120 protein-coding genes, 1 tRNA gene, 1 other RNA gene, 1 pseudogene and 1 riboswitch (2 of these 124 only partly in view) are annotated in these 114705 nt (G+C 38.1%); of the genes and pseudogenes, 46 read left to right on the top strand and 77 right to left on the bottom strand.

The features are described 5' to 3' along the window. A protein-coding gene (locus ACFSKV_RS15170; protein WP_380804551.1) for a hypothetical protein crosses the window boundary here: on the top strand, nt 1–426 show its 3' portion. Its footprint begins 357 nt before the window's first position; 426 of the gene's 783 nt are visible here — the last part of the coding sequence; the start codon falls outside the window, past its left edge; the stop codon is at nt 424–426. Between the two features lie 57 nt (nt 427–483). On the opposite strand, the gene ACFSKV_RS15175 is transcribed toward ACFSKV_RS15170, so the two are convergent. From ACFSKV_RS15175 to ACFSKV_RS15185, 3 genes are all read right to left on the bottom strand, one after another. Beyond that, complete coding sequence (locus ACFSKV_RS15175; protein WP_380804553.1) at nt 484–1557, bottom strand: Gfo/Idh/MocA family oxidoreductase; 1074 nt, start codon at nt 1555–1557, stop codon at nt 484–486. A gap of 75 nt (nt 1558–1632) precedes the next feature. Next, nucleotides 1633–2214: a peptidylprolyl isomerase gene (locus tag ACFSKV_RS15180; protein ID WP_380804556.1), complete on the bottom strand. Its 582-nt coding sequence runs from the start codon at nt 2212–2214 to the stop codon at nt 1633–1635. 45 nt (nt 2215–2259) lie between these two features. Next, nucleotides 2260–3423 carry a 1-acyl-sn-glycerol-3-phosphate acyltransferase gene (locus tag ACFSKV_RS15185; RefSeq protein WP_380804559.1) on the bottom strand — a complete coding sequence of 388 codons (1164 nt, stop codon included), beginning with the start codon at nt 3421–3423 and terminating at the stop codon, nt 2260–2262. Between the two features lie 492 nt (nt 3424–3915). Here ACFSKV_RS15185 and ACFSKV_RS15190 point away from each other — a divergent pair, with 492 nt between their 5' ends. After that, nucleotides 3916–4197 (top strand): InlB B-repeat-containing protein, encoded by a 282-nt coding sequence (locus ACFSKV_RS15190; protein WP_380804561.1) that lies wholly within the window; start codon nt 3916–3918, stop codon nt 4195–4197. 91 nt (nt 4198–4288) lie between these two features. Here ACFSKV_RS15190 and ACFSKV_RS15195 read toward each other — a convergent pair. Beyond that, nucleotides 4289–4361: transfer RNA gene (locus tag ACFSKV_RS15195), tRNA-Gln, on the bottom strand. Between the two features lie 135 nt (nt 4362–4496). Next, nucleotides 4497–5135 carry a PAQR family membrane homeostasis protein TrhA gene (gene trhA / locus ACFSKV_RS15200; protein ID WP_380804564.1) on the bottom strand — a complete coding sequence of 213 codons (639 nt, stop codon included), beginning with the start codon at nt 5133–5135 and terminating at the stop codon, nt 4497–4499. 199 nt (nt 5136–5334) lie between these two features. Here trhA and ACFSKV_RS15205 point away from each other — a divergent pair, with 199 nt between their 5' ends. Beyond that, entirely contained in the window at nt 5335–5580 is a 246-nt protein-coding gene (locus ACFSKV_RS15205; protein ID WP_380804566.1) for a hypothetical protein, read from the top strand. 163 nt (nt 5581–5743) lie between these two features. On the opposite strand, the gene rplI is transcribed toward ACFSKV_RS15205, so the two are convergent. The 4 genes from rplI to ACFSKV_RS15225 all read right to left on the bottom strand — a co-directional run bounded on the left by rplI (nt 5744) and on the right by ACFSKV_RS15225 (nt 7949). Beyond that, nucleotides 5744–6187 (bottom strand): 50S ribosomal protein L9, encoded by a 444-nt coding sequence (gene rplI / locus ACFSKV_RS15210; protein WP_380804569.1) that lies wholly within the window; start codon nt 6185–6187, stop codon nt 5744–5746. A 42-nt stretch (nt 6188–6229) separates the two neighbouring features. Beyond that, on the bottom strand, nt 6230–6481 hold the full coding sequence (gene rpsR, locus ACFSKV_RS15215; protein ID WP_010610122.1) for a 30S ribosomal protein S18: 252 nt from the start codon (nt 6479–6481) through the stop codon (nt 6230–6232). Continuing rightward, nucleotides 6478–6849 carry a 30S ribosomal protein S6 gene (rpsF, locus tag ACFSKV_RS15220; protein ID WP_380804572.1) on the bottom strand — a complete coding sequence of 124 codons (372 nt, stop codon included), beginning with the start codon at nt 6847–6849 and terminating at the stop codon, nt 6478–6480. The genes rpsR and rpsF overlap by 4 nt, the downstream gene beginning before the upstream one ends. Before the next feature lie 182 nt (nt 6850–7031). Beyond that, nucleotides 7032–7949, bottom strand: coding sequence for a hypothetical protein (locus ACFSKV_RS15225; protein WP_380804575.1), 918 nt, complete (start codon nt 7947–7949; stop codon nt 7032–7034). Between the two features lie 50 nt (nt 7950–7999). Here ACFSKV_RS15225 and ACFSKV_RS15230 point away from each other — a divergent pair, with 50 nt between their 5' ends. Then, nucleotides 8000–8578, top strand: coding sequence for a methyltransferase domain-containing protein (locus ACFSKV_RS15230; protein ID WP_380804578.1), 579 nt, complete (start codon nt 8000–8002; stop codon nt 8576–8578). Here the strand turns inward: ACFSKV_RS15230 and ACFSKV_RS15235 are convergent. After that, nucleotides 8571–9320: an O-methyltransferase gene (locus ACFSKV_RS15235; protein WP_380804580.1), complete on the bottom strand. Its 750-nt coding sequence runs from the start codon at nt 9318–9320 to the stop codon at nt 8571–8573. The two genes, ACFSKV_RS15230 and ACFSKV_RS15235, sit on opposite strands and share 8 nt — an antisense overlap. A 34-nt stretch (nt 9321–9354) precedes the next feature. Then, nucleotides 9355–9741 carry a Co2+/Mg2+ efflux protein ApaG gene (gene apaG, locus ACFSKV_RS15240; RefSeq protein ID WP_380804582.1) on the bottom strand — a complete coding sequence of 129 codons (387 nt, stop codon included), beginning with the start codon at nt 9739–9741 and terminating at the stop codon, nt 9355–9357. A gap of 77 nt (nt 9742–9818) precedes the next feature. Between apaG and ung the strand changes: the two genes are divergently transcribed. Continuing rightward, complete coding sequence (ung, locus tag ACFSKV_RS15245; protein ID WP_380804585.1) at nt 9819–10481, top strand: uracil-DNA glycosylase; 663 nt, start codon at nt 9819–9821, stop codon at nt 10479–10481. 185 nt (nt 10482–10666) lie between these two features. Here ung and lepB read toward each other — a convergent pair whose 3' ends face one another. From lepB to ACFSKV_RS15300, 11 genes are all read right to left on the bottom strand, one after another. Further along, nucleotides 10667–11743, bottom strand: coding sequence for a signal peptidase I (lepB, locus tag ACFSKV_RS15250; protein ID WP_380804587.1), 1077 nt, complete (start codon nt 11741–11743; stop codon nt 10667–10669). 15 nt (nt 11744–11758) lie between these two features. Continuing rightward, the gene (gene dapB, locus ACFSKV_RS15255; protein WP_380804590.1) at nt 11759–12481 is read right to left on the bottom strand and encodes a 4-hydroxy-tetrahydrodipicolinate reductase; all 723 of its coding nucleotides are present in this window, start codon (nt 12479–12481) and stop codon (nt 11759–11761) included. A gap of 2 nt (nt 12482–12483) precedes the next feature. Continuing rightward, on the bottom strand, nt 12484–13032 hold the full coding sequence (locus ACFSKV_RS15260) for a DUF5683 domain-containing protein (RefSeq protein ID WP_380804592.1): 549 nt from the start codon (nt 13030–13032) through the stop codon (nt 12484–12486). A gap of 51 nt (nt 13033–13083) precedes the next feature. Beyond that, nucleotides 13084–14001, bottom strand: coding sequence for a ParB/RepB/Spo0J family partition protein (locus tag ACFSKV_RS15265; RefSeq protein ID WP_380804595.1), 918 nt, complete (start codon nt 13999–14001; stop codon nt 13084–13086). 9 nt (nt 14002–14010) lie between these two features. Then, nucleotides 14011–14793, bottom strand: a complete 783-nt coding sequence (locus ACFSKV_RS15270) for a ParA family protein (RefSeq protein WP_380804598.1) — start codon at nt 14791–14793, stop codon at nt 14011–14013. 8 nt (nt 14794–14801) lie between these two features. Next, nucleotides 14802–15485, bottom strand: coding sequence for a metal-dependent hydrolase (locus ACFSKV_RS15275; RefSeq protein ID WP_380804600.1), 684 nt, complete (start codon nt 15483–15485; stop codon nt 14802–14804). 157 nt (nt 15486–15642) lie between these two features. Beyond that, nucleotides 15643–17442, bottom strand: a complete 1800-nt coding sequence (gene yidC, locus ACFSKV_RS15280) for a membrane protein insertase YidC (RefSeq protein WP_380804603.1) — start codon at nt 17440–17442, stop codon at nt 15643–15645. Between the two features lie 96 nt (nt 17443–17538). After that, nucleotides 17539–19158, bottom strand: coding sequence for a CTP synthase (locus ACFSKV_RS15285; RefSeq protein WP_380804605.1), 1620 nt, complete (start codon nt 19156–19158; stop codon nt 17539–17541). Between the two features lie 228 nt (nt 19159–19386). Further along, complete coding sequence (locus tag ACFSKV_RS15290) at nt 19387–20685, bottom strand: D-alanyl-D-alanine carboxypeptidase (RefSeq protein ID WP_380804607.1); 1299 nt, start codon at nt 20683–20685, stop codon at nt 19387–19389. Continuing rightward, nucleotides 20682–21065 carry a DUF423 domain-containing protein gene (locus ACFSKV_RS15295; RefSeq protein ID WP_380804609.1) on the bottom strand — a complete coding sequence of 128 codons (384 nt, stop codon included), beginning with the start codon at nt 21063–21065 and terminating at the stop codon, nt 20682–20684. Before ACFSKV_RS15295 ends, ACFSKV_RS15290 begins: the two co-directional genes overlap by 4 nt. Nucleotide 21066: 1 nt before the next feature. Further along, complete coding sequence (locus ACFSKV_RS15300; RefSeq protein ID WP_380804611.1) at nt 21067–21741, bottom strand: YggS family pyridoxal phosphate-dependent enzyme; 675 nt, start codon at nt 21739–21741, stop codon at nt 21067–21069. A 44-nt stretch (nt 21742–21785) separates the two neighbouring features. On the opposite strand from ACFSKV_RS15300, the gene ACFSKV_RS15305 reads away from it, so the two are divergent. The 3 genes from ACFSKV_RS15305 to purL all read left to right on the top strand — a co-directional run bounded on the left by ACFSKV_RS15305 (nt 21786) and on the right by purL (nt 27793). Continuing rightward, nucleotides 21786–23336 (top strand): GH3 family acyl-acid amido synthetase, encoded by a 1551-nt coding sequence (locus tag ACFSKV_RS15305; RefSeq protein WP_380804614.1) that lies wholly within the window; start codon nt 21786–21788, stop codon nt 23334–23336. Continuing rightward, entirely contained in the window at nt 23333–23953 is a 621-nt protein-coding gene (locus tag ACFSKV_RS15310; protein WP_380804616.1) for a LysE family translocator, read from the top strand. The genes ACFSKV_RS15305 and ACFSKV_RS15310 overlap by 4 nt, the downstream gene beginning before the upstream one ends. 156 nt (nt 23954–24109) lie before the next feature. Then, nucleotides 24110–27793: a phosphoribosylformylglycinamidine synthase gene (gene purL / locus ACFSKV_RS15315; RefSeq protein ID WP_380804619.1), complete on the top strand. Its 3684-nt coding sequence runs from the start codon at nt 24110–24112 to the stop codon at nt 27791–27793. A 62-nt stretch (nt 27794–27855) separates the two neighbouring features. On the opposite strand, the gene ACFSKV_RS15320 is transcribed toward purL, so the two are convergent. The 10 genes from ACFSKV_RS15320 to pdeM form a co-directional block, all read right to left on the bottom strand. Further along, entirely contained in the window at nt 27856–28626 is a 771-nt protein-coding gene (locus tag ACFSKV_RS15320; protein ID WP_380804622.1) for a DUF1295 domain-containing protein, read from the bottom strand. Then, a complete protein-coding gene (locus ACFSKV_RS15325) occupies nt 28614–29012 on the bottom strand; it encodes a DUF2177 family protein (protein WP_380804624.1) in 399 nt (132 codons plus the stop codon). Before ACFSKV_RS15325 ends, ACFSKV_RS15320 begins: the two co-directional genes overlap by 13 nt. A 135-nt stretch (nt 29013–29147) precedes the next feature. Then, on the bottom strand, nt 29148–29804 hold the full coding sequence (locus ACFSKV_RS15330) for a CoA transferase subunit B (RefSeq protein WP_380804627.1): 657 nt from the start codon (nt 29802–29804) through the stop codon (nt 29148–29150). A gap of 178 nt (nt 29805–29982) precedes the next feature. Then, nucleotides 29983–30687, bottom strand: a complete 705-nt coding sequence (locus tag ACFSKV_RS15335) for a CoA transferase subunit A (RefSeq protein ID WP_380804629.1) — start codon at nt 30685–30687, stop codon at nt 29983–29985. Nucleotides 30688–30705: 18 nt separating this feature from the next. Then, the gene (locus ACFSKV_RS15340) at nt 30706–31638 is read right to left on the bottom strand and encodes a bifunctional riboflavin kinase/FAD synthetase (RefSeq protein WP_380804631.1); all 933 of its coding nucleotides are present in this window, start codon (nt 31636–31638) and stop codon (nt 30706–30708) included. Continuing rightward, nucleotides 31625–32311 carry a tRNA pseudouridine(55) synthase TruB gene (gene truB, locus ACFSKV_RS15345; RefSeq protein ID WP_380804633.1) on the bottom strand — a complete coding sequence of 229 codons (687 nt, stop codon included), beginning with the start codon at nt 32309–32311 and terminating at the stop codon, nt 31625–31627. Before truB ends, ACFSKV_RS15340 begins: the two co-directional genes overlap by 14 nt. 1 nt (nt 32312) lies before the next feature. Beyond that, on the bottom strand, nt 32313–33107 hold the full coding sequence (locus ACFSKV_RS15350; protein WP_380804636.1) for an undecaprenyl-diphosphate phosphatase: 795 nt from the start codon (nt 33105–33107) through the stop codon (nt 32313–32315). 3 nt (nt 33108–33110) lie between these two features. Continuing rightward, nucleotides 33111–33320: a DUF3098 domain-containing protein gene (locus ACFSKV_RS15355; RefSeq protein WP_380804638.1), complete on the bottom strand. Its 210-nt coding sequence runs from the start codon at nt 33318–33320 to the stop codon at nt 33111–33113. A 4-nt stretch (nt 33321–33324) separates the two neighbouring features. Then, on the bottom strand, nt 33325–34215 hold the full coding sequence (locus ACFSKV_RS15360) for a cell division protein FtsX (RefSeq protein WP_380804641.1): 891 nt from the start codon (nt 34213–34215) through the stop codon (nt 33325–33327). Nucleotides 34216–34266: 51 nt separating this feature from the next. After that, complete coding sequence (pdeM, locus tag ACFSKV_RS15365) at nt 34267–34944, bottom strand: ligase-associated DNA damage response endonuclease PdeM (protein ID WP_380804643.1); 678 nt, start codon at nt 34942–34944, stop codon at nt 34267–34269. Nucleotides 34945–35097: 153 nt separating this feature from the next. On the opposite strand from pdeM, the gene ACFSKV_RS15370 reads away from it, so the two are divergent. The 4 genes from ACFSKV_RS15370 (at nt 35098) to ACFSKV_RS15385 (ending at nt 37686) form a co-directional block, all read left to right on the top strand. Continuing rightward, the gene (locus ACFSKV_RS15370; RefSeq protein ID WP_380804646.1) at nt 35098–35508 is read left to right on the top strand and encodes a DUF2147 domain-containing protein; all 411 of its coding nucleotides are present in this window, start codon (nt 35098–35100) and stop codon (nt 35506–35508) included. A 287-nt stretch (nt 35509–35795) separates the two neighbouring features. After that, complete coding sequence (locus ACFSKV_RS15375; protein WP_380804648.1) at nt 35796–36416, top strand: DUF4136 domain-containing protein; 621 nt, start codon at nt 35796–35798, stop codon at nt 36414–36416. A 10-nt stretch (nt 36417–36426) separates the two neighbouring features. After that, the gene (locus tag ACFSKV_RS15380; protein WP_380804650.1) at nt 36427–37023 is read left to right on the top strand and encodes an outer membrane beta-barrel protein; all 597 of its coding nucleotides are present in this window, start codon (nt 36427–36429) and stop codon (nt 37021–37023) included. Between the two features lie 114 nt (nt 37024–37137). Beyond that, complete coding sequence (locus tag ACFSKV_RS15385; protein WP_380804653.1) at nt 37138–37686, top strand: DUF4136 domain-containing protein; 549 nt, start codon at nt 37138–37140, stop codon at nt 37684–37686. Nucleotides 37687–37755: 69 nt separating this feature from the next. Here the strand turns inward: ACFSKV_RS15385 and ACFSKV_RS15390 are convergent, their stop codons facing one another. Continuing rightward, the gene (locus ACFSKV_RS15390; RefSeq protein WP_380804656.1) at nt 37756–38313 is read right to left on the bottom strand and encodes a TetR/AcrR family transcriptional regulator; all 558 of its coding nucleotides are present in this window, start codon (nt 38311–38313) and stop codon (nt 37756–37758) included. 385 nt (nt 38314–38698) lie between these two features. Between ACFSKV_RS15390 and ACFSKV_RS15395 the strand changes: the two genes are divergently transcribed. Beyond that, on the top strand, nt 38699–39595 hold the full coding sequence (locus ACFSKV_RS15395; RefSeq protein ID WP_380804659.1) for a hypothetical protein: 897 nt from the start codon (nt 38699–38701) through the stop codon (nt 39593–39595). A 40-nt stretch (nt 39596–39635) separates the two neighbouring features. Here the strand turns inward: ACFSKV_RS15395 and ACFSKV_RS15400 are convergent, their stop codons facing one another. The 3 genes from ACFSKV_RS15400 to ACFSKV_RS15410 form a co-directional block, all read right to left on the bottom strand. Then, nucleotides 39636–40025, bottom strand: a complete 390-nt coding sequence (locus ACFSKV_RS15400) for a VOC family protein (protein ID WP_380804662.1) — start codon at nt 40023–40025, stop codon at nt 39636–39638. Nucleotides 40026–40155: 130 nt separating this feature from the next. Beyond that, a complete protein-coding gene (locus ACFSKV_RS15405; protein ID WP_380804664.1) occupies nt 40156–41211 on the bottom strand; it encodes a homoserine O-acetyltransferase family protein in 1056 nt (351 codons plus the stop codon). Nucleotides 41212–41291: 80 nt separating this feature from the next. Continuing rightward, nucleotides 41292–42599, bottom strand: coding sequence for an O-acetylhomoserine aminocarboxypropyltransferase/cysteine synthase family protein (locus ACFSKV_RS15410; RefSeq protein WP_380804667.1), 1308 nt, complete (start codon nt 42597–42599; stop codon nt 41292–41294). A gap of 171 nt (nt 42600–42770) precedes the next feature. Next, nucleotides 42771–42880, bottom strand: a riboswitch (SAM riboswitch). A 302-nt stretch (nt 42881–43182) separates the two neighbouring features. On the opposite strand from ACFSKV_RS15410, the gene ACFSKV_RS15415 reads away from it, so the two are divergent. Continuing rightward, nucleotides 43183–44175: a DUF4097 family beta strand repeat-containing protein gene (locus ACFSKV_RS15415; protein WP_380804670.1), complete on the top strand. Its 993-nt coding sequence runs from the start codon at nt 43183–43185 to the stop codon at nt 44173–44175. Here the strand turns inward: ACFSKV_RS15415 and ACFSKV_RS15420 are convergent. The 4 genes from ACFSKV_RS15420 to ACFSKV_RS15435 are packed head-to-tail and all read right to left on the bottom strand — an operon-like array spanning nt 44168 to nt 48983. Continuing rightward, entirely contained in the window at nt 44168–44494 is a 327-nt protein-coding gene (locus ACFSKV_RS15420; RefSeq protein ID WP_380804672.1) for a YbjQ family protein, read from the bottom strand. The two genes, ACFSKV_RS15415 and ACFSKV_RS15420, sit on opposite strands and share 8 nt — an antisense overlap. A gap of 60 nt (nt 44495–44554) precedes the next feature. Then, nucleotides 44555–45856: an amidohydrolase family protein gene (locus ACFSKV_RS15425; protein ID WP_380804674.1), complete on the bottom strand. Its 1302-nt coding sequence runs from the start codon at nt 45854–45856 to the stop codon at nt 44555–44557. Between the two features lie 30 nt (nt 45857–45886). Further along, the gene (locus tag ACFSKV_RS15430) at nt 45887–47269 is read right to left on the bottom strand and encodes an amidohydrolase family protein (RefSeq protein WP_380804675.1); all 1383 of its coding nucleotides are present in this window, start codon (nt 47267–47269) and stop codon (nt 45887–45889) included. Nucleotides 47270–47279: 10 nt separating this feature from the next. Beyond that, nucleotides 47280–48983 (bottom strand): amidohydrolase family protein, encoded by a 1704-nt coding sequence (locus tag ACFSKV_RS15435; RefSeq protein WP_380804677.1) that lies wholly within the window; start codon nt 48981–48983, stop codon nt 47280–47282. 247 nt (nt 48984–49230) lie between these two features. Here ACFSKV_RS15435 and ACFSKV_RS15440 point away from each other — a divergent pair, with 247 nt between their 5' ends. The 5 genes from ACFSKV_RS15440 (at nt 49231) to ACFSKV_RS15460 (ending at nt 51739) form a co-directional block, all read left to right on the top strand. Further along, a complete protein-coding gene (locus ACFSKV_RS15440; RefSeq protein ID WP_380804678.1) occupies nt 49231–49590 on the top strand; it encodes a response regulator transcription factor in 360 nt (119 codons plus the stop codon). 239 nt (nt 49591–49829) lie between these two features. Then, nucleotides 49830–50087: a DUF3253 domain-containing protein gene (locus ACFSKV_RS15445; RefSeq protein WP_380804680.1), complete on the top strand. Its 258-nt coding sequence runs from the start codon at nt 49830–49832 to the stop codon at nt 50085–50087. Between the two features lie 34 nt (nt 50088–50121). Continuing rightward, nucleotides 50122–50778, top strand: coding sequence for a peptide-methionine (S)-S-oxide reductase MsrA (gene msrA / locus ACFSKV_RS15450; protein WP_380804682.1), 657 nt, complete (start codon nt 50122–50124; stop codon nt 50776–50778). Between the two features lie 58 nt (nt 50779–50836). Then, nucleotides 50837–51352 carry a DUF4920 domain-containing protein gene (locus ACFSKV_RS15455; RefSeq protein WP_380804684.1) on the top strand — a complete coding sequence of 172 codons (516 nt, stop codon included), beginning with the start codon at nt 50837–50839 and terminating at the stop codon, nt 51350–51352. Nucleotides 51353–51502: 150 nt separating this feature from the next. Continuing rightward, on the top strand, nt 51503–51739 hold the full coding sequence (locus tag ACFSKV_RS15460) for a hypothetical protein (RefSeq protein WP_380804686.1): 237 nt from the start codon (nt 51503–51505) through the stop codon (nt 51737–51739). Nucleotides 51740–51772: 33 nt separating this feature from the next. On the opposite strand, the gene ACFSKV_RS15465 is transcribed toward ACFSKV_RS15460, so the two are convergent. Next, nucleotides 51773–52666: an HAEPLYID family protein gene (locus ACFSKV_RS15465; protein ID WP_380804689.1), complete on the bottom strand. Its 894-nt coding sequence runs from the start codon at nt 52664–52666 to the stop codon at nt 51773–51775. 781 nt (nt 52667–53447) lie between these two features. On the opposite strand from ACFSKV_RS15465, the gene ACFSKV_RS15470 reads away from it, so the two are divergent. Beyond that, the gene (locus ACFSKV_RS15470) at nt 53448–53834 is read left to right on the top strand and encodes a DUF983 domain-containing protein (RefSeq protein WP_380804692.1); all 387 of its coding nucleotides are present in this window, start codon (nt 53448–53450) and stop codon (nt 53832–53834) included. 107 nt (nt 53835–53941) lie between these two features. Here ACFSKV_RS15470 and ACFSKV_RS15475 read toward each other — a convergent pair whose 3' ends face one another. Beyond that, complete coding sequence (locus tag ACFSKV_RS15475; protein ID WP_380804694.1) at nt 53942–55342, bottom strand: alkaline phosphatase; 1401 nt, start codon at nt 55340–55342, stop codon at nt 53942–53944. Nucleotides 55343–55877: 535 nt separating this feature from the next. Between ACFSKV_RS15475 and ACFSKV_RS15480 the strand changes: the two are divergent. The 3 genes and pseudogenes from ACFSKV_RS15480 to ACFSKV_RS15490 all read left to right on the top strand — a co-directional run. Continuing rightward, nucleotides 55878–56084: pseudogene (locus tag ACFSKV_RS15480) on the top strand (DUF2237 family protein); the annotation flags it as partial. Nucleotides 56085–56218: 134 nt separating this feature from the next. Further along, nucleotides 56219–56731: an REP-associated tyrosine transposase gene (locus ACFSKV_RS15485; RefSeq protein WP_380804697.1), complete on the top strand. Its 513-nt coding sequence runs from the start codon at nt 56219–56221 to the stop codon at nt 56729–56731. Between the two features lie 208 nt (nt 56732–56939). Further along, the gene (locus tag ACFSKV_RS15490; RefSeq protein WP_380804700.1) at nt 56940–57440 is read left to right on the top strand and encodes a hypothetical protein; all 501 of its coding nucleotides are present in this window, start codon (nt 56940–56942) and stop codon (nt 57438–57440) included. 1 nt (nt 57441) lies between these two features. Here the strand turns inward: ACFSKV_RS15490 and ACFSKV_RS15495 are convergent, their stop codons facing one another. The 6 genes from ACFSKV_RS15495 to ACFSKV_RS15520 all read right to left on the bottom strand — a co-directional run bounded on the left by ACFSKV_RS15495 (nt 57442) and on the right by ACFSKV_RS15520 (nt 63390). Beyond that, nucleotides 57442–58680 carry a glutamate-5-semialdehyde dehydrogenase gene (locus ACFSKV_RS15495; RefSeq protein WP_380804702.1) on the bottom strand — a complete coding sequence of 413 codons (1239 nt, stop codon included), beginning with the start codon at nt 58678–58680 and terminating at the stop codon, nt 57442–57444. After that, nucleotides 58673–59761, bottom strand: a complete 1089-nt coding sequence (proB, locus tag ACFSKV_RS15500) for a glutamate 5-kinase (RefSeq protein WP_380805116.1) — start codon at nt 59759–59761, stop codon at nt 58673–58675. Before proB ends, ACFSKV_RS15495 begins: the two co-directional genes overlap by 8 nt. Before the next feature lie 120 nt (nt 59762–59881). Continuing rightward, nucleotides 59882–60889, bottom strand: coding sequence for a magnesium/cobalt transporter CorA (corA, locus tag ACFSKV_RS15505; RefSeq protein ID WP_380804704.1), 1008 nt, complete (start codon nt 60887–60889; stop codon nt 59882–59884). Further along, complete coding sequence (locus ACFSKV_RS15510; protein WP_380804706.1) at nt 60889–61263, bottom strand: response regulator; 375 nt, start codon at nt 61261–61263, stop codon at nt 60889–60891. The genes corA and ACFSKV_RS15510 overlap by 1 nt, the downstream gene beginning before the upstream one ends. A gap of 177 nt (nt 61264–61440) precedes the next feature. Next, nucleotides 61441–63069: a chaperonin GroEL gene (gene groL, locus ACFSKV_RS15515; RefSeq protein WP_380804709.1), complete on the bottom strand. Its 1629-nt coding sequence runs from the start codon at nt 63067–63069 to the stop codon at nt 61441–61443. 42 nt (nt 63070–63111) lie between these two features. After that, complete coding sequence (locus tag ACFSKV_RS15520) at nt 63112–63390, bottom strand: co-chaperone GroES (RefSeq protein WP_380804711.1); 279 nt, start codon at nt 63388–63390, stop codon at nt 63112–63114. A gap of 217 nt (nt 63391–63607) precedes the next feature. Here ACFSKV_RS15520 and ACFSKV_RS15525 point away from each other — a divergent pair, with 217 nt between their 5' ends. After that, the gene (locus ACFSKV_RS15525; protein WP_380804714.1) at nt 63608–64315 is read left to right on the top strand and encodes a hypothetical protein; all 708 of its coding nucleotides are present in this window, start codon (nt 63608–63610) and stop codon (nt 64313–64315) included. A 34-nt stretch (nt 64316–64349) separates the two neighbouring features. Here ACFSKV_RS15525 and secG read toward each other — a convergent pair whose 3' ends face one another. The 10 genes from secG to ffs form a co-directional block, all read right to left on the bottom strand. Further along, nucleotides 64350–64730, bottom strand: coding sequence for a preprotein translocase subunit SecG (gene secG / locus ACFSKV_RS15530; RefSeq protein WP_380804716.1), 381 nt, complete (start codon nt 64728–64730; stop codon nt 64350–64352). A 1-nt stretch (nt 64731) separates the two neighbouring features. Further along, nucleotides 64732–65697, bottom strand: a complete 966-nt coding sequence (locus ACFSKV_RS15535; RefSeq protein WP_380804718.1) for a hypothetical protein — start codon at nt 65695–65697, stop codon at nt 64732–64734. Nucleotides 65698–65734: 37 nt separating this feature from the next. Further along, nucleotides 65735–66280, bottom strand: coding sequence for an LPS assembly lipoprotein LptE (gene lptE / locus ACFSKV_RS15540; RefSeq protein WP_380804721.1), 546 nt, complete (start codon nt 66278–66280; stop codon nt 65735–65737). Next, nucleotides 66267–67550, bottom strand: coding sequence for a sigma-54 interaction domain-containing protein (locus ACFSKV_RS15545; RefSeq protein WP_380805118.1), 1284 nt, complete (start codon nt 67548–67550; stop codon nt 66267–66269). Before ACFSKV_RS15545 ends, lptE begins: the two co-directional genes overlap by 14 nt. Before the next feature lie 12 nt (nt 67551–67562). Further along, nucleotides 67563–69026, bottom strand: coding sequence for a tRNA (N6-isopentenyl adenosine(37)-C2)-methylthiotransferase MiaB (gene miaB, locus ACFSKV_RS15550; RefSeq protein ID WP_380804724.1), 1464 nt, complete (start codon nt 69024–69026; stop codon nt 67563–67565). Nucleotides 69027–69252: 226 nt separating this feature from the next. Continuing rightward, entirely contained in the window at nt 69253–70662 is a 1410-nt protein-coding gene (locus tag ACFSKV_RS15555; RefSeq protein ID WP_380804727.1) for a S41 family peptidase, read from the bottom strand. Between the two features lie 116 nt (nt 70663–70778). Next, on the bottom strand, nt 70779–71489 hold the full coding sequence (locus ACFSKV_RS15560; protein WP_380804729.1) for a cell division ATP-binding protein FtsE: 711 nt from the start codon (nt 71487–71489) through the stop codon (nt 70779–70781). A gap of 2 nt (nt 71490–71491) precedes the next feature. Further along, on the bottom strand, nt 71492–71695 hold the full coding sequence (locus tag ACFSKV_RS15565; protein ID WP_380804731.1) for a fructose-6-phosphate aldolase: 204 nt from the start codon (nt 71693–71695) through the stop codon (nt 71492–71494). 126 nt (nt 71696–71821) lie between these two features. Further along, entirely contained in the window at nt 71822–72481 is a 660-nt protein-coding gene (gene fsa / locus ACFSKV_RS15570; protein ID WP_380804733.1) for a fructose-6-phosphate aldolase, read from the bottom strand. A 184-nt stretch (nt 72482–72665) separates the two neighbouring features. Then, nucleotides 72666–72752, bottom strand: an RNA gene (gene ffs, locus ACFSKV_RS15575) — signal recognition particle sRNA small type. A 141-nt stretch (nt 72753–72893) separates the two neighbouring features. Between ffs and ACFSKV_RS15580 the strand changes: the two genes are divergently transcribed. Beyond that, nucleotides 72894–73205, top strand: a complete 312-nt coding sequence (locus ACFSKV_RS15580) for a hypothetical protein (RefSeq protein ID WP_380804736.1) — start codon at nt 72894–72896, stop codon at nt 73203–73205. A 115-nt stretch (nt 73206–73320) separates the two neighbouring features. Here ACFSKV_RS15580 and ACFSKV_RS15585 read toward each other — a convergent pair whose 3' ends face one another. The 6 genes from ACFSKV_RS15585 to ACFSKV_RS15610 all read right to left on the bottom strand — a co-directional run bounded on the left by ACFSKV_RS15585 (nt 73321) and on the right by ACFSKV_RS15610 (nt 79097). Further along, entirely contained in the window at nt 73321–74511 is a 1191-nt protein-coding gene (locus ACFSKV_RS15585) for a hypothetical protein (RefSeq protein WP_380804739.1), read from the bottom strand. Nucleotides 74512–74521: 10 nt separating this feature from the next. After that, entirely contained in the window at nt 74522–75346 is an 825-nt protein-coding gene (locus ACFSKV_RS15590) for a type 1 glutamine amidotransferase (RefSeq protein ID WP_380804742.1), read from the bottom strand. 93 nt (nt 75347–75439) lie between these two features. After that, complete coding sequence (locus tag ACFSKV_RS15595) at nt 75440–76546, bottom strand: carboxylate-amine ligase (protein ID WP_380804745.1); 1107 nt, start codon at nt 76544–76546, stop codon at nt 75440–75442. A gap of 2 nt (nt 76547–76548) precedes the next feature. Continuing rightward, the gene (locus ACFSKV_RS15600; protein WP_380804747.1) at nt 76549–77505 is read right to left on the bottom strand and encodes an ATP-grasp domain-containing protein; all 957 of its coding nucleotides are present in this window, start codon (nt 77503–77505) and stop codon (nt 76549–76551) included. Between the two features lie 16 nt (nt 77506–77521). Next, entirely contained in the window at nt 77522–78235 is a 714-nt protein-coding gene (locus tag ACFSKV_RS15605) for an esterase family protein (RefSeq protein ID WP_380804749.1), read from the bottom strand. Between the two features lie 352 nt (nt 78236–78587). Then, the gene (locus ACFSKV_RS15610; RefSeq protein ID WP_380804752.1) at nt 78588–79097 is read right to left on the bottom strand and encodes a gamma carbonic anhydrase family protein; all 510 of its coding nucleotides are present in this window, start codon (nt 79095–79097) and stop codon (nt 78588–78590) included. Between the two features lie 138 nt (nt 79098–79235). Here ACFSKV_RS15610 and ACFSKV_RS15615 point away from each other — a divergent pair, with 138 nt between their 5' ends. From ACFSKV_RS15615 to ACFSKV_RS15645, 7 genes are all read left to right on the top strand, one after another. Beyond that, a complete protein-coding gene (locus ACFSKV_RS15615) occupies nt 79236–79952 on the top strand; it encodes a YceI family protein (protein WP_380804755.1) in 717 nt (238 codons plus the stop codon). Nucleotides 79953–80029: 77 nt separating this feature from the next. After that, entirely contained in the window at nt 80030–81283 is a 1254-nt protein-coding gene (locus ACFSKV_RS15620; protein WP_380804758.1) for an anthranilate synthase component I family protein, read from the top strand. After that, complete coding sequence (gene dinB / locus ACFSKV_RS15625) at nt 81283–82365, top strand: DNA polymerase IV (protein WP_380804761.1); 1083 nt, start codon at nt 81283–81285, stop codon at nt 82363–82365. The genes ACFSKV_RS15620 and dinB overlap by 1 nt, the downstream gene beginning before the upstream one ends. A 101-nt stretch (nt 82366–82466) precedes the next feature. Further along, a complete protein-coding gene (locus ACFSKV_RS15630; RefSeq protein ID WP_380804764.1) occupies nt 82467–83909 on the top strand; it encodes an MBL fold metallo-hydrolase in 1443 nt (480 codons plus the stop codon). A 79-nt stretch (nt 83910–83988) separates the two neighbouring features. Further along, nucleotides 83989–84927: a sterol desaturase family protein gene (locus ACFSKV_RS15635; protein ID WP_380804767.1), complete on the top strand. Its 939-nt coding sequence runs from the start codon at nt 83989–83991 to the stop codon at nt 84925–84927. Between the two features lie 85 nt (nt 84928–85012). Then, on the top strand, nt 85013–85258 hold the full coding sequence (locus ACFSKV_RS15640; protein WP_380804769.1) for a hypothetical protein: 246 nt from the start codon (nt 85013–85015) through the stop codon (nt 85256–85258). 75 nt (nt 85259–85333) lie between these two features. Continuing rightward, complete coding sequence (locus ACFSKV_RS15645) at nt 85334–85669, top strand: rhodanese-like domain-containing protein (protein WP_380804772.1); 336 nt, start codon at nt 85334–85336, stop codon at nt 85667–85669. Nucleotides 85670–85754: 85 nt separating this feature from the next. On the opposite strand, the gene ACFSKV_RS15650 is transcribed toward ACFSKV_RS15645, so the two are convergent. Continuing rightward, on the bottom strand, nt 85755–88205 hold the full coding sequence (locus ACFSKV_RS15650) for a penicillin acylase family protein (RefSeq protein ID WP_380804775.1): 2451 nt from the start codon (nt 88203–88205) through the stop codon (nt 85755–85757). A 108-nt stretch (nt 88206–88313) separates the two neighbouring features. On the opposite strand from ACFSKV_RS15650, the gene ACFSKV_RS15655 reads away from it, so the two are divergent. Next, a complete protein-coding gene (locus ACFSKV_RS15655; RefSeq protein ID WP_380804777.1) occupies nt 88314–88739 on the top strand; it encodes a Dabb family protein in 426 nt (141 codons plus the stop codon). Nucleotides 88740–88781: 42 nt separating this feature from the next. Here the strand turns inward: ACFSKV_RS15655 and ACFSKV_RS15660 are convergent, their stop codons facing one another. Continuing rightward, entirely contained in the window at nt 88782–89192 is a 411-nt protein-coding gene (locus ACFSKV_RS15660) for a hypothetical protein (RefSeq protein WP_380804778.1), read from the bottom strand. A gap of 142 nt (nt 89193–89334) precedes the next feature. On the opposite strand from ACFSKV_RS15660, the gene ACFSKV_RS15665 reads away from it, so the two are divergent. After that, a complete protein-coding gene (locus tag ACFSKV_RS15665; protein WP_380804779.1) occupies nt 89335–89940 on the top strand; it encodes an alpha-ketoglutarate-dependent dioxygenase AlkB family protein in 606 nt (201 codons plus the stop codon). An 18-nt stretch (nt 89941–89958) separates the two neighbouring features. On the opposite strand, the gene msrB is transcribed toward ACFSKV_RS15665, so the two are convergent. Beyond that, a complete protein-coding gene (gene msrB, locus ACFSKV_RS15670) occupies nt 89959–91101 on the bottom strand; it encodes a peptide-methionine (R)-S-oxide reductase MsrB (protein WP_465270325.1) in 1143 nt (380 codons plus the stop codon). Between the two features lie 182 nt (nt 91102–91283). Between msrB and ACFSKV_RS15675 the strand changes: the two genes are divergently transcribed. Together ACFSKV_RS15675 and ACFSKV_RS15680 are read left to right on the top strand one after the other, a co-directional pair. Continuing rightward, nucleotides 91284–91862 (top strand): outer membrane beta-barrel protein, encoded by a 579-nt coding sequence (locus tag ACFSKV_RS15675; RefSeq protein WP_380804781.1) that lies wholly within the window; start codon nt 91284–91286, stop codon nt 91860–91862. A 112-nt stretch (nt 91863–91974) separates the two neighbouring features. Next, entirely contained in the window at nt 91975–94674 is a 2700-nt protein-coding gene (locus ACFSKV_RS15680) for a PQQ-dependent sugar dehydrogenase (protein ID WP_380804783.1), read from the top strand. A gap of 140 nt (nt 94675–94814) precedes the next feature. Here ACFSKV_RS15680 and ACFSKV_RS15685 read toward each other — a convergent pair whose 3' ends face one another. Beyond that, a complete protein-coding gene (locus tag ACFSKV_RS15685; RefSeq protein WP_380804786.1) occupies nt 94815–95678 on the bottom strand; it encodes a dienelactone hydrolase family protein in 864 nt (287 codons plus the stop codon). A 216-nt stretch (nt 95679–95894) separates the two neighbouring features. Between ACFSKV_RS15685 and ACFSKV_RS15690 the strand changes: the two genes are divergently transcribed. Further along, a complete protein-coding gene (locus ACFSKV_RS15690; protein ID WP_380804787.1) occupies nt 95895–98609 on the top strand; it encodes a M14 family metallopeptidase in 2715 nt (904 codons plus the stop codon). Between the two features lie 98 nt (nt 98610–98707). Next, nucleotides 98708–100150 (top strand): PhoPQ-activated pathogenicity-related family protein, encoded by a 1443-nt coding sequence (locus ACFSKV_RS15695; RefSeq protein ID WP_380804789.1) that lies wholly within the window; start codon nt 98708–98710, stop codon nt 100148–100150. Nucleotides 100151–100226: 76 nt separating this feature from the next. On the opposite strand, the gene ACFSKV_RS15700 is transcribed toward ACFSKV_RS15695, so the two are convergent. Continuing rightward, a complete protein-coding gene (locus tag ACFSKV_RS15700) occupies nt 100227–101075 on the bottom strand; it encodes an OmpA/MotB family protein (protein ID WP_380804792.1) in 849 nt (282 codons plus the stop codon). 129 nt (nt 101076–101204) lie between these two features. Here ACFSKV_RS15700 and ACFSKV_RS15705 point away from each other — a divergent pair, with 129 nt between their 5' ends. From ACFSKV_RS15705 to rfbB, 4 genes are all read left to right on the top strand, one after another. After that, complete coding sequence (locus ACFSKV_RS15705; protein ID WP_380804795.1) at nt 101205–102335, top strand: aldose epimerase family protein; 1131 nt, start codon at nt 101205–101207, stop codon at nt 102333–102335. Nucleotides 102336–102585: 250 nt separating this feature from the next. Further along, nucleotides 102586–103740: a glycosyltransferase family 4 protein gene (locus tag ACFSKV_RS15710; protein WP_380804797.1), complete on the top strand. Its 1155-nt coding sequence runs from the start codon at nt 102586–102588 to the stop codon at nt 103738–103740. Nucleotides 103741–103812: 72 nt separating this feature from the next. Then, on the top strand, nt 103813–104865 hold the full coding sequence (locus ACFSKV_RS15715) for an NAD-dependent epimerase (RefSeq protein WP_380804798.1): 1053 nt from the start codon (nt 103813–103815) through the stop codon (nt 104863–104865). Between the two features lie 42 nt (nt 104866–104907). After that, nucleotides 104908–105969, top strand: a complete 1062-nt coding sequence (gene rfbB, locus ACFSKV_RS15720; RefSeq protein ID WP_380804800.1) for a dTDP-glucose 4,6-dehydratase — start codon at nt 104908–104910, stop codon at nt 105967–105969. Nucleotides 105970–106032: 63 nt separating this feature from the next. Here the strand turns inward: rfbB and pyrE are convergent, their stop codons facing one another. Further along, the gene (gene pyrE, locus ACFSKV_RS15725) at nt 106033–106680 is read right to left on the bottom strand and encodes an orotate phosphoribosyltransferase (RefSeq protein WP_380804802.1); all 648 of its coding nucleotides are present in this window, start codon (nt 106678–106680) and stop codon (nt 106033–106035) included. Nucleotides 106681–106783: 103 nt separating this feature from the next. On the opposite strand from pyrE, the gene ACFSKV_RS15730 reads away from it, so the two are divergent. Continuing rightward, nucleotides 106784–107470: an NUDIX hydrolase gene (locus ACFSKV_RS15730; RefSeq protein ID WP_380804804.1), complete on the top strand. Its 687-nt coding sequence runs from the start codon at nt 106784–106786 to the stop codon at nt 107468–107470. On the opposite strand, the gene coaD is transcribed toward ACFSKV_RS15730, so the two are convergent. Genes coaD through ACFSKV_RS15750 form a run of 4 tightly spaced genes read right to left on the bottom strand, consistent with a single transcriptional unit; the run spans nt 107458 to nt 109895 of the window. Continuing rightward, nucleotides 107458–107913, bottom strand: a complete 456-nt coding sequence (coaD, locus tag ACFSKV_RS15735; protein WP_380804807.1) for a pantetheine-phosphate adenylyltransferase — start codon at nt 107911–107913, stop codon at nt 107458–107460. The genes ACFSKV_RS15730 and coaD overlap by 13 nt on opposite strands. A 6-nt stretch (nt 107914–107919) precedes the next feature. Then, on the bottom strand, nt 107920–108732 hold the full coding sequence (locus ACFSKV_RS15740; RefSeq protein WP_380804808.1) for a DUF3822 family protein: 813 nt from the start codon (nt 108730–108732) through the stop codon (nt 107920–107922). Between the two features lie 26 nt (nt 108733–108758). Then, entirely contained in the window at nt 108759–109340 is a 582-nt protein-coding gene (locus ACFSKV_RS15745; protein WP_380804809.1) for a hypothetical protein, read from the bottom strand. A 51-nt stretch (nt 109341–109391) separates the two neighbouring features. Further along, nucleotides 109392–109895: an NUDIX domain-containing protein gene (locus tag ACFSKV_RS15750; RefSeq protein ID WP_380804812.1), complete on the bottom strand. Its 504-nt coding sequence runs from the start codon at nt 109893–109895 to the stop codon at nt 109392–109394. 23 nt (nt 109896–109918) lie between these two features. Here ACFSKV_RS15750 and ACFSKV_RS15755 point away from each other — a divergent pair, with 23 nt between their 5' ends. Beyond that, on the top strand, nt 109919–111358 hold the full coding sequence (locus tag ACFSKV_RS15755) for an ATP-dependent DNA helicase (protein ID WP_380804813.1): 1440 nt from the start codon (nt 109919–109921) through the stop codon (nt 111356–111358). A gap of 29 nt (nt 111359–111387) precedes the next feature. Then, nucleotides 111388–111777 carry a DUF1573 domain-containing protein gene (locus ACFSKV_RS15760; RefSeq protein WP_380804816.1) on the top strand — a complete coding sequence of 130 codons (390 nt, stop codon included), beginning with the start codon at nt 111388–111390 and terminating at the stop codon, nt 111775–111777. Nucleotides 111778–111828: 51 nt separating this feature from the next. On the opposite strand, the gene ACFSKV_RS15765 is transcribed toward ACFSKV_RS15760, so the two are convergent. The 3 genes from ACFSKV_RS15765 to ACFSKV_RS15775 form a co-directional block, all read right to left on the bottom strand. Continuing rightward, nucleotides 111829–112530 (bottom strand): DUF4377 domain-containing protein, encoded by a 702-nt coding sequence (locus ACFSKV_RS15765; RefSeq protein ID WP_380804818.1) that lies wholly within the window; start codon nt 112528–112530, stop codon nt 111829–111831. Between the two features lie 84 nt (nt 112531–112614). After that, the gene (locus ACFSKV_RS15770) at nt 112615–113238 is read right to left on the bottom strand and encodes an SGNH/GDSL hydrolase family protein (protein ID WP_380804821.1); all 624 of its coding nucleotides are present in this window, start codon (nt 113236–113238) and stop codon (nt 112615–112617) included. 84 nt (nt 113239–113322) lie between these two features. Next, on the bottom strand, nt 113323–114363 hold the full coding sequence (locus ACFSKV_RS15775) for a S66 peptidase family protein (protein ID WP_380804824.1): 1041 nt from the start codon (nt 114361–114363) through the stop codon (nt 113323–113325). Nucleotides 114364–114568: 205 nt separating this feature from the next. On the opposite strand from ACFSKV_RS15775, the gene priA reads away from it, so the two are divergent. Continuing rightward, a protein-coding gene (priA, locus tag ACFSKV_RS15780) for a replication restart helicase PriA (RefSeq protein ID WP_380805123.1) crosses the window boundary here: on the top strand, nt 114569–114705 show its 5' portion. It continues 2383 nt past the right edge of the window; only the first 137 of its 2520 coding nucleotides appear in the window; the start codon lies at nt 114569–114571; the stop codon falls past the right edge of the window.

Genomic DNA, 114705 nt, shown 5'->3' on the forward strand with positions numbered 1-114705 from the left:
AATTATCTCGCGCCGGGCCCAGGTTTAGGTTCTCCAAATGTAGATGATGACCGCGAAGTTTTACTTGATGAGATACCAGAAGTTACGCCTCTAAGGGCAACTGGATTGAAAATGTTGGAAGGATATACCATTTTGGCTGTGGTTTATGATAGCGATATCAGTATCAATTATTCGCCTCTTGAAGCTAACCTGATGGGGGATAATTTAGGTATGGTGGCTTTTCAGGTTGTTAGTGTTACCGAAAGAACAGATGGAAGTACTTCTTCTTTGCCTAAGGTTTCCGTCAAGATCCTTAATGTAATTGATGCTAGACAACTTGAATTGATGCTTTTCTCGAATGCTCCTGTTCCACGGTCTTCTTCAGAACCATTTGATATCAAACCACCATCTTCTTCGGAGCAACCCGCTTTGATCACAGCGAATTAAAAAAAGGCAACTAATTATGGTTGCCTTTTTTTATAACCTGTTATTATTTTTTCGATTCTATAAGTTTACCATTTTACCAGTTTTCACGGATTCATCACAGGCGAAAGCAATTTTGAGACTGTTTAAAGCATCATTTAAATGATCAGTTAAATCAATGTTTTCTTCCATAGCCTTCAAAAAATATCGTTGCTCCCTATTGCATAATTCCTGGTGACCTGGTTCATCGGTCATATCTATCCATTGATCTTGCTTTTTAAAATGATTCTTATTATCCAAATCTGCAAAATGGACTTTGAGACTTTCTGTTTTAGTATGTGAATCCACATCATCTGATTTTCCGGAGGCTCCGGCAGTTTTTGCGACAATTGATACAGCTCCTTTCGGGCCAAATACATCTTTAATAAAAAATGCATTATCAGAAACCATGGGTCCCCAACCTGCTTCATACCATCCTACAGATCCATCCTCAAAACGTATCTGTAACTGTCCATAATTGTAATTATCCTCAGCAATGTCTTCCGTTAGTCTGGCACCAATGGCGGAGACTGTAAGTGGTTTGGATCGGGTCATTTGGCACATAACATCTATATAATGTACTCCACAGTCAACAATTGGGCTAAGTGTTTTCATTAAGTTCCTGTGTACATCCCACATAAACCCATGGCTTTGCTGGTTCAGATTCATCCTCATTACCAATGGTTTTCCCAATTTTTGGGCTTCTTCAATAAAGCGTTCCCAAGAAGGGTGGTGTCTTAAAATATAACCTACAACCACTTTTTTATCCATTTTTTTTGCGGCTTCAATTATTTTTTCAGAACCCTTTACGGTATCAGCCAAAGGTTTTTCGATAAAAATATGGCATCCGGCCTCCAGTGATTTTAAGGCAATTTCTTCATGGGTATCCGGATAGGTTGAAATGCAGACTGCATCCGGCTTTGTTTGCTCAAGGGCTTCTTCGTAATCTTCAAACAAAGGATAATCTGCTCCTAATTTTTCATTCAGCCTTTTTTTGCTTTCTCCCCTGGCCACCAAGCCACAGATAGAGAATTCAGGCATATTATGATAGGCAGTAGCATGGGAAGCACCCATATTTCCACAGCCAATTACAAGTATTTTAATGGGAAGAATCATAGTTTCCTTTTTTTATTTTGAATCAACCAAATGTTTTAATGGATTGATTAATCTATCCAAATAAATCACCATAAATCATATTGGGTTATTGCCCTTTAATTCTTTGATTTCTTCTGGTGAGAGGTAAATTATAGAGATTTTCAAGGTAATAGAGGAGAGAGGTTCATCTTTTTGATCCCGATTCACATTGACAATGGAATCAACTATATCCATTCCCTTGATTACCTGCCCAAAAACCGTATAATCCCCATCCAATCTATGCAGGCCGTTTTTATTCTGAACAATATAAAATTGGCATCTGGCAGAAAGTTTTTGGGGGTTTCCATCTCTTCCCGCACCCACTGCCCCATAAATGTGGGTTAATCTGCTGTTAAATTCCGGTTTTAATAAATATTCCGGATCGTTAAAACCTTCCTCAGTATCAGGGCAACCTCCTTGGGCCACAAAATCAGGTATTACACGGTTAAAGGTAAGGGAATCCCAATAACCTGCCTCAGCAAGTTCAATAAAACTTGCCCTATGAATGGGTGTTTCCTGATGGAAGGAAATGTAGATTTTACCTAATGGTGTTTCAATCAGACCTATCGGTGTTTTGGCTTGGACAAGAGAAAAGAATGAAGTTGAAAAAATTAAGAAGGCATATAATTTAAATTTCATTTTGAGTTCCATTTTTATAAATATATAAAAACCTTCTTGATTTTTTCATCCGGTTTTTATCGATTGATCTGAATGGCTTTTCAGAATCCTTTTTTGATTGATAACCGGATTTGCGTACATGGAAAGATAGCTTTTGACTGCTACTGGATTATTTTGATCAACACCTTTTCTGAACCTTTTTTCAAATAAGGCTTTTTGTTCAGGAGTATATTGATCTGAATATTGATTTGAGTCCATTAAAAGATCACAGGCAATAAATTTGGTTGGCCATAATTTATATCCTAAAATGATTTGCTCATCAATCAGATCGGCAAGGGCCTGTAATTGTTTTACATTTCCGGATACTGTCTTTTTGATTTGGTCAATATTATCTGTTAAAACATCACCAATATGGATGTGGATCCTTTTTTTCTGACCTATTATTCCGCTCAAAAGAGTGGTGAAATCCTCATTTTCACCTTTCACATAAGTTTCCTGCCTCGCTAAGGCCAATAATTCAGGCATTTTCAAGACATCAGTAGGGTCGTATTCATAGGAAATACTTACAGGAACCACGTTGAGTCTTTTAAAATAATCCAAAAAATGTTCCTGTTCATCAGATGCCATGGATATCATTTTCAAAACTCCTTTATGGGTAAGGTCATTGCCATCCTTGGTTCTTCCTTCTCTTTGGGCAATCCAAACAGATCGGTTTTCTCTTAATAGTGAATGTCTGATGTAGGAAGAAACTACTTTAGAACTTTCCAGCAGCTCTCTTGCTGGTAGTCCTCTTTTTATCATAAAATTTCGGGTTAACTTGGAAAGGTGCCTCAAAAATGGTTTTTTGACCAAATTATCACCTATAGCCGAAGTGGTCATGAAAAGACCCTTTTCATATAGGCATGCATTTAATAAGGAAGTGTCCAGAATAATATCCCGGTGGTTGGAAATAAACAGATAAGAGGTGTTTTTTTCAAGTTTTTCAAAACCTGATGTACTTAATCCTTCCGAACTTTTTTCCAGCACCTTTTTTACTCCCGGGTAAATAAAATTTATTTGGAAATCCCTTATTGAATGGCAATGGAGCATTAGATCTTTCCAATAGGCATCAGACCAATCCGGAAAAGTGAAATTCATCATCGCTTTCAGCATGGGATGATCAATAATCTGTCGGATGGCTTGGTTAACTTCTGTGTCGTAATATGGTCTTATATCTTCAAAATTTGACATCTGGGATGATTTAATGCGTATACAAAGAAAGTAATTTTTAACAATATAGCTCAGTCAAATTGCAACAGCTTTCATTTCAGGGTGATTTATGGCCAATTTTTTGGGCAGTATTTTTTAGGTGTAAAACTACTTGAGCGTAAATATTAGTTCTAACTGATTGTTTTTTAATTATATATATCATTAAAATAATGCATGTCCGAAAATTTTGGCCTGGTTTTTGGATTGGGTGGAAAAGTTGAAATTTCTTATTCACCCTAAGGAATTATGAAACCAATAACAGTAAAATACAGTGATTAATCCCTTTATCCTTACTGTTTTCAAACGAATTAATTCTTTGAATAACCGAAATATCAAATAGACCTTTAATGAATTGAATTTTTGTTTGGTTTTTTTAGGTAAGAAGGTTAGTGGGGTTAAGAGAATAGCAGCGTTTCAATTATCATATGTTAAATAGACCGGTGCATTACGCATCCATTAAAATCAGTTAGCAAAATGCGTAAAAAGAATTTAGTATTGATCTTCTTTATGTTGATCCTATTGCAGTTGACATCTTGTGTTGAATTTGGTTTTCTTGATGAAGGAAAGTATTCCCAGAATATTGAAATTCATGAAATTGAGGTAGGATCAAAGGTTGAATTGGTGGCTGAACCTAATCCGGGATTTGTTTTTTCGCATTGGGCCCGGAATGGTGAAATAGTCAGTAACAAGGAAACCTACGTTTTTACCATGCCGGACAAAGAAATTAACCTCACTGCAAATTTTACAAGGGAATAATAAATAATAGCGTTAAGCTGAGGGGTTCAGATTATGCTTAAAGTAATAAAATGATCAAATAAAAAAAGGTGCTTATCAAGCACCTTTTTTGTTGACCGACTAGGGGTCGAACCTAGACTCTTCTGAACCAAAATCAGACGTGTTGCCAGTTACACCATCGGTCAATTTTGAGTTTAATATCGCCTTTCCACGAAATGTGTCACAAATGTAGGGGCTCTTTCTTTTTAATGCAAATTTGAATTCAAAGAAATTTCCTGTAATCCTGTAATTTGCTATATCTCAACCGGAAAATTATAAATTTATACCTCAGTCAACATGAACATGATGGCTATAAAATGCAAGATTGTACCTGCTAATACAAATATATGCCAAATAGTATGTGCAAAACGCATTTGAGGCCTAGTATAGAAAATTGTGCCCAATGTATAACTTAGGCCACCTGCAACAATCAAGGCCAAGGTGGAAAGGCTTAAGTTCTCCACCAAGGGCTTTACCAGGAACACCGCTAACCAACCCATCCCTAAATAGAGTAGGAGGGAAGCCCTTCGAAATCTATGGGTATAGAATATTTTAAAAATCAGACCAAAAAGGGTAAGGGACCAAATGATACCAAAAAATATCCAGCCCCAAATCCCGCCAACTGCAAGTAATAAAAAAGGGGTATATGTGCCTGCAATCAGGAAATAAATACCTATATGGTCAAATGTTCTCAACCAGGATTTGATTTTTTCTTCCTGAAAGGCGTGATATAGGGTAGAAAATGTATAAAGCAATAAAATTGATCCTCCAAATAAGCTACAACTCACAATGTGGATTGCAGTTCCATTGAGTACTGAAAAGGTAATCAATAAAGAAATAGCAATGATACTGAAAAGGATACCAAAACCATGTGTGATGCTGTTGGCAAATTCTTCCTGTAAACTTTGCTTCCTCTCCATAATTTTTTTAGACTATTTAAGCATAAATATAAGCACTATTTAAAGATTTTTTTTCCTTTAAATTAGCTTCCGAAATCGATTGTGTATTAATTGATTGTCATTAAGGTGCTGATTTTATTGTATTTATGGAATTTTATACATTGTTTTGCCTCATATTTTAAAAAAGGAATTCATTTATAAACCAAAAATTAATACTATCATGTCAGTGAAAATCTCTGAAAAAACCATTGTTTCGACTCTAGAGAAACTTGAAAAATTGAAATTGGACGATTCGCTTCATGCTGAACTATCCTGGTGCTGGAACAGCTATGTAGCCGATGGTAATCCTGTTGGTGTCATCGAAAAAAGTAAAAAAGCATTGGAATTATTCAAGGCAAAAAGAGAAGAAAACAGCAAAGCTGTTGCCAAAAAATTGATCGATGATTTGGAGAAAATCGTAAATTAATAGAAGTAATTACTTTTAATTACAGATTCTCTACATATTTGAAGGCTACCCTGATACGGGTAGCTTTTTTTTGCACTATTTTCATGCAAAAAAAACAGGGAACTCAAAAAAAAGCCATCCCCATAGTAAATAGGGATGGCTCCAGTTTATTTTTTTGGGAGAATTACTCTCCTACAACTACAAACTTAACGTTGCTTTTTACATCTCTGTGAAGATCAACTTCAGCTTCGAATTCTCCGGCACCTTGAACAGGGACATTGATTGAGATTTTCTTTCTATCAATGTTAATCCCTTTTTCACTTAGGGCATCCGATATCTGTAAAGTAGTCACCTTTCCGAATATTTTTCCGGATTCACCGATTTTAGCTTTAATTTCCAAAGTAAGGTTGGATAATTTAGTTGCCAACTCCTCAGCTTCAGTTTTAATTTTCTCTGCTTTGTGGGCGGCTTGCTTGATGTTTTCGGCTAAGATTTTTTTGTTGGATTCGGTTGCCAAAACTGCAAATCCCTGTGGGATTAAGTAGTTTCTTCCATAACCAGGCTTTACTTCCACCTTGTCATTTTTATAACCTAGTCCTTTTATGTCTGTTTTTAGAATAACTTCCATTTTCGTACAATTTAAAATTTGAATGAATCGAACAAGAACGGATTATTTCAAACCGTCAGTCACGAATGGCAATAAAGCCAAGTGTCTTGCCTTTTTGATGGCATTCGCCACTTTTCTTTGGTATTTTGCAGAGTTGCCGGTTAATCTTCGAGGAAGAATTTTTCCCTGCTCATTCACAAACTTCAAAAGGAAGTTAGGATCTTTGTAGTCAATATACTTGATGCCGTGTTTCTTGAAACGGCAATATTTTTTTCTATTTTCTACTCTGTTGATTGGTTCGTTCTTAAGTGTCATGATACTTGCTCCTCCTTAGCTTCAGCTTTTTTGTTAAATTCACCTTTTCTTCTCCTTTCAGCATAAATAATGGCATGCTTGTCAAGTACAGTTGTCAAGAATCTCATGACTTTCTCGTCTCTTCTGAATTCAATTTCCAATTTGTTGATCACATTTGGAAGCGCTTTGAATTCTACCAAAACGTAGAAACCGGTGCTTTTTTTCTGAATTGGATAGGCCATCTTCTTAAGACCCCAATTTTCAACATTTACAATGTCTGCCCCCTCTTCTTTTAACAAGTTTACAAACTTGTCTACGGTATCCTTCATCTGAACTTCAGACAAAACGGGAGTTAATATGAATACCGTTTCATAATTCTTTTGGAACATGTTTGTATTGGTTTATCTGTATTTAATTAAACAGGACGCAAAATTAGAATATTATTTGGGCATTTCAAAATAGAATAAATAAAAGTATCCATGTTTTTTCTTGGTTCTACAAAAGAAAATAGGTGCTGAAAAAGTTGAAATATCAACCTTTTCAGCACCAATAAACAGGTTGAAATTTTGATTTATTTTACTTCGAATGTTTGGCTGCCAATCTGATACCCATCAGCATAAACCCTCACTTCGTAAATACCGGCCACATACTTGCTCCCTTTTTCATAATAATAGGTCAATACTTGTTTGGTATTGTTGAAAAATAAGTCTTGGTGGGCTGTATAAAACTCTTCCCTACCGTCTATAGTGAAGGTTCCACTTCCTTTAGCAACATCAAAAATTGGCTGATTGTTCGGAGCAATTACCTGTACATAAATATCTCTGTTGCCATGCTCTGCCACTTTATTGTCAGCAATATTAAAGGAGATCTTTAATTTCTCTATCTGCCTGTCTCTAAACCCATTAGATCTTTCTCTTCCTCTGGAATTCACCGCAGCGACTACAATATTCTCAGCCTTAAGCGTAGCAGCAATATTTACTTTTTCCTGGAGCTCCTGCTGTTTGATATTGAGTTTTACAACTTCTTCTTCAATTTGTGCCTGAGTTGTTTTCAGATCTTGATTTTCATCAAAAAGCTGTTGATTGATTTCCCTCAGCCTTATGATTTCCTCATCTTTTTCCTGGAGGGTTTTTGAATACCCATTAATTCTTTGGTTCAACGCAGCGATTTCTTCACTGGTCCTCTTTTTATCAGAGTTCCGTTCTGCAATCAGTTGATCCCTAATTTCCTCAAGTGCTTTGATATCCCCTCCTAATTTTTCAATTTCCTGGATTCTAAGATCCAATTGAAAAGTCATGGAATCAATTCTTCTGTTCAGGTCATTGTTTTCTTCTGAAAGAATAAGGATCTCTTCTGACTTCTTTGTTTTGTCAACGTGGTCTGTATATAATTTAATACCACTTATGACAACCAAAATAATTAATACGATTATAAGTATGTTTTTACCTTTCTCGCTTTTTTTCGGTTTTTCTTGAAAGTTGGATTCCATGTTATTTTGATTGTATTTTTGTCAAAATAGTAAATTTTATGTCATTTTCCATGAATGAAGCGTACTGGACCCACAAATATCTTGAAAAAAACACAGGTTGGGATATCGGTACTGCTTCAAAACCTATTCTGCAATATTTAGACCAAATTTCTCACAAAGATATAAAGATTTTAATTCCAGGTGCAGGAAATGCTTATGAAGCAAAATTTGCCTTTGAATCAGGATTTAAAAATGTCAATATCCTTGATTTTTCTCCTATCCCCTTACAAAATTTCAAGCGATCCTGTCCCTCTTTTCCTGAAGAAAATATTCATTGTATGGATTTTTTTGAGCATAAAGGGAATTATGATTTGATCTTGGAACAAACTTTCTTCTGTGCTCTTCCTCCTATAGAAAGGCCATCTTATGTTGAAAAAATGTTTCAGCTTTTAAAACCTGGAGGAAAATTGGTCGGTGTTCTTTTTTCCAGAAACTTTGACCATCCAGGTCCTCCATTCGGTGGTAGTAAGCAGGAGTATGAAACATATTTTACAAAGTATTTTGACAAAATAGAAATGAATGATTGCTATAATTCTATCCCTCCAAGGTTGGGGTTTGAATTGTTCATCAAAATTCAAAAGTTCAAATAGAAAGAATATAATGGGTTTTGGATAGGGATTTCCTGAAAAATAATACGCCGCACTCATAAAAATCTATGGAAAGCGTCACTTCTGGAAATTGGATTATTTCCTTCCACGCTTTTTCCATTTCTTTTGACCAGTGGATATCGGCAAGGATTATAATTGAGGTTTCATGTATATAAGAACGTAAAGTTTCATAATAAATTAGGCTGCCCTGATAATTATGGGTCGCATCAATCAGAACAAAATCCACTTTTCCTTTTTCCTCAAGATGTTGAGGTAAAATGTCTTTGATATTACCCAAGAGGAAATGGGTTCTTTTACTGATAGGTTTTTCCTGGGCTTTCCTCCATAGTGCCTCAGATCCCTCGAAGGTAAACAATTCCCCCTTGGTTACTTTATCCAAATATTTAGTATTTATTCCCACACAGGTCCCCAATTCAAGTACATGATTTGCAGGAGTAAGATTGCAGAAATATTGATAGACCTGTGAAAATTTCCTACCAGTAGTACTGTATTTAGTTACGTTTGAAGTTTTTCGAAATTTATTCTTTTTAAGCTTTATGGAACCGGCACCAAAATCCTCAATTTCCAAAACCTCCTGATCTTTCAAAAGATTTTCCCGAATCTCTTCTAATTCCAGGTCCTTCACTTGAGAATCAATAAGAAAAGACTGTAGATCCCGGTATATTTCGGAAATAAAAGGACTTTGAAGGGAATACCTGTCCTCTTTTTTTAACCAATAAACCAAGGAAGAATAGATTGGGAAAAGATACCTTTTCAAATCAATTGTCGAAAATGCCTGAAATCAATTGGAATTCGGGGATTGTTACCTCGATCAGCTTACCGTCAAAAAGTTTTTCCATGATATAAGAGCCTTTCATTTTACCTAAACCGGACTTTAAATTGCATCCTGAAACATATTCATGGACATTTCCTGGTTCTAAAATGGGCTGTTGGCCCACAACCCCATCGCCTTCTACAAATTTGGTTTTATCCCCAGCATCATAAATTTCCCATTTTCTCCTCATCAATTGTATGGTATGGCTACTGTTGTTTTCTATCTTTACCTTGTAGGTGAATACAAAATGATGCTGGTGAGGGCTGGAAAATTCAGCCTGATAGGTTGTTTCAACACTGACTTTAATTCCTTCGGTAATGGCTGTAACCATAGAATTTGTGGGTAAAAACCCATTTTGAGGATTAAAAATAGAATTTAATTATTGAATAACAACGAATTTAACTGAAAATGGATGTCAAAATTGAAGATAGTTGGAAAAAAAGACTGGAAAATGAATTCCTTAGGCCTTATTTTTCCAATTTGGTTTCTTTCGTGAAAAATGAATACCAGAACCATGCGGTTTTCCCAAAGGGAAAAGAAATTTTCAATGCTTTTGAGCATTGTTCTTTTGAAAACACCAAAGTGGTTATTCTAGGGCAGGATCCTTATCATGGGCCAGGTCAGGCCCATGGACTTTCGTTTTCAGTGAGGGAAGGGGTTCCCTTTCCGCCTAGTTTATTGAATATATTCAAGGAAATTAACCGGGATTTGGGTAAACCGATTCCTTCTAACGGAAACTTATCCAGGTGGGCAGATCAGGGGGTCTTATTATTGAATGCAACGCTGACGGTAAGGGCCCATCTTGCCGGGTCCCATCAAAACAAGGGATGGGAAGAGTTCACTGATGCAGTCATCCAAAAAATTGCACTTGAAAAAGAGCATATTGTGTTCATGTTATGGGGTGCCTACGCCCAGAAAAAAGCTGCCTTTATTTCCTCAGAAAAGCACTTAAAGCTCCATGCACCTCACCCAAGCCCACTTTCTGCCCATAGAGGGTTTTTAGGTTGTGGCCATTTTTCCAAAGCCAACGCCTACCTAAGAGAAAATGGACTCATGGAAATTAATTGGTGATATCAAAAAAACATTAGGATTTTTGAAGTCCGGTTAATAACCGGGGAAAAACAATTACAGAAAAATGGTTTTTAAATTTTTTAAGGGAAATTGATTCATCTTATTAAAAATCTGGGTTAAGTTAAGATAAAAAAAGCCGGCAGAATTAAACTTTGCCGGCTTATTACATGTCTTATTTTTTTAAGTTAGTGGATCCCGTTAAAGAATCTGCTCCATCTAATTTTGTTGAACATGGATTTGTGCTTGTCCAAAGAAAGCCATAGGAACCATGCCTTACCTACAATATGGTCTTCGGGAACAAAACCCCAGTAGCGCGAATCAAGGGAATCATGCCTGTTGTCACCCATCATGAAGTAATAATCCTGTTTGAAAGTGTAAGAATCAACTTTTTGTCCATCAATATAAAGTTGGTTGTCCTGGACTTTAACGTCTTTCAAACCTTCAAATTTTTCAATTGTAAAGGCATATTTGGCAATATTGTCAGCATTCATTTCTATGGTCCAGCCTTTTGCAGGGATGGTCAATGGACCAAAATTATCTTTATTCCAACCAAAGTAAGCACCATCAGGAAATACCCTTGGATCCCCTAGGCCCTCTTTGTCCATCCGCAATGTAACCGAACCAACGGCTGGGGAATTTTTTAACCTGTTGATACTTTCTTCTGTCGCCATCACCAGATATCCCGAGCCATTGGTAAATGGCATAAAACTATCTGGATTTATCCCATAATCACTGAAAAAATCAGCACTTAAATTTCGATTGGTAAGTACATCATAAGAAAATTGCATCTCCTCTGGCTTATAGGCCGGCTCACCGTTGATGAAAACCAGGGTTTTGACAATTTCGATTTCATCACCTGGAACTGCCACCGCTCTTTTAATATAGTTTGTTTTTAAATCGATCGGATATTCGAATTCCGAAGGATAATTGAAAACAACCACATCATTTCTTTTAACAGAGGAAAATCCTGGAAGTCTGAAATAGGGGAGTTCTATCCAATCTACATATGAATTGGCATTAGTGCCCCATATTTTTTGATGGGTTAAGGGAATCTGAAGCGGTGTTCTGGGGATCCTAGTCCCATAGTGCATTTTGCTTACAAAAAGGAAATCACCTACCAAAAGGGATTTTTCCATGGAAGCAGTTGGAATGGTAAAAGGTTCAAGTAATAACCATCTGATCAAGGAAGCTGCAATTACAGCGAATATTAATGCATCAGCCCATTCACGAGCGGCCGATTTTTTCTTTTTTTCTTCAGTCATTTCACTTAAAAATTTTTAGAAAGATAGGAAATCATCCATTGATAATACACCATTTTTATTTTTTATCCACTCGGCCACCAATACCGCACCAAGGGCAAAACCTTTACGACTATGCGCAGTATGGCTTATTTCAATATCATCGATTTCAGACCGATATCGTACAATATGGGTGCCGGGTGCTGGATCAATCCGCTTAGAAGTTATCATAAGTTCTTTTTCACTTTCGGATGCATCTTCAGCAAGTTTCCAGTTCCTTAAAGAAGGTATCTCATCAATGATAGCCTCAGCCAGGGTGATTGCCGTACCACTTGGGGCATCTTTTTTTTCAGTATGGTGGATTTCTTCCATGGTCACTTTATAGTCTTTTTGGTCTTTCATAAGACCTGCCAGGAAACGGTTAACCCTAAAGAAAATATTGACTCCGACGCTGAAATTGGAAGCATAAAAAAAAGCGGTTTCTTTTTCCAAGGTTAAAGACGCAATGGCAGGTTTCTTTTCCAACCATCCGGTAGTTCCTGAGACCACCGGTATTTTTCTGTTAATGGCCCAACTGATATTCTCAAATGCAGCATCCGGTTGGCTAAACTCAATGGCCACATCAATTGTGTCCGGATCTAACATGGATAAATCTTCTCTGTTATCTATATTGATCTTACCTACAATATGGTGTCCCCGGGACTCGGCAATTTCTCCGATTATTTTTCCCATTTTACCATATCCTAATAATAATATGTTCATGTTTAGAAATTAATTTTCAAAGATAGGCCAAAAATATTTCCTCCTGCTGTTAAAGTTTCATAACTGGGTTCAAAGTTAAAACTCAAATTTTCACTTACATCAAAACTGGAAAGTTGGGCGTCAACCTGCGCATCTATGATATTTAGGGCATAAATACCAATAAATAAGAAATAATTCAAATCCCTGTTTCTCCTCCAATAATTAACCTGCCTGACCAGTCCGTCCCTGTTTAAATTAGGGAAATCATTGGGCTCTCCGTCATCAAATAGAAACAGCGCTTCCCTAAGCGCTTTGTATCTTCGGTCATTGAATTCAATGAAATAAATATTGGTGGCAAAACCCGCATAAATCAAGGGTACTTTCCAGCTTTTTCCATTGTAGACCTGACCTGAACCAGGCAATATGGCAGATAGAATCGTAGCTTTTTTTGGATTTTTTATATCCTTTTCATCAAAATAATATTCTTGGATCTCCTCTGTTTCAGACTGGGCAAAGGATGGCATAGATGATAGGAATAAAACAAAAACAGCAATGATGCCAATCGGTATCATTGCTTTTTTGATTTTTTTTATCTTCAAAATAAAAACTGCCGTGTTCAAGGATTAAATGATATCCAGTATTTCCAGAATTCTGTTCAGGTCCTCAGCAGACCCAAAAGGAATCTTGATTTCTCCTTTATTTTTTCCGTCTGTCTTGAGTTGTACCTTAGTTCCAAAATGAGAAGCAAGCCTTTGTTGGATTTTACCGATCTCATATTTTTTCACAGGGTCCATGATCTGGGTTTTTTCTATGATCTTTTCATCGGGCCCACTATTGATGGCTTTTACCAAGGCTTCTACTTTCCTTACGCTTAATTCCTCGGCAATGGTCCTTTTATAAATTGCGAGCTGTTTATCTACGTCTTCCACATTAATAATGGCCCTGGCATGACCCATGGAAATGAGGTTATCCCTTAAACCTGCCTGAATATCCGGCGGAAGCTTAAGCAAACGAAGATAATTATTGACCGTAGTCCTGTTTTTTCCTACCCTATCACCTAATTGTTCCTGCTTTAAGTTACATTCAGTGAGAAGTCTTTGGTAGGAATGCGCTATTTCCAGGGAGTTGAGATTTTCCCTTTGAATATTTTCAATCAAAGCCATTTCCAGCATCTGCTGGTCATTGGCAGTCCTTACATAGGCGGGGATAGTCTCCAGACCAGCCATTTTGGAGGCCTGAAACCTTCTTTCTCCTGAAATTAGCTGATATTCCCCTTCTGTTAGTTTTCTGACTGTAATGGGTTGAATGATTCCCTGAACCTTAATGGATTCTGATAATTCCTGAAGTGACTCTTTATCAAAATGAGTTCTGGGCTGAAAAGGATTTACTTGGATCTCAGATAATGCAATTTCATTAATTCCTACCACCGGCTGTACAGGAACTAACCCCTGACTTTTATTTTTTTGCGGAGAATCCTCCAACAAAGCCCCCAATCCTCTTCCAAGTACACTTTTCTTCGGTGTAGGTTTATTGTTTGCCATAATTTTTATTTATTTTTTTACTTTTTCCATCCCGTTTTTGGATGCAATTTCATTAGCCAGGTTAAGGTAAGCCAATGCACCCTTGCCATCTGCATCAAAGGCAATTACCGGTAATCCAAAACTAGGAGATTCACTCAATCTAACGTTTCTTGGTATAATTGTTTCAAATACCAAATTTTTGAAATGCATTTTAACCTCATCGACAACCTGGTTACTTAGCCTTAACCTAACATCATACATGGTAAGTAAAATACCTTCAATTTCAAGGTTAGGATTCAATCTTGTTTGGATGATTTTGATGGTGTTGAGTAATTTCCCCAAACCTTCAAGTGCAAAATATTCACACTGGACAGGAATGATAACAGAATCAGCAGCAGTAAGGGCGTTGATAGTAATCAAACCCAGCGATGGTGAACAATCAATAATGACAAAATCGTATTTATCTCTTATTTTTGAGATGACACCTTTCATTTTTTCTTCTCTGTTTTCCAGATTGATCATCTCCACCTCAGCACCGACAAGGTCAATATGGGAAGGAATTAGGTCTAAATGTTCAATTTCTGTGGAAATGGTGATAGACTCAATATCAATCCCATCTACCATACATTCATAGATACTCGTATCTATACCCTTGGGATCTTGGCCTAATCCCGAGGTAGTATTGGCCTGTGGATCAGCATCAATAACAAGAGTCTTATACTCCAATACTGCTAAACTGGCGGCCAAGTTCATGGCAGTTGTTGTTTTTCCTACACCGCCTTTTTGATTGGCAATGGCAATTACTTTTCCCATTTGTTTATTTATAGGGTAATAGATTCTCCAATATTAAGTAAAATCAATTCTTTTCCTGCTTTCAGGGCAGCTTTTTTTGCAGCATCTAAGTCAATTTCTATATAGGGGAAAGTGTCGTAATGCATCGCAATTATTTTTTTTGTGCCCACAAAATCAGCTGCCTTTAAAGCATCTTCAATACCCATGGTAAAATTATCACCAATAGGTAAAAAAGCGAAATCAATATTAAATTCTTCGGCTATCAATTTCATATCATAGCTGAGGGCAGTATCCCCAGCATAATAAAAACAGCCCCCGTCATGTTTAATAACAAACCCTCCGGGATTTCCTCCAGAGGAGCCATCAGGAAGGGTACTACTGTGTACTGCAGATACATATTTCAGTTTTCCGAAGTCAAAAACTTTGCTCCCACCATGATTCATGGGATGGTATTTTTCAATCCCTTTTTGCGCAAACCAAACCGCGATTTCATAATTTGAAACCAATATCGCATTTGATTCTTTGGTGATGTTTTCTGCATCTGCAATATGGTCCTCATGTCCATGGCTCAGAAGTACATAGTCTGCTTTAATCGTTGAAACATCTATATGGGAAGCTTTTTTATTAGGACTGATAAATGGGTCAAAAACTATTTTCTTATCCCCAATTTTCACCAAAAAGGAAGAATGTCCAAAATAAGTAATTTCAGTCATAAGGTGTTCGGTTTTTTGGTTCTCTTCGCTTACAAATATAGGATTTATATCCAGTCATTAAATTAATTCTTTTCCACATCACATTGTGGATAGTTTTAAAGTGCTGGTTTTAAACTTTCTATCCATAAAAAAAGGAACCAATTAAGGTTCCTCTTCATTATTTATTTTTTTTGCTTGCTTCGGCAGCTTTCATAGCATCTTCCAATTTTTGTTGGAATTTGGATTTTTTCTTATTGACGTTTTTCTTTTTATGCTCCTCGATTTTCTCTCTGATCTTAGTGTCATCCACAAACAACTTGATCAAAGCCTGTTGTCCAAAGGTTACCATGTTGGAAACAAAATAATAAAAACTTAATGCAGCAGGGAAAGAATTCAACACAAACATAAATACTACCGGCATAATATAACCAAGATTTTTCATTGGTCCTGTCTGCGCGGTCAATTGATTGTTGAAATGTGTGTAAGCTATCTGCGAAACAGTCATCAATAAGGTAAATAAACTCACGTGGGATCCATAAAATGGAATGGTAAATGGCAACCTTACTATAGCATCATAGGTTGAAAGGTCATGTGCCCAAAGGAATGATTCCTGACGCAATTCAATTGAGTTCGGGAAGAAAAAGAACATTGCGAAAAGGAAGGGCATCTGTAACAACATGGGCAGACATCCGGAAATGGGACTCACTCCCAATTGACCAAAAAGCTTCATCTGTTCCTGTTGCATTTTGGTTGGATCTTCTCCATATTTTTCCTTCAGTTCATCGATTTCAGGTTTTATTACCCTCATTTTTGCCATACCTATATAGGATTTATAGGTAAGTGGGAATAAGGCCAATTTTATGATCAACACAATAAGGATAATGATTACCCCATAGTTGGTGAAATATTTTTCCAAAAACTGGAAAAGGTTAACAATAATGTATTTGTTCACCCAGCTTACAAAAAAGTAACCCATGTCTACATTATTTTCAAAACCTTCAGTGACTCTTTTGAGAATATTGTAATTGTTGGGCCCAAAGAAGTAACTCAGTTCAGCTTTTCCATTGTCCAAGGGGAGAACCAGATTGGCTTTCATGTTTTTAATGGACAGGGTGTCTGTTGGCGTGTCCTGTTGTACAACTCCTGAACTGAAATTGTTACCCGCGATCAATGCTGCGGTAAAGAAACGTTGGCTGAAACTTACCCACTTCAAAGGTTCTTTGATTTCAGCATTGTCGGATGTTGAAGTTAAGCTTAAATCATCATGAGAACCTGAAACCAAATAGAAATTAACGTTTGTTTTTCTTCTTGATTCCTCAATATCCTCTTCCTGCCTCAACAATCTATCCTCCCAAAGAATCTGGACATTGGAGTCAGTCATGTTGCCGGAAAGCCCGGAAAATTCAAGGTATTTATCAAGGATATATTTTCCTTCTCTTAAAGAATAGGTTCTGCTGATTCTGCTATTCCCTGATTGTGCGGTAAATGTTAAAACACTTGCCTTATCTCCATCAATTTCTGTAGTAGATAGGGTGGGGCTGAAGTAAAATTGATTCAGGCTTAAGGGACCTTTATCCGTTTGGATAACATAATTTAATTCAGAACTTTTTTCATCCAATATCAAAAGAGGTCTTTGATCCCAGGTTTTGTAATCCTTTAATTCCACCTTGGTAATTTCAGCACCTTTGGTAGAGAAAGTGATAATCATTTTATCATTTTCCAGGATCAAATTCTCCTCAATTCCTTTTGTCATCGCCGCAAAAGCCCCAAATTGTCTTTGGGCTATAATATCCTGAATACTATCCTGCTCAATAATTTCCAGGGAAGAAGTCTTTTCCTCGGGTTCTTCAGAAAACACCTTTTGGGCTGCTTCTGTCTGTTCAGCAGGTTGTGGTTCAGGTGTACTGGCAAAGAAAAGAGAATACACCAGTAATACTGCTGCGAAAAGGATTAATCCTGTCGCTTGGTTTCTATCCATAAGATTAACATTATTTGCCCTAGCTTAAAAAAAGTGTCCAAAATGAATCCATTTGACTTACTTCTTTTTCTATCTTTTTTTAATCAGGGCCCAAAATTACTTTATTTTTTTATTTTCAATAGTTGCCGCTACAAATCTTACAAATAAGGGATGGGGATTCAGAACTGTACTTTTATATTCAGGATGGAACTGGGTACCTATAAACCATGGATGGTCCTTGATTTCAATGATCTCCACCAAATTTGTTTCCGGGTTGATACCGGAAGGGATCATCCCCTTTTCTTCAATGGCATTCAGGTATTTATTATTGAATTCATAACGATGCCTATGTCTTTCATTAATTTTGTATTTTCCGTAGGCCTGAGAAGCTTTACTTCCTTTTCTGAGTTCACAAGGATAAGAACCCAGTCTCATAGTTCCTCCCATGAGCTCAAGATTTTTTTGCTCCTCCATCAAGGCAATGACTGGATGGGGTGTTTTGGGATCCATCTCTGTACTGTTGGCTGATTTTAGCTTCAATACATTTCTTGCAAATTCAATCACAGCTACCTGCATCCCCAGACAAATGCCGAAGAACGGCATTTTATTCTCCCGGGCAAATTTAACTGTTTCTATTTTCCCTTCAAGACCCCTTTCTCCAAAACCGGGGGCTACCACGATTCCATCCAGATCTTCCAGTTTTTTGGCTACATTGTCTGGATGTAACTCTTCAGAGGAAATTAATGTTAGGTTTACCTTACATTCGCATGCCGCTCCGGCATGCACAAAGGATTCAATAATAGATTTATAGGCATCAGGAAGGGAAACATACTTCCCGATCAAACCGATTTTGACTTCTGAAGTTGGATTTTTCAGTTTCCCAAGAAAATCTTTCCATTGCTCTAGGTCTGCATTGGCTTTTGAACTTAACTTCAGTTTGGACATAACCCTTTCATCGAGCTTTTCTTTTTTCATCAGCAAAGGAACATCATAGATAGTCTCTGCATCCATGGCTTCGATGACACTGTTAAGTTGCACGTTACAGAATAGCGATAATTTTTTCTTGACCTCGAGAGGCAAAGGATGTTCCGTTCTACAAACCAGAATATCCGGTTGAATACCAGCTTCAAGTAATTGTTTAACAGAGTGTTGGGTAGGTTTGGTTTTCAACTCCTTAGCGGCTGCTAGATAAGGTATCAAGGTAAGATGAACCACTAAAAAATTATTCACACCGATATCCCATTTCACCTGCCTTACTGCTTCAATAAATGGCAAAGATTCAATATCCCCAACACATCCCCCTATTTCAGTTATAATAACGTCATATTTACCGGTTTCACCTAATTTGAAGAAATTCCTTTTGATTTCATCGGTGATATGTGGGATAACCTGAACTGTTTTGCCCAAAAACTCACCCTTTCGCTCTTTGGTAATTACATTGTTGTAGATTCTCCCTGTAGTAACATTATTGGCCTGTGAAGTAGGGGAATTCAGAAAACGTTCATAATGACCCAGATCCAGATCAGTCTCAGCCCCGTCCTCTGTAACATAACATTCTCCATGTTCATATGGATTCAATGTCCCGGGATCAATATTCAAATAAGGGTCAAATTTTTGGATGGTAACCCTGAAACCCCTAGCCTGAAGCAATTTTGCTAAAGAAGCTGCTATAATTCCTTTTCCGAGGGAAGAAGTTACGCCTCCGGTAATAAAGATGTATTTGGTGGATGAAGCCATAAGAATGGTAGGATATTATTTTGTTTTGATTCTTATGGGTTGTAAAGGTAGGGTAAATATTTGATTTGGGGAGGGGATTTGATAAGGAAATTTTGAAAGCAGGTTATTCTTTTAATGGTAGCAAACCCAAATTATGATCAAACAAAGCTTTACCATAAGGTAGGATTTTGATTTTTAATTTTTTAAGGTGAAGTTTTTTCATTCCCAATTTTCCGCCAAATCCCTCAATCAATAGTTTTCTTTGATAAATACCATCACTTTTTCCATTTCCCTTCTTATCTCAGAGGCTTTGTTAAGGTAATTGTTGTTCATAAATGCAAAGGCATATAACCGGCCCGAGTTACCTTTTACCAATCCGACCAGTGCATGGTGGTTACTGATTGTCCCTGTTTTGGCAAAAACATAAGGTCTTGGGGCCTTGTAATTGTTTTTCAGGGTACCATTAATGCCACCTTGTGGCAAGAGCTGCATCAACTCATTTCTTGGCAATAATTTATCCAATTTGGCCATAAGGGTAATCATGGTACGGGGAGTTACCAAATTATGCCTGCTTAGGCCTGACCCATCCACCCATTGGGGTAAGTCAGGAAAATCAGTCATATGGTTTTTTTTGATGTAATCAATCGCTCTTTCACTGTTCAATTCCCCGAACAATTTATCTGAAACCATCATTAAAATTTGTTCTGCAATAAAATTATCGCTTTCCTGAAGCATTTCCCTCCATAATGGCTTCATAGGACCACCTTTGAAAACCTTGGCATGCCCAGGTAACCTCTCCTTAGATAGGCTTACCGGTTTACCCAAACTTTCACCTAATAATTTTGCCATAAGATCCGGGCTGGTAATAAAAGGTAGAGTGGAAAATTGGTTGATATATAAAGGAGGGTTGTAATAAAAGGTGTTGGATATAAAGTCCCTTTGGACTCCACGGATTTCCCTGTCACTTTTTGACAGCATGGAATTAAAAGCAGGAATATTGGAAACCGGTACTTTGTTCGTATTGGTGAAAGTTACCACATTGCCGAATATAGGTAAGGGAGAACGTTCCGCAGAATAGGAAAAATAGTAATCGTCCCATTGCCACCCGTATCCAAAGGGGGTATCTTTCCAATTTTCAAGAGAAAAATTGATTTTTTCATAAGGCTTGAAAAACTCTGAAAATTTTGGCTGGGGGAGGGTGGGATATTTCCAGGAAGGATCTCCAGAACCCCAAATGGTTATTTCCTTCCCATTATTCACATAACGGAAAGATAAAGTACTATCACCAAGTACGATAAGGGAAGCATAGAAAGTCAATAGTTTGGTAGTTGAAGCAGGTAAAAAGTTCATATGACTGTTTTTTTCATATTGAACCCACTGACTATCTAAATCATATAACATGAATCCTGTCAAATGATTGTCAAAGAATGAATTTTCCCCTAAGATTTCATCGAGTAATTCATATCGGTTCCTGATTTCCTCAGTTTGAGCAAAAATTTGAACATTGATTAAAAAAAATACACTGATAAAAATAAATGATTTTTTCATGAAATTTTTCTTTTTGACAACCAGATCAAAGACAACCAGCCATAAATAAAAAACAGTCCTCCTATAGGTGTAATGGCTCCAAGCCAGTTAATTCCTGTTAGGGAAAGGAAATAAAGGGAACCTGAGAAAATCAGAATTCCTACAAAAAAGGACCAAATTACTCTGCTGATTTTTTTCATTTCGGGTTGAATATTCAACCAGATGGCAAGGATCAGGATGGCAATGGTATGATAAAAATGGTATTTGACAGCAGTCTCAAAAGTGTCCACTTTTGCATTTGCTTCCAGTATAGGCTTGAGTCCGTGTGCGCCGAAGGCTCCAATGCCAACTGCCAAGGCACCTAGAATAGCTGCCAATTGTAGATATTGATGGTTTTTCATGTTAGTTGTAATTTCTTTCACCAAAAATAGCAGTGCCTATCCGTACCATTGTACTTCCTTCCTCTTGGGCTATCTGATAATCCCCGCTCATTCCCATGGATAATTCCGATAATTTGAAATTTCCAGGTAAGTCTCTTTTTTCCATCTGCTCAAAGAGATTTTTCAGGAAGGCAAATTCCTCCCGGATTAATTTTTCATCCTCCGTGAAAGTCGCCATTCCCATAAGCCCACGAATCTGTATATGTTTTAGCTGCTTTAATTCTTCTGAGGAAAGTAAAGTTTGCAGTTCTTCTTCATCAAAACCGAATTTTGTATCTTCTTTGGCGATATGGACCTGAAGTAAACAGGGAATAATTCTTCCGTGTTTTTCAGCTTGTTTATTGATTTCCTGAAGTAATTTCAATGAATCTACCCCATGGATCATATGGACAAAAGATGCGATATATTTAACTTTATTGCGTTGTAAATGTCCAATCATATGCCATCTGATATCTTTAGGCATTTGAATTTGCTTTTCAACCAACTCCTGCACCTTATTTTCTCCAAAGTCTCGTATTCCAGCCTCATAGGCTTCCATAATTTGGGGTACAGGCTTTGTTTTGCTAACAGCAATAAGTAGACAAGAAGGATTTTTAAAAGTATTTTTTAATTTAATTAAGTTTTCTTTAACAGGCATTCGTTTAAATTTGAAATCTAAGCATTCAATTCAGGAACAAAGATATGGCGTTATTAGGTACATTACTAAAAAAAGGCATCAGATTAAGGGAATCTTTGGAACAGGAATACAGCAATCCGCTCGAGCTTCAAAAGCTTGAGCTCAAAAAACTATTGATCCTTGCAAAAGACACTGAATTTGGGAAAAAATACCAATTTGACCTGATCTTAAAAGAGTTTAAAAAACCAAATAATGATTTTTATAGGGCGTTCAATAGCCTGATTCCAATCTATAATTATGAAAAGATCTATAATGAATGGTGGTACAGGCTGAAAGCCGGAGAAAAAAATATTACCTGGCCAGGGGAAATCCGATATTTTGCACTGACTTCCGGAACTTCCGGTGCTTCCTCGAAATATATTCCCATTTCAAAAGAAATGGTGAAGGCTATCAGAAAAACTGGAGTTAGGCAGATTTTATCCCTTTCCAAATATGATTTGCCTGATTCCCTTTTTACAAAAGGGATTTTAATGTTGGGTGGAAGTACCGATTTGGAGTTTAATGGAACCTATTTTTCAGGAGATTTAAGTGGAATTACCGCAGGAAGGTTACCCATTTGGTTTCAGCGTTTTTATAAACCCGGGAAACAGATATCCAAAAATAAAAACTGGGGGGATAAGTTGGAGCAAATAGTCGAAATGGCTCCAAAATGGGATATTGGAATTATTGTCGGGGTTCCGGCATGGCTTCAGATTCTTTTGGAAAAAATTATAGAACGGTACGCGCTTAACAGTATTCATGATATTTGGCCAAACCTTCAAATATTTGTTCATGGAGGGGTAAGCTTTGAACCTTATAAAAGAGGATTTGAAAAGCTTCTCTCCCAACCATTAATCTATATGGAGACCTATCTTGCTTCAGAAGGATTTCTGGCTTTCCAGGCACTACCCGATCGCAGGTCAATGCGTTTGGTTCTAAATAATGGGATTTTTTATGAATTTGTACCTTTTAATGATGAAAATTTTGATGAAAACGGGGAGTTCAAAGAAAAGGCCCAGATATTAAAAATTGATGAAGTCGAGGAAGGGGTAGATTATGCTATATTGATAAGTACCTGTTCAGGGGCCTGGAGATATCAGATTGGAGATGTTATCAGGTTTGAATCTGTCGAAGAAAATGAGATTATCATTACAGGTAGAACCAAACACTTCTTAAGCCTTTGCGGTGAGCACCTGTCAATGGATAACATGAACCGTGCGATTGAATTGGTATCTGAAGAAATGAAGCTGAATATCAGAGAATTTACTGTTTTGGGACTTCCAGACGGTTCCTTGTTCAGACACCAATGGTTTGTAGGCACGGAAGATAAAGTTGATCAGAATCAATTGATGGAAAAAATTGACCAATATTTGAAGGATTTAAATGATGATTATATTACGGAAAGAAAACATGCATTAAAACGGGTGAGTTGTAGGGTCATTGCGCCATCTTTGTTCTATGAATGGATGAGGATTCATGGAAAAGAAGGGGGGCAAAATAAGTTTCCACGGGTTCTAAAAGGTGATAAAATGAATGATTGGTTAGATTTTTTAAAATCCAACGGCGTTAAGTTATGAATCAGGCATTTCTTGAAGGATTTAGTATGGGACTATTGCTCTCGGCAATGATAGGTCCGGTCTTTTTTACCCTAATTCAGAGCAGTTTGGAAAAGGGTTTTCGATATGCTACAATTTTAGCCTTGGGTATTTTGATCAGCGATTTACTTTATGTGCTTATTACCTATTTTGGAGTTAGTTTTCTGGCAAAATTTCCCAATTTCCAATTTATTTTGGCTATTGGAGGAGGAATTGTCCTGGTTGGTTTTGGGATCTCTACATTTATTAAGAAAAATAAAGAACGCCCAAATACAGGCGGGGTGCCTGTTTTGAAAGGTCAAAAAAGGAGTGCTTTTTTTAAGGGTTTTAGTATCAATGGAATAAATCCATTTGTTTTGCTTTTTTGGTTATCTGTAGCAGGACTGGTCAGTATCAATGAACAATATTCAAAACCGGATGTCGTGTTTTATTATACTGGAATATTGGCCACCGTTTTTTCTATTGATTTGCTGAAGTCTTTTGTTGCTAAGCAACTCAGGAATTTTGTAACCCCAAAGTTGATGGGAAAATTGAATAAATTAGTTGGGATCGCCTTGTTTTTCTTTGGATTAAGGTTATTTTGGTTTGCCTTCAAATAGAATTCAGGGACCTTGCCAATTTATATTGAAAAAACATGCTTAAATACTTTTAGAGGAGCAGAGAATTTTGAATTAATCTCAGAAAAATCCTCCTTTTACCTTTCCTTTCAAATCCCTACCTTTGTGACTTCTTAAAAATGCTTCAAAAAACAGCACATGATCTTCTTTTTCCAATCCCCCAATAGCCTGGTGTATGCAGTTCAGGCTAAATACCCCTTTTCCCCACAGGATTTAGAAAAACTTACTTGGCTCTTTGGCGGAGCTGAAAATCTTAAATCCGACAAAGTTGCAGGAAAATTTGTTGGCCCAAGAAAGGAAATGATCACTCCTTGGTCAACCAATGCAGTCGAAATCACCCTAAACATGGGTATTTCAGGAATAATGAGGATTGAGGAATATTTTCAATTAAAGGAAGGTGATCAGTTTGATCCCATGTTGCAAAAAGTGTATGAGGATTTGGATCAGGATATCTTTGATATTCACCTTCAACCTGAACCCATTCTGGAAGTAAAGGATATTAAATCCTACAACCAACAGGAAGGATTGGCGCTAAGTGAGGAAGAAGTCGATTATTTGGAAAAAGTAAGCGGACAATTGGGCAGACCCTTGACAGATTCAGAGGTCTTTGGCTTTAGCCAGGTCAACTCTGAACATTGCAGACATAAAATCTTCAATGGCTCTTTTGTAATAAATGGAGAAGAAAAAGAGAAAACCTTATTTCAATTAATTAAAGAGACATCTAAAAGGCATCCAAATAAAATTGTATCTGCTTACAAAGACAACGTGGCCTTTATCGAAGGACCAAGAATTCAGCAATTTGCACCGAAAACACAGGATAAAGCAGATTTTTTTGAACCTGAAACAATAGATACCGTAATTTCACTAAAAGCGGAAACCCATAATTTCCCTACAACGGTTGAACCCTTCAATGGTGCAGCTACTGGTTCCGGAGGAGAAATAAGGGACAGGTTGGCAGGGGGGACTGCCTCTATTCCATTGGCAGGTACAGCCGTGTATATGACTTCTTATACACGGTCTGAAAAAGGAAGAAACTGGGAAAAAAACCTAAACGAAAGAAAGTGGTTGTACCAGACTCCGATGGATATTCTGATCAAAGCCTCAAATGGGGCCAGTGATTTTGGAAATAAATTCGGACAACCATTGATTTGCGGTTCTGTTTTGACTTTTGAGCATGAAGAAAATGGAAAATCCCATGGTTTTGATAAAGTGATTATGTTGGCAGGAGGGATTGGTTTTACCAGGAAGGAATATGCCAAAAAGAATGATCCTGGAAAAGGGGACAAAATCATTGTGATGGGAGGGGATAACTACCGTATAGGTATGGGCGGAGGTGCTGTTTCTTCCGTTGCCACCGGGGAATTTAGCAATGCCATCGAACTCAATGCCATCCAGCGTTCCAATCCGGAAATGCAAAAGAGGGTGTCCAATGTGATCAGGGCCATGGCTGAAAGCCACGAAAACCCTATCATTTCCATCCATGACCACGGTGCAGGTGGGCACTTGAATTGTCTTTCTGAATTGGTGGAAAGTACAGGAGGAACAATTCATTTGGATAAACTCCCAGTGGGTGACCCGACGCTTTCTTCCAAGGAAATTATTGGCAACGAATCCCAGGAAAGGATGGGCCTGGTAGTGAAAGAAAAAGATGTAGCTACCCTGCAGAAGATTGCTGAAAGGGAAAGAGCTCCATTTTATGTAGTGGGCGAAACTACAGGGGATATGCACTTTAGGTTTGAAAATATGCAAACTGGTGAGAAACCAGTGGATTGGGACCTTGCATACATGTTTGGCAGTTCCCCTAAGACAATTTTGGAAGATACTCCAATCAAAACCAGTTTTACAGAACCTTCATATTCAACCGAACAAATTATTTCCTACATCAAAGATGTATTGCAATTGGAGGCTGTTGCCTGTAAAGATTGGCTGACCAATAAGGTGGACAGATCAGTAACAGGCCGGGTGGCCAAACAACAGACCACTGGAGAGATACAGCTTCCTCTCAATGATGTTGCGGTGATGGCTTTGGATTTTACCGGTCAGAAAGGAATTGCTACCTCTATTGGCCATGCTCCGGTAGCGGCCCTTGCCAATCCGGAAGCAGGTTCCCGACTAGCCATTGCTGAGGCTTTGACTAATTTGGTTTGGGCCCCAATTACAGATGGATTGGCTGGCGTTTCTCTTAGTGCCAATTGGATGTGGCCGGCAAAAAATCCAGGTGAAAATGACAGATTATACCGCGCAGTGGAGGCTATTTCTGAATTTGCCATTGAGCTCGGTATTAATGTTCCTACAGGGAAGGATTCTTTATCCATGACCCAAAAATATCCTGATGGAAAGACGGTTTATTCTCCAGGAACGGTGATCATATCCACAGTTGGCGAATGTTCTGAACCCGGATTGACCGTGTCCCCTGACCTGAAGCCCATTGAAGGTAGTAAGGTATATTACATAGATTTTTCAAAAGATAGCGCTAAGTTGGGAGGTTCAAGCCTGGCCCAGGTGCTGAATACTGTGGGAAATGATACCCCGGATGTAAAAGATAGCCAATACTTTAGTACTGCCTTTATGGTAGTTCAGAAATTGATTGAGAAAGGAGAAGTCCTCGCAGGCCATGATATCTCCTCTGGTGGCTTGATTACTGCTTTATTGGAAATGTGTTTTCCATCTACAAAAGCCGGATTGAAGTTGAAAGTTGATCGCCTCCCTGAGAAAGATTTAATAAAGGCCTTATTTGCCGAAAATCCAGGTGTATTGATTCAGGTTAACAATATCGAAAGGACACGGGCTGTATTGGAAAATCATGGTATTACTTATATTTCTATTGCAGATGTTACTTTGGATGGGAAAATTGAAATTGTGGATAGCCAAATTAGAATGGATGTTGCTGAATTGAGAGATACCTGGTTTAGGTCTTCCTACCTTTTGGACAGGAAGCAAAGTGGAGAAAAATTGGCATTAGAACGTTTCAACAATTACAAAATCCAACCGCTTGCTTATTCTTTTGGCGAGAATTGGGAAGGTAGCTTTGATACTTTTGGTTTAAACCCATTTAGAAAGGAACTTTCTGGAAAACGGGCAGCTATCATCCGTGAAAAGGGGGTGAATGGCGACCGTGAAATGGCTTATTCCTTGTGGTTGGCAGGATTTGATGTGAAGGATGTACACATGACGGATCTGATTTCCGGAAGAGAAAACCTTGAGGATGTTCAGATGATAGTTTTCGTTGGTGGATTCTCCAATTCAGATGTTTTAGGTTCAGCCAAAGGTTGGGCCGGTGCATTCCTCTACAATGAAAAAGCCAAACAGGCACTGGATAACTTCTATGCCAGGAAAGATACCCTAAGTCTTGGTGTCTGTAATGGATGTCAGTTGATGGTGGAGTTGGGCCTTGTGGCATCGGAACATGAGGAAAAACCAAAAATGCTTCATAATGCCAGTCATAAGTTTGAGTCTGCCTTTGTCAATGTAACCATACCTGAAAACCAAACTGTCATGTTAAAAAGCATGGCTGGACAAAGATTGGGCGTTTGGATTGCACATGGTGAAGGAAAATTCCAGTTGCCTCAACCAAAAGACAGGTATCATATTGGAATGACCTATTCCTATGAGTCATACCCTGGAAATCCTAACGGATCAGATTATGCAGTGGCAGGAATAGCTTCTGCTGATGGCAGGCACCTGGCTATCATGCCACATATTGAAAGGTCTCTTAAACCTTGGAACTGGCCCTATTACCCCTCTGAAAGGCAAAATGAAGAAGTCAGTCCTTGGATTGAGGCCTTTGTCAATGCTTATCAGTGGGTAAGTGAAAACCAATAAGAGTAACTATTGAAAGCCAGGTATTTAACCTGGCTTTTTGCATTTAAAATCTCTAACCCTTATTATTTTTTAGGAGGAAGCGGAAAAAAGACACTGGTTTTTTGCTTGTATTTTTCAAACTCTGGATTGCCCAAATATTTTCTCTCCAACATGGGTACACCAGATACGTACCTCAATAGATAGGTGATCATAATTGGTCCAATGATTGTTATCCATCCTCCAGCTAAGGGTAATGCCAAAATAAAAATTCCCCACCACTGTACTGCATCTCCAAAATAATTTGGATGGCGGCTAAATTTCCATAAGCCTGTTTGAATGATCTTCCCTTTATTATTAGGGTTATTTTTGAACTGCTGAAGTTGGTAATCTCCAAGGGATTCAAAAACAAACCCAAATAGCCAGATCATGACAGCCAGGGAGTCCCACCCAGATAAAGAATTAGGGGGAGAAATGTTAATATACAAAACAGGGAAAGCAATGATGTAGAGAAAAAATCCCTGGAGCATAAAAACCTGAAAAAAAGACCGAAGGTAAAAATACTTCCAGGTTTTTCTCCATTCCAAATACCTAAAATCCTCTTTTTTCCCTTTGTTCCTGTTAAAAATGTGCCAAGCTAAACGAAGGCCCCAAATGGTCACAAGGGAATTCACCAAAATGGACCTTGGATTTTTATTACCTAAAGAAAAGGAAATCCATGCCAGGAAAACAAATCCCAAACCCCAAGCTATATCAGCTACATCATTTCTTTTTTTGAAAACAGCAATTAGAAACCAGCATACCATATAAATAAACAAAAGGCATGCAAGATCCAGATAGGGGTTTACCCAAGCCACTTCATGTAGATTAAATAAGTGAAAACAGAAACTGTAGCCGCAAGGAATGTTCCCCAAATCATATCCACTATCACCATTCTGATGGGCCAGTCCTTAAGTGTCGCCAGATTGGTTAAGTCATAGGTTGCGTATGTGATCAAACCAAATAATGCTCCATATCCCAGTGCATGTTTCCACTCTTTCTTGAAAACAGCCGGCTCAACAACAAACAAAACCAGTCCTACCAAAAATAAAAGGTAAAAAATGATGGCTGCTGCCCAATTTACATTTTCTTTCATCAGAAATCCTATTTGGCTTTGGTAGAAGTTTTTGGCTACCAATCCAAGCCATAGTAGATCCATTGCAAAGAATATCAAGAAGGCTATGATGTAAAGTCTCAGAAACATGAGATTAATTTAACTTTATTTTTTAAAACAAATCTGAAAAATCATAAGAATGAAAATTTAGAATCTAAAAAAAGTTAATCCAAGACCAATTAAAGATTCATACTATAAAAATGCGTCATAGTATGAATCTCAAACTCAAAAAAACATTTCCGGGATTTCCCCATCTACCACCAATTTTCCTTCCGTTTTGGACTGAATCTCTTTCACGCTTACCCCTGGTGCCCTTTCCAATAATTTGAAACCTCCTTCCGGCAACACATCCAATACAGCAAGATCGGTTACAATTTTTTTAACACACCTTTTCCCTGTGATAGGGAGAGTACATTCCTTTAATAATTTTGACTGTCCTTCTTTACTGCAATGCTGCATGGCCACAATGATGTTTTCAGCAGAAGCTACCAAGTCCATGGCACCACCCATACCTTTGACCATTTTTCCGGGAATTTTCCAGTTGGCTATATCCCCGTTTTCAGATACTTCCATTGCTCCAAGTATAGTCAGGTGCACATGTCCACCGCGGATCATTGCAAAGGATTCAGCAGAACTGAATAATGCAGAACCTTTCACCATGGTAATGGTTTGCTTTCCCGCATTGATCAGATCCGGATCGATTTTGTCTTCGGTAGGGAAGGGGCCTATGCCCAACAATCCATTTTCTGACTGAAGAACTACTTCGATATTGTCCGGAATATAATTGGCCACTAAAGTTGGAATACCTATACCTAAATTAATGTACTGACCATTTTTTACTTCTTTGGCTATTCTTTGGGCTATTTGGTTCTTGTTTAGCATAACTCTTGTTAGTATATGTTAGCATTTAAGTTGTGGTTAGAACGGTTTTTTCAGAATGAAAAAACTTAGTGCACCTATTCTTGGAATTCATTACTTGGTACTTTGTACATGGTTCTTGGTACAGGGAAAATATCCATCAGGTTTGACCCTTTCACCAGATCCCTTTTGCTTTTCACTTTCACCTTTTCTCTTCCAGAACTGTTCTATGTTCAATCCTCTTTTCGTAATTGACACCTTGAAAAATTCGCTGTACATAGATACCAGGTGTATGGATTTGGTTGGGGTCAAGTTCTCCGGCAGGTACTAATTCCTCCACTTCTGCAATGGTTATTTTCCCGGCAGCTGCCATCATTGGGTTGAAATTTCTTGCAGTACCCTTGTAGATTAAGTTGCCCGCAGTATCTCCTTTCCATGCTTTTATAAAAGCAAAGTCAGCCTTCAGCCATCTTTCCATCAGGTAAAGTTTTCCATCAAATTCCCGTATTTCTTTTCCTTCTGCCACCTCAGTCCCAACACCTGCGGGTGTAAAGAATGCAGGAATACCTGCACCACCAGCCCGGATTCTTTCCGCTAAAGTGCCCTGTGGGGTTAATTCTACCTCTAATTCCCCTGACAAAAGCTGTCTTTCAAATTCCGCATTTTCACCTACATAGGAGGAGATCATTTTTTTGACCATCCTTTTCTTAAGCATCAGTCCAATTCCAAAATCATCTACCCCAGCATTATTGGATATACAGGTCAGCCCGCTCAGATCTTTTTCCAATAATGCTTTTATACAATTTTCAGGAATTCCACTTAGACCAAATCCACCAAACATCAATACAGCATTTGAAAAAACATCACTCACTGCCGCGTGGGCATTTTCCACAGTTTTGTTGATCATATAAAAGTCTTTTTGGGTTTAATATAATTGTAAGACACGCTGAGCGTCTTCTTTGTCTTTATTCAATTGCTTTTGCAAAGCCTCCAAACCTGAAAATTTGATTTCAGGGCGTAGGTAAGACTTTAATTTCACACACACTCTTTTATCATATAAGTCGCCTTCAAAATCGAATAAATGAACTTCAATCGTCTGGCTATTCCCATTAACGGTAGGACGCATGCCAATGTTGAGCATTCCCCCATAACTATTGCCTTCAATGTAGACGAGCACTGCATATGCACCATCGCAGGGGATCAGCTTATAATCATGCGTAATATGTATATTGGCTGTTGGAAAACCGATAGAACGCCCCAATTGCTGTCCTTTGATAATGATACCGTTCAGCTCATAATCCCTGCCCAGATATTCATTTGCAGTTTCAACTTTTCCTTCTTCCAAAGCCAATCTGATTTTGGTGCTTGAAATACCCACATTGTCCACGTCTTCCCTTGAAATTTCTTCCAGTTCAAAACTATAATGGTCAATGTTTGCTTTAAGGTATTCAAAACTTCCCTCTCTGTTTTTTCCAAACCTATGATCATACCCAATTACTAATTTTTGGGTATTGATGGTATCAATTAGGATTTTCTGAATAAACTCTTCAGAGGTGAGTTCGGAGAATTCTTTGGTAAATGGGATTGTGATCAAATGATCTATTCCAAATGTTCTCAATAGCCTTGTTTTTTCCTCAAAAGTACTTAATAGTCTCAGGTTATGTTCGTCAGGATAAAGTACCAGTCTTGGATGTGGCCAAAAGGTAATAAGCACTGTTTCCCCATTGATTTCATCAGCGATTCTCCGGATTCTTTTGAGTATTTTTTGATGTCCTAAATGTACCCCATCAAAGGTTCCTATCGTGACAACAGGGTTTTTTACAGGACCAAATTGTTCTAATCCTTCATAGATTCTCATCGGGTCTATTTTTGATTTTTTCTATCAAATTAGCCAATTCTTCAGCTTCTTCCAATTTGAATTTTCCAATTCTTGTCCGGGTAAGCGAGGACATATAAGCACCAACACCCAGAATTTCACCCAAATCCCTGGCAAGACTACGGATGTAAGTGCCTTTGGAGCAAACGATCCTGAATTCAACTTCAGGATTATCGAAGCGGGTTATGTCAAATTCAGTCACAGTCACAGGTCTTGCCTCCATTTGAACTTCTTGTCCTTTTCTTGCTGCCTCATAAACCCTCTTTCCTCCCACTTTGATCGCAGAATGCATAGGGGGGATCTGCAGGATATCACCAGTCAATTGCCCGGCAGCCTTTTTTACCTGCTCCAAAGTTATATGGCCTGGGTCTGCAACATCTTTTACTTCCTTTTCCAGATCAAAACTTTCTGTTGTTTTTCCTAGGATAAAAGTACCTACATACTCTTTTTCCTGGGCCATATAGGATTCTATGGATTTGGTCTTTTTACCGGCACAAACAATCAATAGGCCCGTTGCCAGGGGATCCAAAGTCCCGGCATGTCCTACTTTTTTGATTTTCAGTGTATTTCTGACTTTTTTTACAACATCAAAAGAAGTCCATTCATAGGGTTTGTTGATAAGAAAAACTTCTCCGTAAGGCTCTTTTTCCTGCATCCTACAAATATAAACCCGAAATAATAGCAATCAGCCCTACGATGGTACAATAGATGGCAAAATAGCGCAACTTACTTTTCCTGACTAAGGCGATCATCCAAGTACATGCGAAATAACCGGAAATAAATGCAGCAACAAAGCCAGCAGATATATATCCAAAACTCTCGGATTGGTAAGTTAAAGCACCATCCAGGATATCTTTCGCGATTTTCCCCAAAATCAAAGGGACTACCATCAGAAATGAAAATCTAGCTGCTTTATTTTTATCAATTCCCAATAAAACAGAGGTTGAAATAGTAGCTCCGGATCTTGAGATTCCAGGTAACATAGCCACCGCCTGGGTCAATCCTATTATGATTGAATTGGGAAAAGAAACTCCTTTTTCAGTATTTTTGGCTTTATCTGCCAAGAACAATAAAAGAGCTGTTACCAATAACATGAAGCCGACGAAGACCACCTTTCCCCCAAAAAACTGTTCCAATTGTTCCTCAAAAAATAATCCGACGATCACAGCCGGAATCATGGATAGGATGATTTTTACAGTAAATTGGGATTCCTCATTCCATTTGAATTTCAGTAAGCCTTCCAATATTTCGGCAATATCTTTTCGAAAGACCAAAATAGTGGCCAATGCAGTTGCAAAATGAAGTACGACTGTAAATAATAAACTTTCCTCAGGAATCTTTCCATTGCCCAGGATCACGGAACCTAATTCAAGATGTCCACTGGATGATACCGGAAGAAACTCTGTTAAACCCTGGACTATGCCCAAGATGATTGCATCAATGATTTCCATTAATTACTTGGATTCGGGTTTTTTAAAAATCGCGTAAAATTGGAAAATAAAACCTGCCAATGTTACGATAGGTCCAAGTGTCAGCCCTAAAAACCCAAAGCCATGGGGCTCTTTATCCAGACCAATGATGATAAACCCTAATATAATGATGCCGATTCCTATCAGCATTAATCTGTAATTCTCACGTGAAAAAGGAAAGTTGTTATTTGCCATTTTTTTAATAAAGTTCGTCTAAAGACATGTTTAAATATTTGTTGACAGCCTGCATGGTGCTGAATAAGGATAACAATCCTCCTATAACTACCAATCCTGCAAACAAATAATAGAGAAGCATATAGTTTTGTAATAACGCAAATCCGTCAATATTGGCTTTAGTGTATTCAATAATTACAAAAAGTAGTCCAGAAGCTATCAATCCAGCTAAGATTCCGAAGAAAAAGGCGCGTACCAGGAAAGGTTTTTTGATAAAACCTCTCGTGGCTCCCACCAACTGCATACTTCTAATAAGAAATCGCTGTGAGAACAAAGCCAATTTGATGGTATTGTTGATCAACATGACCACCGTAATTATTAAAATGAGTATAAATCCCCCTAAAACCAATGCAACTTTGGTAAGATTCTGATTGATGGACTCTACAAGGTCAGCCATGTATGTCACTTCAAAAACACCATCCATGGTCCGGATCTCTTCCACTATTTCTTTTATTTTATCTGCGGTCTGGAATTCTTCCGCTATGGCCAAAGTATAACTATCCCTCAATGGGTTTTCAGTTAAGAAGCTTTTGAAATCTTCGCCGGTATCTTCTAAAAAAGTCTGGGCAGCTTCATCCTGAGAAATAAATTTCAATCCTGATTGCCCCTCTTTTTTTAGAACATAGGGTTTGGATTCCAGGGAGGATTGAAGCCTGGATTTTACTTCTTCGGATAAGTTTTTATTCAAAAAAATCTGGATTTCTATATTTTCCCGGATTATACTGGTCAGTGATTTGGCTTGAATGACAATCACTCCAAAAAGGCCTACGATAAATAGGGAAAGTGTCGTACTGAACAAGACAGAGATAAATTTAAACCGTCCCAGTTTCGTTTTTTTTCTTGGATTTGTCTTCATGGTCTTTTTGAATTCGTTCAAAATTAAACAGCTTGATGAATTAAACCAACCTTAAGCAGTGAAATTGACAGGAATAACTTTTTTGTCAGTAACCACAAAAGCATTTTCGCTAATCCCACATTGCATGATGGCCAAGCCTGTGAACCTGCCAAAGGCGGGCATTATGATTGATTGTTGCCTTACGAAGAAACATGGCAAACTTATATTCTGCCTGCCTAGTCCATAAAGAGATATGCCTGGATGAATGTGACCACAGATATTCAGCATGCCATTTTTTACGTTTTCCATCGGTTCATGTGAAAGGATAAAAGGACCCATTTCAAAGGTCTCATGGTGAATTTTCCATAAATCTGAACGATAGGAGGGTTCTTCCAGTATATCATGGTTGCCCTTTATCAGGTGAAATTGAATATCTTGAAATTGTGATAGGAATAATTCCAGTTCATTCCAGGAATTGTTCCAATCACTATGAAATAAGTCTCCAAGGAAAAAAACTTCTTCAAGGGGATGAAATTGAAAAAGTTTTTGAATTTTAAGATAATCAGTAAAGTGAACATTCTCTGGGACGGGTATTCCTGACTTTCTGAAATGTGCCGCTTTACCAAAATGAGGGTCCGCAATTAATAAAGCTTTGTAATCCGGAAGATATATGGCTTTTTGTGGTAGCAGATGAATTTGGACTCCCTCCCAATCAAAAATATAAGCCCCCTTTATTGTCAATTCCTGCATGAAAATTTTTTCTAATAAATAGATTTATTTTTATTGTATTTAAACCTAGCCAAAAAACAATTCGTCTTATTTTTGATTCCTAAATATATTATTATCGGTTTATTAAAAACAAATTCGAAAAAGAAGATGGTGGATTTTAAGAAAATTTTAACAATGATGGTTTTTGTTGGATTGCTATCAAATTCATTTGCCCAAAACTCTGAGGCAATTATCGGAAAGTGGTACAATACAGAAAAGGATGCCCAAGTAGAAATTTTTAAGGAAGGAGGGAAATTCTTTGGGAAGATTGTCTGGTTGCAGGATCCAACTGAAAACGGTAAGCCTAAAGTTGATAAAAACAATTCAGATACTGGAAAAAGGCAGCGTCCAATTATGGGGATGAAGCTTTTAAATGATTTTGAATATAAAGGAGGTTCTTGGGAAAATGGGACTATTTATGATCCAAAAAACGGAAAAACCTACTCTTGCATCATCAAAAAGAAAAATGAAAAAACCCTGGAAGTTAGAGGTTATGTAGGGGTTTCATTGATTGGAAGGACAGTAGAATGGACTAGGGCGGAGTAGTCAGAACATGTATCAAATGAATATGATAAAGTCGTGTTACCGCACGACTTTTCTTGTTGGATTCTGGATATAAAGTTGGAGTAAAATACTCAATTTTTTTATTATTGACATTTTTTATGGACTAACTTATTTGGTTAAGGGTTTATTTATAGACGATAGCGTCCTTTTTCTGACCTGAGCATTTCTTTACTTTTGAATTGAAATTGAATCAGTTTGTAAGGTGGAAGCATTTAAACTCTCCCTGTTTATTGATGCTCATTTTCTTCTAAAAAGTAAAATAAAAAGTGATGAAAAAGCAGCTAAAAAATTTAATTATCCCGGTTCTTTTGGGCCTTTTTATCTGGGGTTGTTATCCTGGAGGCCCGGAGTATTATGAGGATATGGATATTGTGTATACCTCTTATGATGTGGAGTATAACTTCCAGGAAGGTAGGACTTATGCCAGACCAGACCAAATTGTAAAAGATGTAAAAATTGACAATGGTGATACAACTTTGATTTACATGAAAGACGTGTATGCCATTCCGATTTTGGAAGCGATAGATAGAAATATGGCCGCCTATGGTTGGTCAAAAGTTGGAATAAACCAAAGCCCTGACATCTTATTGTCACCTGCGGCCATTTCTACCACCACTTTCTTTTACAGTTATTGGTATGATTGGTGGTGGGGAGGTTATTATCCCGGATGGGGTTGGTATTATCCGCCATACTATACAGTTAGCAGCGTAACTACGGGTTCAATGATAATAACTTTGGCAGACCCGAATATTGACAGTCCGATCAATAAATCCCAAACTTCCTGGATTATGGTAGGCAATGGCTTGTTATCAGGTGCTGGAAATGTTAATAGGGTTACTGATGCCATTGACCAGGCATTTCAGCAATCCCCCTATTTAAAAGTTAATTAATGAAATAGCTATGAAAAAGTTAATATATATTACTTCGTTTCTTCTATTTGTAGCTGTAAGTTCAGCGACCGCTCAAAGTTATTCTACCTTTTCTTATTCGGTAGGCATACCTACTTCGGATTTAGGAGATTTTATTTCCAAAACCAGCTGGAGAGGAGTGACCTATGATTATAGGAAACTTGTTCAGCCTAATATCGGTGTGGGATTTACCGTGGGTTGGAATGTATTTTATGAAGAGAAAGGTTCAGCTACTTATACTATTGACAACAGGTCTTTGACCGGAAAACAATGGAGGTATAGTAATAATTTCCCCTTATTGGTTGCCGCTGACTACTACATAAAGCCTGGTGAGGATTTGAATCCTTTTGTAGGTTTAGGATTGGGAACTTTATATACCAATAGGACTACTGATATGGGAATTTATAGATTGGAGAGAGATGCTTGGTCATTTGCCTTTCAACCAGAGGTAGGGATAAAGTATTCCATCAATTATTATGCAGGATTAAACCTATCTCTTAAATACTTCTATGGCCTACAAGCAGGGGATTTTAATGGAGATCAATCCTATTTGGCCTTTAATATTGGATATGTTTTTATGGGTAAATAATTATAAATCTGCTTAAATCAATTTACTGAGGATTGCTGATTTTCGGCTATCCTCAGTTTTTTATTCACTAAAATAATCCTTATGGTAAATCGACCCTTAAAAAACCTGGCAATCATGCTGGTTGTTACATCATTTCTATTGTCTTGTTCTACGATGATGCAAACCTATTCTTATAAAGATAAGAGTGTCAAATTGAAAGAATATAAGACCTATGCCTGGGCCAATTTGGATTATTTTGCAGAGGAAAACAAAAAAGGAAATAAAGTTTATGCCAGGTTGATTTTGGATCTCGCGAATGAGGAGCTAAGTAAAAAGGGATTTGTTTTAGATACCCAAAATCCGGATGCAGTATTTATGTTCGATACAAAAATTGAAGATAGGGTTTCTTACAGCCAGACCCCTTCTGTCAGTGTTGGAATTGGGGTAGGTGGTCCAGGATATTATGTAGGTGGCTCCGTTCCGGTGGCAGGTGGAAATATTGTCCAAAGCAATTATAATGAGGGTATTCTTTTTATAGAAATGTATGATACCAAATCCCAAAAGCTAATTTGGAGAGGGTGGGCAGAAGAAGAGGTTTCCTATACTACTAATTTTGAAACAGATATTACCAGGGCTGTCAAACAGATATTCATGAGACTTCCTGTTACCCATAAATCAAAATAAGCTTTAAAGACATACCAAAAAGAGTTGCTTAGTACCCGTATTCCAGTTCTGGAAAGCCAGAACTGGAATTTATTTTTCAATGATAGTCTTTTTAAAGATACTCTTTGATTCAAATGCGATATTTTGAATGAATTCATAAGAATATCTAAATGGATCAAATCTTGTGAAAAAAGCATCCCTTACCAAACCCCAAAATATGCTTGCAGTTTCCTGATCATCTGGTATTTCTAAAAAATCCGCCCAAAGGGGTAACACCAACCTATCAACTTCCTTATTTCCCTCTTTATGTATATTATAGAAAAAATTATCCTTGGTTTTGATTTCCATTAATTGAACATGGGCCATTATCATATTTTTGCTTTCAAATAATAGGGTGATGAATTCAGGGTCGAAATTTTTACATTTTTGAATACATTGGCAATAATGATCCATAATTCTTTTATGATAATCACAAATTTCCTGGACAAATGTATCTCTATCACCGAAGTAATAATAAAATCCTGATTTGTTCATTTGTAAAATTCTGGACAATCTTTCAACCTGAAGTCCTTCCAACCCCTCCTCTGCAAACATTTGATATCCCAATTCCAACCACTTTTGATATCCTTTCTTATTAAAATTCGCCATTCCTTAATCCTATAAATCCATTTTTTAGAAGATTGAAAAAATTCAATAAAATTCAATAATGAAAATAATGATTATTTTATGAAATTTCATGACTTTTGTCATATTTTAACAATCCATAAAGGTTTTTCAACCACAAAAGCAGTTTTTGTAATTATTTTCTTTAATTCTTGTTGTGGTCGGTAAAATATTAAGTCATAAATGTAACTGGATTTTACTTTATTAGGATTTTTTATTAACCGGATTTTAATTTTTTTCCTTGCTTCATTTGGCTATTGATTACACTGAATGGATTGTTTTCTTTAGGTTTTAAAGAAATTTAGTATTTGACTTTTTTTATTTTTTGGTTGATTTATTGGTATATTAATAGCATAAAATCCTTCCCATTATGTTTAAAAAATTTATTTTATTTCTGATTTTTATATGCTTTTCTGGTGGGCTCACTTTTTCTCAAACCACGAAGACCAGGATTCAACCTGGTAAATTGTATCAAGAAGGAGAAAGTCTTTACGCACCAACATATGGGTTTCAGGCATCTGTACCAAATGGTTGGATGGGTAATCTTCCAAGGGAAAGTGAAGTGTTTCTGCTGATGTCTTCTATTCCCGGTCAATTTGGAGAGGTATTTGTTTTTGGTAGGGAAAAAATTGACCTGAATGTATTGGCCGAAAAATGGAAAAAAGGAGAGAACGTTTCGGAAACTGTACGGCTTAAGGCAATTTCTCCCTCGATCAAAGATGATTTATTGAGTTCAGAGGTAGTGGCGGAAGGAAATTATGTCAATCCCAACTATAAAGGCTTTGCAGCTACCCGGTGTGGGAATAATGGTTATTGTATTACTGTTTTGGCGATTTCCTCTGAAGAGAGTTTTCTTGAGGTCAATAAAACTGCAATAGATTTATTGAAGTCCGCAAAATTTGAAGAACCATCCAATGCTTCACCCTATGAAAATTTTGATTGGAAGGCATTTTTATCCAATAAACTGATGATATCCTACATCGAAATGAGACAAGGTCAAAAGCAAACCCAGGTCAACCTTTGTGAAAACGGTACTTTCACTGCAAACGTTAGAAAAAAGGGCATTATGAAAGAAGTTAACCCCCAATATAGAGGTAATATGAAGGGAAGCTGGTCGATTGAAGGTTCAGGTGAAATTGCTGTTATGGTTCTGAATTTCCAAGGTAAAAAATTAGCGCCACTCAGAATTAATTTAAAAATTGAAGATGAGCAGATTTTCGCCAATGAAGAAAGATATTACGCCAGTGAATCTGTCAAATGCAAATAGAATTATTTATTGAATTATAATTACTGGTTATAAAATTGGTTTATTCCCAAATCCCAGCTGGAACAATCTCCAATATATGACCAAATGGATCCTCAAAATAGAAACTCTCCAGATTGTATCTCCATTCCTGTTCATGGGTAATGAAAATGCCTTTTTTCAGGATCTTGGTTTTGGTTTTTAAATACTCTGACTTATCGACTTCAAATGCAATGTGTTGTTTCCCAAAAGCATAATGGGGAGGAAGCGTTTTTTCTTCCTTTGTGACTTCAGGGAGAAAACATAATAAAACAGAACTTCCGCAACGGAAAAAAATATGCCGCCCCTTTACTTTTGAAATCACAGGCATTTCCAAAATTTCATGATAAAAGTTTTCAGCTAAATCAAGGTCTGAGATATATAAGCAGGTTTCTTTGATTTGGGTAAATTCCATTATAAAATCTACAAAAACCCTCCTTCCAGTCCAATTGTATTGTTGAAGATTGCATAATGATTTTTTTAGACTTGCATTTTGATACTTCAACGGCAAAATTAAATAAATGGAGGTTTTAATTTATCACTAATTAACTGTTCCCCTCAAGGTAAAATCCCTGAAGGATATATTGCAATTGTCCGTATTCAATCAAAAATGCATCATGGCCATAGGATGAATTTATTTCATGGTAAGAACCTTTTTGTACATGTTTGGCGATGAACTGGGATTCTTCTTTCAAGAATAAGAGATCCTTGTTCACTCCAATAGCCAAAACTTTTGAGGGTATTTGGGAAAGCGCAGCCTTTGCTCCACCTCTTCCTCTTCCAATATCGTGGCTGTCCATGGCTTTGCTCAATACCCAATAGGAAAAGGCATTGAATCTGTTTGCAAGTTTTTGACCCTGATACCTTAGGTATGATGAAATTCTAAAATTATCCAGTTTTTCGTCCTTGTCCGATTGTTTCAATGCAAAATCTTCAGGATGCCTATAGGAGAGCATCGCAATAGCCCTTGCCGCTTCCAAGCCTTTTTTTCCGGCATCAGGGTGATTTTGTCCCCAGGTACTGTCAGCTTCAATGGACATTCTTTGGGTTTCATTAAATCCAATAGTCCAAGGGGAAGTTTTGGCATTGGAAGCCAATATGATGGTGTTTTTTAACCTTTTTTGGAGTAAATAAGCCCATTCTAAAGCAACCTGTCCTCCTAAAGATCCACCGATCAGGGTATTGATCTCTGATATACCTAAATGCTTTCTCAAATGGTCCAGGCTGTTTGCCAGGTCCCTGGGCGTTAAATTGGGGAAATCATAGTAAAATGGCTTACCTGTGGCTGGGTTTTCAGAAAGGGGGCTTGTTGATCCATAACATGACCCCAAAAGATTTGCGCAGACAATGAAGTGTTTTGAAGGATCATAAAACTTATCTTCTCCCACAAGACCATTCCACCAATCGTTTACATTGGCATCACCGGTAAGTGCATGGATTACCCAGACTACATTGTCTTTTTCTGTTGTCAAATGCCCTTGTGTGGTGTAGGCAAGTTGAAAACCTTGTAAGTTCTCCCCTGATTCAAGTTCCAAAATACCTTCATGTTTGTAGGTTTCCTGCGCCATATCGATAATCAAATAATTACTCCTCAAATTCATTGCTTCCCACTGATTTTACTTTTTAATTTTTGGGACCATCCTGGAATTGAATGGCCCCAAATGTCCAAAAGGTTTGATAGTTAAACTTTTAAATTATTAAAGGCCTGCTGTAGGTCTTCTTTGATATCTTCTATATGCTCAATTCCCAAAGAGAGGCGCAAAAGGGTAGGGCTTACTCCGGCAGCCAGTTGCTCTTCTTCAGATAATTGTTGGTGGGTAGTGGCTGAAGGTTGTATTATAAGTGTTTTGGCATCACCCACATTGGCCAAGTGGGAAATCAATTTTAAGTTATTGATAAACTGGGTTGTTCCTTCCTTATCTCCTTTCAGTTCAAAGCTGAGAACACCTCCAAATCCATTGGGCAGATATTTCAAGGCAAGGGAATGATAAGGGGAAGATTTTAATCCAGGGTAATTGACCTTTTTTACTTTGGGGTGTTTTTCCAACCATTCCGCAATAGCCAGTGCATTATCAACTGTTTTTTGTACACGCAAAGAGAGGGTTTCCAGCCCCTGAATTAATAGGAAAGAATTAAATGGACTCAGTGCAGGGCCAAAATCTCTTAAGCCTTCCACCCTTGCCCTAATGGCAAAGGCAATATTGGGAAGACCTAATGGATTGTTTTCCCCAAAGATTTCCCAAAATTTTAACCCATGATATCCTTCAGACGGTTCGGTAAATTGAGGAAACTTTCCATTTCCCCAATTATAGTTGCCGCCATCTACAATAATCCCACCAATGGAAGTTCCATGTCCTCCTATCCATTTTGTGGCAGAGGCAGTCACAATATTGGCCCCATGTTTTAAGGGTTGGAAAAGATAACCGCCCGCACCAAATGTATTATCCACAATCAAAGGAATATCATGTTTTTGGGCAAGTTTGGCAATCGCTTCAAAATCAGGAATGTTGAATTCCGGATTCCCTATCGTCTCTAGGTAAATGGCCTTGGTTTTATTATCAATCAACTTTTCAAAATCAGAAGGGTTATCCCCTTTGGCAAACCTTGCTTCTATTCCTATTCTTTTAAACGCAACTTTAAACTGATTGTAAGTACCTCCATAAAGAAATGATGTAGAAACAAAATTTTCACCTACCTGTAGAATATTATTCAATGCCAGAAATTGGGCTGCCTGACCTGAAGCAGTTGCCAAAGCAGCAACCCCGCCTTCCAATGCAGCTACCCTTTGTTCAAAAACATCAGTAGTGGGATTCATAATCCGGGTATATATGTTTCCGAATTCTTTCAAGGCAAATAAGTTAGCTCCATGCTCTGCAGAATTAAAAATATAGGAGCTAGTCTGATAAATTGGTACAGCTCTGGAATTCGTGGCGGAATCCGGGGTGTGCCCTGCATGAAGCTGAAGCGTTTCAAAGCGATAATTGGACATGATTTTAGTGGTTTAGAAGTGAAAATTAAATAATTAAATAACTCTTGTATATGAAACAAGTACTGGGGGAAATTCCAAAACATGCATTGGAATGCTAATCTCAGAAGTATTTAAGCACAAATTAGAAAGGGAATTTTTGCAAAGCAAGAAAGGAATGCTCATGTTGTTCAGAATTTATATTTCCAATTGACAATAGGTACAATTGGCAGGAATTGGCACCTTGGATTTTCCAGGTTGCCAGAGGGTCTTCGAGCCTGTCTCTAACCTCTTCTTTATAAATCCCTACACGATAAAAGTGAAAGGATGATGCAAATTAAGAAGAGAGGATTAATAATTGCAAGGATTAATTGTTTTTTATTTGCAGTGATTTTTCTGTTCATTGAAGCGTAATAGTGTTCAAAAATGGACTTTCAATACTATGTTCCTGATGCTTGGGATAATAAATAAAAAATGGACTGAGCTAATCATCTGCCATTCAAGATTTTTGCGACCTTTTTGAAAAATAATTGTTTGGAAGCAAATCAGATGGAAAAAATTGGCATTCGTTTGGTGGAATATAGAAAAAAAATGAATTAATAATTGTATGAAAAGTTCGCTAGTTTCCAGAGGGTTTACATCCATTCTATCAAATAAAAAAATAAATCTGATTTTCACACAGGTATTTCTTTTAGGATCCCTGATGTTTCTTAGCAGCTGTCTGGGCGATGATCTTACAGTGGTCTCTGAATTAAACCAGGACTTTGAAGGTATTACCGAAGTGGAAGTTGATGGAGCCTTCATGGATGTCCAGTATATCGGTGAAAGTGGAAAGCAGGTCTTGAACCTGGATGCAGTTTTAAGGTCTAATTCTGATAAAAAGTATGAGGTGAAATACCGAATTGTTGGTAGCACCCTTCAGGTGTTCATCGAAACCAATAGCCGCCTTTTTAGTGGAGGTGCAAAAGGAGAAGGCTATATCAAACTCACAGGTCCCAGAAATATGAAGCTGGATCTTGAAGCAGGTTCAGGAAGTGTAGATGCCCACAATGTGGTAGCCACAGAAATCGAACTTAATGTGGGGTCAGGAACCATAAGTGGCAGAAACATTACAAGCCCAAAAATTTCCTTGATTGTTTCCTCCGGTTCAGGGAGAGTTGAGGATATTACCGGCTTGGTAAAAGCTACAATAGCTTCAGGGAAGTTGGATTTGGTAAGAATAGACGGTGATGTAGAGGGAGAAGGATCCTCTGGACAAATTGCATTTATTGATATTAACGGATCGGTAAAATCGAATATAAGTTCAGGAAAAATTGAAATGACCAATGTCAAATCCATTGGTCAGATCAATGTTTCTTCCGGACAATTATTTGCTACAAATTCAGGACTAAGCCCGCAGACCAACCTGAAAGCTTCCTCTGGAAATATTTATATTCAGACTTTCAGCAACCTTATGGATTATAATTATAACATAACTGCCGGTAGCGGAACAGTAAGGGTAGGGGATGCCCAATCCTCAGGGACATTGAACATCAATAATGGTTCCGCTAATACCATCAGGGGTGAAGTGAGTTCCGGTAAGATTGAAATTGTCAATTAATGATTTTTTCAATTTTCACGGCCGTACCTGCAGCAGTGACCATCAGCATTCCATCACGTATAGTTTCGTAATCCAGATCGATTCCGATAACCGCATTGGCTCCAAATGCTTTGGCCTGCATTTCCATTTCTGCCATGGCAGTTGCTTTTGCTTCTCTTAAAACGCGTTCATAAGCCCCCGAACGGCCACCGACTATGTCGGTGATACTGGCAAAGAAATCTTTAAATACATTGGCTCCAATGATAGTTTCTCCTGAAACTATTCCTAAATAGGAAGTGATTTTATAACCTTCAAGTTGGTTTGTTGTACTTACGATCATAACTGATATCTAAATAAAAACCGCAGTCAATTTTGACTGCGGTTTAAACATAATTTACTTTTAGTTTTTTTCCAAACCCGGTGATCTTTCCAAAAATTCCTGATACAGTTTAATATGCCTGTTGCTCATTGGAATTCTATATCCTTCGATGAAGACATGTCTGATTTGGGTTTTTGTTTCGAATGGATCTCCGGTGGAGACCAATAATGTAGCATCTTTCCCTTCCTCTATGGAACCCATTTTATCCGCAATGCCAAATACTTCTGCCGCATTGATGGTAACTGCTTTGAGTGCCTCTTCTTTTCCCATACCATAAGCCGCAGCAAAGCCAGCATTAAAGGGTAAGTTTCTGGTATTTTCAGCATCATTTGATCGGATTACCACTTTTACACCTGCTTTTGCCATTTTTCCCGGGTTGGTATAAGAAGCATCAAATCTATCTGATTGTCTTGTTGGAATTGAAAGCATGGGGCCGGTAATCACCGGGAATTTGGCTTCTGCAATTTTATCTGCAACTCTCCATCCTTCAGCCACACCGGTTAATATAGCCTTGATATTTTTGGACTTTAGCCATGCAATGGCATCAAGGATATCTGAGGCTGCATTGACTTCAACCAAGAGAGGTAGCTGACCACCTATCACTTTGGCCAACTGTTCCATTTCAGGATAGTATTGCAATTCGGCATTGGCCGTTTGAAGTTTATAATATGTCTCAGCTCTTTCCCATATTTCATTCAAAGTTTTTTGAGCCTCTTCAGCTTCTTTTTTGATATCCTCATCACTTCTTCTGTCCCAGGTGCTTCGTCTGGCAGATGAGGGGAAATTCAGGACTACTCCCTCAAAACCAGCAAACATTTGATCCGGGGTATAACCGTTTAAATTGATCAGGGCGGCAGTTCCCGGGAACAAGCCCCCTGAAGGCGTAGCCAAAGTTGTTGTCACCCCGCTTACCCGTGTAACAGGAATAGCAACTGAACTTGGATTGATTGCTACCAAAGCTCTCATATTTGGGGTAACCTGACCTATTTCAGCAAAGTCCTGGGTTTCTGCAACGGAATTTACTTCCACTAGACCCAATCTGCTTCCCCCATCCAATAAACCCGGATAAATGAATTGACCGGTACAATCAATTATTTCTGCATCTGCTGCAGTTAAATTTTTTCCAACACCAATGATTTTACCGTTTTCGATCAAAACACTTCCGTTTTCGATGGTCCCTTTGGTAACTGTTACTACTGTACCGTTTTGTAGCAAAAACTTTCCAGTCCTTGGTTTGACAAATTCTCCATCAAATTGGGCATTTACCGCTATTGGCAACACTGTCAATATGAAGGCATATACAATGTATTTCAAATTTTTCATTTTCATGCTTTTTATTGAATTGATGGACTATTAGTGTGAATGATTGAAAAGACTTCTTCCAAAATTGCTGAAGAAAAAATCCACATCCTGCATACATCTATGCTCATGTTCTTTAAGGAAAATGGGTTCAATAGCTTCACTCGCACTGACCTTTAACCTCATATCATCAGGATCCTCATTGATATCGAAATATTTAATTCCATCCACAAAGGTCATTTGAGGTATGGCATAAACGGAAAGTGGATGTCCTTCAAAAATTACCAAATCCGCTTGCTTGCCTTCTTCAATTGAACCTACCTTGTCATCTATTCCAAGTTGTCTGGCTGGATTGATGGTGATCAATGCCAAGGTTTGTTCATCATTCAATTCACCATATCGCTGTGCCTTTCCAGCTTCATGGTATAAATGACGGATCAATTCAGCTGAGTCGGAATTGATGGAGGTGATCACTCCATTTTCCATTAAGATTGCTGCATTAAAGGCGGTAGAATAATAAACTTCAAACTTATACGCCCACCAATCTGCAAACACAGATGCACCCATTGTGTATTCTGCAAGTTCAGGTGCTACCTTGAACCCCTCATTCACATGAGAAAAAACTATTTTATCAATACCAAATTCCCTACAGGTGTTGATAAGGGCATATATTTCATCTGCACGATAGGAATGACAATGAATGATGATTTTTCCATCAAGGATGTCTGCCAAGGTCTGTAATCTGGTATCATATTTTGGAGGAACAGGGTTTATGCCTTTTTGTTTCAGTGCATTTTCATAGGCTGTCCATGCCTTCTTGTATTGAATGGCTTCATTAAATCCATTTCTGATGACCGCTTCAACCCCCATACGGGTTCTTGGTTGAATGCCATTTCCTCTCCCATGAACTCTCGTAGGATTTTCGCCCAGGGCAAATTTGATCGTTCTGGGGGCTTCTTTCATAAACAGATCCTCTGGATTTCCGGAACCATACCTATGTTTCAATGTGATGTTTTGTCCACCGATGGCATTGGCAGAACCGTGCATGGCATGCGAAATGGTAACACCTCCTGCCAAAGCCCGGTAAATTCCAATGTCATAAGGATTGACCACGTCTGCCATGCGTACCTCCGAGGTAATCGGGGCTGTTGCCTCATTTACTGCATCCAAAGCAACATGAGAGTGGGCATCTATGATCCCCGGCATCACATATTTTCCCCTTGCATCAATGGTTTCAATATTGGAAGCACTGAGGTTTTTACCAATTTTTTTGATAATTCCGTTTTCGACAAGGACATCAGTTTCATTTAAAGTTCCATTTGTAACTGTTAGGACAGTTGCATTTTTTATCAGAACAGAACCTTTTGGAGTCTGGGCTTGGGTAGTAATACAACCCAAAATCAAAAAGCCTGTAAGAATATATTTTATCTTTTTCATTTCTTTTGGATTATTGATTGGATTGATTTGGTCTTTTTGTAGCATTTAATGGAAAACTACCGTATTCCGTTAATGACATATTACCGGAAAATTGATTTGCATTGACATCTCCATTTACACTGACCTCTAAAGACATCCCTGCAGCGGCAACATTAAACGTAAAGGTCAAATTAGATCCTGAAAGGGAAATGTTTTTCATTTCCGAAGTTGCCTTCCCATTTCCAGCTGGATCATCATAACTGATGACACCTTTTAAATGCTCTCCTTCTTTTTTGATCTCCATGATTCCTCCTGAACTTCCGGCAGGGGTATCTGAAGTATATTCCCAAATTCCGACAATATTTGGAGCTTTTCCATTCTCACCTGCGCCTCCATTCCCACTTTTCTTTTTTAATTCATAATCAAAAATATAGCCGTCAGCTATCACATGTTTAACCTGTGATTCTTCAGTGAATATTGGTCCGGTCATGATGACCATATTGGCAAGCTTGCCTTTTTCAATAGTTCCTGTAAACCTTTGGATACCTAAAATGTTAGCGGTATTGATGGTCAAAGCAGCCAATGCAGCATCTTCACTTAAGCCATTTTGAATCATCAATCTGATGTTTTTGTACATTTCATTAGGATTGGCTCCTATGGTCGTAAATCCGAAGGGAATACCAGCTGATTCCAGTGAAGAAGCCTGCTTTAATACCTTTTGATAGGCATCTTTTATTTTTTGGGTTCTTGCTTTCATTTCATCTGATAAATCCTCTAAGTTGGTACTTGCTGTTTTATCATTTGGAAGTTTAAGTCCAAGTAAAACCTGTGCATTGGCTTCTTTTATTTCTTTAATGACATGTTCCACATCGGCTACATTTACCAAAATCAACCGGAAACCATTCTCATTCTTTAAAGACAATACCCTTCTTATTTCAAGGTCATTAGATACCTCAAAAGTAATGGGGATCTTTTTATTCAAAACAGGAAAAAATGCTTCTAAGGTTTTATTTACCTCAGGCCTGCTAATCCCGGAAGTAGAAGCAAAAAGTGTGTGATGTTTTTCGGATAATTCTGCATTTTTATATAAATCCCTGAATTTTGCCATCATTCCCATTTGGGTACCCGGATACATTCCTCTTCCTCCTCCTGAACTTCTGAACCTTGCGTGTAATGAGGTGTTTTGGGCTAAAATATTGCTGGATTCTTTTCCCCCGAAGGTCACTATGGAAGATTTGCCTGGAAGCATTCCCCCATCAGGTATGATTTGGGAAACTGTAAAACCGACCTTTCTCCAATCCTGAACCTGGGTGCTTTTGGAATCAAAATAATCCAATACGTTTCTCCAAGGTGTAATGCCTGCGATTTCATCTGGCGGATAGGAAGGGTCAAAATTAGCAGGCCTTTCCGGTTCAGCAGGTTTATTAATCCCAGTATTTCCCGCCCCATCAATAAAGCCAGGATAAATAAATAGGGAATCCATAGTGATAACCTGTGCTTCCGATGGAATTTTAATATCGCTTCCAATGCCTTCAATTAATCCATTTTTTATGAGCACTGTTGCTCCGGAAATTGACTTTCCTGGAGATGTAATTACAGTTGCATTGGTAAGCGCATAGGTTCCCGTAACCCTTCTTTCACCTTTTGGGTCACTTTGAGAAAAAGCAGACACAGCAAAGCATAAAGCCAGAAAGAATAAGCTACAGAATACCTTTTGGTTGAATCGGATATTCATATGAGTTAAGGCAGTTTTTTAAGAATTTAATTCGGATGAAGCTAACAAAAGAATTTTTTTTCAAAAAAGTTATTTTTTTTTACGCATGAAAAACGGTTAAGAACGGCAAATATTTTCTTACATAATACATTTTAATTTATTTGTATTTTTTGATAAAAAATTTATACAATTTTAAGTTAAACAGGCCTTGTTTTTTATATTTTTTAATATTTATATTTATCCCACTAATCCATTTAAAAGCTTGATTATGAAAAATATTTTGGTGATTGAGGACGATAAACTGATCTCAAGTTTAGTGTCTTTCAGATTGAAAAAGGAAGGCTTTAATATTACTTTGGCCAATGACTGTGAAGAGGGGATGAGTATTTTTGATTCCACTAATCCTGACCTTGTAATTACAGATGTCCTGATTCCGTTTCATGACGGAGTTGATATCGTAGAATTCACAAAGAATAGAAGACCTAATTGCCCAGTAATTGTTTTGAGTTCAATGGGAGATGAAGAACCGACTGTGATAAAAGCATTTGAATCCGGTGCTTCAGATTTTGTTCCCAAACCGTTTAATCCAAATGAATTGGCTTTCAGAGTGAAAAGGTTGATTGCCTAAACTTTTGGTCTAAGTTCTGATTTTTTTCAGGAGAAATCCTGAAAGTATTTTTTGTTTAGAATGGTTTACCGAGGTAGGTAAAATTTGATTGTTTGACAATTTTTCAATGGAATTGATTTTTTATTTAAAAGTTTGAAAGGATTGGGGTTAAATTAATCCCAATCCTTTTCACTTCTTTGAATTAGATCTCCTTTAAGTTTCTTTTTTAGTATTCAGAGAAAATTCTCTTCTTTGTTTAGATGGAGAACCATAGCATATTGGAAATTGCCATTTTGGAAATGGGAAGAATGAAAAAGGGTGTTCCTTTTTCACCCTCGGATGTTGTCCGTTGGATTTATCCCCAGGATTGGCGGTATTTCATGTCCGAGGTTAGAGTAGCCATGATGAACTTATATAAAAATGGAAATATTCTGTTGACACAAAAAGGCATTCCGGTAAAATACGGAGAGGAGTTTGAGGAGGAGGTTCAAATAACTTTGATCCACAAAACCAATTGAACAGCTAATCAGTTTAATTAACAAAAAGAGAAAAATGAAGTCAATTGCAGTTATTATAGGTATCCTATTATTCAGTAATCTATCCTGCGCCCAATCGACAGACAAAAAAGAAAAGAAAATGGAAAATTTACCCAAAACAACAGTTGAAATTCCTGAAGGACTGGAAGTGGCAACATTAGGCGGGGGGTGCTTTTGGTGCACTGAAGCCATTTATCAGGATCTGATTGGAGTTGAAAAAGTATTTTCCGGCTACAGTGGCGGCTATTTGGCTGATCCAAGTTATAAGCAGGTTACCTCTGGCACCACTGGACATGCTGAAGTGATTCAGTTTTTTTATGACCCCAAACAGTTATCATTTGAAGAAATTCTGGAGATTTTTTGGTCCACACATGACCCCACAACCCTAAATAGACAGGGTGCAGACATTGGCCCGCAATACCGCTCTGTTGTTTTCTACCATTCTGAAAGTCAAAGGGAACAAGCTGAATTTTATAAGAAAAAGCTTGATGAATCAGGAGCTTTTAACAAACCCATAGTTACTGAAATAACCCCATTTAGTAATTTTTATGTGGCAGAAGATTACCATCAGAATTACTTCAAGGATAACGGCATGCAGCCTTATTGCCAATTTGTAATCAGACCGAAAGTAGAGAAATTCAAAAAGGTTTTTGCAGAAAAATTAAAAAAATGACCCTTATTTTAATTTTGGATAAAAGATTGGATGTGGTTAATTTTAACAAAAAATCATTATGAAGAAGGCAAATCTTATTTTATTGTTTTTGACAGCTTTGATTGTGGCTTGGTCTTGTAATCAACAAAACAACAAAAGTAGCGAGGAAACGGTTGTTGAAATCCAAGTTGATTCTCCTGTAGGACAGTTTGGTGAGGAAATTACAGATGCCGGTGCATTGTCTTTGGACCTTTTGGTTTCAGAATTGGAAGAAGAGGGGGAATTTGAAGGAAAAGTAATAGGAGAAATCAAGGAAGTATGTGCCATGAAAGGTTGTTGGATGACTATAGATTTGCCTAATGGTGAAACGATGAGGGTGACTTTCAAAGACTATGGTTTTTTTGTTCCTAAAAATTCCCAAGGTTTTCCTGTTATAATTGAGGGTGTGGCTACCAAGAAGGTAACAGATGTGGCTACATTAAAGCATTATGCAGAAGATGCAGGCAAATCAAAAGAAGAAATAGATGCCATTAAAGCTCCTAAGCTAGAATATGCATTTGAAGCCTCCGGGGTAATCATTAAGGAAGACGCATAAATTTTTAAATACATTCTTTTTCTATTTATGCCCAAGCTCCTGTCAAAAAATCAAAGTGTAGGGTGTTGCATATTTCCCGATTGAGTTGATTTCGGGAAGATAGTACAGCATCCATTTAAAGAATCAATTTAGTTAAAAAAAGCTCAATACATGGCAATTGCATTGGATAGTCTCAGGGTAGGAAGGGTCTATGAGCTGACCAATAGGGGAGAAAAAAGAAAATTGGAAATCCTGGCCAGATTGGCCGGTGACAATTTTAAAGTCAAGGATTTAGAAACGACTGAAATATATACTATGGAGGAATTACTCAGATGGGGAAAAGGAAAAGATTATGATTTGGATGAGGTAATACAGCCCGGTAGAGGATTGGTGCCCAAACAATTTTAAAAAAAAGCGCTCTGAGAAAACAGAGCGCTTTTTTTAATGGAAGGTTTTGAAGCCAGGTTCATAAATGATTCGGATAAAGGAACTTAAGCTTTCAGACTCCCTATTGATTGGAATCCCTGTTACAATACCAACCATAAGATTTTCTGCCAGCCCAACACGCATTTGTGGCCTTAATACTGCCTCTAATTTTCCCTTGTAAATTTCCTTATTGATTTCTAGACCGATGAAATTTCTAGTTCCCGTGATCATATAATGGAAATTGGTATGTATCTCATAAGTGAATTTGGGGTTCATAGAGAACTCCTTTTCAATTCTTGGTCCTGTGTAAATCAGCGTATGGTAGTTAGTACCCCAACGTTTAGCTGCTACAAAAAAGGGGTTGAAAATATTTCCCTTAAATGGACTCCCCTGACCTATTTTATTGATATCCACAAACTCGAACTCATGAATATAGCCTAGGGCAAGACTGGTTTTGGCTTTTTCAGAGACCAGAAATGACCATTGGGTTGCCAATTTTAGGGATTCTACCCGATTGGAAGGCCTTTCCTGGTTGTTGGACGAATTACTACGGACTGTGTATAAGGTCACAGGAACTTCTATTTCAAAACCTAATCTATCTATAGGAGCCCATTCATATTCCAACAAAGCCTCATATTCATCATAGTCCCTTTTGTCTGTCATTCCCATTCCCAAATTCCATTCCTTTTCTCCCTTTCTGGCGCCCAAGTCCCGGATGAGATCAATGTATAAGGGTTCAGCATGTAAAACTTTTGGTTTTTGATTGGTATCTGATTCTTCGAACTCTAAAAGAAACAGGCTATCTAAATTGTTTCTTTCCAATTTCAGACTGTCAGTTTCAACTTGTGCCTGAACTCCCAAAGTCAATGTAATTAGGGACAGGGCAAATAATACTCTTTTTATATTCATTTTAATTATTTCATTGATAGTATTTGAAAATTTGTCAATAGCAACCCCTCTTATAGAATGACTATCTGTTCAACAATTGATTTAAACTTTGATTATTTAGGAAACCTTTCCAAATATTTAAATTGATTGTGGCCTTGAAAAAGTATGACTTTATAGAAAATTTTATTCATCCATTCAAATCTAAATAGGATGGGTAAATCTTTCTATAAATTAATTAACTTTCTTATTATCAGATAATTATATAAGATAAAATAATATTTGGACAAGGTGGGTTGTTCATCCCCATTTTGGAGGAGGGGAGTTTATCTCCTGTTTGAAGGAATAAAAACTTAACATGTAGAATGAACTTGGTTTAGAAACCAAATTTTCCATTCTCAATAAAATTTCAATTAAGGTTGGGTTAAAATGTAGTTTAATATCTTTAAGTTTTGTTTCCCCTTGGGGGACTTCTGTATCCGGGATGGTTTCATCATCCAATTCAAACATATACTCTAATACCAGCTCTGCCAGAGTATCGAGGGGATCTTCCTTGGAAAAGATTGGGAACCCAGAAATTGATGGCTGGTAAAAATTTGCTGACAGATTTATAAAATTTATCAGCATCAGAAAAAATAAAATGCGGAATAATTTATTTTTCTTCAACACGGTCAACATGTCACAAAATTATTGAATTTTAACAAATTTTGAGCGTTTTCATTTAATTACTTTGTTAATAATCGTGACATTAATCACATGCTTCTCCTGTATTTTTAGTATTTTTGTAGTTGATTATTCCGTGCATATGAAAGAAAGAAGTTTGGGTTCTGCCATGCTCCATGGCAAATGTCCCCAATGCAGAGAAGGTAGTATTTTCCCTTCTTCCCTGTTTAGTTATCATAAATTGACCGAAGTAAATCATACTTGTCCTAAATGCAAAGCAGTCTTAACACCTGAACCTGATTTCTTTTATGGGGCCATGTATATCAGTTATGCGTTTTCAGTAGCCTTGGTGATCAACGTCCTGATTATCCTCAATTTCTTTTTTGAGGACCCTGATATCTCGGTATATATAATCACTGTTATTGTATCTAATTTAGTATTACTTCCCTTGATGCTCAGGTATTCAAAAGTGCTATATCTTTATTGGTTAGGTAAATTGCAATATGACCCTGGAAAAGTGAAAAAATAAAGACGAATCATTTTTGTTGATCCGAAACGGATTCAAATGGTTGAAAAAGAACCCCTGAAAATGATCAGACCAGTCTTTTTCAGGGGTTGTTTTCAACTGATTTTTGCCTAAACGAGGAAATCTTTATCCATTTTGCTGGCGGTCAGCATAAAATTATGCAGCTCATAATTTTTCATAAAACCGGACAAGTTTTCACTCCCAGGACCGAACATGGCCAACTCCACAAAATCCGAAGAGTGGTTAGTTCCAGCCCATTGGATGGAGGTGTATTTAGATTGTATGGAAGCTAATGGATGAAAGGGAAGATTCTGTGGATTATATAGGCCTTCTTCATTGAATTTATAGGCACTTAAAATAATTTGAGCTTCATCCTGGGTTAATGGGGTTTTTTGATATTCCATAAACAAATCAATTACTTGGGAATTGCTGAAGCCTGGATTAATCTGGTTTAATACCCATTGGTTGGAAGCAGTGGTTTCAAATAACCTTTCCAGGTTTTCATTTGCTTTGCTACTATAGAATAGTCCTGGATTTGAATTGCCATGGTCTGTGGTGATGATCACTAGGGTTTCCTTATCCCTCATGGCAAAATCCATTGCTACCCCAACCGCATCATCAAAATCCAGCTGGTCGTACAGTAATGCTGCGGCATCATTGCCGTGCGCTGCCCAATCTACTTTTCCACCTTCTACCTGCATGACAAAACCCTTCGGATTTTTACTCATGATTTCAATCGCCTTACTTGTCATCTCAGCAAGACTGGGAATATTTTCAGACATTTCCTTATTATTGACCCTGTCTACAGCATAAGGTAGTCCATCTTCTGAAAACACAGCGAGTAGTGGCTTATCACCGGTTGCTTTCATCATTTCAGCACGGTTACGGGCCACTTCAAAACCCGTCTGTTGAAATGCATCAAAGAGGTCCCTGTTATCTGCTCTTTTTTCCGGGCTGAAAAATTCAGCACCACCGCCCATCATCACGTCAAATCTTAAGCGAAGATAATCTTCGGCGATCACAGGCATGGCGTTTCTGCTACCGTTATTTACACAAAAGGAAGCTGGAGTGGCGTGGGTTATCTGTACAGTAGTCACGCATCCTACTGATTTTCCGGCCGATTTGAATTTTTGCAGGATGGGAACTGGCTTTTCGCCATTTGGGCCGATATTGAGGGCGCCGTTTCTAACCCGCATGCCACCTCCCCAAGCAGAACCCGCGGCTGCTGAATCGGTAACCAAAGAACTGGCAGAAGAGGTGTCCATTAAGCCCCTGCGGACTATATTTTTTTCATACAAATTGATCCAGTTGGAGGCTTTTCCTTCTTTGTGCCGTAGGAGTATATCTGCAATGTTCAATGTGCCGGAACTCATCCCGTCGCTTACCAGAAAAATAATATTTTTTGCTTTTTTCTTGCTGGATGCTGCTGAAGTTAGTACAGGTATTGAGCCCAATGCCCCTAATCCCAAAGAAGTTAAAAGGCCATTTTTAAAGAAATCCCGTCTTTTCATTCGATTTATTTTTTAAAATATAGATAATCTGAATGAGCAAGTTAAATGCTTTCAAATCTGAATTTGAAAATTAAGGATTAGCTTTTTGTTAACAATTGGTAATTAAACCAATGGTCGGTTTGGGGATTGTAGTGGTAATAAAATCATCATTTGAGCTAACTTGGATTTTTTTTCGAACCACAAAAGATAACAAAGTGAACAAAAACAGGTTCTGCTGAAACGATCTGTTAAGCCAAGGAGTCAAAACTTATCAGCTTTTGTGTTCCTTTTGCCTCTTTTGTGGTTCAAGATAACTGGGATATTGTTGCTTTTAGCCTTTATATTTATCAATCTTAACCCTTGAATATTTTGACCCACAACAATGTTCTGGTTCCCGCTGACATAGCTACATGAAAAAAAATGGTTCACACAACGGGCACAAAGATAAAAACGCTACGAATGCAAAGGGATTATGATCAGATGTTTGATTAGATTCAAACTTTGCTTGTTTATCTGTTTTTGATAATTTGGGACTTTGTTTTTATTTTATGGATTTATGGAGGCAAATAATGTTTTCGGAGAAAAATTGATAAGCTGTAGTACGGAGCCTTTGACAGGTTTCTACAGAAATGGTTGTTGTGAAACTGGTCCGGATGATTTGGGTACCCATACGGTGTGTGCGGTCATGACAAAAGAATTTTTGGAATTCAGTCTCCTTAGGGGAAATGATCTGACCACTCCCAGGCCAGAGTATGCATTTCCCCCATCTGGGTGAAGTTTGGCGAAGGCGCTAGGTGTAGTTTGTAACTACACCTTTTTATCATAACGAATTTGTAATTCGATTTTTTGAGATTATTTTTAGTTATGGGCGATGCTTTTCAAATAAGAGACCAAGAAATGCCATACTTTCTGACCTTCCAAGTGGTAGGATGGGCTGATGTTTTCTCGAGGAAAGTTTACCGGGACTTTGTACTCGAAAACTTGACATTTTGTAGGAAAGAGAAAGGACTTTACTTGTTCGGATATGTCATAATGACCAATCACATTCATTTGGTGGTCCAGCGAAAGGATGGAAAATTGTCAGAATGGGTAAGGGATTTTAAGAAGTTTACAAGCAAGAAATTGCTTAAAATGATATTGGAAAATCCACAGGAGAGTAGAAAGGAATGGTTAAAGATGATTTTTGCTTACCATGCTAAATTCAATAAAAGATCAGGAGACATGCAGTTTTGGACACATGAAAACCATGCCATTGAACTTTATCGACCGGAACTGATAGAAAGCAGGATGAATTATATCCATGATAATCCGGTCAGATCGGGAATCGTAGAGAAGCAGGAAGATTATTTGTATTCCAGTGCGAGAAATTACTCAGGGTTAAAAGGTCTGATCGAGGTAGATTATTGGTGAATTTTTATATTTTAGCCAATAACAAATTGGTATTGATATTAGGGTGAAGTTGCAAACTTCACCCAGCGCCAGTAACCCTAAAAATAGTACTAGAGGCCAGTCATGAAAAAACCTTGGAATATGTTCCGCTTGAAGAGTTGGTGAAATTTGCTTTCTACTAATTATTTTTTACATTCATTAATTCTTTAGGTTTCCTAATTAACCTGTTATGAAAAATAGATACATAATTCCAGTTTTTTGCATTTTTGTTCTCAGTATATTTCAGGCAAAAGGTCAAGAAGATTTCAAAAGAAATACGGTGTTCGGAGAACTGGGAGGGAGTTCCTTTTTAGTTTCAATTAATTACGACAAAAGATTATCAAAATCATCGGAAGGATTTGGTGTACGTGTCGGTGCAGGATACATGGCCTGGCAAGACACTGAAATTTTTAATTTTCCGATTTTGGTCAACTACCTAGCCGGGAATAATGGGAAATATTTTGAGATGGGTATTGGTCCAACTTTTGGTTATGCTCAGGAAAGACAAGAACCAATGGACCCGGACCTTAGTTTCGAACCTTACATGACCGTATTTGGTTCAATAAATATTGGTTATAGGTACCAACCTCTCAACGGGGGATTTAATTTCAGGGCTGGCATTTCCCCGATCCTGGATTTCGGCGACGTCATTCCCTTTTGGCCCTATCTGTCCTTTGGCTATAGTTTTTGATTTACCTAATTTGCCCGTTTCCCCTGACAACCCATTTATAACTAGTCAGTTCCTGTAAAGCCATGGGGCCCCTGGCATGTAGTTTTTGTGTACTGATTCCAATCTCTGCGCCCAATCCAAATTGATTGCCATCAGTAAAAGCAGTGGAGGCATTGGCATAGACTGCTGCAGCGTCCACTACATTGAGGAATTGCTCAATGTTTTTCTGATTTTCAGAAATAATGGCCTCACTGTGTTTGGAACTGTATTTTTCAATGTGATCCAAAGCTTCCTCAAAAGAGGAAACTGTTTTAATGGACATTTTTAAGGAAAGAAATTCTGTCCCAAAATGCTCTTCCTTGGCCAATTCGATCAGAGGGTGGGAGGGTAGGTGGGCAAATGCCTGTTTATCCGCAAAAACGATTACCCCTTTTTCCAATAAAGGGAGGAGAAGTCCAGGAAGATCATCCAATCTTGATTGATGAATGATCAGACAATCCAGACTGTTACATACACTTGGTCTTCTGGTTTTGGCATTGAGGATAATGGCTTTCCCTTTTTCAAGATCGGCAGTTTCATCGAAATAGGTATGTACTATCCCGGCTCCAGTTTCAATGACAGGTACTTTGGAGTTTTTTCTAACAAAATCAATTAAGCCTTGGCTTCCCCTTGGGATGATGATATCCACGTATTCTACCGCTTCCAGCAAAGCTTGAGTCGCCGATCTATCAGCAGGGAGCAGTTGAAAAGCTTCTTTTGGAATTCCATTTTCCTCCAAAGCTTGGTGGATTACTTCCATGATAGCCCTATTGGAACTATCGGCATCAGAGCCACCTTTTAAGATCAAACCATTCCCTGATTTCAATGCCAGGCAAAAGACATCAAAAGTAACATTTGGGCGGGCTTCATAAATAATACCTATGACACCCAAGGGCACAGTAATTTTTTCAAGTTCAAGTCCATTTTCCAATGTCCTCTTTTCCAAAATTTTATGAAGGGGAGAAGGGAGTGAAATGACCTGTCGAATCTCTTCAACAATTCCTTTAATTCTTGATTCCGTGAGAAGCAATCGGTCATATTTTGGATCTTCCTTATCCATTTTTTGAAGATCCAGTAAATTGGCGCTTAAGATTGCAGGAATATTCTCCAAAGTAATTTTAATGAGAGATTCCAGCGTCTTTTTTCTTAGATCCTCCTCTAATAAACCAAGCCTTCTGGAAGAACGCCTGACTGATTCAAACAAAGATTTATAGTCATGCATGTTGAAACAGATAGAGGTAGTCGTAATGAATGAAAGGCTTTTGGTTTTTTAGACCTAGTTTTTCCCCCAGAATGGTGCTGGAATACTCTGCTTTACCCAGACCAAGGACTTTACCAAATTCATCTTGGATTCTGATAATATCTCCTTTGGAAAATTCACCGGACATTTTCTTAATTCCCACAGGTAATAAGCTCGAAATCTTTTCGGAAAAGAGGGCATTTTTTGCCCCTTCATTGACAATGACCTCCCCTTTGAAATAGTGTTCTGCATGAGCCAGCCATTTTTTTGGGGAATGTTTGCTGGTCTTTGGTTCAAAAAAAGTAAACTCGGTTTCCTTCTTAAGGATATTTAAAAGAATATCTTCTTTTTTTCCATTGGCAATCACCACCTGAATTCCCAAGTCTGCTGATTTTTTCGCCATATGGAGTTTGGTCAGCATCCCGCCCCGTCCAAAAGAGGATTTTACCGGACTGATTGCCTGTATGAGTTCTGGTATTTTAGCTCCAATAAAGGGTATGAGTTTCGATCCTGGATCCGATGGCGGTCCATCATAGACACCGTTCACGTTGGTTAATAGGAGCAATGTGTCTGCATTGACCATTGCAGCAGTCAGGGAGGCTAATTCATCATTGTCCGTAAACATCAATTCGGTGATGGCAACGGTATCATTTTCATTGATAATAGGTAAAACATTTTGGGATATCAGTCCTTCCAGGCAATTTTTCATATTGAGGTAATGCCTTCTATCTCTAAAATCTTCTTTGGTAACCAAAATCTGCGCTATGGGCATTCCTTCTTGGGCAAATAACTTCTTGTAGGTTTGAATCAATTCTACCTGTCCCGAAGAGGCCCAAATTTGTTTTTTCAAAACAGTATCCATTTTATCAGGAAGGAAGAGTTCTTTTCTTCCAAAAGCCACTGCACCGGATGAAACGAGTATTACCTGTATTTTTTGCTGCTTGAGTGATGCTATCTGTTTTACCAAAGACTCCATCCTGGAAAGATCAGGTTGTCCATTGTCCTTCGTCAGTACATTGGAACCAATCTTAACCACCAAACGCTTTAGGTTTTTGAAATTCATTAAAACAGCATGTTGAGTATTGTTCACAATATTAGTTTTTATACTGTGTTATTGCTAAAAAATAAAAGGTTTTATTGAATTAATGATTGATTTTTGGGGATTTACCAAGAATCTCACATACTAAAACCACTTTCTTCTTTTGAAATAAAAGGCCATGATAACAGCTGTTGCAATGAAAATTCCCCAAACAAGGTAATACCCGAATTTCCATTTCAATTCAGGCATAAAATGGAAATTCATCCCATACACACCGGCCAAAAAAGTAAGGGGGATGAATATGGTGGCGATGATGGTCAAGGTTTTCATGACCTCATTCTGCTTCAAGGAGATATTGGTCATATAGATCTCAACCAATGTCGTGATGGATTCCCTTTGCATTTCCAGATTTTCAATGATTTCCACGGTTTGCTCGTAAATGTCATTGATAAATGGCAGTGTCCGTCTTTTGATCAAAAAACTATCAGATTTCTTTATAATGGATAGAAGTTCTCTTGTAGGCCAGATCACTTTTTTGAGTTGCTGAATGGATTTTCTCTGATTGTAGATTTCGCTTAATTTTACGCGTTTCTCTTCACTTACAATGACTTCTTCCAACATTTCAATTTTATCGGTGACTTTTTCAAGCAGTGTGTAATATTCAGAGACAATGGCATCTAAAAGGGCATACACGAAATAGTCTGTTCCGTGTTTTCGGATTTTACTGGTTGGATTCTCAAGTCTAGCCCTTATGCTGTCAAAAATATCAAATGAATGTTCCTGAAAAGTCAGAATATAATTTTTTCCGAAAACAAAACTGACCTGCTCCGTTTCTAAATCCTCTATGCCATTTCTTGTATAGAGCATTTTGACTACAATCAGAATAAAATGATCAAAAATCTCCACTTTAGGCCTTTCCTGATTATTCAGAATATCTTCAATGGTCATACTGTGGATGTCGAAAAGATTTTTGATCTCTTCCAGTAAATCCATATTTTCCAAATCCGTAATATTGAGCCAAAATTTATTTTCCTGATTTAAGAATGGCGCTATCTGGGAAATGGAGGTAATATGGTGCTTTTCAAAATGACCTTCCCCAAAACAATATAAGTCAAGGCTAAGCGGATGTTTTACGATTGAATCTAAATCCATTACAGAATACTTTTCATTTTTTCAGGAGTCAAAGGTTTTTCCAGAAAACCATCTACAATATCATAAGCAAATGCTCTCTGTCTGTCCTGGGCTTCAATGGAACTGGAAAGCATCACGATTTTATCATCACGGTTGCTGAATTTTTCTGTATAAAAATTTAAAAAATCCCAACCGTTCATAACCGGCATATTGATATCCAATAAAATCAGAACTTTATCCTTTTCTTTAAGTTTCTTTATACGCTCAATTGCTTTTTCAGCGTCCAAAAACTCCTCCACTTTATCAGAAATATCTAATTTTGTGATCAATCTTTTGTTGATGAGGTTATTTATCGGGTCATCATCTACTAAAATTATGGAATGAAAGGTGTGCATTGCAACTAGGGTATCCTTTTTTTGAAAATTTTTAGATTGACCAAAAACAACTCAAATATAGAGAACCTAATTTAGATATCTAATTGTTTTATCCAATTAGGATGCTAAAATCATTAATTCCATAAATAAAAAAAGGGAAACCAAAGCGGTTTCCCTTTTAATAGAATTCAATGGAAATTACATCATTCCACCCATTCCTCCACCACCCATTGGAGGCATTGCAGGAGTATCCTCTTTCACATCGGCTACTACACATTCTGTAGTCAATAACAATGCAGCAATTGAGGAAGCATTTTCCAAGGCCAATCTGGTCACTTTGGTTGGGTCAATGACACCTGCTTCGAAAAGGTCTTCATAAACATCTATTCTTGCATTGTAACCATAGTTCCCTTTATTTTCTTTGATTTTGTTGATGACTACAGAACCTTCACCGCCTGCGTTTTCAACAATTGTTCTCAAAGGTGCTTCGATGGCCAATCTCACGATATTGATACCGGTATCCTGGTCTTCATTGTCACCTTTGACAGTATCCAAAACAGAAGAAGCTCTTACCAAGGCTACACCTCCACCTACTACTACACCCTCCTGTACAGCAGCTCTGGTTGCATGCAAAGCATCGTCAACTCTGTCTTTCTTTTCTTTCATTTCAACCTCAGTAGCGGCTCCAATGTAAAGGATGGCTACACCACCTGACAATTTGGCCAATCTTTCCTGAAGTTTTTCTCTATCATAATCAGAAGTGGTCTTTTCGATCTGAGATTTGATCTCAGCAATTCTTGCCTGAATATGGCTTGACTCACCTGCACCATTTACGATAGTGGTGTTGTCTTTATCGATATTTACTTTTTCAGCAGTACCCAGATAATCAACGGTGGCATTTTCCAATTTGTACCCTCTTTCTTCAGAAATTACAGTACCTCCTGTCAAAATAGCGATATCTTCCAACATGGCTTTTCTTCTGTCACCAAATCCAGGAGCTTTAACAGCTGCTACTTTCAAAGCACCTCTGATTTTGTTCACCACCAAGGTAGCCAATGCTTCACCATCTACATCTTCAGCAATGATCAACAATGGCTTACCTGACTGAGCAACTGGCTCCAGGATAGGAAGCAATTCTTTCATGGAAGAGATTTTCTTGTCATAGATCAGGATATATGGTCTATCCAATTCAGCTTCCATTTTTTCAGTGTTGGTGACAAAGTAGGGTGAAAGGTAACCTCTGTCAAACTGCATTCCTTCTACAGTTCTTACTTCAGTTTCAGTTCCTTTAGCTTCCTCAACAGTAATAACACCGTCTTTTCCTACTTTATCCATCGCATCAGCGATCATTTTACCGATCTCTTCGTCATTGTTTGCAGAAACGGTAGCCACTTGTTGAATTTCTTTTCCGGTAGAAATAGCCTTGGAGTTCTTTCTCAATTCAGAAACAATTGCAGAAACCGCTTTATCAATACCTCTTTTCAAATCCATTGGGTTTGCGCCTGCAGCTACGTTCTTGATGCCTGCATTGAAGATGGCCTGAGTCAAAACTGTAGCAGTAGTAGTACCGTCACCAGCATTATCTGCAGTTTTAGAGGCTACTTCTTTTACCAGTTGAGCACCCATGTTTTCAATTGGCTCTGCCAATTCAATTTCCTTTGCTACTGTAACCCCATCTTTGGTGATGGCAGGAGCTCCGAATTTTTTATCAATGATGACATTTCTTCCCTTAGGACCAAGGGTAACCTTTACTGCATCAGCAAGAGCGTCTACACCTTTTTTCAATCTGTCTCTCGCATTGGTATCGAAAAATAATTCTTTAGCCATTTTTTTCTTGTTTTAATTTTTTGATTGATTTTAAATAGATGATTACAGAATAGCGAAAATGTCAGCTTCTCTCATGATCAGATAATCATGCCCATCTACGGAAAGCTCGGTACCTGCATACTTACCATAAAGTACTGTGTCACCCACTTTAACAGTCAATGGTTCATCTTTTTTGCCATTTCCCACTGCCACTACAGTTCCTTTTTGAGGTTTTTCTTTGGCAGTATCCGGAATGAAAAGGCCGGAGGCAGTTTTCTCTTCAGCTGCAGCTGGTTCAACTAGAACTCTGTCTGCAAGAGGTTGGATGTTAACTTTTGACATAATTATTAAACTTTTAAAGGTTAGTTCGAAAATGTTACAATGCCTAATAATCATTTCCTGTGCCAATCTTTAGCGTTCTGGTCAATCTGACATAAAGGCGTAAATTTTATATAAGAACATGTCAGTACCTCCCTCTTGGTAATTCCTTTACTGCCAATTTTTCTTTTACTCTTTTTTTAATTGTCAGTTTTTTTTAAATTTTAGCAAAGTTGATTTTATGAAAACACTGTCTGAAAATTGGATTACGGAAGGTTGGATAGATTTTGAGTATAAAAAATACCTACTGCTAGCCTACCTTCAACATGTAGATGCCCAGTTCAAAGAAGTAAAGTTATATCCTCCTTTAGCTGACCTGATCCATCATTATTCCAAACTCCAATCTTTTGCAGAACATAAGGAAAAACTCAAATCTTCCTTTCCCAAAATGCTGCAGGGGCCTGATTTAAAGGAGATGAAATTGAATTATAAACCCTTGGTAATTGATGATGAACTGATGAACCAATTGGAAGAAATAGTCCAATACTCCCTGCCTCAGTTCAAAAAGGCAATAGAGGATGGAAAAAACATTTACGACTTTTTGGAGCAGGAGATGTCCATAGAACCTGTTGGCCTTTCACCTCTTTATCAAAAGGAAGGATACGTGTTCCTTTCCTTTGACAGAAGTAGGGAAATATATGTTTACCGCTATAAAGTCAGTCTTTTCCAAAACTCTGTTGATTCATTTAAAGGAATCATGATGCAGCTCATTAATAAAGTGAGAAGGACAATTACCCAGACTTTTGAACAGGTAAAACTGGATTTGATAAAGACCTATAAGGAATTGCCGAATCCTGCAACCTTTAGGATCAACAGTCCCCAAATTATTCCGGTTCAGGAGAGTTTTGTTCCGATTTCAAAAAGGTTATTGCTGAAGACAATAGAATAAAAAAGCCCGATCAAATCGGGCTTTCTTTAATTTTTTATTCGTTCTCCGGTTCTTCCTCAGTAGCCGAATCCTGTTCCGTCTCAGGTGCTGTTTCCTGGGCAGGTAAAAGACTCTCTACGTCTCCAAATGAAGGATTTATTACCTGTTTTTTAGCATTCTCAATATTTGGGGAAGTGAATTCTCCTCCATTTTCCTGGCTGTAGAAAGCGGAAGAAGTTAAGGACAATACCAAAATGGCAATGGATAATACCCAGGTAGATTTCTCTAAAATATTACCTGTCTTAGTTACCCCCATGATTTGGGAAGCACTTCCTCCAAATGCAGCTCCAACACCACCTTTGGAATCCTGCGCAAGGATCACCAAAACCAATAAAACTGCCAATAATACTATAATACTAATTAATACAATGAACATGTTATGGATTGTTTTCTTCTAATTCTTTTAATCGGTCTGCAAAATAAGTGTTTTTATCTGGAAATTTCACCATTAATTTTTTATAAATTTCTTTGGCTTTGAGATTTTTTCCCTGTTTGATCAAAAGTTTGGCATAGGCTTCTGTGACCAAGTCAGGGTTCAATTGGGTGCTTTTTTCAGATAAATCATCCTGCCTTTGCTGCCCCTCAAGTTCCTTTAGGGTTGCCAGTTTAATTTCTTTTTTACTAAACGCCTTGATGATGTCTATTTGTTCCTGTTTCTTTTTATCAACAATTTCTTTTTTTTCTTTCCTACGAATGGATTCAATTAATTCATCTTTATAAACTTTTCTTTTTTTATTGTTGGATTTTTCTTTTTCACCCTCATCAGCTTTCTCAATTATGGTGCTTTTGGTCTCAATAGGTTGTGAAATGATACCAATAGGATTTTCTTCTGGTTGTGCAGGTTTGATTTTGTCTAATTCAGCAATAGGGCCTGTGGATTTTTTTTCAATTCTATCCAATTTTTCCAAGGCCTTCATTTTACTTAAAGCAAGATCTTCTCCCAATTTTTTTAAAGTCGCAGTGAGATCCTTATTTGTGTTTTTTTTCTGAGGTTCCGGAATTAACTGATCTTTTAATTCGTCCTTGAAATTATTTGAGAATTCTGATTTCTGGGGAGTTATGGTTGCTGCCATCTGAACTTCAATCTGGTTAGCAATTTGTTCAAATGGCGCCTCAGTCTCCACCATCTTTTTTAACCAAACCCTATCAGGACTGGTTACTGAAGCCCAAGGAAGCAATTCTTTCGAATGGCCTGATGTAGTTGTAAATTCATATTTAGCCAATAAAACTTTAGGAATCTGAAAAAAAGGAAAGGTCTCATGGATTTTAATGAGATCATTGAAATCATCTTTGTTCAGATGGTTTCCATTTTTAATAATTCCAAGAAGTTGTATTGGATTCACAATTTGGAAGTTTAATAGATTTTAAATTTACACAATTTTACCAATTGGCGACGGTTGCCGTGAAAATATCCTGAATTATACTGTCAAATATTTCCTGAATTAATTCTCCCTCCACCTGAAGAATTGAAGTCTGCCTGGGATCATAATCCTTAAAAAAGGAAAAACTTCTTTTTAGACCTTCCTCTTCATTTACCGTATTCACATATTCCACATCAACTGTAATTGTTAGCCGCATTTGCCCGGCTCTATCCGGCACATTGGCGGGATCGGTCGAACTCACAGTGGCCTGAGGTGTGATGGTATATCTGGAAATCGCTCCTGCAAACTGGAGGTCACCATTGTTTCTGACTAATTCTAGTTGGGTATTCCTTTGGTAAAAGTCCTTCAGTGATTCTGTAAAGGTCTGTTCCATATTGGCAGGCCCACCTCCTGAATCATTGAAGAAATTTTCAACTGAAAAAGTCTTGATGATTTCATAATTGATATTGGTGCCGGTAAAACTATAACTGACAGAACAGGATTGAAGCACAAGACTTGCAAAGCAAAATATAAAAAGGGTTCCTATATTTCTAATCAATATCATATTGCTTGATTTTCCGATATAACGTCCTTTCCGAAATCCCCAGGTCATTGGCAGCATATTTTCTCTTATTATTATGCTTTCTCAATGCCCGTAAAATCATTTCCTTTTCTTTCTTTTCCAAAGATAAGGAGTTGTCATCCTCCTCATGAATAATATCTTCAATCGCTTCCTCCTCATAATCTCCCATTTCTTCTTTTTTGCTTTGTGAATCTAGCACAATTGGAACATTTACAGAAGGGGCCTGAACTTTACTTTCCTCAAAAGGTATGGGTGACTCCAGGTCTTCAAATAGTGTTTGGTGCTTGTTGATGATGGAGGAATTAAGCCCACCGGACTGATAGGTCTCCAAAACCAGTTTTTTCAGCTCGTTCATATCCTTTTTCATATCAAAAAGGACTTTGTATAGAATTTCCCTTTCTGAAAAGTCAGAAGATTCAGAGCCTGTTCCTCCACTGAAAACTGCAGGAAGACGGGTTTGATCCGTGGGCAGATACCTGGATAAAGTTGCAGCATCTATCTCTCTTTCATGTTCCAAAAGAGAAATTTGTTCTGCTATATTTTTGAGCTGCCTTATATTTCCGGGAAAAGGAAACCTAAGCAATAATTTTTTAGCATCTTCATTGAGGGACACCGGTTTTACTTTATACTTTTCAGAAAAATCAGAAGTGAATTTTCTGAAAAGTAAAATCATATCTTCTCCTCTCTCACGCAAGGGAGGAACATAAATGGGAACTGTATTTAACCTGTAATACAGATCTTCCCTGAATTTTCCCTTTTCTACCGCCTTGATAAGATTTACATTGGTAGCAGCAATGACTCTCACATCAGTTTTTTGTACCTTGGAAGAACCTACTTTAATAAACTCTCCATTTTCAAGGACCCTGAGCAACCTGGCCTGGGTGCCTAAAGGCATTTCCCCGATTTCATCCAGAAAGATTGATCCTCCATCAGTTACTTCAAAATAACCTTTTCTTGCCTCATGGGCACCTGTAAAAGATCCTTTTTCATGTCCGAATAATTCCGAATCTATGGTTCCTTCCGGAATTGCCCCACAGTTAATTGCTATGAATTTGCCATGTTTTCTTGCACTTAAGGAATGGATGATTTTTGAGAATGACTCCTTTCCACTACCACTTTCCCCAGTAATCAAAACGGTCATATCGGTGGGGGCTGCCTGCATGGCAACAGATATGGCATGATTTAATAATGGGCTATTGCCTATTATCCCAAATCTTTGCTTAACACTTTGAATTTCAGCAGCTGAAAACATCATCATGGAATTTTAATTAGGAAAAACTTCTCCAAAAAGTGTCGCCGCAGAACAGTCCACAATCCTGACTTTGACATAATCTCCTTTTTTATAATCCTGATTGGGTATGATCACCACTTTGTTGGCAGAGTTTCTACCTTTCAACTGGTTTTCGGACCGTTTTGAAGTTCCTTCAATCAGGATTTCCTGGATTTTACCTATGTCCAACTTGTTTCGTTCCAATGAAAGTGATGTTTGTTTATCAATGATTTCAGCAAGCCTCCTTTTTTTCGTCTCCAAAGGAATATCATCTATGTATTTTTTTGCTGCAAGGGTCCCAGGCCTTTCTGAATAATAAAACATATAAGAAAAATCATACTTGACAATATCCATCAAGGTTAGGGTATCCTGATGTTCCTCTTCTGTTTCTGTACAGAATCCTGCTATCATATCCGAAGAAATTCCACATTCTTCTCCCAATATTTCTCTGATTGCCCTAACCCTGTCCAAATACCATTCCCTGTCATAGGTTCTGTTCATGAGCTCCAGTACCCTGGAATTACCACTTTGTACAGGCAAATGGATATATTTACAGATGTTGTCATACTTTTTCATGGTATAAAGTACTTCATCTGTAATGTCTTTTGGGTGGGAAGTAGAGAACCTTACTCTTAGAAGTGGGTTAACCTGCGCAACCATTTCCAATAGGTGGGCAAAATTGACTACTTTGGAGACTACTTCCTCTTTTTTGTTCAACCTGGCTTTATTGTTCTCTTCAGGTGACCATTTGTAAGAATCCACATTTTGTCCTAAGAGAGTAACCTCTCGGAAACCATTCTGAAAAAGCTGCCTGGCTTCGTTTACGATAGAATAGGGGTCACGGCTTCTTTCTCTTCCTCTTGTAAATGGAACCACACAGAATGAACACATATTATCGCAACCCCGCATGATGGAAATAAAGGCACTTACACCATTGGAATTAAGTCGGACAGGCGAAATGTCAGCATAGGTTTCTTCTCTGGATAGAAATGTATTTACCCCTTTATTACCCTCTTCAGCGGAAGAAACCAGACTAGGTAAGTCCCGGTAAGCATCAGGGCCAACGACCACATCCACAATTTTTTCTTCCTCCAGTAATTTCTCTTTCAGCCTTTCTGCCATGCAACCTAAGACACCAATGGTCAATTCTGGTTTGTTTTTTTTGACAGAATTGAATTGATTCAATCTTTTTCTGACGGTTTGTTCAGCTTTTTCCCTGATGGAACAGGTATTTAAAAAAATAACATCTGCCTGTTCGAAATCCGATGTAGTATCAAAGCCATTTTCTTTCATGATTGAGGCCACAATTTCCGAATCGGAAAAATTCATCTGGCACCCATAAGATTCAATATAAAGCTTTTTGGACTTACCTGTATTTTCTTCTTCTGTGGTTTTAAAATCACATGCCTGCGCCTCCTCCGGTGCAATAATATCTATGTCCTTAATAAAGTTTTCCATGGATGTAATCAATTCGAGTTGCGAAATTAAGAAAATACCGACAAAATGACAGTTTTTGTTTTGTTATTTTCTTAATTGAAAGGCATAAACTTTCCCGAAATGAAGATTTATCAAATAGATGTAATTTGATCAAACAGGGAGTAAATACTAAAAGAGGCTGCCCAAAAATAGGTACAACCTCTCATTACAATTTTTCTATTGATTGTTTGAATAAACAAAGACAATTCTAGTGTTTTCTAAGATTCATTATTTGGTTTTTTAGGATTGATTCTGTTTCAATCAGCTGTCCAAATCTGGTTTTGTTATCAAGAGAACTTCCTATTATTTCCCGATCCCAGGTTTCCAATCTAGCCCCGGCAGTTGAAATGCCTTGGATATGATCCAAGGTAAGTTTCAACAAAAGTTCCTCAGTATCTCCGAGGGGTAATAACCTGCTTTGGTTGATTAATTCCCTTCCTTGAATATTGGGGATAAAACCATTAGAAAATTCTGATTCCCCATTCTTGTTGGAATCCTTAAATACAATTGGCAATATTCCATATTTGTTATTGGGGTTATCCTCATCTTCAAGTGGAATAGAACCCACATTTTTACCGACAGTTATGTCTCCTACCAAGAAAACATCCATATAAGGTTTTAGACCATTGATAATCAACTCACTGGCAGAAGCAGTCCTACCTGAAGTGATTACGTACACCCTGTTTCCATTAAGAATTGGACCTAAATTTTCGGATTTTGTGACAAATTTTGTTTCTACATTTTGAAAATCTTCAAATCCTGAAAGGAAACTGTTGAAAATTCTTTTTGAAAACACATCCTGGTTTGTTACGTTAGGGGCAATCAGACTGCCCAGGTTTATAGCACTACTCACAAATCCCCCACCATTGTACCTAAAATCCAAAATCAAATGATTGATTCCTTCTGCTTTGAATCTGGCAAAAATCTGGTCCATTTTATCATTATATGCAGATGGATTTTGGGTAGTTCCCGGGGCAAAGAAATGGTATATCACATAACCAACTTTTTCACTGTTTACTGTATAAATGGTGTCCAAAAAATTAGGATCTTCTGCGATTTCCATCACCGAAAGATCAAAGGCTGGAAGAGGACCAAACGAATTGGTTTCAGGATTGAACCTGAAAGCAGTAACGGAATGGTTCTCAGATCTTTTCCTTAATAAAGTTTGATAATTATCCAAAGTCATCCTTTCTCCGTTAATTCTTTCAATACGGTCTCCTCTTTTTAGTCCGACACTTTCAGCAGGACTTCCTTTTTTAATATAAGTGATAAAAGCAATGACATTGTTATTTGTCTGACTTTCCCTTGCCAACAATATCTCATATCCCGCTTCTAAACTCACACCTTGTAAGCTATTCATCAGTTCCTGGTAATCAGGGTAAATGGCAGAAAATCTATCAGTGGGCCTAAAGAGTAGGGATTCAAAGTAATTTTCAGGATCCGAATCTTTTGAAATCGGTCTTCTCATGTCATCCAACCAAAAATAGACCTGGTCCATAACCTCCTGAATCCAGGTATTGATAGCGGCGTTAGGGGACAATTGCGGTTCGACCTTTTCCTCCTGACATGCATTCAAAGCTAGGAAGGTTCCTAACAAGAATAGGAGTTTGGTTTTCATTCTGAAAGGCTTTATCATAATCAAACTTATTTGCTCAATAAACCAATAATTTTCCTATAAAGTTTAATACCAACTATATTAATCAAAAAGTATGATTTTGTCTAAAAAAAAACACCTCAATAAGAGGTGTTAATGGTGATGTCAGAAGTTTTGCTGTCCAAGAGTTTTCCTTTTTCGCATTTCAAAACTCTGTAAGGGTATTTTCTGAGCAGGTCGTGGTTATGGGTAGCCATCAAAACAGCTGTACCTTCCTTATTGATTTCCTGGAAAAGTTTGAAAATCCCGTCTGCTACATCCGGGTCAAGGTTGCCTGTAGGTTCATCAGCCAACAATATGGATGGCTGATTGATCAAAGCTCTTGCAATCACCACACGTTGTTGCTCACCTCCCGATAGCTGATGCGGCATTCTACTGGAAGCATCAGCCAAACCTACCTTTAAAAGAACCTCTGTCATCCTTTTTTTCATTTTGGATTTGTCAGTCCAGCCTGTTGCTTTCATGACAAAAAATAAATTTTCTGCTACCGTTCGGTCAGTGAAAAGTTGAAAATCCTGAAAAACAATACCTAATTTTCTCCTAAGAAAAGGAATTTCATTTTTTTTGATTTTTTCCAAATGAAAGCCCACAATTTCAGCTTTCCCCAGTTTTAAAGGAAGATCTGCATAAAGTGTTTTTAAAAGGGAGCTTTTGCCACTTCCAGTTCTTCCAATCAGGAAAACGAATTCATCTTTTTCAATGGTAAAATCAACATCTGAAAGAATGGCATCCAATCCCTGGAAAACACAGGCATTTTCTACTTTTATGATAGGTTCACTAGTAAAAACCATATTTATAGTTCAAGTTTTTGAAGTTTTCCAAACGGTATTTGATTGATCAGGGCTTCCAGTTCTTCTTCTTTGCCTTCCAATCCGAATTTTTCCAGATTTTTCATGGGCCTGTCGGCCCTAAAGTAAGCTACCAACACGAAATTCTCATCCCTTATCTGGATATAATCGGGTATTTTTGCTTTTCCTTTAACTTTAATGATATACATCTAAAAGAAGGTTACTGTAACAACGTTAATTTTATGAACTATTACTAAGAAGTTGTAAAATTTTTCAATAAAATGGGGTAGTGGGCTATTGCCAATACCAGTCAATACACCATCTGTGAATAATTTCTATTTACCAGCAGCTTTAGCATGGTCAGCCAGGAACTGGGCAAGACCGGAATCAGTTAATGGATGCTTTAACAGCCCAGTGATTACCTTAAGTGGACAGGTTGCTACGTCTGCTCCAATTTCCGCACATTTGATTAAATGCATGGTGTGCCGGATAGAAGCGGCCAAAACCTGTGTAGCATATCCATAGTTCTCATAAATGTTAACGATCTGTTCTATGAGCTCTAATCCATCATAGGAAATATCATCGAGCCTGCCAACAAAAGGGGAAACATAAGTTGCGCCTGCCTTTGCGGCAATGATAGCCTGTCCGGGACCAAAAATCAAAGTGCAATTGGTCCGTATACCTTCACTGCTGAAATATTTTATTGCTTTTACTCCCTCTTTGATCATAGGGACTTTTACAACAATTTTATCATCAATTTTTGCCAATTCTTTTCCTTCTCTGATCATGCCTTCAAAATCAGTTGCAATTACCTCGGCACTGACATTGTCATCCACAATGTCGCAAATTGCTTTATAATGTGCCTTTACATTGGCATCTCCACTGATCCCTTCTTTTGCCATTAGGGAAGGGTTGGTTGTAACTCCATCCAAAACACCCAAATCATAAGCTTCTTTGATTTCATTTAGGTTGGCGGTGTCAATAAAGAATTTCATACGGTTCAATTTATGGTTTTAAGAGGAAACAAAGTTAATTGAATAATGGGGAATTGGAAGTTTGTGTAAATGAAAGATTCCAAATTTCCATGAAAAAAAGAATTTTTAATTGTTTTCAGGAAAATCAACTTTCCTTACAAAAGGAAAATAATAAAAACTAAACATAAAGTTAATCAATTCAAAAAAAGAAGCGGCATCGCACCGCTACAACCGCCTACCCTTGCTTCCTTCCGGACCTGGGGGATTCAGCAGGAGCTGGTCGTGCCGCTAGGCCACAAAGGTAAGTCAAATTAATTTTCCTTCAAAAATCATTTTTTAATTCCTGTCTTTAAAAAGCTAAATGTCTAATCCTCAAGGGTAAAATTTATGGCAAAGTTTTTGTTTATTTTAAAGCGTAAAAACAAATTTTATTATGAAAAACATATTTATTTTATTGGTAACCTTGGTTTTATTAGGTTCTTGTGCTTCAAAACCCGAGTTTCAACAAGGCATGACCGAAAAGAAATTCCTGAGACAGAATAAAGAGGCGGTTTTATCTGGAATCGATGGTAACCTCAAGACTTACAGGGTGAATAGGGGGGAGCGTTTTTATGTTTTGGCAACTTTTGAAAATGGAAAATTAATAAAATTGGAAGAAAAAGAAACGGCACCCGGATGGCCCTCAAACGAAGCTACTGGAAATAAACCTGATGGGATTCGGCTGAATGAAACTATCTTTCCATAAAATCAAAAATCCGAAAACGACCTTTTCGGATTTTTGATTTTATGCCATGTCAACTGACACTAGGTAAGACTTCCAGGCCGGTTAATCTAAATTGCCCTTTATTCCGGTGAGTGTGTTATTTTTCAAAAAGACCGATGGTGCCTCCGACCCAATCTTTGTCTTTATTGAACTTCACACCAATCATCTCTCCGCGACTCAATCTGACTACATTACTGACCAAAGTTGGATTTTCATCACTTTCAGGCCATAATGCCAAAATCCTGACCTCTGCTTTCACACTCCCTTCAATGGCTTTAACAACGGGTGCATAGTTAACTTTTCTCTGAAGAATGTAGAGATCTTTTTGTTTTACTGCTTCAATATCTGATTTTTGAACATGGTAAATTACCCCAGTTCCAGAAAAAGAAAACAAAGGTTTGAGTACATAGTTTTCAAGATCAGCCGGTATTTCCTTCAGTTCACTTAATAAGGTAGATTCTATAAAATAAGGTCCTGAAAGATAAGGTAGAATAAACTTGCTTATCCTATAAAACCAGTTGGGATGACCTGCCCATTCTACATCTAGTTCATCCATAAACGAGAACTGAAGACGGAGATCTTTCCTGCTTTCAAGCTCGTCAAAAATGACCCGGTTATATATTCTTTTGATGAGGATTTCTGCTCCATTATCATTTGTATAAAAAAGTTGATTGCCTTTTTTGATCGCTTCAGTAACACAGACATAGGGTATGCCTAAATCTCTTTTACAGTAGTAAAAATCAATTTTAGTATTCTGTTTTTCAGGTTCAATCTCCAGCAAAACAACATGCTGTGGCTCCATGCCATTTAAGATAGTCTTTTTGAGTAAGTCATAATAGCCCTTTTCATTCAAACCATTAAGGAAAGGGGAAACTCCATCTAAAAAAGGATAAGCCTTTACAATTTTTTTGTAAAGTTGGGGCTGAAAATTGAATATGGAAGGAAAACCTTGGGCCTCTATCAATTTGGGTACTATTTGTCCATTTTCTTCACAGATTCCAAAATCAATAGCAAGGAAATTAGTATGCAGATCCTCGTTTGGGACATTGTAATTGACCAAAAGAGATTTTTGGGTCAAATCTTTGAAATCTTTTCTTTTGATAAAGTCAATCAATTGTTGACAACCTTCCAATAGTTGCGACTTCAATTTTTCAGAAATAAAAAATGGGGTTTCCGCTACACGGAAAGTCGGCAAATAATCAAAATCTGATCGGATGTCTTCCAAAAAAGACTGATATATCGATTGGTCGAAACTTTTATTGAAAAGATCGCGGTATTTTTGAACCATACATCGAAGATTAAACTAAAATTTCTTGCTGTTCCCTGATTTTTTTAATGGATCTCCTGAGAAAATTAGGGATAAGGGTTTCGTTGGTTTTGTAGATAGTGTGTTCTTCAACTACATGTTCCAGCATAAGTAAGTATCTCGTTTTACCTTTAAGAGCAATGATTTCATCTCTTACTTCATGCTTTTTCAAATGGCTCAAAAAACCTACCGGATCTGCTTCAGGATGAAACTGTGTCCCTACCAATTCAGGTGAAAAACGGATGGCCATGATCGCCCTCTCATATTCCACATGGTTCCTGATCTTCTCCAAAGATATGATTTCAGCCCCCATTTCTTTGAAGCGTTTTAAATGTGGCTGTACTACCTGATAATCTCTCGAATCTATAGCCCAATAGGGATTATCCAAGCCTTCCAACAAAGGGTCATTCATTCCCTGTTCAGTTTTGTGTACAGTAAGTACCCCAAAAGAAGTGGATTTTCTCTTGTTCACCTCTGCCAAACCAAAATGTTTGACTGCCATTTGAAATGAATGGCAGATAAACAGCATGTATTTCTTTTTATGATGTGTTTGATTCCAGGAATAAATGTCGTCCAATAATTTCCCAAACTTCACCTCCCAAATTCCATCTCCTTCCAAGGGGTTTCCCGGCCCACCGGAAGAAATGAAAAGGCTATATTCCCTCACATCCGGTAGTTCATGTTTCTGTCTTACATCAAAAACATCTAGACTTAGCTCTTTTTCAAATCTCCCCACTATATCATGGATACACCTCATTCCCTGATTGGCTTTGCCATTGTACATGTCCAACAAAGCGACTTTTATTTTTTTCTGCATGGTGATTTGAAATTTGAACCTACAAATTAAAGGGTATTATCCAATGAATCAGAGGAAATGAAAGAGAATATACTTTTGGTTTCAAGTATCTTTTCAAATCCCCTTGGTGAATTCCCCGACTATGAAGTCCACAACCTTGCCAAGATCATTGGTTTCCTGAAAGACATTTAGCTGCCTGTCGGCTCCTGTACCTTCAGCGAGGATTTTATGGATGTAGTTTATTTCTTCCCTGCTTCCCAGTTCATCCACAACGTCATCAATGAATTCAAGCAGTTCCAACATCAGGGCTTTATATTCCACCTCTTTCTTTTGACCAAAGTCAATCATCAGTCCTTCTGTGCCATATCTTGCAGCCCGGAATTTATTTTCTCTGATCAACGCAATCCGGTAGATATTGAAACTGGTGTTCATCATGTGCATTTTATATAGCTTGGCCACCACCGCCTGAATCAATGCTACAATACAAATGGTTTCATCCACCGTCAGGCACATATCACAGATCCTGAATTCAATGGTACTGAAAAAAGGATGCATCCTGAGATCCCACCATATTTTTTTTGGATTGTCAATACAATTGGTTTTAACCAAAGTGTCCAGAAAATTGTCATAGGACTGCACTGAATCAAAATATTCGGGTAAGCCGGTTCTTGGAAATTTAGCAAAAACGTGGGCCCGGTAAGCTTTGAACCCCGTATCCCTTCCTTCCCAAAACGGGGAGTTGGTAGAAAGTGCATAAATATGCGGTAGGAAATAACAGGCCTGATTCATGATATGAAGGGCTGTTTCCCTGTTTTCAATACCTACATGTACATGTAGACCAAAAATTAAATTGGATCTTGCCGTGTCCTGCAATTCTTTCACGATATGGTGATACCTGGGATCATCAGTGATGGGTTGGTCCTGCCATTTGGCAAATGGGTGGGTTCCTGAAGCCCCGACAATCAATCCCTGTTCAGAAGCAAGGTCTACAATTTTCCTTCTTAAGTAGGCAACCTCTTTTTTAGCATCTGAAATGTTCTGGCAGATATTGGTTCCAACTTCCACTACGGATTGGTGCATTTCTGCTTTGACCTGCTCTTTCAGAAAGATTTTGGCTCCATCCACTATTTTGGACATGTGAGACCTTAAATCCCTGGTTTCAGGGTCGATGATTTGATATTCTTCTTCAACCCCTAAAGTAAAAACGGGTAGTTTTCTCATTGCTAAAATCTTTTTGCCGTACTGACTGCATCTTTCATAAATGTTCCCCAAGTGAGGTTGACCTGACCGGGTTTTTGGGATTTGGCATAAGCAATAGCCATTTTTGCTGCTTCTTCCACTACCCAATCAAAATTTTCCTGACCTACGGAATTGACATCTGCATCTGGGGCAGGGTTCCCAAAATCAATCGCATAGGGAACGCCATTTCTTACCGCAAATTCCACTGTGTTGAAATCATAACCCAGTCCCTGACAAAGTTTAATGGAATATTCTTTAACTTTGGCCAATAATTTTTTGGAGGCTGGAGGCCTATCTACAACATACCTCAAATGGTGAGGATTTCTAGGTTCATATTCCATGATCCGTACAGCTTTTCCTCCCAAACAGTATACACGGAAGTATTCGTCAAAAACAATTTCTTCCTGGAGCAACATGACCAATTGTCCGGTTTCCCTATGTTTTTGGAAAAACTCATCTTTATTTTCCAATCGGTAAACGTTTTTCCATCCACCCCCCGCATAGGGTTTCATGTAAGCTGGAAATTTTACATAATCAAATATCCCTTCCCAGTCCAATGGCATCTTGAGGTTGCGGAATGACTTGGAAGTAGTGTCTGTCGGATGTTCTGCAGATGGAAGAATCACTGTATTGGGTAATGGAACCCCCAATTGGTCCGCCAGACAGTTATTAAAAAACTTATCATCTGCACTCCACCAAAATGGATTGTTGATTACTGCGGTTCCCGTCAAAGCAGCATTTTTCAGATAAGCCCTGTAAAATGGGACATCTTGGGATATTCTATCAATAATGACCGCATATTCTGTAAGCCTGTTTTGGATCACTTTATCTATGGAAACGGGTTCTGCAATGATACCTTTTTCTTTTTTTTCATTTACCCTTTCTACAAATGCATGAGGAAAAGTGTCTTCCATGCCAAAAAGAATTCCTATTTTTTTCATAAAGTTTTGCTATTATTTAGGTGAATTTTATTCTTGATAAATAATGAGGGAACATTTCTTTCCACACCGGCCAATCATGATTTCTGTCTCTTCTGACATCCAACCAATGTCTTATCCTTTTTCCTTCCAAAACATCACTGAGTTTGATATTGGCATCAAAACAGATATCCCAATTTGAAGTACCCAGTACAATGTCCATGTTCCATAATTCCCCATCATGTAAGCCTGGCAAAAATTCCAAAGGGGAATTATAAAAGATATCCTCATGAATATAACCGTCCATAAAATTCCTAATGGAAAATGCTCCTGACATGGAAAACATATGGCTGACATATCCTGGGTGCCTAAAAGCAAAATTCGCGGCATGATAGCCTCCAAAGCTGCAACCTGCCACCACCACTTTTCCCACTCCAGTATTAAAACGTATCCTTTCTACAATTTCATGACAGATCATTTTATCGTAGGCAATATGATTTTGTATTCTTTGATGGGCATGTATGTGCTTGTTGTAGAAACTGTTTTTATCATTGCTTTCCGGGCAATAAATCTGAATTAATCCCTGCTCGATAAACCAGCGGGCAGAACCAATCAATCCCATATCCCTATTTTCATGGAATGATCCCATTGAAGTTGGGAAAACAATTACTGGGTATCCTCGGTGTCCAAAAACCAACATCTCAACATCTCTGTGAAGATGGGGTGAATACCATTTAAAATATTCCTCTTTCATAAAATTTGTGTCCAAGTCTTATTAAAAATAGTCCGCTTTTAGTGATAAGCAAAGAATTAATGCAAAGATTTTTATAGAAAAAATAAATAGTAGAATAGTTTGAACTTGGATTGAATTTTCAAATTGCAATAAAGACTGCTCTTGTCCTATACAATATTTTGAATTTTGGTAATTATGAATTAATAACTTTGTTTAATTAAAAAATATCAGATTTTTTCAAAATAAACTTTTAAAATTATTATTGATAATAGTTGTGAAAAAATGAAAGAAAAATATTTGATAATTTTCAAATTGGAGAACCTACAAATATTTGAAACCATACAAATAATTTTTCCCTAAGATTGAAAGCAGGCTATTTAAACCATTCTGAATACATGGGGTAATTCCTGGCTGTTCTCTGAATTACCTCAAGCATCTCAGGGCCTGTTTCTTTGACTTTTTTCGCAGGCATTCCGGCATAAATGCAATTGGCTTCCACCACGGTGCCAGCAAGCACAACTGCGCCGGCCGCTATTACGGCTCCAGAATGTACAATAGCATGGTCCATTACAATAGCTCCCATTCCTATCAGCACATTGTCGTGTATTGTACAGCCATGCACGATTGCATTATGGGCAATTGAAACCTTGTTTCCAATGTATGTTCCTGCTTTTTGATAGGTACAGTGAATTATTGCACCATCTTGAATGTTGGTATCATCGCCTATCCTGATCTCATGAACATCTCCTCTAACTACTGCATTGAACCAAACTGTACAATTTTTCCCCAATACAACATCCCCGACTACGGTCGCATTATCTGCTAACCAGCAATTTTCTCCAAAAACGGGGCTTTTCCCCCTAACTTCTTTTATTAAGGCCATTCTTTAAATTCTTTCTCGCTTTGGGAATAATTAATTTGTTTCCAAAGTTATTTTTTTTTGATCAATTCTGAACTTTTTTTCAGAGTCTTGGTTTTACGTGTATATACATACAATATTGAAACTAAACTAAAACAAATTATGAAATTATTGCAAAAGACAGGTTTGTTCTTAGCTGCTGCCCTAATGGTGGTTGCTTGTGGTCCAAAAAGTACTGTTGAAACTACAGATGCCCAGGATGTTGCAGAAGCTACAGGGCTTACCTTGGCAGTTAATACAGAAACCAGCAAAATTGACTGGAGAGGTTATAAGCCTGCCGGTCAGCATTTCGGTTATATTCCAGTCACTGAAGGTCAGGTTTTCATCGAAGGTGATGCCCTTACCGGCGCTAAATTTGTATTCGACATTACTGGCTTAAAAATTCAGGATATGCAGGAAACTGATGAAAGTTATCCAAAACTTTGGGGACACCTCCAATCAGCAGACTTCTTTGATGCTTCAAATTTCCCACAAGCGGTATTTGAACTTACTAGTGTAGAGCCTTATTCTGCCGGTTCCATTGAAAATAAGGTTGAGTTTGAAACTGCAAATACGCCGAAAAGTGATTCAGAAATTGCAGTAGAAAACCCAACCCACTGGATTTCAGGTAACCTGACCATGAGAGGGACTACCAAAAACATTAAATTCCCTGCTTATGTATCTGTTGAAAATGGAGCAGTAACTGCAAAAGCAGGTTTTAATATAGATAGAACAGCCTGGGGCTTGGCTTATGGAGATGAAAGCAATGCTGTTGATAAAGCTAAAGATCAATTTATTTACAACACAGTGAGTGTAGGATTTGACATTAAAGCCAACTAATTACACATACCACAAAAAATTAAAGAGGAAACCTTAGGGTTTCCTTTTTTTTTGTGCCTTTCCATTAATTTTGAAGTATGACAAAAAGTTATTCAATTCCAATTCCTTCTTCTGAAGATTGGTCTTTTAAACTACTTTCATGGCTTGATCTCAAGTTTCCCAATTTTGCTTATTTTCAAAATAGCGGAAATAATTATCCTTATGGGGGATTTTCTCATCTGATTTTCGCAGGATCAAGCACAATCGGACTCAAGGAAATTGAAAGCTATCAAGGGAAAAGGGATACAGTTGGAATTGTTTCTTTTGATTATAAAAATCAGATTGAAAATTTAAAGAGTGACAATCAAGTATTAATTGATTTACCTGACTCAGAATTTCTCATTCCAGATTTGCAAATTGAAATTCAGGATGGCTTATTGATTTTTGATGATGCAGACAGGATGATATCTTCTGAGGAAATATTTGGAGCTTCTTCATCGATTCCCCAAAACCCATTGGTCCAGGTACAAGCTTTGACCAGCTATGAAAAATATCTTTCAGATATAGAGGCCATAAAAGAGCACATCAGATCAGGCGATATTTACGAGATGAACTATTGTATGGCTTTTACCTTTCAGGATAGACAATGGGATCCCATAGTTGGTTTTTTGGATCTCATGCGGGTTTCCCCAATGCCTTTTTCCGTTTTTTATAAATCAGGTGATAAATATCTTATTTGTGCATCCCCGGAAAGATTTTTAAAGAAAACCGGGAAAAAACTGATTGCCCAACCCATCAAAGGGACCATAAAAAGAGGAGTGGATGTCCATGAGGATGCCCTCTTGAGAAATATTCTGCTGAATTCAGAAAAAGAAAGGGCAGAAAATCTGATGATTGTAGATCTGATTAGAAATGATCTTTCAAAAATTTCTGAAACAGGTTCAGTTCAGGTTGAGGAACTCTTTGGTGTGTACCCCTTTGCCAAAGTTCACCAAATGATTTCCACAGTCACTGCCATATGCAATAAGGGAGCGAAGTTTAAAGATATAATTCATGCCGCTTTTCCTATGGGAAGTATGACAGGAGCTCCAAAAATAAAATGTTTGGAATTGATTGAACAGTATGAAAACTTTAAAAGGGGGTGGTTTTCAGGATCCATCGGAGTAATCCGTACAGACGGAGATTTTGATTTTAATGTGGTCATCAGAAGCATTGTTTTTGATAAAGATTCCGGAAATGGATTTTTTGCTGTAGGAAGTGCCATCACTTTTGATGCTGATGCCGTTTATGAATACGAAGAATGTCTTTTAAAGGCATCTGCTATTTTGAGCATTTTAACCTCGCAGAATTAATGGAAAAAATCAGGAAAATAATCCATGTGGATATGGATGCATTTTATGCATCTGTTGAACAGATGGACAATCCTGACCTGAAAGGAAAACCGGTGGCTGTTGGAGGAAACAGGGAAAGGGGAGTGGTAGCAGCCGCATCTTATGAAGCGAGGAAATATGGAGTGAGGTCTGCCATGTCCGGAAAGATGGCCGCTTTGAAGTGCCCAAATTTGATATTTGTGAAACCCCGTTTCGAGAGATATAAAGAACTTTCAAACCAGATCAGGGAAATTTTTTTTGAATACACCGATCTGGTCGAACCATTATCCTTGGATGAAGCATTTTTGGATGTGACTGAAAATAAGGTGGGAAATCCTTCTGCAACCTTAATTGCCCAGGAGATAAGGAAAAGGATTAAAGAGGAAGTTGGTCTCAATGCATCCGCAGGAATTTCATACAATAAATTCCTGGCCAAAACAGCATCAGATATCAACAAGCCCAATGGTCAAGCAGTAATTTTGCCAAAAGATGCGGAGTCTTTTTTAGAAAAATTGCCAATTGAAAAATTTTTCGGAATAGGAAAAGTGACTGCTGATAAAATGAAAGAGATTGGTATCCATAATGGCTATGACCTGAAGCAATATTCCATTCAATATCTGACCCGGCGATTTGGGAAATCGGGACTTCATTTTTTTAATATTGTGAGGGGAATTCATTTGTCTGAGGTCCAGCCCAATAGGATCAGGAAATCTTTGAGTGCAGAAAATACCTTTGAAAAGGATCTTTCTCAATATTCTGATTGGGTTACTGCATTAAAGGAAGTCTTTGAGGAATTGATAAGAAGACTGAAAAAAAGTGGTGTAAAAGGAAGGACAGTGACATTGAAGATCAAATACCATGATTTTTCCCTTCAATCCAGGAGTAAAACTTTTGAACAATATCCTGAATCTGAAAAAATCTGGGATACGGTCCTTGAATTGCTTGGACAGGAAGAATTAAAAAAGAGCGTACGTCTATTTGGGATAGGTATATCAAACCTAAATATAGAAGAAGAAAGGCATCATTTCGGAAAACAGCTTTTTTTTGAGTTTGGAGAAGGTTGAACTTCAGTTCAAAGTGTAACAAACATCACATTTTTATTAGCCCCTGTTTTTTAATTTTGGAATAGAATTATTACTGATTACCAGAGAACATAAACCCAACTATGAAAAAAGTATTCTTAAGTATTTTTATGATGGTCCTTACCTTAACGGTTGTTTCTGCTTTTCAGTTTGAACAACTGATCAAACCGGCAGCGTTAAAAAATGTAAGGATTAAGCAATTTGAAGATGATGGATTGGCACATTACAGTTATGCCATCCATGTGGATGATAAAATGTACTTGATTGATCCGGGAAGAAATCCACAGCCTTATTATGATTATGCAAAATCACAAAATGCCAAAATTGTAGGAGTTATTGAAACCCATCCGCATGCTGATTTTGTAAGTTCCCATTTAGAAATACATGAGACTACAGGTGCTACGATTTATGTCAGTAAACTGGTAGGGGCAGGTTATCCTCACCAAGCTTTTGATGAAGGTGATGAGATTCAACTTCCCAGGGGAGTGAAATTAAAAGCCATCTTTACTCCTGGCCATTCACCTGATGGGATTAGTATCCTATTGGAAGAAAACGGTAAAGATATCGCAGTATTTACAGGGGATACCTTATTTATCGGCGATGTTGGAAGGCCTGATCTTAGGGAATCTGCGGGAAGTATTATGGCCAAAAGGGAAGAACTTGCCCGAATGATGTACAAAAGTACCAGAGAGAAATTCATGGTATTGGATGATGACGTATCGGTTTATCCGGCCCATGGTGCGGGTTCTCTTTGTGGCAAAGCCATGAGTGATGCTAATACCAGTACAATTGGAGCTGAAAAATTGACCAATTATGCCCTCCAGGAGATGTCTGAAGATGAATTTGTAGGTCTTCTCCTTCAGGATCAACCTTTTATTCCCAAGTATTTCCCTTATGATGTAGGTGTCAATAAAGAAGGAGCCAAAGCTTATCATAAGGCATTGAATGCTGTAATCAGGCTAGAAGAGAATTACACCCCTGATGGAAATGCAATTGTAATTGATGGAAGAAATCAGGGAGATTTTAAAAACTCCCATATTCCAGGTGCGGTCAATATTATGAATGGTGCCAAATTCGAAACATGGTTAGGAAGTATATTGGCTCCTGGAAGTTCTTTTTACCTGGTTGCCGATAATGAGGAAAATTTAAAGGAATTGGTTGCCAAAACTGCAAAAATTGGTTATGAACCATTTATAAAAGGAGCATTTATATATACAGGGAAAGATGGGGATAAAATGAGTTTCTTTGACAAAGAGGAATTCGATAAAAACCCAGAGGCCTTTACCATAGTTGATATCCGTAATGTGGGGGAATATGCAGATGGGAAAGTATTTGATTCAGCAATTAATATTCCTTTACCGGAATTGAAGGACAGAGTAGGGGAGATTCCAACCGATAAACCCATAGTAGTGCATTGCGGAACGGGTTACCGTTCTGCGGCTGGAAGCAGTATTATCCAAAATGCACTAAAAAATGTGGAGGTATTGGATATGAGTTCTTTTATAAAGGAATATAATAAAAAATAATTAGTTGTGGTTTATGGGAGTACCGAAAGAGGGCAATCAAGTGGGTTGTCCTTTTTCTTTAAATTAAACAAATTGCCATATGGAAAAATACATTAAAATTATCGGTGACTCTTATTATGGGTATTTCAACTACCTGGTCAATGAGATGTTTTATCCTTCCTGGAAAAATTATTTCTGGTGGTTGCTTGGTTTATCCGTAGGTGTATGGTTATTGGAAATATTCTTTCCCTGGAGAAAAAAACAGGCCATTTTCAGAAAGGACTTCTGGTTGGATGGTTTTTATATGTTTTTCAACTATTTCCTTTTTTCATTGATCGCATACAATGCCATATCCAATGTGGCTGTAGAGGCTTTTAATGATTTCCTTGGAATCTTTGGAATTGAAAATTTGGTGGCAATCCATATAGAATCCTGGCCTAGGTGGGGACAATTCCTGTTACTTTTCCTTTTGGCTGATTTCATTCAGTGGAATGTACATAGGCTGTTGCATAGGGTACCCATTTTATGGGAATTCCATAAGGTACACCATTCCGTGGAAGAAATGGGTTTTGCAGCGCATTTGAGATTTCACTGGATGGAGACAATTATCTATAAATCAGCGCAATACATTCCTTTGGCGATGATCGGTTTTGGGCTTGAAGATTTCTTTATTGTGCACATCTTTACCACTGCCATTGGCCACTTGAACCATGCGAACCTGAGGATTACGTATGGACCCTTAAAGTATATCCTCAATAATCCCATCATGCACCTTTGGCACCATGTCAAGGTATTGCCTAAAGACAGAAAATATGGAGTAAATTATGGGATAACCCTGAGTTTATGGGATTATCTCTTTAGGACAGATTATATTCCCCATGAAGGTAGGGATGAGCCATTGGGTTTTAACGGCATGGAAAAATTCCCGAAAACATTCTGGCAGCAGGTTACCTATCCCTTTGTGAAGAGGGGTGAAGATACCAGTATCCGTCCCGATCGGGTGTCTTTAACAAAACCAGTAATAAAAACCAAGTCATAAAATCGAGTTTGTCGAAATCCATACCTAAAGGGATGATTATCCTGATTCTGAGATTTCAAGTGAGCATTTAAAACAAATTAAGTATATGAAAGCAACCATCAATAATTGGAGATTTGTCATCCTGCTGAGCCTTACCCTGGGTCTGGCCCCATTTGTGCCTGAACCCCATATTTGGGGTAAGATCAAATGGATAGCCGGAGGGGCCAAGGGTATGGCTGCTATGGATTGGTTTGATTTTGTCTTTCATGGGATACCTTGGGTATTGCTGATCAGGCTGATTGTATTGCAATTGACTGGAAAATTGAAAAAGGAAGCGGTGGATGTGAAGTAAAACCTCCAATGTGATTTTGGTTACCATTTTTATTATAAAGGCAAGATACCTTTGTAATGTAAACCAATAAAAACCATGTTTAATTTCTTTAGAACGCAACCAAAAAACTATACAGACCTCTCCAATGAGGATTTCAAAAAAGGTATGACTGCACCGGATGCAGTGGTCATTGATGTGAGAACAGCTGGAGAATTTCAATCCGGAAAATTAAAAGGAGCTAGAAATATTGATCTAATGAGCCGAAATTTCATGGCTCAGGTTCAAAATCTTCCAAAAGACAAAAAATACTACATCTACTGCAGGAGTGGAAACAGGAGTGGACAAGCCTGTGAAGTAATGGCAGAAATGGGTTTCGAAAATACTTACAATTTGGCCAATGGCATCATGAGCTGGCCATATGAAGTAGTTTAACATATTGATTGGGTTGAATGGTAAAAAAGTCTATCAGCGGGTTAAACCGGATGATGGACTTTTTTTATTCAATAACAATGACTTTTCAAGGTAAAGGCTTCAGTTTAATGTTTTCTACCGTTCTTTGCTGTATATTTTCATAAGAAAACGGAACAATGAAATAGCCATCATTGGCCCAAATAGGAAATAGATTTTTGTAGTATGGGCTGGCTGGATTACCTGATTGCCCTGGGGTGTTAATCCCCATAGTCCTCTCCCAATTTCCCGTATCTACTATAATCCTAAATGAAGCTCCTGAGGAATTATTGTCTCCATATGCATTGGCAGCAGGAGTAAAACTATATCCTCCCCTGGGAAGTGGTCCTGCATCCAATATAGGTCTCCACTCCTCCGCCAGTGCCAGACTCAAAGGATGTCTGAACAAGGCATGTTTATAAGCAGTTTGTCCATATTGCCATTTGCTTTGGTCAGGTCCCAATTTTTTTTCTAATTCCTTCAAAGTTTCTTCCAAAGAAGATTGAAGCAAAATCTCCACTTTCTCTTTTGGGTTTTCTCCAAACACTTTTTCCGGTTTTTCAATCCATTCAATGACACGTGTTAGCTGTATGGATCCCACCAATTCTTTTACCTCTTCAGGTACCATAGCTTTACTTACATTTTGCCTGAGTTTTCTTTCCCACATGACATAAATACTTGCAGGGATTGAATTCTTCTCCAATTTAAAATCCCAGTTTTTGAGCAAATTTTTGGCAGTTTCTAATGCTGGATCTTCAAAAGACATTGCAGTGAGGTAGGGGACAAGTTTTCTGGCAGGCAAAGCCAAATAATCATTTTGTAATTCTCCCATTTCCTTCATGGTAAACTTTTTGCCCTGAGCAAGCACTTCCCTGATCCTATCTCCTCTAAAAGCATCTGCCCATTCATACCCGAGGGCATTTTTATAAGGATAATCAGATGGGGTGACATTTTCGTTTGCAGTGGCCAGGTAACCTTCCTCTGGATTTAATTGATGTGGTCTCTCACCAATAGGCAAATAACCCTCCCAATCCATAGAGCCATCCCCCAAGCTGACTACTAAACCGGAAAAATTTTGCCTCAATGGGGTTATACCTGTAGCCTGCCAACCAATATTCCCTTTTTTATCTGCCCATATCATGTTTTCCGCCGGAATATGGTTGTAAGTGCAGGCATCTCTGAACTCCTCCCAGGTTTGGGATTGGTCCATCCTTAAACTTGCAAGATAGGGTGCCCCTCCCGGTTTCAACCAGGCACATTCCATAGCCACAGCTTTATTCAATTCTCTATCAATAAAAGTGACCGGACCATGGATGGTATAATAATGGGTATGAATTTCATCCGCTTGTCCCTTCACTTTGATGGTGTCCTTAATGGCAATCATATCCATCCAATTCTTTTTATAACGGTATTGATAGGGATTTTTAGGGTTGATATCATAAACCCTCAGATCTTCATTGTCTGTTTCAAAAATTGTCAGGCCCCATGCTCCAAACTCATTGTGACCGATCGAAACACCCGGGATGACCGGTTCTCCACCTCCAACAACATTCCAACCCGGAGCATTTAAATGAACCCAATACCTCAGAGATGGAATTGCATGCAACCTATGGGGGTCATTGGCCATAAATGGAAAACCGCTTTCAGTATATTTACCTGAAATAATCCAGTTATTGCTACCTATAGAGAATTTTTCAAACTCCAGTGTTTCCAAAAGTTCTTTTGATGCTTTTTCTTTTTCTGATAGAAAGGCCAAATTTGAATTTCTTTTTCCTAATTTGATGTCTTCGGGCTCGAATACCAAACCTGCCCGGAATGCATTGTAAGGAGCAAGGATATCTTTGAAAAGTAATTCCTTTGGAATGGAAGTAGGGATGTCCAAAATTGGCTCATTCGGATGGAAATAGTATAATTCCTTTGCTTTTTCAGCACCTGCCAAACTCACCACCCTGCTGTATCTCAGTTCATCCTGTACATTTTGAAGCAAGCCCTGATGTCTTGAAATAACTACATCCCATGTCCAGTATCCCGGCAGGATATCCAATAATTTAAATTCAATGGGTAGTTTTTCAGGCTCCTCCAGTACTTCTGTGATATAACTGTTGACCCCAGCAACAAAAGCGTCAACAATTTGCTCTCCTCTGGGGTGGTAATGGCTTAATTCGGTTTTTTTATCTCCACGGAATTGAAATAATCGGGCACCTTTATCTCGTTCCAACTCCCGTGGTCCAAGAATTTCAGCTACAGTCCCTGTGGCCCTCCTTCTCCAGATTTCAAATTGAAATAGGCGGTCTTTGGCAGCAAGATAACCTTGAGAGAAAAAAAGATCATGTTCATTCTTAGCAAAAATATGGTTTATACCGCTATCATCTTTAAAGACTTCTACCTCTTCCTCCAATCCGTTTAAGGAAAGGATTTGGGCTAGGGTCGGACTGATTAAAAAAAATTGGAGAATGAGAATTAATAAGAAGGCCTTTGGTATTGGATTCATAGGAGATCGGTTGTATTTCAGTTCAGTCATTGATGATAAATTTTAAAAAAAATATGAAAGACTGATTAAAATTTCTATAAACGGTAAATTTCAATTCTATTTATTTCGCAAATTGGACTGTTCAAAATTAGTTGTTTTATGAAAAATAGAATCAGCGCTTTCCTTGCATTATTGGTGATGGTGATAGCCTGCCAATCACCCCAAAAAGAAGAAAAAGTGATAGAAAAAATCATTGAGAAAAAAGTTATAGAAATGGACAAAGCCTTAAGACACGTGGTGCTGTTTAAATTCAAAGATGAATCCTCACCGGAAGACATCCAAAAGGTGGTAGATGCTTTTATGGAATTGCCTTCAAAAATAGATGTTATCCAGGACTTTGAATGGGGGACAAACAATAGTCCTGAAGGACTTGCCCAGGGGTTTACCCATTGCTTTTTTGTTACCTTCAAATCTGAGGCAGATAGGGAAATTTATTTACCCCACCCTGACCATAAAGCATTTGTGGAGGTTTTAGGCCCTCATCTTGACAAAGTTTTGGTGGTAGATTATTGGGCTTCAAAATAGTATCAAAGCCTTTCCAAAAATTTTATTTTGGAAAGGCTCTACTTAATCTTTGTTAACCGGTAATTCGCTTTTATTATCATCATTGCGGTTTCCGACTTCTATCACTTCAATCACAATAAAACTGGAAGCGCCCCGCCAAGGAAGTGGATTAAGGTATTCCTTGTAACGCAATTCCACAAATCTTCCGCTTGCCCTTTCCAACTGCATGGCGATATCATCGTTTTTTGCACTGAACCGGAATTCATTGCTTTGTAAGGCTCCGGCTGTAGGACTTTGAAATCCTTCCTGAACGATTCTGCCTTCCCAGGTTTTGAAAACATAACCTTTTTTCTCAAAATAATTTAGGGTTCCTGCTTTTACACCTTCACTAAATACAAAATAATATCTCCAGTATCCCACAGCTGCTAATACTAAAATAACAAGGAAAATGCTGATTTTTAAGAATTTATTCATAGGGTTGTTGGTTAAAAAGACCAATACTATTTGAAATTAAAGGTCATAATTTCCAACAAATGATTTAATAAAACAAGAAGCCAAACCAGTTTGATAAAAAGATTTGCTCAACTTATTCGCCATTTGAAAGTTTAATAAATAGATGGAATTATTTAATCATTTGAATCAGGAGAATCTCTTGCCTTTTTCCGGAGAGGTAAATTATTTTCCGAATTTCTTTAACAAGGCTCAGTGTGAGCTTTATTTCAAGAAATTGACCCGGGAAATTGATTGGAGGCAAGAGCCGATTTGGTTGTTTGGCAAACAGATCATGCAGCCGAGATTAACTGCATTGTATGGCAATCCTGATATTCCATATGGGTACTCTGGCATTGAAATGAACGCCAATCCATGGACCGATTTTTTATTGGATATCAAGGAAACAATAGAGCAAATTGCCCAAATTGATTTCACCCATGTTTTATTAAATAATTATCGCCATGGCAAAGACAGTATGGGCTGGCACAGGGATAACGAAAAAGTATTAGGAACCAACCCCACCATTGCCTCAGTAAGTTTTGGTACCCCCAGAAAATTTCAGTTTAGGCTTTATAAAGATAAGACATTAAAAAAAGAAATAATCCTGGAAAACGGATCCTTGCTCCTCATGAAAGGGGAGACCCAACACCATTGGGAGCATCAACTACCTAAATCCAATTTGGTGAAAGGGGGGCGGATAAACCTTACTTTCAGGAAGATTTATCCATAAAAGAGACAGATTTTTGGATCAATCAACAGTCCAGAGCCAAGCCCCATAACCTTCTTTTTCCATATCCTTCTTTGGGATAAATCTCATGGCAGCTGAATTCATACAATAACGGAGATGGGTAGGTTCAGGGCCATCGTTGAAAACATGGCCTAAATGTGAATCTCCAAGTTTACTGCGGACTTCTACCCTCAACATTCCATAAGAGCTATCCACAGGCTTGTCAATCAACCTGGCATCAATCGGCTTGGTAAAACTTGGCCATCCGGAATAAGATTCATATTTGTCTTTTGAACTGAACAGAGGTGCTCCAGAAACTATACACACATAGATGCCGGGCTCTTTATTTTCATTGTATTCATTGGTAAATGCCCTTTCAGTTTCTTCATGCATGGTGACTTGGTATTGAAGTTGTGTCAGCCTTTTTTTCAGTTCAGCATCTGAAGGTTTTTTATATAGATCTTCCAATTTAACCGGCCAATGTTGGGCGATAAAGGCATCCCTTCCTGAAGCTTTTCTATAGGCATAATATTCCTCAGGATTTTTTTTATAGTAATCCTGATGATAGGTCTCAGCAGGATAGAAATTGGTAAACTTGATAACAGGAGTGACGACAGGCTTTTCGAAAATTCCGGATTGATCCAGTCTCTTTAAAGAAGCTTTGGCTATATCCCGTTGGGAATTGTCATGGAAAAAAATAGCAGAAGTATATTGAAGTCCTCTGTCATAAAAAGAGCCACCTTCATCTGTAGGGTCAAACTGCTGCCAGAAAATATCCAACAGTTCTGAATAACTGATTACATCCGGGTCAAAGGTGATCTGAACAGATTCCCTATGACTTGTTTTACCTGCGGCCACCTCAGCATATATGGGATCTTTCTCTTTACCACCGGAATAACCGGAAACTACAGAAATAATTCCATTTATTCCTTCGAAAGGTGCTTCTATGCACCAAAAGCAACCACCTGCGAATGTTGCCAAGGATTTTTTGCCCTTGTATTCCTGGACATTGACTTCGTCCCTTTTCTCATCCCCTTTATTCTCTGCCTTTGAACAACTTGAAATCCCAAACACAAAGAGGTGAAATAATGACAAAACTATGATTTTTTTAAAGGTTGTCATGTTGAAATTACCAGAATAAAAGGTATATGATTTTTGAGGCATAGTTTTAGTGATTTAAGATTTGCAAACTGAAAATACAGGGAATGATCCCTATGGACATTTCAAGTATTTTTTCCGTCATCTGTTTCAATAACAAGATTTCAGCTATAGGTGTTCGAATAGCCAATGCTTTCGTTCCAAATATTGTAAAATGAAAATTAACCAACTATTTAAACAAACACAAAATGAAAACTATTTTGAAAACCGGTATTCTAATCTTTGCAATGGTCATGTTTTACCAAAGTACCTATGCCCAATCCGGCAATGGTTTTGGAATCAGAGGGGGATTGAATTACAATTCAAACGGCCAATATTTTAAGGATGCAGAAGCAGTTTGGGGCGATCCATGGAGCAACTTGGGTTATAATTTAGGGGTATTTGGGAAGGTCCCTTTGGGCCTGCTTTTCCTAAGACCTGAATTGACTTATACTAACTTAAAATCAGAAATAAACAGTGACCAGTACACTACCCAGCGTTTAGACGCTCCGGTTCTTGTGGGTATCAATCTAATTGGACCTTTAGTCTCTGTCTTTGCGGGACCATCTTTTCATTACTATTTAGAAGATGAATTGAGGGATTTTGATTTTAATAAATTCAATGCAGGTTACCAGTTTGGGGTTGGAGTGAACCTGGGAAATCTGGGGATTGACCTCAGATATGAAAGAGTTCTCAATGGTCAGACCATAGATATTGACAATGTTTTTACCGGAGATGGGGATTTTCGTTACCAACAATTGCTGTTGGGATTGTCTTTGAAATTCTAAAAAAAAAATCAAAATCAACCACTTGTCAAATCCCCTCTTCTAGAGGGGATTTTTTCATTTAAATAAGTAATTCTTTTTTATCTTGGCATTTTACTATCAAACCTTAAACCCTATGCGATTTCCCATTCTCCCCTTCTTTGTGTTATTATTGATTACTGGATCCTGCGGTAAAAAGAATGAATTGTTTGTCAATGAAAAACCGGAAGAAAGCAGATTTACCAAGATCACTTTGATTGAGAAATTGGATGAACCTATGGAAATTGAGGTTCTAAAAGATGGTAGGATATTGTTTATTGAGCGCAGGGGCAAAATAAAAATTTTTGAACCCCAAAGCGGTTTGGCCAAGGATATAGGATTTATTCCTGTTTATTCTGAGAGCGAAGATGGATTGTTAGGCTTAGCAAAGGATCCTGGTTTCGAGACAAACCAATGGATCTATCTCTATTATTCTCCTCAAGGTGAATTGAGTGTCAACAGGCTTTCCAGATTTACCTTGGTAGACGATATTTTAGATATGGGTTCTGAAAAAATCATGTTGGAAATCCCTCATTTTAGGGGTTGCTGCCACAGTGGGGGCTCTATTGAATTCGATAGCAAGGGCAACCTTTTTCTTTCCTTGGGAGATGATACTACTCCTTTTGAATCTGATAATTATAATCCGATCGATGAAAGGTCTGGAAGACCGGAAAATGTGGATGCACAGAGAAGTTCGTCCAATACCAATGACCTGCGCGGAGCAATCCTCAGAATCACGCCGCAGACTGATGGCACTTATACCATTCCGGAGGGTAATCTTTTTCCTGAAGGAACTCCGGATACCAGACCTGAAATTTATGTGATGGGCAATAGGAACCCTTTTAGGATATCTGTAGATCCCAAAAATGGATACCTGTATTGGGGGGAAGTTGGCCCTGATGCCCAATTTGACAGCCTTCAGAGAGGCCCTAGAGGATATGATGAAGTGAATCAGGCTAAAGAAGCTGGGTTTTTTGGTTGGCCCTATTTTATAGGGGACAATAAAAGGTATTGGGATTACGATTTTCAACAACAGAAAAGTTTGTTTGAGTTTGATCCTAAAGCGCCAGTCAATAATTCACCCAATAATACCGGACTAAAACAGTTGCCGCCTGCCCACCCTGCCATGATTTGGTACCCCTATGCAGATTCTGAAGATTTTCCCATGCTACGCTCAGGGGGAAGAAATGCCATGGCCGGTCCGGTCTATTATTATGATTTGTTCCCGGATTCAGAGGTGAAATTTCCAAAATATTACCATGGTAAACTGTTTTTTTATGATTGGATGAGGAATTGGATTTTTACGGCAAATTTTGATGAAAATGGTGATTTTCAATCTATGGAAGAATTTATGCCATCCACAAAATTTGACAAACCTATTGACATGCAGTTTGGTCCGGATGGAGCACTTTACATTTTGGAATATGGGACATATTGGAGTGCCCAAAATGATGATTCAGGCATTTATAAAATTGAATTCAGTTTTGGTAACAGAAAACCCATTGCGAAGGCAGCAGCAGATAAAACACAGGGAGCACTTCCATTTACTGTTCGTTTCAACAGTGAAGGCAGTTTGGATTTTGATGGGGACGAGTTAATTTATGAATGGGATTTCTATGGAGATGGAACTGAAATTTCCAATGGACAAAATCCTTCTTTTGTTTTTAAGAAAGAAGGTGAATTCCAAACTGTTTTGACGGTAAAAGATAAGAATGGGGCTTCAAATCAAACTTTTATTCCTATCGTGGTCGGTAATGAGCCACCCAAAATCACCATTCAATGGAACGGAAACAGGAGTTTTTACTGGGGGAATCCAAGAATCAAGTATAAGGTAGGTGTAGAGGACAAAGAAGATGGAAATCTCAGCAATGGAGGTATTCCTTCTGAGCTGGTACGGGTAACCTGGGATTTTTTGCAAGAAGGATTTGACAAAGTCATTTCTTCTGAGGGGCATCAGTTAAATGAAAATTCCTTACAACTCATTGGACAGGACCTAACAGTGAAAAGTGGTTGTAATGCCTGCCATGGTTTGGAGAACGTCTCGGTAGGCCCAAGCTATAAAGCGGTTGCTTTGAAATATGAGGATAGACCTGATGCGTCCGATTACTTGGTAAAAAAAGTATTGAATGGGGGAGGAGGTGTCTGGGGAGAAAGGCTTATGCCTTCCCATGCGCACATAGAAAATACCGAAATTACCCAAATTGTGGATTATATTCTTTCTTTATCTCCCAATTCTGTCCTAAATTCAAAAAACAGAATCGGGTTAGAAGGTGAATTGAATCTGAACAAACATGTTGACTGTGGGACCTATTTGTTTGCAGCGAGCTATACGGATAAAGGAGCAAACGGAATTGCCCCCATTTCCCGTAGGACTGAAATTACTTTAAGAAACCCATTAATTTTGGCCGCAGATGCAGACTTTTTTAAAGGAACAGCCAAGGCCAACAATCAGGATTCACGTATAATTAAATTTACAGAGAACAGCTCATACATAGGTTTCAAAGACATTGATTTGAATTATTTGGAAAAAATTACCCTTTCTATTGATCCCAACAGAAGGAAAGGATGGTTTGAAATCAGAGAAGGAAGCATTGAAGGTACGGTAATAGGGAAAACACCAATAATCAGTAATGAAAGCAGGTCTTCGAATTCCAAAGAAAGGTGGTTCGAATATTCCATTTCCTTAAAAAAATCGGATAAAGTTTCGGATATCTATATTCTATTTCAGACAGAAACAGGAGTGGATATTTGGAATTCATTTTTGATGAATACCATATATTTTGAAAATAAAAAATAGACTTGTTTTGGGAAGATCTGGATTTGTAAATTTCTGACCCGATATGCTAAACCGAAAAAAAGCCAGTATCCATGAAAGGATACTGGCTTAAATTTAGAGTTCGTCCGATATGCTACATATCTTACAGCAATATAAGGAGTTTATTTGAATTTTCCTTGTAGGTAAGATAAAGCCATTCCATAAGCTTCTTTGGTTGCTTCTTTGTCATGCCGTGCATTGGATGGGTTAGCAAAACCATGAACTGCATCAAAAATTCTGTAATTCAGGTCTTTACCGGCTTTGTCCATTGCTGTAGCAAATTCTTCGATTACTGCTTTGGAAATATATTCTTCAGTAGCAAAAAGGCCCAAAACATCAGAATTTAAGGTTTTTAATTGCTCCACATCCCTTACCGGCATTCCGTAGTAAATGATAGATCCAATATTTTGCTTGCCAAGTAATAATGCGGATTTTAATGACCAAGCTCCTCCAAAACACCAACCTACATTGGCTATTTTGGCATCTTTACCAGCGAAAGTTTTTGCCGCCATCACAATATTTTCCAATCTTTTTTCATCAACCCCTCTCATAAATCCCCCTGCTTCCTGAGGGTTTGAAGTAACTTTTCCATCGTACATATCCAAGGCAATGACATTTACTTTGCCGCCTAAATCCCTATAAAATTTATCTGATTCCTCTTTGATATTGTCATTTAGACCCCACCATTCCTGATATACAAATAGCCATTTGTTAGATGGTTCCTCGGCTTTGATCAAATATCCGGAAGCATCTTTTCCATCTGAAGAAGGAAAAGACACCATATTTCCTAAACCTTCAAAATCAAAAGGTATTGGAGCGGGATGAAGTGCGACAAATTTTGGGTCATCCAAAAAGGCAATCATTTCAGAGGGACCGGTGTGGCAAATTGTAATCTCATCGGATACGGATGCTTTTTCTGCTTTGTTGAAAAATATTCCCATTAATCCGATCAAAATTAAATGGACATATAGTATTATTTTGTTCATAATATTTTAGTTTTAATAGTTTAACAATGGATTTTTGTATTTGTTGTAATTTTTTCCAGTCCGTAAATTCCAGGAAACAGGCACCCAAACAAATTTACAAAATATTGGTCGGGGGTTAATTACCAATCAAACCCAATAATATCCGATTGTATGTCAGTTTTTGTTTTGATAAGGATACTCTGTTAAATTGAACGCCAGATCATTAATCATTTTATTATGAGAAAAAATTACTTCTTGCTGGCCTTGGTTGGTTGGTTTCTTACTTCCAGCCTTTTTGCCCAGAAAATTCCTACTCCAAAAGAACATTTTGGTTTTGAAATAGGAGAGGATTATAAATTGGCTACCTACACAGCGCTCGATGCCTATTTCAGGAAAGTTGCAGAACTTTCTGACAGGGCAAAATTCATGGAGATAGGTCCCACAGAGGAAGGTCGTCAGATGCCAATGCTGATAATTACCTCTCCTCAAAATCATCAAAAACTGGATAGATATAAAGAAATCTCGCAGTTGTTGGGAAGGGCAGAAGTAAGTGAAGAGGAAGCGATTGAATTAGTGGCAGAAGGAAAACCTGTAGTTTGGATTGATGGAGGCCTGCACTCCACAGAAACTGTGGGCTCGCATCAGCTGATCCCTACTGTCTATGATTTGCTGACAAGAAGCGATGAGGAAAATATGAGAATCCTCAACGATGTGATCATCTTGGTCGTTCATACCAATCCCGATGGCCATGAAATCGTTTCAAACTGGTATATGGGTCCTGAGGATGTGAAGAAGAGGGACATGAGAACACCCTATATGTACCAAAAATATGTGGGGCATGACAACAACAGGGACTTTTTTATGAATAACATGAAGGAGACAATCAACACCTCCTTTCAGCAATATGTAGAATGGTTGCCTCAAATTATTTACAACCATCACCAGACTTCTCCGGCGGGGACTGTTGTGGCAGGACCTCCATACCGTGATCCTTTTAATCATGTTTTTGACCCTTTGATCATGACAAGTTTAGATGGAGTGGGCGCAGCCATGATCAATAGATTGAACCTGGAAGGTAAACCAGGATATACCCGGTTGGGCGGATCAGTATTTTCATCCTGGTGGAATGGAGGTTTGAGGACAACCCCTTATTTTCATAACATGATCGGAATCCTGACTGAAATCACAGGAAGTCCCACACCTTCAGAAATCCCTTTGGTTCCGGAGCGTCTGATTCCTACCCATGCAACACCCTATCCTATTGATCCACAGCCATGGAATTTCAAAAAATCACTTGATTATTCCGTTTCCATGAATTACGCCATTTTGGATTTCGCCAGTAGAAATGGAGATGCTTTATTGCATAACATTTATAAAATGGGGAGAAACAGCATTGAACGAGGAAATATGGATCATTGGACCAAGTATCCCAAAAGATCAGCCGCTGTGCAATCTGCATACAATGCTGCCAAAGAAAAAGCAAGTGCGGATGATCCTGAAATGGCCTATTATGGAATGAGAAGTGGCCTTCCAGTCAAGTATTTTGATACGGTATTCAAAGACCCAAATTTGAGAGATCCAAGAGGATTCATCCTTTCTGCAGATCAACCGGATTTTCCTACTGCAGTAAGGTTTATCAATGCATTGATCAAATCCGGTATTCAGGTGCATAAGGCAACAGCAAACTTTACGGTAAACGGGAAGCAATATCCTGCAGGTTCATATGTGGTTAAATCTGCTCAGGCATTCAGGCCACATGTTTTGGACATGTTTGAACCACAGGATCATCCCAATGACTTTGAATATCCAGGTGGACCTCCAAAAAGACCCTATGATGCTGCTGGATGGACTTTGGCCTTCCAAATGGGGGTGGAGTTTGACAGGGTGTTGGATGCATTTGATGGTCCTTTTGAAGCTCTTGCTTATGGTGTAACAGAAGATTTTCCTGCCCAAAAAGTTCCAGGTGGATCTGGATTCCTAATAGATGCCAGAGGAAACAATGCTTTCATAGCTGTCAATGATCTGCTCAAAGCAGGAGCCAGTGTCTACAGAACTACATCGGTTGTATCCGGATTGCCTGCAGGTAGTTTTCACGTATCAGGTTCAAAGGCAGTATTGGAAAAAGCAGCCAAAGATTTTGGGGTAAAAATGGTTTCAGGATCCAGGCCATCCGGTGCTGTCAAAATCAATCCGGCTAGAATTGCTTTATTCGATCATTATGGCGGATCCATGCCTTCTGGTTGGGTAAGATGGATGCTGGAACAATATCATTTTCCATTCCAGGTGATCTACCCTCAGGATATCGACAATGGTAACCTGAAAGCCAAATATGATGTTATTTTATTCATTGGTCCTGGGGCTCCGGGAACAGTAAGAAGTTGGAGTGGCATGCCGAAACCAGAGGATATTGATGCACAATACCACAAGCTTTTGGGTAATTTGACAAAAGAAAAATCAATTCCTGAATTAAGGAAATTTATGGAAGAAGGAGGAAATGTAGTTGCAGTTGGTGCAAGTACCTCACTTGCCTATGATCTAGGTCTTCCAGTAACTAACGCGCTCATGGAAAAGCTTCCTGATGGAAGAGAAAAACCCTTGACCGGTGACAAATATTATATCCCGGGAAGTATTCTTAAAGCCCATTTGGATACTTCAAATCCAGCAAACTGGGGAATGGATAATTCCGCCAATATGGTGTTTAATAATAGCCCTGTATTTAGTTTGGCACCTGATGCCCTTCTGCAGGGTGTGAAGCCATTGGCATGGTTTGGAACTGAATCTCCACTGGTATCAGGTTGGGCTTGGGGGGAATCTTATTTGAAAAATGGAGTAGTTGCCTTTGAGGCACCCATTGGAAAAGGTAAACTTTATGCGTTTGGTCCTGAAATAACATTCAGAGCACAGGCACACAACACCTTTAAATTGCTTTTCAATCAATTGTATAAAAAATAATTCAAAAAATAATTCTTCAAGAAGGCACAGGAGTTTAAACTTTTGTGCCTTTTTGTTTATTATTCTTAAATTATGGGGTATAAATCTTAAAATATTCTATGCAAAAGACAACTTTCTTTCTCAGATTTGGATTCTTTCTTTTTTTAAATAGTACGATTTTATTCTTCTGTAAACCCAAGGAAACAGAAACTCTTGAAATTAAACAAAGTTCCTCCAACATTTTGAGGGAATATGTCCATGCCCCGGATCCGGATTTCAGGTATGAAATTATTCATTCTTCTGAAGGTGAAGGATATGATTATCATCTTATCAAAATGTATTCTCAAAATTGGTTGACCAAGGATATTGTCGATGAAACGGAATGGTGGCATTGGGTTTCTATGGTTGTTCCAAAGGAGACCAATTTTGAAACCGGGATGATGTGGATTGGAGGCGGGAGCAAAAACTCAAAAATTCCGGAAAGTCCCAATGAATTGATCTTACATACTGCCATGGCTACAAAATCCATTGTGGCTGAAATCCATAATGTTCCCTTTCAACCTTTGGTCTTTAAAAACGACACATTTGGGGAGCGATATGAGGATGCAATCATTGCCTATGGATGGAGAAAGTTCCTAGAGGGAGGGGCCAAAGATGAAGATGCCATTTGGTTGGCCAGACTTCCTATGACTAAGGCTGTTAAGCTTGCTATGGATGTAGTTTCTGAAGTGTCTCAAGAAAAACACAGTTTTTCCCTTGATAAATTTGTGGTAGCAGGTGCCTCAAAAAGAGGATGGACTACCTGGACCACGGCAGCGGTGGATGATAGGGTAGTGGCCATGGTTCCTATCGTGATTGACTTGCTTAATATTGAACCTTCGTTTCAGCACCATTGGAGGAATTATGGTTTTTGGGCCCCTGCTGTGGATGATTATGTGAGAGAAGGAATAATGGAATGGCAGGGAAGTAAAGAATATGAGAGGCTGTTGGAAATAACAGAGCCTTATTCCTTTATTGAAGATTATGACATGCCCAAACTTGTGATCAATGCAGCAGGAGATCAGTTTTTTCTACCGGATAGCTGGAAGTTTTACTGGGATGACTTAAAGGGGGAGAAGCATTTACAATATGTGCCAAATTTTGGCCACGACCTGCGCGAATCTGATGCTTTACCAAATATGGTTTCTTTTTATGCTTCTGTTCTGAACAATACTGAAAGACCCAAATATCATTGGGAAATTGAAGATTATAAAATCATCATTACAACAGACCCCAATCAAAAACCGGCTTCAATTAAATTATGGTCTGCGAATAACGAAAATTCCAGAGACTTCCGGATAGATGTCCTTGGGCCTAAATGGACCTCATCTGAAATTTTGGTGAATGAAAGCGGAAGATATGAAGTGGATTTAAAAGAACCGGCTAAAGGCTATTCAGGGTATTTTGTTGAAATAACCTATCCCGGACAAAGGCCTATAAAAGTCACCACAGGGATAGAGGTCTTACCTAAGGCCTATCCTTTTGAACCTTATGTTTCTGAAGATCCAAAAGGAAGCTCATGAAAAAAATAACCCCCTCAACTTTAATGTTGAGGGGGAATAAAATTTAATATACAGGGGCAAATCAAAAGTCTGTTTTTTATTCTTCAATCATGGCGAAGAATTTATCAAGATCAGGAATGATTACTATTCTTGTTCTCCTGTTTTTAGCCATATTTTCTTTGGAATCATTTTCTACCAAAGGAATATAACTTGCTCTGCCAGCCGCAATTAGTTTTTCAGGAGCTACATTATACTTGCTCTGAAGAATCCTAACAATGGAAGTTGCTCTTTTGACACTTAAGTCCCAGTTATCCTGTAACACACCGGTCTGAATACTTCTTGGATCGGTATGTCCTTCGATCATTACTTCTACTGAAGGTTCTGCATTGATAACTTCCGCAAGCTTCTTTAATAATCCATCCGCATTTTTGGATACCTGATAGGAACCGGTGTTGAATAATAATCTGTCGGAAACATTGATCATCACCACTGTTTTGTCCACATTGATAGAAATATCTTCATCCTGTTCGGCAGAACCATCGGTGATCGACTTTTTCAGGTTGTAAGAAACGGCAAGATTCACAGAATCTTCCATGGTTTTTGCATTGGCAAGGTCTTCTGGATTGACTTTTGCCAAAGTTGCATTGAGTTTCTGTTTGGTGTTGGATGACATTGGGGTTTTTCCATCAAGGCTGAACAGGGCATCATTTTCTGTTTTCAAAGAATTGATCCGGGCATTATATTCATCTACTCTTGCCTGAATTCTTCCCATTTTGTCTTCCAATACTTTCTTTTCAGCTTCAATAGCTTCTTTTTCGGTTCTTGTTTCTGCTAAAGCAGCCTCAGTTTTAAAAAGGTCATTTTGCAGCTCTACATATTTCTTTTTGGAAACACAGGAAAAGGAAAGAGCTGCTAAGGTTAGGGAAAGTAGAATGGTTTTTTTCATGATTGGTTAAGTTTAATAACCCACAAAACTCAAAAATGAAGCCATCTAAATCATTCATGTCAAATTACTCTTATAATAGGCAAAAATTTAATGTATTTAGTCTTAAATTACCCTAAAATAGGTTCACTTATGGAAAAAATACCTCATTTTCAGCTATTTGTCATTTGCTTGATTTTGTTTTCCTGTCAAAAACCCAAAGATCAAAAAAACGTGGAAAAAGCAACATTTGATATCCATGTTCATAGTATACAAATGGGCGATAAGGAAGCAAAGGTTTTTCATTTAAAAAACGGCAACGGGATGGAAGTAGAGTTGTTAAGTTATGGAGGAATCTTGTCCAAAATCATTGTGCCGGATAAGGAGGGTAATTCTGAAAATATTTTGTTGACCTATAATAGCCCAGAAGAATTTCAATTTGACAGGTATTTTTTTAATGCGACAGCTGGGAGGTATGCCAATCGTATTGCTAAAGGTAAATTTGTACTGGATGGGCAGGAGTATCAGTTAACAACCAACAGTGGGGAAAACCATATCCACGGAGGAAGGGAGGGTTTTAACAAAAAGTTTTGGGAGGCAGAAATAGTGGAAATGGACGACGCCATTGGGGTTAAGATGAACTATGTCAGTCCAGATGGGGAAGAGGGTTACCCGGGGAATTTAAAAACAACCTTGACTTTTGTATTAGATAAGGAAAATAGATTATCTATCACCATGACTGCTGAAACCGACAAATCCACCATTGTAAATTTAACCCATCATGGCTATTTCAATCTGAGTGGAATGAAAGAAAATGTTTTGGACCATGAACTGACCCTATATGCAGAATACTATACCCCTGTTGATGCTGGATTGATTCCGACTGGAGAAATAGTTTCAGTAAAAAATACCCCTTTTGATTTCACATCTCCCCATAAGGTTGGAGAAAGGATTGGAGAAACCGGACGGGGCTATGACCATAATTATGTAGTTAAAAAAGTCCATGATGGAAAACTGACCAGAATGGCTGAACTTGTCCACGGTGGATCAGGAAGAAAGATGACCTTATTTTCCAATATGCCCGGGGTTCAGTTTTACACAGGAAACTTCCTAGATGGAAAACAAGTGACTGATGGAGTCAGTTATACCAAACATTACGGTTTATGTTTGGAACCCCAATTTTTTCCTGATTCCCCAAATAAACCTAATTTCCCCTCCTCAAGACTTGACCCGGGACAGGTTTACCAACATGAGATCGTTTATGTTTTTGATGTAGTAAAGTAGGTAAGGGATTACTTTAAGCTGGAGTAAAGTCGAATTTGGAGGGCTGTGTTTAAGCAATTAACCAGAAAAGGGTAATCGATCCTCATCAGACCCTACTCCACCAATCATCTTTTGAAAGAAATTTGGTACAAGAATAATATTGTTTAATTTTTTCATTTAAAAATTACGTTATGTCCTTATTTTTTTGGATTTTAACCTCCACGCGAAACAATAAAAATGTATCTTTATCATTTTAAAATAAAAGATTTAAATGCCAAAATTAATTCGAATAACCACTGTTCCGCTGTCACTCAAACTTTTATTGACAGGCCAAATGAAATTCATGAAGGATGCGGGTTGGGAGGTTTTGATGGTTAGCGCTGATGGTAGAGAAATCAATGAAGTGGTCAGGAAAGAAGGTGTCGAACATCAAATAATTCCTTTCACCAGAAAAATAACACCCTTTAGGGATCTATATTGTTTATGGTTACTTTATTGGTTATTTAAGAGAGAAAAACCTGATATTGTCCATTCCCATACGCCAAAAGCAGGACTTTTGTCCATGATTGCTGCAAAATTGGCCGGAGTGAAAATCAGGATACATACCGTGGCAGGCATGCCTTATATGGTTGCTGAAAAAAATAAGAAGAAGCTATTGATAGCCATGGAAAAGCTCACCTACCGATGGGCGACTGAGGTATGGCCAAACTCCAAATCACTTTATGATTTTATGTTGAGTGAGCAATTGGTGGATGAATCAAAAGTAAAAATGATAGGCTTTGGTTCTTCAAATGGGATAGACCTCGCCAAATTCACCAGAGACGCTTTATCTGAAAACCATTTGATAGCAGCTACTATTAGGATCACTCCATCAGAAAACGATTATTTGATTTTGGCAATTGGGAGGCTTGTGAAGGATAAGGGAATTGAAGAACTTGTAAATGCATTTTTATCATCAAGGATTGTCAATTATGGAAAATTGGTACTGTTGGGGTCCTTTGAACAGGAACTGAACCCAATCGATGATGAGATAGTGAGAAAAATTCAGGATCATCCAAGGATTGTTCAAATTGAATGGACGGACCATGTTCCCCATTACCTGGCCATGGCTGATTTATTGGTGCATGCTTCCCATAGAGAAGGCTTTCCGAATGTTCTTTTAGAAGCAGGAGCCATGCAGGTACCGGTAATTTGTTCTGATATCATAGGTAATATTGATGTGGTGACCCACAGAAGGACTGGATTGGTATTTCCTGTAAAAAACACGGAGATATTAAAGGAAGCTTTGGAGTTTGCTTATGTCAAAAGAGACTATATGCAATCTTTGGCTGACAACCTTTACCAAGAGGTCATTGAAAAGTATCCAAGAGAAAAAATGCACAGACTCATTCTGGAGAATTATGGCCGGCTTCTTGAAAAATCTTAAAAATTCATGTCGTACCAGACATTTTGTTTTTAAATTCGGCAAAATTTTTACTTAGCTTTTAAAGATCGTAGCATGAAATATTTAATTACCGGAACAGCAGGATTTATAGGTTTTCACTTAGCCAAAGCCTTGTTGGAAAGGGGAGATACTGTCGTTGGGATTGATAATATCAATGATTATTATGATGTTAACCTGAAATATGCCCGGCTGGAAAATTCCGGAATAGAAAAAGATAGAATCCAACCTGATCAACCGGTACAGTCTTCTATTTATCCTCGCTATAGATTCATTAAAATGGATCTTGCAGATAAGGCCAAATTACTGGCCCTTTTTAATGAAGAATCATTTGATGTGGTGGTTAATCTTGCTGCTCAGGCAGGAGTCAGGTACTCCCTTATCAATCCGGATGCTTATATCGATGCCAATATTTCAGGATTTTTAAATATTCTGGAAGCTTGTAGGGCCTTTCCTGTCAAACATCTGGTTTATGCTTCCTCAAGCTCCGTTTATGGTGCGAATACAAAGATGCCTTTTTCAACTTCTGACAACGTAGACCATCCTTTGAGTTTATATGCAGCAACCAAGAAAGCAAATGAACTCATGGCCCATAACTATAGCCATTTGTTCAAAATCCCAACCACTGGATTGAGATTTTTTACAGTATATGGACCATGGGGAAGGCCTGACATGGCTTTATTCATTTTCATTGATGCCATATCCAAGGGTAAACCAATCCAAGTGTTTAACCATGGCAAAATGAAAAGGGATTTTACCTATGTGGGAGACATAGTGGAAGGAATCGTACGCGTTGCAGACAGACCTCCAGTGGGTAATCCGGATTGGAGCGGACATCATCCTGATCCAGGTAGTTCATATGCCCCCTACAAAGTATATAATATTGGAAATTCCAGCCCAGTGGAGTTGATGGATTATATCGGTGCTTTGGAAAAAGCAATGGGTAAGAAAGCTGAGAAAGAAATGTTGCCATTGCAACCTGGAGATGTACCGGCCACTTATGCAGATGTTTCGGATTTAATGAGAGATACGGGATACAAGCCTGATACCCCGGTAGAGCAGGGGGTGGCTAATTTTGTTGCTTGGTATAAGGAATTTTATGGTGGATAAACCTAGGACAAGAAAAGATAAAAGACCGTAATTTTATTGCGTATGACAACGAAGCGTAAAAATATATTGATTACAGGAGGGGCCGGATTTATCGGTAGTCATGTGGTCCAACTATTTGTCCAAAAATATCCTGATTATAATATTATCAACTTGGATTGCCTCACCTACGCCGGCAATCTGGAGAATTTGATAGAGGTGGAGAATTCCCCCAATTATTTCTTTGAAAGGGTGAATATTTTGGATGAAAGAAATTTAGTGGAAGTTTTTCAAAAGCATCAGATCACAGATGTTATTCACCTGGCAGCTGAATCCCATGTGGACAGGTCTATTACTGACCCATTGGCCTTTGTGAAAACCAATGTGATCGGTACTGTTAATCTTTTGAATACCGCCAAGGCATTTTGGGAAGACTATTCCGAGCATTTATTTTATCATGTTTCCACAGATGAGGTATATGGCTCTTTAGACCATGGAGGCTTTTTCCTGGAGTCAACTCCCTATGATCCCCAATCTCCGTATTCGGCATCTAAAGCATCCTCTGACCATTTTGTAAGGGCTTATGCAAATACGTATAAGCTAAAAACAGTCATCACGAATTGCTCCAATAATTATGGTCCAAATCAGTTTCCTGAAAAACTGATACCGCTCTGTATCCATAATATCAAGAACAACAAGCCCCTGCCGGTTTATGGAAAGGGGGAAAATATCAGGGACTGGCTATATGTTGTTGACCATGCGAGGGGCATTGATGTGGTTTTCCATCAGGGTAGAAGTGGGGAAACCTATAATATTGGCGGATTTAATGAATGGAAAAACATTGATATAGTCCGTTTGCTTTGTAAAAAAATGGATGAAAAGCTGGGTAGGGAAAAGGGCAGTTCTGAAAAGTTGATCACTTTTGTAAAAGATAGGGCAGGGCATGACCTGAGGTATGCTATTGATGCTACCAAAATCAAAAATGAGCTGGGTTGGGAACCGAGCCTACAATTTGAGGAGGGGATTTCAAAAACTATTGACTGGTACCTTGAAAATGAAGATTGGCTCAAAAATGTAACATCCGGAAATTACCAAAAGTATTACGAAGAGCACTACGGGAGCCGTTAGCTTGGAAGTTCAAATGACCCGGTTTATTTTTTTAAATACCGGGTCCTTTATTTTTAACATGAATCAAACTCCTGTCCAGTTGGAAGGGTCTTTTCTCCATTCCACTAAAGAAGCTAGGGTTTGGTCATCTATATAATCATTGGCCAATGCCTGTGGCAGCATGGCAGAATAATCGCTCAAACAAATTAACTTGACTTTTGCTTCTTCAAAATTAACCTTTGCAGTCTCAAATCCATAAGTGAAAATGGCCACCATTCCCAAAACCTCAAATCCTGCATTCCTCAGGTCCTGAACAGCCTTGAGGGAACTACCCCCAGTGGAAACCAGATCCTCTACTACCACAACTTTCTGACCTGGAATTACCTTTCCTTCAATCATATTTTCCATTCCATGGCCTTTTGCCTTTGATCTGACATAGACAAAAGGGAGTTTTAATTGATCTGCAATCAATGCACCCTGTGGAATTCCCGCTGTAGCTACTCCGGCAATAGCCTCTACTTCCGGGAAAATTTTCATTATGGCATTGACAAGATTTTCCTTAATGAAAGTTCTGACTTCCGGATAGGATAGGGATAGCCTATTGTCACAATAAATAGGGGATTTCCATCCGGATGCCCAGGTAAATGGCTTTTCAGGCTGGAGCCTGATGGCCTGTATATCCAGTAATTTTGATGCTACTTCAGAAGCGGTTTTTTTATCAAATAATTCCATGCCCTAAAATTAAAAGATAAAAAGTTAGAGCCTGTTGTGTCGCATGAAAAATTTTATGCATTTTTGGAACAATTAAAATTAATCTGGCAAAACTGACCCAGCCATGAAGATTTTTATCAATGATAAACCTTTGGATGTCATGTCGGTAGATGAGTTACCGAAGGAAAAAACATTTGAATGTGTATATGACCATCCTGAAGATATTCCTGCAACCATTGATTTCCATGATGATGTGTTGATCATTGAGCCCAGTAAAGATGTGGTCATTAAATTATTATACCTCCTGAGAACAAGAAAACTCAAAAATCTGGATTCGGTTACGCTTTTAACGGAAAACAAAAAGGAAGTTAAAAATTTCATAAAAAGTAGATTCACAGTTATCAAAGCAGCTGGAGGTGTAGTGACAAAAGGGCAAAATATCCTCTTTATTTTTAGATTGGGCAAGTGGGATTTGCCAAAAGGTAAATTTGATAAAGGAGAAACTCCACAAGAATGCGCAGTGAGAGAAGTGGAGGAAGAATGCGGAATTAAAGTAAAATTGGGCCCTGAAATTTGTAAAACATGGCATACGTATACCCATAATAGAAAAAGCATTCTTAAAAAGACCTATTGGTATGCGATGGAAAACCTAAATGATGCTGGGATGAAGCCCCAAAAAGAAGAGGGAATTGATGATATCAGGTGGCTGACCCATTATGAGGCCAAAGTAGCATTGGTTAATTCTTATCCTTCCATGAGGTATTTGTACAAACAGTTTTTAAAATTGGTGCCTAAAGTTCATATTGGGTAGGGAAGGTAATCACTGATATCCCCCCCATATCGGTGGACTTCTCTGATAATGGTGGAACTCACAGTTGCATATTGTGGGGACGTGATCAAAAAAACAGTTTCTAAATCAGGATTAAGCTTCCTGTTCATCTGACTGATTGTGTTTTCGTATTCAAAGTCGGTCGTATTTCTTAAGCCCCTGATTAAAAATTTGGCATCATGTTTTTTTGCCAAAGTGGAAGTTAGCTCATTATACACCACTACTTTGACCTCCGGTTGGTTTTGGTATAGCCCATTGATTTTTTCGACCATCAATTCAATATCAAAATATCTGTTTTTTTTGGCTGAATTGTAACCTATTCCCACAATCACTTCATCAAAAAGATTTAGGCTCCGGATGACAATATCATGATGGCCTTTGGTAAACGGATCGAATGAACCAGGGAAAATGGCTGTTTTTTTCATGAAATGTTATTGAATAAATTCCCAATGGGATTCAAAATGAAAAGTTTTCGAAAAAGATTCTGTTCCCTCGTGGTAGGATTGGTTAATTTCAGGATGAGTGATATTGAAATATTTGAAATATTCCACAGCCCAATTTTCCTTGATATCGAAATTATTCTTAGCACCAAAAAGCGTATATCGGCAATATTTTCTGTCAAATCCCAATTGATTGGTTATACCAAATAAATACATAAGCAGTTCTTCCCTATTCTGGATATCAAACTTATTGAATAAAGCCAATTCCTGTTTGCTAAATGCAGCCAGGTAAAAGGATTTGTCAAACATATATATCAGAATTTCCTGTGGAAGAAATTTAGGCCTTTCCTTCAAACAAAAAGACAGGAATGAGCTGGAACCATGGTGAAATTTAATGCTTGACTTACCGTCACTGAGTAGTTGAAACAACTGACTTCCTAGACCTCCGACCAAATAATAATTGTTACTTTCCAAACTATTGGAAAAGGGATGTATATCTGTCGTCAGATCTCCTGCAAAGGACAAATATGTCCCCAGAAAATCAGGATTGAAAAGCACACCGGGTACCAAAGAAAACAGGTTGTTATGAACGAAAACTTTTGTAGGTACATCCAGCTTATATAAATCATCCTTCCATACATTGGAAATAGGAACTTCCGAGGAAGCCAAAAGATTCCAGGTGCGTACAGCTACTATCTTATTGTTTTTATCCTTAGCAAAAAGAATCCGGATATGATTATATAAGAAAAGCGATAAATAGGATACCATAGAAGGATCATATTTATCGCAATAAAGTTTTTTCAAAGTATTTTCTGTCTGTTGAACCAAGATTACTCCCAATTACCAGAAGTGGAGGAATCAGTCCTAGACCCTACCCTAAGTGCTTTTTCCTTGTTATTTAACCTTCTTTTTGGGTTAATCGGATCCGGATCCCTGATTTCAAAAACACCGATTTCTCTCTGGCTTCTTTCGATTTTATCTGCAAAGAATTCAAATTCTTTACCACCTGAACCCGGTACAATGTGAAGATTATCCAAATTGAAATTAGGATATCTCCTTTCATTGAACAAAGAGTCCATTACATAAACAGATCCCAATGTATCATAAGAAACTGATATTTCTTCTTTACCATAAGCCAATAATGTGGTAGTTTCTTTTCTTTGAACAATCCAGATTTTACCTTCTTCGATAAACTGTCTAAGCGAATCCCAGCTTCCGGCATATTCGCCTTTGGTAGCTATATAAGCAATTTGGGCATCCCTCAACATTTGAAGTTTTTCGATAATTCTGGATTCGATGGCTGCAATTCTTTTTTCTTCCTGCATGACATCGTCAACACTCTTGTAAAGCATATAGCCCAATCCAAGAGCCCCCAATAAGAATACTACGGATAAAATTCTGGTTAGCGTCATTTTTGAGATGATTTAATCTTTTGTAAAGGTTGATGGTATTTTAACAAGTTGCTATTTTATAGAATTATTTTCAAAATTAAAATATCCTATCCATTTTCCCACATCATTAAGTGATTTTATTCCCCAAAATAATGGATGTTTTTCTTCATTTTTTATCAAGTTGAGATTTTCGAGGTTTAAATACCCGATTTCGGTGATTAGTTGCATGCTTTCATGAAGTTCCGGATCTATCCCCATTTTCAATTCTCCTCCCATTTGCTCCACCTCGAAAAACAATTCAATCGCATGGAGGGGTGGCTCTAGAAACTCGTGGGCGCAAATAAATTTTTTGACTTTGATTTTTAGCCCGGTTTCCTCTGAAAACTCCCTTTCCAGGTTTTGATCTACACTGAAGCCGTATTTCATTCCTCCTCCTGGTACATTCCAAAAAAACCTATCAGCAGACATTTTATGTTTAATCATTAAAATCTTGTCATCTTTAATTAAAATACCATTTACCCGGGTTCTTAATCTTCCTCCAAATTTATCTACCAGTTCTTTTTCCAATTTCGTCATATTACCCTTAGATTCGTCATGAAATGAAAGGTAAAGATAAGGAAGGTATGGTGAAGCCTTCATTTTTATTGGCTAAATATTTGCCTTTTGAGCCTACGCAGGGGCAAAGGGAATTCTTTTTTAAGATGGATTCTTTTTTTAAAGAAGGACCTATTGATGTCCCAATTTTCATCTTGAGAGGTTATGCAGGAACAGGTAAGACTTCCCTTATTTCTGCTTTGGTAAAAACACTCCCTAGACTGAAAATAAAATCCATGCTGTTAGCACCAACAGGTCGGGCAGCAAAAGTAATGGGGAATTATAGTAATAAATCCGCTTTTACCATCCATAAGATCATTTATAGACCCAAAGATCAGATAGGAGAGCTTGGGGCAGGATTTGATCTGGTGAAAAATTATTATAAGGATACCCTTTTTATTGTAGATGAGGCATCCATGCTCGCAGATGAATCATTCAATGGCAGAAGTTTACTGAGGGATTTGATCCATTATGTTTTTCAAGAATCAAGTAATCGGTTGGTACTGGTCGGAGATACTGCCCAATTACCTCCGGTGGGTAGTAACCTAAGCCCTGCTTTAGATAGGGATTACCTGATCAGACATTTTAGGTTAAAAGTGGATGTTATAGAATTAACAGAGGTGATGCGACAGCAGCTAACTTCTGGGATTTTATATAATGCCACCTATTTAAGAAATCAGATATCTTCCAAAACTCCTCAAATTGCCCTTTCTACGATAGAATTTAAGGATATTTATAAGATGACCGGAGAGAGACTGGAGGATGGCCTAAGGTATGCCTACAATAAATATGGGACTGAGAATACGGTCATCATTACCCGTTCTAATAAATCGGCTGTGCAGTATAATCAATACATCCGGAGAAATATTCACTTTTTTGATGATGAAATCAGTGCAGGAGACCTCCTGATGATTGTCAAAAATAACTATACCTACATGGCTGAATCTGAAAAAGTTAATTTTTTGGCCAACGGGGATTTTGCAGAAGTGGTAAAAATAAGATCTTTTGAAGAAATGTATGGCCTGAGATTTGCGACATTGGAATTGAGGCTTCTGGATTATCCCGATGAACCTTACTTTGAGGCAAAGGTGGTGATGGACACGCTATATAGTCCACATCCCGCTTTGAGTCCTGAACAATACAGGGATCTGTATAAGCAGGTTTCGGAGGATTATGCAGATGTGGCCAATAAGGCAGAAAGAATGGTGTTGATAAAAAAAGACCCCTATCTGACATCCTTACAGGTCAAATTTGCGTATGCTTTGACGTGCCACAAATCACAGGGCGGTCAATGGGATGCAGTCTTTGTGGATCAGGGGTACCTTACAGATGAAATGGTCACCAAAGAATATATCCGATGGCTGTACACAGCGGTAACTAGAGCAAAGAAGGAGTTGTTTATGGTAAACTTTCATCCAAAGTTTTATATTAGCAGCTCAGAATAAGAAACTAACGAAAACTAAATACAATAACCATGAAGAAAATGTTTTTATTAGCAGCCTTGGTCTTGACCGTTTTTGCCGTGCAGGCACAGACAGAAAAGAAAGGCGCGGTCCTTGAATTCAATGAGAAATCCATTGATTTTGGAGACATCACCCAAGGGGATAAAGTTGAGCATACTTTCGTATTTACCAATACAGGTGATACTCCTTTGGTGATTTCCAATGTGGCAGTGACCTGTGGCTGTACCGCTCCCAACTGGCCTAAAGAGCCTATTGCTCCTGGTGCAAAAGGAGAATTAAAGGTGGTCTTTAATTCAGCAGGAAAAATGGGTAAACAAAATTCCGTAGTAAGGATTTATTCCAATGCATCAGAACCCATTGAGAAAGTTTCTCTGATTTCGAATGTTTTGCCAAAAGGCTAAAAATTCAAAATGATAAAAATTAAAAAGGGAAGCAGAAACGCTTCCCTTTTTTTAGTCTACATTCAATAATTTTATCAAAACATTTTTGTCGGAATCCATCAGGGAAAGATAATTGCCCTCGAGATGGTATTGGCTGACCTTCTCTAAGTCCTGCATGATTTTTGTTTCCAATTTCATTTCTTCCTCACCACATGCCATCCTAGTACTGGCTAAAGGTCCAAATTTGATTTCTTTATCCGTTATTGATGCGATCGTGCCTCTAAAAGTATTACAACCGGAGTAACCATAAAATTTCCTTTCACCGGCATTGATTTCGAAAGTCAGGTCACCTTTCGCTCCTTTGGGATTCAGCAGGTCACCCGCTTCCTTCACCAGCCAGATATTCGTCAATCGCAAAGTCAAATCCGTGTATTTCTCCATAACCTCAACCAGTTGGTAATGAAGTGAAGAGGCATCAGCAGGAATGGTACCCTGAATTTTTTGAACCTTTACTTTAATCCTGTAGATATTTCCTGGTACATAGTCAAATCCTTCAATGTTAGAATAGAAGAATTTCCATTTTCCTTCTTCAATGGTCTCACTTTCCTGGACCTGTAGACAAGACATAGGAGCAACTCCTTCGCAGGGGACCTTGCTGCTATTCACCCAATAGACCTTTTCTTCCCCTGAATTATTTTCAGTAAGCTTGGTAGAATTACAGGACATCATGGCCAATAACAGAATGGAAAGTCCAATGGTAATTAAGCCTCTCATAGTTGGTTATGTTTTTTAATAACATAACAATTCCTTTGCCATAAATTCTTGATTATCAATAAATATTTGTCAAAGGAAAAAATCTTAATCAAAAATCATTTTCTGTTCAATAACCTGGACCAATTGTTCTGCCCATTCTTTGTAAACCAAGCCACTTGGATGGAGTTTATCGGCTACAACCATTTGAGGTAAGGCACCTATTTCACGGTATCTTTCGGTAATTTCAATATAATGCGCCCCCAATTCTTTTGCGATCTCTTGATTCGCTTGATTGTAGATGTCTATTTCCAAGGCAACTTTTTTCTGGTCCGTTCCCCTTTCCTGAGCAAATGGTGTTACCCCCCAATCAGGAATTGAAATGACTGCCACGTGATTGGCATTTCCCTTAGCAAAATCAATGGCATCCTGCAATAATTCTTTGAATTCAGATTTGTAATTTTCAACGTCTCTTCCCCTATATTGGTTGTTTACCCCAATCAACAAGGTGACCAGGTCATATTTCTTTCCTTTAATGCCTGCCTTTTCGATTCCTTCTGCCAGTTCATTGGTAGTCCAACCTGTTTTGGCTATGATTCCTGAGAGTTCCAATTCCATACCTTTCTCGTTCAATAAAGCCACGGTTTGATTGGGATATCTTCCGCTTTCTTCCACCCCTTCACCAATAGTGTAAGAATCTCCAAGCGCGAGGTATGTGTAATTTTGTTTCATAAGTTCAGGATTTAGAATGGCATCCCTTCCTGAAAAAGTCAGAAAAAGGATAGTGAGTAAACAGACAGTTTTCATAGCACGACATTAATCTTTAAAAACAGGATGCAACAACCTAAAAGTGCCGGAATCTGCATCCATTTCTACTTCTGCCCCAATAGGGACGATAAACTGTTTGGCAACATGTCCGATCATTGCACCTTTATATGCAGGGATATTAAGCGGGAGAATATAATCATCCAAAATGTCATCCAAAGTCAGGCTGCCATATCCTCCGGAGGGATTGCAGTCTGTACATTGACCGAAAATAAATCCCCGGATTTTTTCTAAAGTACCATTCAGTTTGAGTGTACTCATCATCCGGTCAATTTTATAGGGGTCTTCGCCAATATCTTCAATAAATAAAATACTGTTTTTAAAGTCAGGAAGAAAAGGAGTTCCGGATAGGGAGGTCAAAACAGTAAGGTTACCCCCTAAAATTTTTCCTTTGGCTGTCCCTGATCTTAAGGTTTGTATTCTGTTTTGTTTGACCACCAGGTCATCCCCTTTGACCACTTCGTTTTCAAAAGTCATCAATTCCCTATTGAAAAACATACTTTCAAATTGTTTGACATTGAAACTGTTCCAGCTCCCGGAACCATTGGGTCCATGGAAAGTAATCAAGCCTGTTTTAGCATGAATGGCATTGTGCAGGGCGGTGATATCTGAATAGCCAAGAATGGGTTTGGGGTTTTTTCTAATGGCTTTATAATCAATTAAGGGTAAAATCCTAGCTGCTCCCGATCCTCCTCTGATACAAATGACTGCCTTAATTTCAGCATCCGAAAACATGCTGTTGAGGTCATTGGCCCTTTCTTCATCAGTACCTGCCAGATGGCCTCTCCTGTTTTTCAGGTTTTCACCTAATTTGACCTCAAAACCCAGGGCCTCCAATGCCTCTTTGGCAAACTGAAACTGAATCCTTTCGGAGGTGGCAGCAGAAGGGCTGATTAAACCTACTTTGTCCCCTTTTTTTAATGGATTTGGCAGGGTGGTTCCTGCTTCTTCAGAAGGGATAGAAATAGAGGAAAACAAAGGAAGCGATCCCAAGCTGATTCCCAGGGTTTTCAGAAAATTCCGTTTATTCATGAAGTTTGGTAAGATTGGATAAATTGACAGCAGGTAAAAATAGGGTTTTCTGTCTTTCGGAAAAATTATTTCTCTTTTGCATTTTTAAAATGTGGATTCAATTGGAAATGCCTTAATTTACACTAATAAAAAAAGACCTGCATTAAGCGTGGGTAAGTTTCGGTCGGACATTCGGCCAATTTCCAACTTTAGCCTTCTGACACTTTTGGAGAGTTTATTCGGAGATCAATACGACAATAAAGACGAGAAGTCCAACCTTTTCGCGGATATTATATTACCGGTACCCATTCCCAAAATGTTTACCTATAAAATCCCCAGAAACCTGGCAGAAAGTATTGGTAT

Origin of the sequence: Shivajiella indica, from assembly GCF_042683085.1 — a bacterium.
Taxonomy (GTDB): domain Bacteria; phylum Bacteroidota; class Bacteroidia; order Cytophagales; family Cyclobacteriaceae; genus Shivajiella; species Shivajiella indica.

Coding starts and splice junctions, on each gene's coding strand:
- ACFSKV_RS15175 (WP_380804553.1), bottom strand. CDS start 1,557: ATGATTCTTCCCATTAAAATACTTGTAATTGGCTGTGGAAATATGGGT.
- ACFSKV_RS15180 (WP_380804556.1), bottom strand. CDS start 2,214: ATGAAATTTAAATTATATGCCTTCTTAATTTTTTCAACTTCATTCTTT.
- ACFSKV_RS15185 (WP_380804559.1), bottom strand. CDS start 3,423: ATGTCAAATTTTGAAGATATAAGACCATATTACGACACAGAAGTTAAC.
- ACFSKV_RS15190 (WP_380804561.1), top strand. CDS start 3,916: ATGCGTAAAAAGAATTTAGTATTGATCTTCTTTATGTTGATCCTATTG.
- trhA (WP_380804564.1), bottom strand. CDS start 5,135: ATGGAGAGGAAGCAAAGTTTACAGGAAGAATTTGCCAACAGCATCACA.
- ACFSKV_RS15205 (WP_380804566.1), top strand. CDS start 5,335: ATGTCAGTGAAAATCTCTGAAAAAACCATTGTTTCGACTCTAGAGAAA.
- rplI (WP_380804569.1), bottom strand. CDS start 6,187: ATGGAAGTTATTCTAAAAACAGACATAAAAGGACTAGGTTATAAAAAT.
- rpsR (WP_010610122.1), bottom strand. CDS start 6,481: ATGACACTTAAGAACGAACCAATCAACAGAGTAGAAAATAGAAAAAAA.
- rpsF (WP_380804572.1), bottom strand. CDS start 6,849: ATGTTCCAAAAGAATTATGAAACGGTATTCATATTAACTCCCGTTTTG.
- ACFSKV_RS15225 (WP_380804575.1), bottom strand. CDS start 7,949: ATGGAATCCAACTTTCAAGAAAAACCGAAAAAAAGCGAGAAAGGTAAA.
- ACFSKV_RS15230 (WP_380804578.1), top strand. CDS start 8,000: ATGAATGAAGCGTACTGGACCCACAAATATCTTGAAAAAAACACAGGT.
- apaG (WP_380804582.1), bottom strand. CDS start 9,741: ATGGTTACAGCCATTACCGAAGGAATTAAAGTCAGTGTTGAAACAACC.
- ung (WP_380804585.1), top strand. CDS start 9,819: ATGGATGTCAAAATTGAAGATAGTTGGAAAAAAAGACTGGAAAATGAA.
- lepB (WP_380804587.1), bottom strand. CDS start 11,743: ATGACTGAAGAAAAAAAGAAAAAATCGGCCGCTCGTGAATGGGCTGAT.
- dapB (WP_380804590.1), bottom strand. CDS start 12,481: ATGAACATATTATTATTAGGATATGGTAAAATGGGAAAAATAATCGGA.
- ACFSKV_RS15260 (WP_380804592.1), bottom strand. CDS start 13,032: ATGATACCGATTGGCATCATTGCTGTTTTTGTTTTATTCCTATCATCT.
- ACFSKV_RS15265 (WP_380804595.1), bottom strand. CDS start 14,001: ATGGCAAACAATAAACCTACACCGAAGAAAAGTGTACTTGGAAGAGGA.
- ACFSKV_RS15270 (WP_380804598.1), bottom strand. CDS start 14,793: ATGGGAAAAGTAATTGCCATTGCCAATCAAAAAGGCGGTGTAGGAAAA.
- ACFSKV_RS15275 (WP_380804600.1), bottom strand. CDS start 15,485: ATGACTGAAATTACTTATTTTGGACATTCTTCCTTTTTGGTGAAAATT.
- yidC (WP_380804603.1), bottom strand. CDS start 17,442: ATGGATAGAAACCAAGCGACAGGATTAATCCTTTTCGCAGCAGTATTA.
- ACFSKV_RS15285 (WP_380804605.1), bottom strand. CDS start 19,158: ATGGCTTCATCCACCAAATACATCTTTATTACCGGAGGCGTAACTTCT.
- ACFSKV_RS15290 (WP_380804607.1), bottom strand. CDS start 20,685: ATGAAAAAATCATTTATTTTTATCAGTGTATTTTTTTTAATCAATGTT.
- ACFSKV_RS15295 (WP_380804609.1), bottom strand. CDS start 21,065: ATGAAAAACCATCAATATCTACAATTGGCAGCTATTCTAGGTGCCTTG.
- ACFSKV_RS15300 (WP_380804611.1), bottom strand. CDS start 21,741: ATGCCTGTTAAAGAAAACTTAATTAAATTAAAAAATACTTTTAAAAAT.
- ACFSKV_RS15305 (WP_380804614.1), top strand. CDS start 21,786: ATGGCGTTATTAGGTACATTACTAAAAAAAGGCATCAGATTAAGGGAA.
- ACFSKV_RS15310 (WP_380804616.1), top strand. CDS start 23,333: ATGAATCAGGCATTTCTTGAAGGATTTAGTATGGGACTATTGCTCTCG.
- purL (WP_380804619.1), top strand. CDS start 24,110: ATGATCTTCTTTTTCCAATCCCCCAATAGCCTGGTGTATGCAGTTCAG.
- ACFSKV_RS15325 (WP_380804624.1), bottom strand. CDS start 29,012: ATGTTTCTGAGACTTTACATCATAGCCTTCTTGATATTCTTTGCAATG.
- ACFSKV_RS15330 (WP_380804627.1), bottom strand. CDS start 29,804: ATGCTAAACAAGAACCAAATAGCCCAAAGAATAGCCAAAGAAGTAAAA.
- ACFSKV_RS15335 (WP_380804629.1), bottom strand. CDS start 30,687: ATGATCAACAAAACTGTGGAAAATGCCCACGCGGCAGTGAGTGATGTT.
- ACFSKV_RS15340 (WP_380804631.1), bottom strand. CDS start 31,638: ATGAGAATCTATGAAGGATTAGAACAATTTGGTCCTGTAAAAAACCCT.
- truB (WP_380804633.1), bottom strand. CDS start 32,311: ATGCAGGAAAAAGAGCCTTACGGAGAAGTTTTTCTTATCAACAAACCC.
- ACFSKV_RS15350 (WP_380804636.1), bottom strand. CDS start 33,107: ATGGAAATCATTGATGCAATCATCTTGGGCATAGTCCAGGGTTTAACA.
- ACFSKV_RS15355 (WP_380804638.1), bottom strand. CDS start 33,320: ATGGCAAATAACAACTTTCCTTTTTCACGTGAGAATTACAGATTAATG.
- ACFSKV_RS15360 (WP_380804641.1), bottom strand. CDS start 34,215: ATGAAGACAAATCCAAGAAAAAAAACGAAACTGGGACGGTTTAAATTT.
- pdeM (WP_380804643.1), bottom strand. CDS start 34,944: ATGCAGGAATTGACAATAAAGGGGGCTTATATTTTTGATTGGGAGGGA.
- ACFSKV_RS15370 (WP_380804646.1), top strand. CDS start 35,098: ATGATGGTTTTTGTTGGATTGCTATCAAATTCATTTGCCCAAAACTCT.
- ACFSKV_RS15375 (WP_380804648.1), top strand. CDS start 35,796: ATGAAAAAGCAGCTAAAAAATTTAATTATCCCGGTTCTTTTGGGCCTT.
- ACFSKV_RS15380 (WP_380804650.1), top strand. CDS start 36,427: ATGAAAAAGTTAATATATATTACTTCGTTTCTTCTATTTGTAGCTGTA.
- ACFSKV_RS15385 (WP_380804653.1), top strand. CDS start 37,138: ATGCTGGTTGTTACATCATTTCTATTGTCTTGTTCTACGATGATGCAA.
- ACFSKV_RS15390 (WP_380804656.1), bottom strand. CDS start 38,313: ATGGCGAATTTTAATAAGAAAGGATATCAAAAGTGGTTGGAATTGGGA.
- ACFSKV_RS15395 (WP_380804659.1), top strand. CDS start 38,699: ATGTTTAAAAAATTTATTTTATTTCTGATTTTTATATGCTTTTCTGGT.
- ACFSKV_RS15400 (WP_380804662.1), bottom strand. CDS start 40,025: ATGGAATTTACCCAAATCAAAGAAACCTGCTTATATATCTCAGACCTT.
- ACFSKV_RS15405 (WP_380804664.1), bottom strand. CDS start 41,211: ATGAATTTGAGGAGTAATTATTTGATTATCGATATGGCGCAGGAAACC.
- ACFSKV_RS15410 (WP_380804667.1), bottom strand. CDS start 42,599: ATGTCCAATTATCGCTTTGAAACGCTTCAGCTTCATGCAGGGCACACC.
- ACFSKV_RS15415 (WP_380804670.1), top strand. CDS start 43,183: ATGAAAAGTTCGCTAGTTTCCAGAGGGTTTACATCCATTCTATCAAAT.
- ACFSKV_RS15420 (WP_380804672.1), bottom strand. CDS start 44,494: ATGATCGTAAGTACAACAAACCAACTTGAAGGTTATAAAATCACTTCC.
- ACFSKV_RS15425 (WP_380804674.1), bottom strand. CDS start 45,856: ATGAAAAATTTGAAATACATTGTATATGCCTTCATATTGACAGTGTTG.
- ACFSKV_RS15430 (WP_380804675.1), bottom strand. CDS start 47,269: ATGAAAAAGATAAAATATATTCTTACAGGCTTTTTGATTTTGGGTTGT.
- ACFSKV_RS15435 (WP_380804677.1), bottom strand. CDS start 48,983: ATGAATATCCGATTCAACCAAAAGGTATTCTGTAGCTTATTCTTTCTG.
- ACFSKV_RS15440 (WP_380804678.1), top strand. CDS start 49,231: ATGAAAAATATTTTGGTGATTGAGGACGATAAACTGATCTCAAGTTTA.
- ACFSKV_RS15445 (WP_380804680.1), top strand. CDS start 49,830: ATGGAGAACCATAGCATATTGGAAATTGCCATTTTGGAAATGGGAAGA.
- msrA (WP_380804682.1), top strand. CDS start 50,122: ATGAAGTCAATTGCAGTTATTATAGGTATCCTATTATTCAGTAATCTA.
- ACFSKV_RS15455 (WP_380804684.1), top strand. CDS start 50,837: ATGAAGAAGGCAAATCTTATTTTATTGTTTTTGACAGCTTTGATTGTG.
- ACFSKV_RS15460 (WP_380804686.1), top strand. CDS start 51,503: ATGGCAATTGCATTGGATAGTCTCAGGGTAGGAAGGGTCTATGAGCTG.
- ACFSKV_RS15465 (WP_380804689.1), bottom strand. CDS start 52,666: ATGAATATAAAAAGAGTATTATTTGCCCTGTCCCTAATTACATTGACT.
- ACFSKV_RS15470 (WP_380804692.1), top strand. CDS start 53,448: ATGAAAGAAAGAAGTTTGGGTTCTGCCATGCTCCATGGCAAATGTCCC.
- ACFSKV_RS15475 (WP_380804694.1), bottom strand. CDS start 55,342: ATGAAAAGACGGGATTTCTTTAAAAATGGCCTTTTAACTTCTTTGGGA.
- ACFSKV_RS15485 (WP_380804697.1), top strand. CDS start 56,219: ATGCCATACTTTCTGACCTTCCAAGTGGTAGGATGGGCTGATGTTTTC.
- ACFSKV_RS15490 (WP_380804700.1), top strand. CDS start 56,940: ATGAAAAATAGATACATAATTCCAGTTTTTTGCATTTTTGTTCTCAGT.
- ACFSKV_RS15495 (WP_380804702.1), bottom strand. CDS start 58,680: ATGCATGACTATAAATCTTTGTTTGAATCAGTCAGGCGTTCTTCCAGA.
- proB (WP_380805116.1), bottom strand. CDS start 59,761: ATGAATTTCAAAAACCTAAAGCGTTTGGTGGTTAAGATTGGTTCCAAT.
- corA (WP_380804704.1), bottom strand. CDS start 60,889: ATGGATTTAGATTCAATCGTAAAACATCCGCTTAGCCTTGACTTATAT.
- ACFSKV_RS15510 (WP_380804706.1), bottom strand. CDS start 61,263: ATGCACACCTTTCATTCCATAATTTTAGTAGATGATGACCCGATAAAT.
- groL (WP_380804709.1), bottom strand. CDS start 63,069: ATGGCTAAAGAATTATTTTTCGATACCAATGCGAGAGACAGATTGAAA.
- ACFSKV_RS15520 (WP_380804711.1), bottom strand. CDS start 63,390: ATGTCAAAAGTTAACATCCAACCTCTTGCAGACAGAGTTCTAGTTGAA.
- ACFSKV_RS15525 (WP_380804714.1), top strand. CDS start 63,608: ATGAAAACACTGTCTGAAAATTGGATTACGGAAGGTTGGATAGATTTT.
- secG (WP_380804716.1), bottom strand. CDS start 64,730: ATGTTCATTGTATTAATTAGTATTATAGTATTATTGGCAGTTTTATTG.
- lptE (WP_380804721.1), bottom strand. CDS start 66,280: ATGATATTGATTAGAAATATAGGAACCCTTTTTATATTTTGCTTTGCA.
- ACFSKV_RS15545 (WP_380805118.1), bottom strand. CDS start 67,550: ATGTTTTCAGCTGCTGAAATTCAAAGTGTTAAGCAAAGATTTGGGATA.
- miaB (WP_380804724.1), bottom strand. CDS start 69,026: ATGGAAAACTTTATTAAGGACATAGATATTATTGCACCGGAGGAGGCG.
- ACFSKV_RS15555 (WP_380804727.1), bottom strand. CDS start 70,662: ATGAAAACCAAACTCCTATTCTTGTTAGGAACCTTCCTAGCTTTGAAT.
- ACFSKV_RS15560 (WP_380804729.1), bottom strand. CDS start 71,489: ATGGTTTTTACTAGTGAACCTATCATAAAAGTAGAAAATGCCTGTGTT.
- ACFSKV_RS15565 (WP_380804731.1), bottom strand. CDS start 71,695: ATGTATATCATTAAAGTTAAAGGAAAAGCAAAAATACCCGATTATATC.
- fsa (WP_380804733.1), bottom strand. CDS start 72,481: ATGAAATTCTTTATTGACACCGCCAACCTAAATGAAATCAAAGAAGCT.
- ACFSKV_RS15580 (WP_380804736.1), top strand. CDS start 72,894: ATGAAAAACATATTTATTTTATTGGTAACCTTGGTTTTATTAGGTTCT.
- ACFSKV_RS15585 (WP_380804739.1), bottom strand. CDS start 74,511: ATGGTTCAAAAATACCGCGATCTTTTCAATAAAAGTTTCGACCAATCG.
- ACFSKV_RS15590 (WP_380804742.1), bottom strand. CDS start 75,346: ATGCAGAAAAAAATAAAAGTCGCTTTGTTGGACATGTACAATGGCAAA.
- ACFSKV_RS15595 (WP_380804745.1), bottom strand. CDS start 76,546: ATGAGAAAACTACCCGTTTTTACTTTAGGGGTTGAAGAAGAATATCAA.
- ACFSKV_RS15600 (WP_380804747.1), bottom strand. CDS start 77,505: ATGAAAAAAATAGGAATTCTTTTTGGCATGGAAGACACTTTTCCTCAT.
- ACFSKV_RS15605 (WP_380804749.1), bottom strand. CDS start 78,235: ATGAAAGAGGAATATTTTAAATGGTATTCACCCCATCTTCACAGAGAT.
- ACFSKV_RS15610 (WP_380804752.1), bottom strand. CDS start 79,097: ATGGCCTTAATAAAAGAAGTTAGGGGGAAAAGCCCCGTTTTTGGAGAA.
- ACFSKV_RS15615 (WP_380804755.1), top strand. CDS start 79,236: ATGAAATTATTGCAAAAGACAGGTTTGTTCTTAGCTGCTGCCCTAATG.
- ACFSKV_RS15620 (WP_380804758.1), top strand. CDS start 80,030: ATGACAAAAAGTTATTCAATTCCAATTCCTTCTTCTGAAGATTGGTCT.
- dinB (WP_380804761.1), top strand. CDS start 81,283: ATGGAAAAAATCAGGAAAATAATCCATGTGGATATGGATGCATTTTAT.
- ACFSKV_RS15630 (WP_380804764.1), top strand. CDS start 82,467: ATGAAAAAAGTATTCTTAAGTATTTTTATGATGGTCCTTACCTTAACG.
- ACFSKV_RS15635 (WP_380804767.1), top strand. CDS start 83,989: ATGGAAAAATACATTAAAATTATCGGTGACTCTTATTATGGGTATTTC.
- ACFSKV_RS15640 (WP_380804769.1), top strand. CDS start 85,013: ATGAAAGCAACCATCAATAATTGGAGATTTGTCATCCTGCTGAGCCTT.
- ACFSKV_RS15645 (WP_380804772.1), top strand. CDS start 85,334: ATGTTTAATTTCTTTAGAACGCAACCAAAAAACTATACAGACCTCTCC.
- ACFSKV_RS15650 (WP_380804775.1), bottom strand. CDS start 88,205: ATGACTGAACTGAAATACAACCGATCTCCTATGAATCCAATACCAAAG.
- ACFSKV_RS15655 (WP_380804777.1), top strand. CDS start 88,314: ATGAAAAATAGAATCAGCGCTTTCCTTGCATTATTGGTGATGGTGATA.
- ACFSKV_RS15660 (WP_380804778.1), bottom strand. CDS start 89,192: ATGAATAAATTCTTAAAAATCAGCATTTTCCTTGTTATTTTAGTATTA.
- ACFSKV_RS15665 (WP_380804779.1), top strand. CDS start 89,335: ATGGAATTATTTAATCATTTGAATCAGGAGAATCTCTTGCCTTTTTCC.
- msrB (WP_465270325.1), bottom strand. CDS start 91,101: ATGCCTCAAAAATCATATACCTTTTATTCTGGTAATTTCAACATGACA.
- ACFSKV_RS15675 (WP_380804781.1), top strand. CDS start 91,284: ATGAAAACTATTTTGAAAACCGGTATTCTAATCTTTGCAATGGTCATG.
- ACFSKV_RS15680 (WP_380804783.1), top strand. CDS start 91,975: ATGCGATTTCCCATTCTCCCCTTCTTTGTGTTATTATTGATTACTGGA.
- ACFSKV_RS15685 (WP_380804786.1), bottom strand. CDS start 95,678: ATGAACAAAATAATACTATATGTCCATTTAATTTTGATCGGATTAATG.
- ACFSKV_RS15690 (WP_380804787.1), top strand. CDS start 95,895: ATGAGAAAAAATTACTTCTTGCTGGCCTTGGTTGGTTGGTTTCTTACT.
- ACFSKV_RS15695 (WP_380804789.1), top strand. CDS start 98,708: ATGCAAAAGACAACTTTCTTTCTCAGATTTGGATTCTTTCTTTTTTTA.
- ACFSKV_RS15700 (WP_380804792.1), bottom strand. CDS start 101,075: ATGAAAAAAACCATTCTACTTTCCCTAACCTTAGCAGCTCTTTCCTTT.
- ACFSKV_RS15705 (WP_380804795.1), top strand. CDS start 101,205: ATGGAAAAAATACCTCATTTTCAGCTATTTGTCATTTGCTTGATTTTG.
- ACFSKV_RS15710 (WP_380804797.1), top strand. CDS start 102,586: ATGCCAAAATTAATTCGAATAACCACTGTTCCGCTGTCACTCAAACTT.
- ACFSKV_RS15715 (WP_380804798.1), top strand. CDS start 103,813: ATGAAATATTTAATTACCGGAACAGCAGGATTTATAGGTTTTCACTTA.
- rfbB (WP_380804800.1), top strand. CDS start 104,908: ATGACAACGAAGCGTAAAAATATATTGATTACAGGAGGGGCCGGATTT.
- pyrE (WP_380804802.1), bottom strand. CDS start 106,680: ATGGAATTATTTGATAAAAAAACCGCTTCTGAAGTAGCATCAAAATTA.
- ACFSKV_RS15730 (WP_380804804.1), top strand. CDS start 106,784: ATGAAGATTTTTATCAATGATAAACCTTTGGATGTCATGTCGGTAGAT.
- coaD (WP_380804807.1), bottom strand. CDS start 107,913: ATGAAAAAAACAGCCATTTTCCCTGGTTCATTCGATCCGTTTACCAAA.
- ACFSKV_RS15745 (WP_380804809.1), bottom strand. CDS start 109,340: ATGACGCTAACCAGAATTTTATCCGTAGTATTCTTATTGGGGGCTCTT.
- ACFSKV_RS15750 (WP_380804812.1), bottom strand. CDS start 109,895: ATGACGAAATTGGAAAAAGAACTGGTAGATAAATTTGGAGGAAGATTA.
- ACFSKV_RS15755 (WP_380804813.1), top strand. CDS start 109,919: ATGAAAGGTAAAGATAAGGAAGGTATGGTGAAGCCTTCATTTTTATTG.
- ACFSKV_RS15760 (WP_380804816.1), top strand. CDS start 111,388: ATGAAGAAAATGTTTTTATTAGCAGCCTTGGTCTTGACCGTTTTTGCC.
- ACFSKV_RS15765 (WP_380804818.1), bottom strand. CDS start 112,530: ATGAGAGGCTTAATTACCATTGGACTTTCCATTCTGTTATTGGCCATG.
- ACFSKV_RS15770 (WP_380804821.1), bottom strand. CDS start 113,238: ATGAAACAAAATTACACATACCTCGCGCTTGGAGATTCTTACACTATT.
- ACFSKV_RS15775 (WP_380804824.1), bottom strand. CDS start 114,363: ATGAATAAACGGAATTTTCTGAAAACCCTGGGAATCAGCTTGGGATCG.